Source organism: Shimia sp. FJ5, assembly GCF_032918335.1.
Lineage (GTDB): Bacteria > Pseudomonadota > Alphaproteobacteria > Rhodobacterales > Rhodobacteraceae > Shimia > Shimia aestuarii_A.
Window position 1 is genome coordinate 331,243 of record NZ_JAWJUV010000004.1, and the last position, 109,674, is coordinate 440,916.

General features: G+C 59.9%; 99 protein-coding genes, 2 tRNA genes, 1 pseudogene and 2 riboswitches (1 of these 104 only partly in view). Of the genes and pseudogenes, 59 read left to right on the top strand and 43 right to left on the bottom strand.

Annotated elements, in window-relative coordinates; translation table 11 throughout:
* Together R1W01_RS14615 and R1W01_RS14620 are read right to left on the bottom strand one after the other, a co-directional pair.
* Window positions 1–2,042 carry the 5' portion of a pyruvate carboxylase gene (locus R1W01_RS14615; RefSeq protein WP_297759225.1) on the bottom strand. It extends 1,399 nt beyond the left edge of the window, so the window shows 2,042 of its 3,441 coding nt (coding positions 1–2,042); it begins with the start codon at window positions 2,040–2,042; its stop codon lies off the left edge, out of view.
* Between the two features lie 175 nt (window positions 2,043–2,217).
* Window positions 2,218–3,348, bottom strand: coding sequence for an alpha-hydroxy acid oxidase (locus R1W01_RS14620; RefSeq protein WP_297759227.1), 1,131 nt, complete (start codon window positions 3,346–3,348; stop codon window positions 2,218–2,220).
* A gap of 119 nt (window positions 3,349–3,467) precedes the next feature.
* Here R1W01_RS14620 and R1W01_RS14625 point away from each other — a divergent pair, with 119 nt between their 5' ends.
* Complete coding sequence (locus R1W01_RS14625) at window positions 3,468–5,819, top strand: ATP-dependent helicase (RefSeq protein ID WP_297759229.1); 2,352 nt, start codon at window positions 3,468–3,470, stop codon at window positions 5,817–5,819.
* A gap of 489 nt (window positions 5,820–6,308) precedes the next feature.
* On the opposite strand, the gene R1W01_RS14630 is transcribed toward R1W01_RS14625, so the two are convergent.
* Window positions 6,309–6,524 (bottom strand): DUF1127 domain-containing protein, encoded by a 216-nt coding sequence (locus R1W01_RS14630; RefSeq protein ID WP_243613307.1) that lies wholly within the window; start codon window positions 6,522–6,524, stop codon window positions 6,309–6,311.
* Between the two features lie 247 nt (window positions 6,525–6,771).
* Between R1W01_RS14630 and R1W01_RS14635 the strand changes: the two genes are divergently transcribed.
* Entirely contained in the window at window positions 6,772–7,845 is a 1,074-nt protein-coding gene (locus R1W01_RS14635) for an Mrp/NBP35 family ATP-binding protein (RefSeq protein WP_297759231.1), read from the top strand.
* Window positions 7,846–7,938: 93 nt separating this feature from the next.
* Here the strand turns inward: R1W01_RS14635 and R1W01_RS14640 are convergent, their stop codons facing one another.
* From R1W01_RS14640 to R1W01_RS14655, 4 genes are all read right to left on the bottom strand, one after another.
* The gene (locus R1W01_RS14640; protein ID WP_297759234.1) at window positions 7,939–8,424 is read right to left on the bottom strand and encodes a DUF2244 domain-containing protein; all 486 of its coding nucleotides are present in this window, start codon (window positions 8,422–8,424) and stop codon (window positions 7,939–7,941) included.
* 9 nt (window positions 8,425–8,433) lie between these two features.
* A complete protein-coding gene (locus tag R1W01_RS14645) occupies window positions 8,434–9,105 on the bottom strand; it encodes a class I SAM-dependent methyltransferase (protein WP_297759237.1) in 672 nt (223 codons plus the stop codon).
* 81 nt (window positions 9,106–9,186) lie between these two features.
* The gene (locus R1W01_RS14650) at window positions 9,187–10,860 is read right to left on the bottom strand and encodes a cytochrome c oxidase subunit 1 (protein WP_297759240.1); all 1,674 of its coding nucleotides are present in this window, start codon (window positions 10,858–10,860) and stop codon (window positions 9,187–9,189) included.
* A gap of 260 nt (window positions 10,861–11,120) precedes the next feature.
* Entirely contained in the window at window positions 11,121–11,549 is a 429-nt protein-coding gene (locus R1W01_RS14655; RefSeq protein ID WP_243613313.1) for a c-type cytochrome, read from the bottom strand.
* Between the two features lie 307 nt (window positions 11,550–11,856).
* Between R1W01_RS14655 and R1W01_RS14660 the strand changes: the two genes are divergently transcribed.
* Window positions 11,857–12,525, top strand: a complete 669-nt coding sequence (locus tag R1W01_RS14660) for an outer membrane protein (RefSeq protein WP_297759415.1) — start codon at window positions 11,857–11,859, stop codon at window positions 12,523–12,525.
* Here the strand turns inward: R1W01_RS14660 and lipB are convergent.
* The gene (gene lipB / locus R1W01_RS14665) at window positions 12,516–13,190 is read right to left on the bottom strand and encodes a lipoyl(octanoyl) transferase LipB (RefSeq protein WP_297759243.1); all 675 of its coding nucleotides are present in this window, start codon (window positions 13,188–13,190) and stop codon (window positions 12,516–12,518) included. The genes R1W01_RS14660 and lipB overlap by 10 nt on opposite strands.
* Window positions 13,191–13,371: 181 nt before the next feature.
* Between lipB and R1W01_RS14670 the strand changes: the two genes are divergently transcribed.
* The 3 genes from R1W01_RS14670 to R1W01_RS14680 all read left to right on the top strand — a co-directional run bounded on the left by R1W01_RS14670 (window position 13,372) and on the right by R1W01_RS14680 (window position 16,426).
* Entirely contained in the window at window positions 13,372–14,985 is a 1,614-nt protein-coding gene (locus R1W01_RS14670; RefSeq protein WP_243613315.1) for a peptidoglycan-binding domain-containing protein, read from the top strand.
* A 147-nt stretch (window positions 14,986–15,132) separates the two neighbouring features.
* Window positions 15,133–15,219, top strand: a tRNA-Leu gene (locus R1W01_RS14675).
* A 151-nt stretch (window positions 15,220–15,370) separates the two neighbouring features.
* Complete coding sequence (locus R1W01_RS14680; RefSeq protein WP_297759246.1) at window positions 15,371–16,426, top strand: phosphatase PAP2 family protein; 1,056 nt, start codon at window positions 15,371–15,373, stop codon at window positions 16,424–16,426.
* A gap of 2 nt (window positions 16,427–16,428) precedes the next feature.
* On the opposite strand, the gene R1W01_RS14685 is transcribed toward R1W01_RS14680, so the two are convergent.
* Genes R1W01_RS14685 through R1W01_RS14715 form a run of 7 tightly spaced genes read right to left on the bottom strand, consistent with a single transcriptional unit; the run spans window position 16,429 to window position 22,769 of the window.
* Window positions 16,429–17,358 (bottom strand): AEC family transporter, encoded by a 930-nt coding sequence (locus R1W01_RS14685; RefSeq protein WP_243613317.1) that lies wholly within the window; start codon window positions 17,356–17,358, stop codon window positions 16,429–16,431.
* Window positions 17,359–17,363: 5 nt separating this feature from the next.
* Window positions 17,364–18,164, bottom strand: a complete 801-nt coding sequence (locus R1W01_RS14690; protein WP_297759251.1) for an MBL fold metallo-hydrolase — start codon at window positions 18,162–18,164, stop codon at window positions 17,364–17,366.
* Entirely contained in the window at window positions 18,161–18,967 is an 807-nt protein-coding gene (locus R1W01_RS14695; RefSeq protein ID WP_297759254.1) for a TatD family hydrolase, read from the bottom strand. Before R1W01_RS14695 ends, R1W01_RS14690 begins: the two co-directional genes overlap by 4 nt.
* Window positions 18,968–18,970: 3 nt before the next feature.
* Complete coding sequence (locus R1W01_RS14700; RefSeq protein ID WP_297759257.1) at window positions 18,971–20,098, bottom strand: DNA polymerase III subunit delta'; 1,128 nt, start codon at window positions 20,096–20,098, stop codon at window positions 18,971–18,973.
* Window positions 20,095–20,721, bottom strand: coding sequence for a dTMP kinase (gene tmk / locus R1W01_RS14705; protein ID WP_297759260.1), 627 nt, complete (start codon window positions 20,719–20,721; stop codon window positions 20,095–20,097). Before tmk ends, R1W01_RS14700 begins: the two co-directional genes overlap by 4 nt.
* Window positions 20,718–21,887: a D-alanyl-D-alanine carboxypeptidase family protein gene (locus R1W01_RS14710; RefSeq protein WP_243613322.1), complete on the bottom strand. Its 1,170-nt coding sequence runs from the start codon at window positions 21,885–21,887 to the stop codon at window positions 20,718–20,720. The genes tmk and R1W01_RS14710 overlap by 4 nt, the downstream gene beginning before the upstream one ends.
* 21 nt (window positions 21,888–21,908) lie before the next feature.
* The gene (locus R1W01_RS14715; protein WP_243613323.1) at window positions 21,909–22,769 is read right to left on the bottom strand and encodes an SPOR domain-containing protein; all 861 of its coding nucleotides are present in this window, start codon (window positions 22,767–22,769) and stop codon (window positions 21,909–21,911) included.
* A gap of 250 nt (window positions 22,770–23,019) precedes the next feature.
* Here R1W01_RS14715 and R1W01_RS14720 point away from each other — a divergent pair.
* From R1W01_RS14720 to R1W01_RS14735, 4 genes and pseudogenes are all read left to right on the top strand, one after another.
* Window positions 23,020–23,109 (top strand) — tRNA-Ser (locus tag R1W01_RS14720).
* A 460-nt stretch (window positions 23,110–23,569) separates the two neighbouring features.
* Window positions 23,570–23,851, top strand: coding sequence for a hypothetical protein (locus R1W01_RS14725; protein ID WP_297759265.1), 282 nt, complete (start codon window positions 23,570–23,572; stop codon window positions 23,849–23,851).
* A 38-nt stretch (window positions 23,852–23,889) separates the two neighbouring features.
* A pseudogene (locus tag R1W01_RS14730) lies at window positions 23,890–24,072 on the top strand (DUF2478 domain-containing protein); the annotation flags it as partial.
* Window positions 24,073–24,163: 91 nt separating this feature from the next.
* Window positions 24,164–24,352 carry a DUF2478 domain-containing protein gene (locus R1W01_RS14735; RefSeq protein WP_297759268.1) on the top strand — a complete coding sequence of 63 codons (189 nt, stop codon included), beginning with the start codon at window positions 24,164–24,166 and terminating at the stop codon, window positions 24,350–24,352.
* Between the two features lie 49 nt (window positions 24,353–24,401).
* On the opposite strand, the gene R1W01_RS14740 is transcribed toward R1W01_RS14735, so the two are convergent.
* Genes R1W01_RS14740 through R1W01_RS14750 form a run of 3 tightly spaced genes read right to left on the bottom strand, consistent with a single transcriptional unit; the run spans window position 24,402 to window position 29,394 of the window.
* Window positions 24,402–27,491 (bottom strand): efflux RND transporter permease subunit, encoded by a 3,090-nt coding sequence (locus tag R1W01_RS14740; RefSeq protein WP_297759271.1) that lies wholly within the window; start codon window positions 27,489–27,491, stop codon window positions 24,402–24,404.
* Complete coding sequence (locus R1W01_RS14745) at window positions 27,488–28,783, bottom strand: efflux RND transporter periplasmic adaptor subunit (RefSeq protein WP_297759274.1); 1,296 nt, start codon at window positions 28,781–28,783, stop codon at window positions 27,488–27,490. Before R1W01_RS14745 ends, R1W01_RS14740 begins: the two co-directional genes overlap by 4 nt.
* Window positions 28,780–29,394 carry a TetR/AcrR family transcriptional regulator gene (locus R1W01_RS14750; RefSeq protein ID WP_297759277.1) on the bottom strand — a complete coding sequence of 205 codons (615 nt, stop codon included), beginning with the start codon at window positions 29,392–29,394 and terminating at the stop codon, window positions 28,780–28,782. The genes R1W01_RS14745 and R1W01_RS14750 overlap by 4 nt, the downstream gene beginning before the upstream one ends.
* Window positions 29,395–29,545: 151 nt before the next feature.
* On the opposite strand from R1W01_RS14750, the gene R1W01_RS14755 reads away from it, so the two are divergent.
* From R1W01_RS14755 to feoB, 3 genes are all read left to right on the top strand, one after another.
* On the top strand, window positions 29,546–30,937 hold the full coding sequence (locus R1W01_RS14755) for a cytochrome P450 (protein ID WP_297759280.1): 1,392 nt from the start codon (window positions 29,546–29,548) through the stop codon (window positions 30,935–30,937).
* A gap of 93 nt (window positions 30,938–31,030) precedes the next feature.
* Entirely contained in the window at window positions 31,031–31,324 is a 294-nt protein-coding gene (locus R1W01_RS14760) for a FeoA domain-containing protein (protein ID WP_243613328.1), read from the top strand.
* A complete protein-coding gene (gene feoB / locus R1W01_RS14765; protein ID WP_297759284.1) occupies window positions 31,321–33,666 on the top strand; it encodes a ferrous iron transport protein B in 2,346 nt (781 codons plus the stop codon). The genes R1W01_RS14760 and feoB overlap by 4 nt, the downstream gene beginning before the upstream one ends.
* Here the strand turns inward: feoB and R1W01_RS14770 are convergent.
* Complete coding sequence (locus R1W01_RS14770; protein ID WP_317275294.1) at window positions 33,663–34,229, bottom strand: UbiX family flavin prenyltransferase; 567 nt, start codon at window positions 34,227–34,229, stop codon at window positions 33,663–33,665. The genes feoB and R1W01_RS14770 overlap by 4 nt on opposite strands.
* Window positions 34,222–35,718 (bottom strand): UbiD family decarboxylase, encoded by a 1,497-nt coding sequence (locus tag R1W01_RS14775; RefSeq protein WP_297759291.1) that lies wholly within the window; start codon window positions 35,716–35,718, stop codon window positions 34,222–34,224. The genes R1W01_RS14770 and R1W01_RS14775 overlap by 8 nt, the downstream gene beginning before the upstream one ends.
* Between R1W01_RS14775 and R1W01_RS14780 the strand changes: the two genes are divergently transcribed.
* The 3 genes from R1W01_RS14780 to R1W01_RS14790 are packed head-to-tail and all read left to right on the top strand — an operon-like array spanning window position 35,709 to window position 38,275.
* Window positions 35,709–36,386 (top strand): SCP2 domain-containing protein, encoded by a 678-nt coding sequence (locus R1W01_RS14780; protein ID WP_243613332.1) that lies wholly within the window; start codon window positions 35,709–35,711, stop codon window positions 36,384–36,386. The genes R1W01_RS14775 and R1W01_RS14780 overlap by 10 nt on opposite strands.
* On the top strand, window positions 36,386–37,363 hold the full coding sequence (locus R1W01_RS14785) for a peptidase U32 family protein (protein ID WP_243613400.1): 978 nt from the start codon (window positions 36,386–36,388) through the stop codon (window positions 37,361–37,363). Before R1W01_RS14780 ends, R1W01_RS14785 begins: the two co-directional genes overlap by 1 nt.
* 15 nt (window positions 37,364–37,378) lie before the next feature.
* Window positions 37,379–38,275: a U32 family peptidase gene (locus tag R1W01_RS14790; RefSeq protein ID WP_297759420.1), complete on the top strand. Its 897-nt coding sequence runs from the start codon at window positions 37,379–37,381 to the stop codon at window positions 38,273–38,275.
* A gap of 14 nt (window positions 38,276–38,289) precedes the next feature.
* Here the strand turns inward: R1W01_RS14790 and R1W01_RS14795 are convergent, their stop codons facing one another.
* The 10 genes from R1W01_RS14795 to R1W01_RS14840 form a co-directional block, all read right to left on the bottom strand.
* The gene (locus tag R1W01_RS14795) at window positions 38,290–38,532 is read right to left on the bottom strand and encodes a hypothetical protein (RefSeq protein ID WP_297759295.1); all 243 of its coding nucleotides are present in this window, start codon (window positions 38,530–38,532) and stop codon (window positions 38,290–38,292) included.
* 18 nt (window positions 38,533–38,550) lie between these two features.
* Window positions 38,551–40,113: a nitrite reductase gene (locus tag R1W01_RS14800; protein ID WP_297759297.1), complete on the bottom strand. Its 1,563-nt coding sequence runs from the start codon at window positions 40,111–40,113 to the stop codon at window positions 38,551–38,553.
* On the bottom strand, window positions 40,100–41,317 hold the full coding sequence (gene nirJ / locus R1W01_RS14805) for a heme d1 biosynthesis radical SAM protein NirJ (protein WP_297759300.1): 1,218 nt from the start codon (window positions 41,315–41,317) through the stop codon (window positions 40,100–40,102). Before nirJ ends, R1W01_RS14800 begins: the two co-directional genes overlap by 14 nt.
* Window positions 41,318–41,319: 2 nt before the next feature.
* On the bottom strand, window positions 41,320–41,805 hold the full coding sequence (locus tag R1W01_RS14810) for an Lrp/AsnC family transcriptional regulator (protein ID WP_297759303.1): 486 nt from the start codon (window positions 41,803–41,805) through the stop codon (window positions 41,320–41,322).
* Window positions 41,802–42,275, bottom strand: coding sequence for an Lrp/AsnC family transcriptional regulator (locus R1W01_RS14815; protein WP_297759306.1), 474 nt, complete (start codon window positions 42,273–42,275; stop codon window positions 41,802–41,804). The genes R1W01_RS14810 and R1W01_RS14815 overlap by 4 nt, the downstream gene beginning before the upstream one ends.
* Before the next feature lie 3 nt (window positions 42,276–42,278).
* Complete coding sequence (locus R1W01_RS14820) at window positions 42,279–43,271, bottom strand: Lrp/AsnC family transcriptional regulator (protein WP_243613338.1); 993 nt, start codon at window positions 43,269–43,271, stop codon at window positions 42,279–42,281.
* A gap of 3 nt (window positions 43,272–43,274) precedes the next feature.
* Window positions 43,275–44,426: a cytochrome D1 domain-containing protein gene (locus R1W01_RS14825; RefSeq protein ID WP_297759311.1), complete on the bottom strand. Its 1,152-nt coding sequence runs from the start codon at window positions 44,424–44,426 to the stop codon at window positions 43,275–43,277.
* Window positions 44,423–44,755, bottom strand: a complete 333-nt coding sequence (locus tag R1W01_RS14830; RefSeq protein WP_297759314.1) for a c-type cytochrome — start codon at window positions 44,753–44,755, stop codon at window positions 44,423–44,425. Before R1W01_RS14830 ends, R1W01_RS14825 begins: the two co-directional genes overlap by 4 nt.
* A complete protein-coding gene (gene cobA, locus R1W01_RS14835; protein WP_297759317.1) occupies window positions 44,748–45,530 on the bottom strand; it encodes a uroporphyrinogen-III C-methyltransferase in 783 nt (260 codons plus the stop codon). Before cobA ends, R1W01_RS14830 begins: the two co-directional genes overlap by 8 nt.
* A 71-nt stretch (window positions 45,531–45,601) precedes the next feature.
* Window positions 45,602–47,308, bottom strand: coding sequence for a cytochrome D1 domain-containing protein (locus R1W01_RS14840; protein ID WP_411028165.1), 1,707 nt, complete (start codon window positions 47,306–47,308; stop codon window positions 45,602–45,604).
* A 204-nt stretch (window positions 47,309–47,512) separates the two neighbouring features.
* Between R1W01_RS14840 and R1W01_RS14845 the strand changes: the two genes are divergently transcribed.
* The 10 genes from R1W01_RS14845 to R1W01_RS14890 all read left to right on the top strand — a co-directional run bounded on the left by R1W01_RS14845 (window position 47,513) and on the right by R1W01_RS14890 (window position 57,987).
* Window positions 47,513–49,549 carry a NosR/NirI family protein gene (locus R1W01_RS14845; protein WP_297759323.1) on the top strand — a complete coding sequence of 679 codons (2,037 nt, stop codon included), beginning with the start codon at window positions 47,513–47,515 and terminating at the stop codon, window positions 49,547–49,549.
* A 106-nt stretch (window positions 49,550–49,655) separates the two neighbouring features.
* On the top strand, window positions 49,656–50,840 hold the full coding sequence (locus tag R1W01_RS14850; RefSeq protein WP_297759326.1) for an NnrS family protein: 1,185 nt from the start codon (window positions 49,656–49,658) through the stop codon (window positions 50,838–50,840).
* 99 nt (window positions 50,841–50,939) lie between these two features.
* Complete coding sequence (locus R1W01_RS14855) at window positions 50,940–51,746, top strand: FAD:protein FMN transferase (RefSeq protein WP_297759329.1); 807 nt, start codon at window positions 50,940–50,942, stop codon at window positions 51,744–51,746.
* A gap of 102 nt (window positions 51,747–51,848) precedes the next feature.
* Entirely contained in the window at window positions 51,849–52,301 is a 453-nt protein-coding gene (locus tag R1W01_RS14860; RefSeq protein WP_243613346.1) for a c-type cytochrome, read from the top strand.
* 12 nt (window positions 52,302–52,313) lie between these two features.
* Window positions 52,314–53,687: a cbb3-type cytochrome c oxidase subunit I gene (locus R1W01_RS14865; RefSeq protein WP_297759334.1), complete on the top strand. Its 1,374-nt coding sequence runs from the start codon at window positions 52,314–52,316 to the stop codon at window positions 53,685–53,687.
* Window positions 53,687–54,508 (top strand): CbbQ/NirQ/NorQ/GpvN family protein, encoded by an 822-nt coding sequence (locus tag R1W01_RS14870; protein ID WP_317275295.1) that lies wholly within the window; start codon window positions 53,687–53,689, stop codon window positions 54,506–54,508. The genes R1W01_RS14865 and R1W01_RS14870 overlap by 1 nt, the downstream gene beginning before the upstream one ends.
* A gap of 5 nt (window positions 54,509–54,513) precedes the next feature.
* Entirely contained in the window at window positions 54,514–56,478 is a 1,965-nt protein-coding gene (locus R1W01_RS14875; RefSeq protein ID WP_297759341.1) for a nitric oxide reductase activation protein NorD, read from the top strand.
* Window positions 56,475–57,041 carry a cytochrome c oxidase subunit 3 gene (locus R1W01_RS14880; protein WP_243613350.1) on the top strand — a complete coding sequence of 189 codons (567 nt, stop codon included), beginning with the start codon at window positions 56,475–56,477 and terminating at the stop codon, window positions 57,039–57,041. The genes R1W01_RS14875 and R1W01_RS14880 overlap by 4 nt, the downstream gene beginning before the upstream one ends.
* Window positions 57,042–57,045: 4 nt before the next feature.
* Complete coding sequence (locus R1W01_RS14885; protein WP_297759344.1) at window positions 57,046–57,291, top strand: cytochrome C oxidase subunit IV family protein; 246 nt, start codon at window positions 57,046–57,048, stop codon at window positions 57,289–57,291.
* A 12-nt stretch (window positions 57,292–57,303) separates the two neighbouring features.
* Window positions 57,304–57,987 carry an NnrU family protein gene (locus R1W01_RS14890; protein ID WP_297759348.1) on the top strand — a complete coding sequence of 228 codons (684 nt, stop codon included), beginning with the start codon at window positions 57,304–57,306 and terminating at the stop codon, window positions 57,985–57,987.
* Here the strand turns inward: R1W01_RS14890 and R1W01_RS14895 are convergent.
* Together R1W01_RS14895 and R1W01_RS14900 are read right to left on the bottom strand one after the other, a co-directional pair.
* Complete coding sequence (locus R1W01_RS14895; protein WP_297759351.1) at window positions 57,972–58,559, bottom strand: DUF4202 domain-containing protein; 588 nt, start codon at window positions 58,557–58,559, stop codon at window positions 57,972–57,974. The two genes, R1W01_RS14890 and R1W01_RS14895, sit on opposite strands and share 16 nt — an antisense overlap.
* Entirely contained in the window at window positions 58,544–59,146 is a 603-nt protein-coding gene (locus R1W01_RS14900; RefSeq protein ID WP_297759353.1) for a Crp/Fnr family transcriptional regulator, read from the bottom strand. The genes R1W01_RS14895 and R1W01_RS14900 overlap by 16 nt, the downstream gene beginning before the upstream one ends.
* Before the next feature lie 370 nt (window positions 59,147–59,516).
* On the opposite strand from R1W01_RS14900, the gene R1W01_RS14905 reads away from it, so the two are divergent.
* From R1W01_RS14905 to R1W01_RS14930, 6 genes are all read left to right on the top strand, one after another.
* Window positions 59,517–60,095, top strand: a complete 579-nt coding sequence (locus R1W01_RS14905; RefSeq protein WP_243613355.1) for a thermostable hemolysin — start codon at window positions 59,517–59,519, stop codon at window positions 60,093–60,095.
* Window positions 60,095–61,528, top strand: coding sequence for an AMP-binding protein (locus tag R1W01_RS14910; protein WP_297759358.1), 1,434 nt, complete (start codon window positions 60,095–60,097; stop codon window positions 61,526–61,528). Before R1W01_RS14905 ends, R1W01_RS14910 begins: the two co-directional genes overlap by 1 nt.
* Complete coding sequence (locus tag R1W01_RS14915) at window positions 61,525–62,331, top strand: SDR family NAD(P)-dependent oxidoreductase (protein ID WP_297759361.1); 807 nt, start codon at window positions 61,525–61,527, stop codon at window positions 62,329–62,331. The genes R1W01_RS14910 and R1W01_RS14915 overlap by 4 nt, the downstream gene beginning before the upstream one ends.
* A gap of 3 nt (window positions 62,332–62,334) precedes the next feature.
* Entirely contained in the window at window positions 62,335–63,195 is an 861-nt protein-coding gene (locus R1W01_RS14920; protein ID WP_297759364.1) for a TauD/TfdA family dioxygenase, read from the top strand.
* A 43-nt stretch (window positions 63,196–63,238) separates the two neighbouring features.
* Window positions 63,239–63,634 carry a DUF2147 domain-containing protein gene (locus tag R1W01_RS14925; RefSeq protein ID WP_297759367.1) on the top strand — a complete coding sequence of 132 codons (396 nt, stop codon included), beginning with the start codon at window positions 63,239–63,241 and terminating at the stop codon, window positions 63,632–63,634.
* A 155-nt stretch (window positions 63,635–63,789) separates the two neighbouring features.
* Window positions 63,790–64,299 (top strand): helix-turn-helix transcriptional regulator, encoded by a 510-nt coding sequence (locus R1W01_RS14930; protein ID WP_297759370.1) that lies wholly within the window; start codon window positions 63,790–63,792, stop codon window positions 64,297–64,299.
* A 148-nt stretch (window positions 64,300–64,447) separates the two neighbouring features.
* Here R1W01_RS14930 and R1W01_RS14935 read toward each other — a convergent pair whose 3' ends face one another.
* Window positions 64,448–64,804: a MarR family winged helix-turn-helix transcriptional regulator gene (locus R1W01_RS14935; protein WP_297759372.1), complete on the bottom strand. Its 357-nt coding sequence runs from the start codon at window positions 64,802–64,804 to the stop codon at window positions 64,448–64,450.
* 167 nt (window positions 64,805–64,971) lie between these two features.
* Between R1W01_RS14935 and R1W01_RS14940 the strand changes: the two genes are divergently transcribed.
* From R1W01_RS14940 to nrdF, 12 genes are all read left to right on the top strand, one after another.
* On the top strand, window positions 64,972–66,084 hold the full coding sequence (locus R1W01_RS14940; protein WP_297759375.1) for a substrate-binding domain-containing protein: 1,113 nt from the start codon (window positions 64,972–64,974) through the stop codon (window positions 66,082–66,084).
* Window positions 66,085–66,219: 135 nt separating this feature from the next.
* Entirely contained in the window at window positions 66,220–67,818 is a 1,599-nt protein-coding gene (locus R1W01_RS14945) for a flotillin family protein (protein WP_317275296.1), read from the top strand.
* Between the two features lie 52 nt (window positions 67,819–67,870).
* Window positions 67,871–69,091, top strand: coding sequence for a transporter substrate-binding protein (locus R1W01_RS14950; RefSeq protein ID WP_317275297.1), 1,221 nt, complete (start codon window positions 67,871–67,873; stop codon window positions 69,089–69,091).
* A gap of 84 nt (window positions 69,092–69,175) precedes the next feature.
* Window positions 69,176–70,042, top strand: coding sequence for a branched-chain amino acid ABC transporter permease (locus R1W01_RS14955; protein ID WP_243613365.1), 867 nt, complete (start codon window positions 69,176–69,178; stop codon window positions 70,040–70,042).
* Complete coding sequence (locus R1W01_RS14960; protein ID WP_297759385.1) at window positions 70,042–71,079, top strand: branched-chain amino acid ABC transporter permease; 1,038 nt, start codon at window positions 70,042–70,044, stop codon at window positions 71,077–71,079. Before R1W01_RS14955 ends, R1W01_RS14960 begins: the two co-directional genes overlap by 1 nt.
* Window positions 71,072–71,788 (top strand): ABC transporter ATP-binding protein, encoded by a 717-nt coding sequence (locus tag R1W01_RS14965; protein ID WP_243613367.1) that lies wholly within the window; start codon window positions 71,072–71,074, stop codon window positions 71,786–71,788. The genes R1W01_RS14960 and R1W01_RS14965 overlap by 8 nt, the downstream gene beginning before the upstream one ends.
* Window position 71,789: 1 nt before the next feature.
* Window positions 71,790–74,069 carry an amidase gene (locus R1W01_RS14970; RefSeq protein WP_317275298.1) on the top strand — a complete coding sequence of 760 codons (2,280 nt, stop codon included), beginning with the start codon at window positions 71,790–71,792 and terminating at the stop codon, window positions 74,067–74,069.
* 12 nt (window positions 74,070–74,081) lie between these two features.
* A complete protein-coding gene (locus R1W01_RS14975) occupies window positions 74,082–75,842 on the top strand; it encodes an AMP-binding protein (RefSeq protein ID WP_297759392.1) in 1,761 nt (586 codons plus the stop codon).
* A gap of 152 nt (window positions 75,843–75,994) precedes the next feature.
* A riboswitch (cobalamin riboswitch) is annotated at window positions 75,995–76,186 on the top strand.
* A gap of 85 nt (window positions 76,187–76,271) precedes the next feature.
* The gene (nrdH, locus tag R1W01_RS14980) at window positions 76,272–76,493 is read left to right on the top strand and encodes a glutaredoxin-like protein NrdH (RefSeq protein ID WP_243613370.1); all 222 of its coding nucleotides are present in this window, start codon (window positions 76,272–76,274) and stop codon (window positions 76,491–76,493) included.
* Between the two features lie 21 nt (window positions 76,494–76,514).
* Window positions 76,515–76,925: a class Ib ribonucleoside-diphosphate reductase assembly flavoprotein NrdI gene (gene nrdI / locus R1W01_RS14985; protein ID WP_243613371.1), complete on the top strand. Its 411-nt coding sequence runs from the start codon at window positions 76,515–76,517 to the stop codon at window positions 76,923–76,925.
* Window positions 76,907–79,030 (top strand): class 1b ribonucleoside-diphosphate reductase subunit alpha, encoded by a 2,124-nt coding sequence (gene nrdE, locus R1W01_RS14990; protein ID WP_297759397.1) that lies wholly within the window; start codon window positions 76,907–76,909, stop codon window positions 79,028–79,030. Before nrdI ends, nrdE begins: the two co-directional genes overlap by 19 nt.
* A gap of 13 nt (window positions 79,031–79,043) precedes the next feature.
* On the top strand, window positions 79,044–80,018 hold the full coding sequence (gene nrdF / locus R1W01_RS14995) for a class 1b ribonucleoside-diphosphate reductase subunit beta (protein ID WP_243613373.1): 975 nt from the start codon (window positions 79,044–79,046) through the stop codon (window positions 80,016–80,018).
* A gap of 47 nt (window positions 80,019–80,065) precedes the next feature.
* Here the strand turns inward: nrdF and R1W01_RS15000 are convergent, their stop codons facing one another.
* The 5 genes from R1W01_RS15000 to R1W01_RS15020 all read right to left on the bottom strand — a co-directional run bounded on the left by R1W01_RS15000 (window position 80,066) and on the right by R1W01_RS15020 (window position 86,333).
* Window positions 80,066–81,148 carry a hybrid-cluster NAD(P)-dependent oxidoreductase gene (locus R1W01_RS15000; RefSeq protein ID WP_297759401.1) on the bottom strand — a complete coding sequence of 361 codons (1,083 nt, stop codon included), beginning with the start codon at window positions 81,146–81,148 and terminating at the stop codon, window positions 80,066–80,068.
* A 4-nt stretch (window positions 81,149–81,152) separates the two neighbouring features.
* A complete protein-coding gene (locus tag R1W01_RS15005) occupies window positions 81,153–82,376 on the bottom strand; it encodes an aromatic ring-hydroxylating oxygenase subunit alpha (protein WP_297759404.1) in 1,224 nt (407 codons plus the stop codon).
* Window positions 82,377–82,485: 109 nt separating this feature from the next.
* Window positions 82,486–82,690: riboswitch (cobalamin riboswitch) on the bottom strand.
* Between the two features lie 93 nt (window positions 82,691–82,783).
* Window positions 82,784–84,130 (bottom strand): O-antigen ligase domain-containing protein, encoded by a 1,347-nt coding sequence (locus R1W01_RS15010; RefSeq protein ID WP_297759406.1) that lies wholly within the window; start codon window positions 84,128–84,130, stop codon window positions 82,784–82,786.
* Entirely contained in the window at window positions 84,130–85,407 is a 1,278-nt protein-coding gene (locus R1W01_RS15015; RefSeq protein WP_297759409.1) for a GumC family protein, read from the bottom strand. Before R1W01_RS15015 ends, R1W01_RS15010 begins: the two co-directional genes overlap by 1 nt.
* Window positions 85,408–85,718: 311 nt before the next feature.
* Entirely contained in the window at window positions 85,719–86,333 is a 615-nt protein-coding gene (locus R1W01_RS15020) for a response regulator transcription factor (RefSeq protein WP_243613378.1), read from the bottom strand.
* A gap of 480 nt (window positions 86,334–86,813) precedes the next feature.
* Here R1W01_RS15020 and R1W01_RS15025 point away from each other — a divergent pair, with 480 nt between their 5' ends.
* From R1W01_RS15025 to R1W01_RS15040, 4 genes are all read left to right on the top strand, one after another.
* Window positions 86,814–87,953, top strand: coding sequence for a sugar transferase (locus R1W01_RS15025; protein ID WP_411028166.1), 1,140 nt, complete (start codon window positions 86,814–86,816; stop codon window positions 87,951–87,953).
* A gap of 23 nt (window positions 87,954–87,976) precedes the next feature.
* Window positions 87,977–88,864, top strand: coding sequence for a UTP--glucose-1-phosphate uridylyltransferase (locus R1W01_RS15030; protein ID WP_243613380.1), 888 nt, complete (start codon window positions 87,977–87,979; stop codon window positions 88,862–88,864).
* Window positions 88,865–88,981: 117 nt separating this feature from the next.
* Window positions 88,982–89,488: a molybdopterin-dependent oxidoreductase gene (locus R1W01_RS15035; protein WP_243613381.1), complete on the top strand. Its 507-nt coding sequence runs from the start codon at window positions 88,982–88,984 to the stop codon at window positions 89,486–89,488.
* A gap of 136 nt (window positions 89,489–89,624) precedes the next feature.
* The gene (locus R1W01_RS15040) at window positions 89,625–92,108 is read left to right on the top strand and encodes an ATP-binding protein (RefSeq protein ID WP_317275299.1); all 2,484 of its coding nucleotides are present in this window, start codon (window positions 89,625–89,627) and stop codon (window positions 92,106–92,108) included.
* Here the strand turns inward: R1W01_RS15040 and R1W01_RS15045 are convergent.
* Window positions 92,105–93,337: a polysaccharide biosynthesis/export family protein gene (locus R1W01_RS15045; protein ID WP_297758871.1), complete on the bottom strand. Its 1,233-nt coding sequence runs from the start codon at window positions 93,335–93,337 to the stop codon at window positions 92,105–92,107. The two genes, R1W01_RS15040 and R1W01_RS15045, sit on opposite strands and share 4 nt — an antisense overlap.
* Before the next feature lie 204 nt (window positions 93,338–93,541).
* Between R1W01_RS15045 and R1W01_RS15050 the strand changes: the two genes are divergently transcribed.
* The 9 genes from R1W01_RS15050 to R1W01_RS15090 all read left to right on the top strand — a co-directional run bounded on the left by R1W01_RS15050 (window position 93,542) and on the right by R1W01_RS15090 (window position 102,931).
* Window positions 93,542–94,774, top strand: a complete 1,233-nt coding sequence (locus R1W01_RS15050; protein WP_317275300.1) for an oligosaccharide flippase family protein — start codon at window positions 93,542–93,544, stop codon at window positions 94,772–94,774.
* Window position 94,775: 1 nt separating this feature from the next.
* Window positions 94,776–95,696, top strand: coding sequence for a glycosyltransferase family 2 protein (locus tag R1W01_RS15055; RefSeq protein ID WP_297758865.1), 921 nt, complete (start codon window positions 94,776–94,778; stop codon window positions 95,694–95,696).
* Window positions 95,697–95,716: 20 nt separating this feature from the next.
* The gene (locus tag R1W01_RS15060; RefSeq protein WP_297758862.1) at window positions 95,717–96,703 is read left to right on the top strand and encodes a glycosyltransferase family 2 protein; all 987 of its coding nucleotides are present in this window, start codon (window positions 95,717–95,719) and stop codon (window positions 96,701–96,703) included.
* A gap of 19 nt (window positions 96,704–96,722) precedes the next feature.
* Window positions 96,723–97,733 (top strand): glycosyltransferase family 4 protein, encoded by a 1,011-nt coding sequence (locus R1W01_RS15065; RefSeq protein ID WP_317275301.1) that lies wholly within the window; start codon window positions 96,723–96,725, stop codon window positions 97,731–97,733.
* A 129-nt stretch (window positions 97,734–97,862) separates the two neighbouring features.
* The gene (locus R1W01_RS15070; RefSeq protein ID WP_297758856.1) at window positions 97,863–99,251 is read left to right on the top strand and encodes a PLP-dependent aminotransferase family protein; all 1,389 of its coding nucleotides are present in this window, start codon (window positions 97,863–97,865) and stop codon (window positions 99,249–99,251) included.
* Between the two features lie 164 nt (window positions 99,252–99,415).
* Window positions 99,416–100,420, top strand: coding sequence for a TRAP transporter substrate-binding protein DctP (gene dctP, locus R1W01_RS15075; RefSeq protein ID WP_411028167.1), 1,005 nt, complete (start codon window positions 99,416–99,418; stop codon window positions 100,418–100,420).
* Window positions 100,421–100,535: 115 nt separating this feature from the next.
* Entirely contained in the window at window positions 100,536–101,186 is a 651-nt protein-coding gene (locus R1W01_RS15080) for a TRAP transporter small permease (RefSeq protein WP_297758853.1), read from the top strand.
* Window positions 101,187–101,190: 4 nt separating this feature from the next.
* The gene (locus tag R1W01_RS15085) at window positions 101,191–102,477 is read left to right on the top strand and encodes a TRAP transporter large permease (RefSeq protein ID WP_297758850.1); all 1,287 of its coding nucleotides are present in this window, start codon (window positions 101,191–101,193) and stop codon (window positions 102,475–102,477) included.
* Window positions 102,478–102,487: 10 nt separating this feature from the next.
* A complete protein-coding gene (locus R1W01_RS15090) occupies window positions 102,488–102,931 on the top strand; it encodes a universal stress protein (protein WP_243613391.1) in 444 nt (147 codons plus the stop codon).
* A 47-nt stretch (window positions 102,932–102,978) separates the two neighbouring features.
* Here R1W01_RS15090 and R1W01_RS15095 read toward each other — a convergent pair whose 3' ends face one another.
* The 4 genes from R1W01_RS15095 to R1W01_RS15110 form a co-directional block, all read right to left on the bottom strand.
* Window positions 102,979–104,244 carry an ABC transporter permease gene (locus tag R1W01_RS15095; RefSeq protein ID WP_297758848.1) on the bottom strand — a complete coding sequence of 422 codons (1,266 nt, stop codon included), beginning with the start codon at window positions 104,242–104,244 and terminating at the stop codon, window positions 102,979–102,981.
* On the bottom strand, window positions 104,241–105,392 hold the full coding sequence (locus R1W01_RS15100; protein ID WP_297758846.1) for an ABC transporter permease: 1,152 nt from the start codon (window positions 105,390–105,392) through the stop codon (window positions 104,241–104,243). The genes R1W01_RS15095 and R1W01_RS15100 overlap by 4 nt, the downstream gene beginning before the upstream one ends.
* On the bottom strand, window positions 105,389–106,900 hold the full coding sequence (locus tag R1W01_RS15105) for an ABC transporter ATP-binding protein (RefSeq protein WP_297758844.1): 1,512 nt from the start codon (window positions 106,898–106,900) through the stop codon (window positions 105,389–105,391). The genes R1W01_RS15100 and R1W01_RS15105 overlap by 4 nt, the downstream gene beginning before the upstream one ends.
* 69 nt (window positions 106,901–106,969) lie before the next feature.
* A complete protein-coding gene (locus R1W01_RS15110) occupies window positions 106,970–107,998 on the bottom strand; it encodes a BMP family protein (RefSeq protein WP_243613395.1) in 1,029 nt (342 codons plus the stop codon).
* A gap of 506 nt (window positions 107,999–108,504) precedes the next feature.
* Between R1W01_RS15110 and R1W01_RS15115 the strand changes: the two genes are divergently transcribed.
* A complete protein-coding gene (locus tag R1W01_RS15115) occupies window positions 108,505–109,194 on the top strand; it encodes a polysaccharide biosynthesis/export family protein (protein WP_317275302.1) in 690 nt (229 codons plus the stop codon).
* Window positions 109,112–109,624, top strand: a complete 513-nt coding sequence (locus R1W01_RS15120) for an SLBB domain-containing protein (protein ID WP_317275303.1) — start codon at window positions 109,112–109,114, stop codon at window positions 109,622–109,624. The genes R1W01_RS15115 and R1W01_RS15120 overlap by 83 nt, the downstream gene beginning before the upstream one ends.
* Window positions 109,625–109,674: the final 50 nt, after the last annotated feature.

The following is a 109,674-nucleotide window of genomic DNA, read 5'->3' on the forward strand; positions in this document are numbered from 1 at the left end:
AGGAGATCGCCCGTGTAGCAGATCGTGCCCTCGCAGATCTTGCCGCTCTCGACCACGGCATCCATCGCGACGCGCATGTTTTCGACCCAGTTCAGGCTATCGAAGACGCGGAACACGTCGACGCCGGTCTCGGCGGCTTGGCGCACGAAGGCTTGCACCACGTTGTCGGGGTAGTTCGTATAGCCGACACCGTTTGAGGCGCGCAGGAGCATCTGGGTCAGGAGGTTCGGCATCGCGGCGCGCAGGTCGCGCAGGCGCTGCCACGGACATTCCTGCAAGAAGCGATAGGCGACATCGAAGGTCGCGCCGCCCCAGCATTCGACCGAGAAGAGCTGTGGGATATTGGCGGCGTAGGCGGGCGCAACCTTGATCATGTCGATGGAGCGCATCCGCGTTGCCAAAAGCGATTGGTGCCCGTCACGCATGGTCGTGTCGGTCAGAAGGAGTTGTTTCTGGTCCTTCATCCAGTCGGCCACGGCCTTGGCGCCTTTGTCCTCGAGCAGGTTGCGCGAGCCGTAGGACGCCTCGCCGCGCCGCGCGGGCGCGACCGGGGCCTTGAGATCGGCAGGCGGCTCGGGGCGGTCGGCGGTCTCGGGGTGACCGTTGACTGTAATGTCCGCGATGTAGGTCAAGACCTTGGTGCCGCGGTCCTTGCGCTTAGCGAACTGGAACAGCTCGGGCGTCTCGTCGATGAATTTGGTCGTGTACTGGTTGTTGAGGAAGGTCGGGTGTTTGAGCAGGTTCTCGACGAAGGCGATATTGGTGCTCACGCCACGGATGCGGAATTCGCGCAGGGCGCGGTCCATGCGGGCGATGGCCTTTTCAGGTGTGGGCGCCCAAGCAGTCACCTTGGTCAGAAGCGAGTCGTAGTAGCGCGTGATGACGCCGCCTGCATAAGCCGTGCCGCCGTCGAGCCGGATGCCCATGCCTGTCGCCGAGCGATAGGCCGTGATGCGGCCATAGTCGGGGATGAAGTTGTTCTGCGGATCTTCGGTGGTGATCCGGGTTTGCAGGGCATGGCCGTTGAGGCGGATATCATATTGCGAGGCCTTGCCGGTCGCCTCGGCAATGCTCTTGCCTTCTGCGATGAGGATCTGGGCCTGCACGATGTCGATGCCGGTCACTTCTTCGGTGACGGTATGTTCGACCTGCACGCGCGGGTTCACCTCGATGAAATAGAACTTGCCGGTTTCCATATCCATCAGGAATTCGACGGTGCCCGCGCATTCATAGTTCACATGGGCGCAGATCTTGCGGCCAAGCTCGCAAAGCTCTTCGCGCTGGGCCTCGGAGAGGTAGGGCGCGGGCGCACGTTCTACGACCTTCTGGTTGCGGCGCTGAACCGAGCAGTCGCGTTCGTAGAGGTGATAGATATTGCCCTGCGTGTCGCCGAGAATCTGCACCTCGACGTGGCGGGCGCGGATGATCATCTTTTCGAGATAGCCCTCGCCATTGCCAAAGGCCGCTTCGGCCTCGCGACGGCCTTCGAGCACTTTCTCCTCAACCTCGTCCTCCGACAGGATCGGGCGCATGCCGCGCCCGCCGCCGCCCCAAGACGCCTTGAGCATCAAGGGATAGCCGATCTCTGCGGCCTCGGCCTTGATTGCGGCCATGTCGTCGCCGAGGACTTCGGTTGCCGGGATCACCGGCACGCCAGCCTCGATCGCGACCTTGCGGGCGCTGGCCTTGTCGCCAAGGGCGCGCATGGTTGCGGCCTTGGGGCCGATGAAGGTAATGCCGTTTGCGGCACAGGCATCGACGAAATCGGGGTTCTCGGACAGAAGGCCATAGCCCGGATGGATCGCGTCTGCACCACATTCCTTGGCGACGCGAATGATCTCGTCAATCGACAGGTAGGCCGCGACCGGCCCCATGCCCTCGCCAATGCGATAGGCCTCGTCCGCCTTGAACCGATGGAGCGACAGCTTGTCCTCTTCGGCAAAGACCGCGACGGTGCGTTTCCCCATCTCGTTGGCGGCGCGCATCACGCGGATGGCGATTTCGCCCCGGTTGGCGATCAGGATTTTCTTGAAGTCAGGCATGGGCAGGCTCCCCTCTTTCGTGCTCTGTCCAAAGTGTAGTCACGGGGTAAGGCACCGGCGAGTGCCTGCGCAATACCAAGGACTGCGTAAATCTGTAACTTTTGTGAAAGGATTTGTTCCTTTTTTTAACGCGCTTTGCGTCCAATCTTTCTGCGGTTGCGACATGTTTGCGCAATCAGGGGAAAGTCTTCGAAATTTCGCGTAGATCGCGCGCGCCGATCTGGCCCATATTGGCGGCCATGTCCTTGGCCAAGATGTCCACGAGATGATCCGGTCCGCGCGCGCCCAAGGCGGCGAGAGCGATGTGGAACCCACGTCCCATCATCACGAAATCCGCGCCGCGCGCACGGGCGCGCAGAATGTCGAGGCCGGTCTCGATGCCGCTATCGAGGATCAGGGGCAGGGAGGTTGCGGCGCGGATGGCGGGCAGGGCCTCGATGCTGGCGGGGGCGGCGTCGAATTGGCGTCCGGCATGGTTCGAGACCCAGAGCGCGTCCACCCCGGCCTCTTCAAGCTTGACGGCGTCCGAGGCGCGCATGACGCCTTTGACGATAAAGGGGCCGTCCCAGTTGTCGCGCAGCCAATGGAGATAGTCCCAATCCGGCGAGGTGCGCAGGAGGTATCCGGCGTGGGCGGTCGAACTCATCCCCGTGAGGTTTCCCGCGTATTCGTCGATCAGGCGCATGCGGGGCATACCCATGCGCGCGGTGCCAAGCGCCCATGCGGGGCGCAATGCCACCTGAGCCATGAGGCGCGGGGTCAGGCGGGGCGGTGTTGTGAGGCCTGAGCGCACCTGACGTTCGCGGCGGCTTGCCACGGGGACATCGACGGTCAGGACGAGCGCCTTAAATCCGGCGGCTTTCGCGCGGGAGAGCATGTTGGCGCGAATTTCGGGATCGCGGGGAGGATACATCTGAAACCAGCCATGGGTGCCGAGATGGGGCGCGACGGTCTCGGGCGTCTGGCTCGCGACGGTGGAGAGCGTATAGGGAATGCCGAGCCGTTTTCCGGCGGCGGCGAGGAGGCGTTCGGCGTCGGGCCAGATCAGGCCAGACATGCCAACGGGCGCGATGCCGAGGGGCAGGGGGTAGTCCTCACCGAAAAGCCGGGTCGAGAGGTCGGGCTCGAACTCGCCATGCAGGATCGAGGGGGCAAAGAGAATCTCGTCGAGTTTCGCCCGGTTGCGCGCCTTTGTGGCCTCGGTGCCTGTTGCGCTGTCGAGGAATTCCCAGACGAATTTCGGCAAGCGCCCCTGCGCGCGGGTGCGCAGGTCGGAGAGGGCGGGATATTTCGCGTGCAGGTCCATGATGTATTTGTTGGGTGCAGGCTGGGATTTGTCCAGACACCGATTTCCTGGCAAGAAACGTAGGCTTGGAACATAAAGCGAACTTTTCAACGCGGATATCGCAGGCTAGATTGCCCGCCATGAGCAGTTTTGACGAATCCGACGCTTTCGAGAGCGCCTCTCTCGCCGCCCGCGCGATGGCCGCGAGGCCGATGCCTTATCTTGACGAGTTGAACCCCGCACAGCGTGAGGCGGTGGAAAAGATGGACGGGCCGGTGCTCATGTTGGCCGGGGCTGGAACAGGGAAAACCAAGGCTCTCACGGCGCGGATCGTGCATTTGCTCAACACTGGAAGGGCGCGACCCAATGAAATCCTTGCCGTGACCTTTACCAACAAGGCCGCGCGGGAGATGAAAAACCGGGTGGGCCGGATGCTTGGCGAAACCGTCGAGGGGATGCCGTGGCTCGGCACCTTCCATGCGATCTGTGTCAAGCTTTTGCGGCGGCATGCGGAACTTGTCGACCTGAAGTCGAACTTCACGATCCTCGATACGGACGACCAGATCCGCCTTTTGAAACAACTCATCGCAGCGAACAATATCGACGACAAACGCTGGCCCGCGCGGATGCTCTCGGGGCTAATCGACGGTTGGAAGAACAAGGCGCTGACGCCGGATCGCCTCCCGGCTGCGGATGCGGCGGCTTTTAACCATCGTGGCGGGGAGCTTTATGAGCAATACCAGACCCGCCTGCGCGAATTGAACGCGGTCGATTTCGGCGACCTCCTCTTGCACATGGTGACGATTTTTCAGCGTCATGAAGACGTGCTTGCGCAGTATCAGCGTTGGTTCAAATACATCCTTGTCGACGAATACCAAGATACCAACGTGGCGCAGTATTTGTGGCTCCGCCTCCTTGCGAGCGGGCATAAGAATATCTGTTGTGTCGGAGACGATGACCAGTCGATCTATGGCTGGCGTGGGGCCGAAGTTGGCAACATCCTGCGGTTTGAAAAGGATTTTCCCGGCGCGCATGTGGTGCGGCTTGAGCAGAATTACCGCTCGACAAAGCATATCCTTGCCGCCGCCGCGAATGTCATTCGGGGCAATGAGAAACGCTTGGGAAAAGAGTTGTGGACCGCTGCCGAGGACGGCGAAAAGGTGCGCCTGATCGGTCATTGGGACGGTGAAGAAGAGGCGCGCTGGATCGGGGAAGAGATCGAGGCGATGCAGCGCGGCACACGGGGTATGCGGGCGCTGTCGCTTGATGATATGGCGATTCTCGTGCGCGCCTCACATCAGATGCGGGCGTTCGAGGATCGGTTTCTGACCATCGGCTTGCCCTATCGCGTGATCGGCGGGCCGCGATTTTACGAGCGTTTGGAAATCCGCGATGCGATGGCCTATTTCCGCCTTGTGGTCAGCCCGGATGACGATCTTGCCTTCGAGCGGATCGTGAACACACCCAAACGCGGGCTCGGCAATGTGGCGCAGCAGAAGATTCAGACCTGTGCGCGGGCCAACGGGGTGTCGCTCCTCGAAGGGGCGCGCATCCTGCTTGAGGAAAAAGGGATCGGCGGCAAGGGTGCGAAAGAGCTGGGCATCCTTGTCGAGGGACTGGCGCGTTGGGGCCGGATGGCGGGCGATGATGACCTCACCCATATGGAACTGGCCGAGATCATCCTTGATGAGTCCGGCTACACGACCATGTGGCAGAACGACAAGACGCCGGAGGCGCCGGGGCGGCTCGAGAACCTGAAGGAATTGGTTAAGGCGCTGGAAAGCTTTGAAAATCTGCAAGGATTCCTCGAGCACGTCAGCCTCATTATGGACAATGAGAGCGACGATGCGGAGGCCAAGGTTTCGATCATGACGCTGCACGCGGCCAAGGGGCTCGAGTTTCCGGCGGTGTTCCTGCCGGGCTGGGAAGACGGGTTGTTCCCGTCGCAGCGCAGCATGGACGAGAGCGGCCTCAAGGGCCTCGAGGAAGAGCGACGGTTGGCCTATGTGGGGATCACGCGGGCCGAGGAGATCTGCACGATTTCTTTCGCGGGCAACCGGCGGGTCTATGGCCAGTGGCAATCGCAGATGCCGTCGCGCTTTATTGACGAGCTGCCCGAGGATCATGTCGAGGTGCTTACGCCGCCGGGACTATATGGCGGAGGATATGGGGCTGCCAGCGGGCAGGTCTCGAGCACGCGCGTGGATGAGCGCGTCGCGCAGGCGAACACCTATAACTCGCCGGGCTGGAAGCGGATGCAATCGCGCAGCGCAGAGCGGGGACTGTCGCAGCCGCGCGAGAGCCGCAACACGATCATCGACCTTGAGGCCGTGTCGAGCTTTACCCTTGGCGAGCGCGTCTTTCATCAGAAATTCGGCTATGGGATCGTGCAGGATATCGAGGGTGACAAGCTCGAGATCGCGTTCGACAAAGCCGGGGTGAAGAAGGTCGTGGCCAAATTCGTATCGCCTTCGGACGACATCCCCTTCTAGAGCCCTCTCTTTGAAACAGGCAGTGCGCTGCGCCCAATTGGGTGCGGCGGCGTTTGGCATGTCCTGAGAAAACAGTCTCCCAAAAAGAAAAAACGACGGTGCCAGGGAGGAGGAAGGCACCGCCGTTCTTTGTCACAGAAGCGCCCCTGGGCGGAGGGGCGCCCTGATCTTTGGTGGCCCGAGGGCCGAAGTTCACGACGCTCTCCCGGGGGGCGGAGAGGAGATCGCCGCGTCTTTACAAGGCGCATGGGAGGAGGAGAGCGCCTTGATCTCTTTGGGCTATCGGAGCCCGTGGTTCTTGTGCGGCGACACCCAGGGAGGAGGAGAGGGTGCCGCCGCTAGTCCAAGTCGCCCAGGGAGGAGGAGAGGGCGGCTTGTTCCGGTTGGACCTTGCGGTCCGGTGTTTTTGGCGACGGCAACAGGGAGGAGGAGAGTTGCCGTCGCAGTTCCGGGAAACAAAAGGGAGGAGGCGTTTCCCGGAGCTATTCCTTAGTTTTCGTAGGCCGCCTGATAGGCGATCCGACGGATCATCGACCGGTTCAGGCCCATGTCGCGCAGTTGTGCATCCGGGAGCGCAGCCAGTTCGTTGTAGGCGCGGCTAAAGGCGCGGGCCTTGCGAAGGCGCTCGACCAGATCGGTGGCCAGGGCGGAAAGACGGTCGGTGAAACCGTGCTTGCTTGCGATGAAGTCAGTGGCGAGTGCCATGATGTATCCTCGGTTTGTCGTCGTGAGCGAGACTGTGTCGCTGTTATGAAAGGGATATAGGGTCATGCTGCAGGTGCACAATGGATAGCTCTGCAATGCTGCTATGCAGCAATGGAATAGGGGAAGCTACGTCAACCACCACCTGCACAGGGATTGTGCAACTGACTGAATTCATGTTCAAAAGGGCGCATTGGACCTTGTTCAGCCAAGAGGTTCGCCCCATCTCGAAGGGTATGAGGAGACAAGAATGACCGTGAAAGAAAATGACGTTCTCGGCGCTTTGGCGCGTCTGACACTGCCGGATGGTGGCTCGCTCGTGGACCGGGATATGGTGCGCGCATTACATATTGATGGGGCCACCGTGCGCTTTGTGATCGAAGCGCCCAACCCCGATGTGGCGCGCAAGATGGAACCTGTGCGACAGGCGGCGGAGAGCGCTGTGGCGGCCCTTCCGGGGGTCGAGAATGTGTCGATCGCGCTTACGGCACATGGCCCGGCACCGGCGCAAAAAGCCCCGCCGAGCCTCAAGGTTGGTGGCCACCCGAAGCCGCAGCAGGGGCCGATGAAGGTCAAAGGCGTCAAACGTATCATCGCCATTGGATCGGGTAAGGGTGGCGTCGGAAAATCCACCGTTTCCAGCAACTTGGCCGTCGCCTTGGCGCGCAAGGGCAAGCGCGTTGGACTTCTTGATGCGGATATCTATGGGCCTTCGCAGCCGCGGATGATGGGGGTCAACAAGCGACCGGCGTCGCCGGATGGAGAGACGATCATCCCGCTCGAGGCGCATGGGGTGACGATCATGTCGATCGGGTTCATGGTTGATGAGAACAAGCCCGTGGTCTGGCGTGGCCCGATGCTCATGGGGGCGTTGCAGCAGATGCTTGGCCAAGTGCAGTGGGGCGAGTTGGACGTCTTGCTCGTGGACCTGCCGCCGGGGACGGGCGATGTGCAACTGACCCTCTGTCAGAAGACCGAGTTGAGCGGGGCCATCGTTGTCTCCACGCCGCAGGATGTGGCGCTTATTGATGCGCGCAAGGCACTGGGAATGTTCGAGCTTTTGAAGACGCCTGTTCTGGGACTGATCGAGAACATGTCGTCCTATGTCTGCCCGAAATGTGGGCACGAGGCGCATATCTTCGGTCACGGCGGCGTTGCGAAGGAGGCCGAGAGCCTTGGAGCGCCGCTTCTGGGCGCGTTGCCGATCGACCTTGAGACGCGACTCGCCGGGGATTCGGGGGTGCCGGTGGCCGCTGGAGACGGGCCAATGGCCGAAGCCTATGGTCGAATCGCGGAGGGATTGATCGCGGGGGGGCTCGTCTAGGGGCGAAAAACCAACGTCGGTATCACGTCGGTATTGCGTCTGTATCGCGGTGGTGCGGATTCTGAGGCGGCTCGAGCGGTGGTTCGAGCCGCCTCATGCGTTTTTGAGGAAGTTCTGCAACTCGCCGTAGAGCACCTTGCGCTCATCCTCGGAGAGAAAACGCCCGATTTCGACGGTGCGGCCATTGCCGGTCAGCGTCACGTAGTGCGGCACCGGTCCCCCATGAATATGCATCTCGGGCCGGGCCCAGTAGATATTGCAATCCCATGATTGGGTTTGTCCGCGCGCCGGGCGGTGGGTCAGGGTCAGGATATCATCGTCAAGGCGCAGTTCCTCGAGGATGTCGCCATCCTTGTAGGAGCGTTCGAGCCCCCACCAAAGCGCCGCAACCATCAGCAGGATGAAGGGCAGGAGACCCCAGAGGAACACAGTGCCCAAGAGTCCGTAGAGCGGCACCGTGCCAAGCAAGAATGCCATCAATACCATCGCGGCGAACCCCTTGCGAGGGAGCGAGCGATAGGGCCAGAGGGTCAACACGACCTTGGTGTCAGGGGCGTTCTGGGTCCAGGTGTGGGGCATGGTGCGGGTCTAGCCTTGTTGATCCGGGCGAAATCCGGTCGCCAGAAGGACACATCTTCCAAGGACAGAAGCGTCATTCGGCGTGACCGATACGTGCTGAAAGCCCGCGGCTTTCAGGGTTGCGATATAGTCCGGGGTGGACAGGCTTGCGTGATAGACGGTTTCGCTATTGACCGTGCCCGTCACGGCGCCTTCGCCATATCCGACTGTGAGCATCATCGCGCCGCCGGGGCGAAGCAGGGCGGCCATGCGGGGCAGCGCGGCACGCTGTTCCTCGGGGCTGAGATGAAAGACCCCGTCCCAACTTAGGATCCCATCAAAGCGCGGGCCTTCGGGGAGGGCGCGGATATCGGCCACCTGCCAGTTTGCGTTGGGCCAGTCCTCTGTGGGGAAATGTTGTTTGGCGAGGGCAATCATCTCGGGGCTGTAGTCATAGCCCGTCAGATGGTGGCCCTGCTGAAGGAGAAAGGGGGCGATGGGGCGTCCCGAGCCACAACCGAGATCGAGAAGGCGCGCGGGGCGAGGAAGAGTGTCGAGCCAGCGTTGCAGCCAAGGCTGTTCATAGAGACCAAGTGTGTCGTGGTGCTCTTGCCGTGACCTGTCCCATGCCGCAGCCTGTCGCGCGTAGACAGCTTGGGTCTGGGATTTGATCTCGTCGAGACGGGGAGGGTGTGCGGTCATGGAGGGGCGGGCGCGTTTGGAAAAGAAAAAGGCCCCGGCGGAAAACCGGGGCCTCTTTGGCGTTTCAGAGGCGGACAGCGCTTAGTGCGCGTGGCCCTTGTCCCAGTCTTCCTGTTTCGGAAGCTGCTCGAACGTGTGTTCGGGCGGCGGGGAGGGCAGGGTCCATTCCAGAGTATCCGCGTATTCGTTCCAGTAGTTGTTTTCGGTCACGCGGGCGCCACGCGTCAGCGAGTAGATCACGATACCGAAGAACAGAACGAAGGAGGCAAACGAGAGCAGCGCGCCGTAGGAGCTGATCTTGTTGAAGTAGGCGAAGGCCTCCGGATAGTCGATGTAGCGACGCGGCATGCCCTGACGGCCCAGGAAGTGCTGGGGGAAGAAGGTCAGGTTGACGCCGATGAAGAACATCCAGAAGTGGAGCTTTGCCGCGACTTCGGGGTACTGACGGCCCGTCATCTTGCCGAAGTAGAAATAAATCCCGGCAAAGATGGTGAAGGCGGCCCCCATCGACATGGTGTAGTGGAAGTGCGCCACGACGTAGTAGGTATCGTGGTAGGCACGGTCGACACCCGCCTGCGAAAGCACGATGCCGGTCACACCACCAATGGTGAAGAGGATCAGGAAGCCGAGGCCAAAGAGCATCGGTGCCTTGAACTCGAGCGAGCCGCCCCACATGGTTGCGATCCACGAGAAGATTTTCACCCCTGTGGGCACCGCGATGACCATTGTCGCGAGCATGAAGTAGCTCTGCTGGGTCAGGGACATACCGACGGTGTACATGTGGTGCGCCCAGACGACGAAGCCGAGTGCGCCGATCGCGATGATGGCCCAGACCATCGGCAGGTAGCCGAAGACGGGTTTGCGCGAGAAGGTGGCGAACACGTGGCTGACGAGGCCGAAGCCGGGCAGGATCACGATGTAAACCTCGGGGTGGCCGAAGAACCAGAGAATGTGCTGGTAAAGGATCGGGTCACCGCCGCCGGCGGGGTCAAAGAAGGTCGTGCCGAAGTTACGGTCGGTCAGCAGCATGGTGATCGCGCCAGCCAGAACGGGCAGCGACAGAAGGATCAGCCAAGCGGTGACGAAGATCGACCAAGAGAAGAGCGGCACCTTGAACAGGGTCATGCCGGGGGCACGCATGTTCAGGAAGGTGGTGATCATGTTGATCGCGCCGAGGATCGACGAGGCACCCGAGACGTGCACCGCGAAGATCGCGAGGTCCATCGAATAGCCCGCTTCCGAGGTCGAGAGCGGCGGGTAAAGCACCCAGCCTACGCCGGACCCCAGCTGGCCGTTGCCGCCGGGGCTCAGGAGCGAGGCAACACCAAGGGAGACGCCGGTCACATACATCCAGAAGGACAGGTTGTTCATGCGCGGGAACGCCATGTCCGGCGCGCCGATCTGCAGCGGCATGAAGTAGTTGCCAAAGCCGCCGAACAGGGCCGGGATCACCACGAAGAACATCATCAGGACGCCGTGATAGGTAATCATCACGTTCCAGAGGTGTCCGTTCGGGGTACATTCCGCGGAGGCGTCTGCGATAAAGCGCGCACCTTCGAGGCACATGTATTGCACACCGGGTTCCATGAGCTCGAGGCGCATGTAAACGGTGAAGAGAACTGCGATCAGACCGACGAAAGCCGAGACGATCAGGTAGAGAAGACCAATGTCCTTGTGGTTGGTCGACATGAACCAGCGGGTAAAGAAACCGCGCTCGTCTTCATGGTCGTGGCCGTGAATGGCTGCGTCTGCCATTTTTTGCCTCCCTTATGGTGGGTTAAGGACACGGGGGATTCTTCCCGCGCCCAGGTTCATCGTCTTTTTTAGATGTGTCGGGGGCAGGCCGCAATCACCCTATTTGACACAGATCAAAAAAAAGTGTCGCACCCCAGTTGATTTGGGTCAAATCCGACCGGGGTTTCGCGGGGTGGGGGCGCAGAATGGAAAACCCCCGCACAACAGGGTGTTGCGCGGGGGTCTTGGAGCCGGGCGGACCCGGTGAAACAGAGCGTCGATTACTCGGACGCGGCTTCCGGTGCCGGGGCGACGGAGGCGAGATAGGCCGCCACGTCTTCGCCGCCTTTGCGGAGTTTGAAGCTCATGCCGGATTTCGCTGCGAAATCGTTGTCGCCGAGCCATGCCTTGGGATCTTGGACATATGCGGCGATCGCTTCTTCGGTCCAGACGAAGCCAGCTTCGGCGGCTTCTTCGAGGCCGTCCTTGTAGCGGAAGCCTTCGACCGAGCCAGCCACACGGCCAACAACACCGTAGAGGTTCGGACCGGTCTTGCCGCCTTTGAAGATGGTCTCACCTTCCGGCGATTCGATCATGTGGCAGGATTTGCATTTCTTGAAGGCTTTCTCGCCTGCTTCTGCATCGCCTTCGGCGAATGCGGGGGCGGAAAGAGCGATCAGAGCTGCGGTGGCAACAAAAAGGTTCTTCATGAGATTTCCCTTGGCTTAGTGTTTTTCCTTGCTGGAGCGAAACATAGTGTTTCACGGCTTCAAAAGCGATACCTGAAATTGCGTCAGGACACCGCAGGCCGGGTTCCGCCGGTTCGCTATGCGGCTGGCTTCACGAGACAATCATTAACATATTGCTTTGTTTGAATTATTCAACCAAACCCTGAATTTTTTCAGTGGTTTGATCCAGTCGCTACGTACCGCGGTGCGGGCGTGAGATCATATGACCGTGGACGGCCTTCCTGATTCGAAGGGGGCATCTAGAAGAAGGAGAGATGACTTGAAGCGTATGATTTCAAAGACTGGGGCTGCGGTTGTAGCCGCTATCGTTCTTGCATCTTCGGCGACGACCGCAGCCGCCACCGATTTCAGCGGGATTTATGGCGGTCTAAGCGCCGGTAAAGCCTTTGGGGATGGGACGCATTACGCGACCGGCTCGGCGACAGCCTACGGCACTGCGTCGCCGGATACGGCGCTTGTTGGCGGCGTTTTCGGTTGGAACCAGCGAGCCGGGGATTTCGTCTACGGGGTTGAGTTCGGGCTTTCGGCCGGGGTGTCAGATGGCAGCGTGTTCAACCATAGCTGTGCCTGTAGCAGCATGCAGCTGAGCTTTGATCGGGCGATTGAAATTGGGCTGCGCGGCGGTTGGGTGAGCGGCGACACGCTTTTTTATGGCGCGCTCGGTGCTGCGCATCTGAGTTTTCAAGAGCGTTACACCACGATCTCAACCCCGAATGCGATCAATATGAAGAACAGTGACACAGTACCCTATCTCGGGCTTGGGGTGGAGCATGCGGTTGCAGAGGGATGGTCGATCCGGGGTGAATACCGGCACTACTTCAATGTGACGACTACGAACCCCGCGACAGCCTATCCTGCAAGCCTATCGACTTTGAGCAGCGGGCGGCGCGACTATGATTTCGGGGTCTTCGCGATCACGTTGACGCGCTATTTCTGATCCGGGTTCTGATCGAGGGGGCCAAAGACCGTGTCGAATGTGCGCCGCAGGGCCACGTCGACATCGGTCATGGTCACGGGCAGGCCGAGATCGACCAGCGATGTGACGCCGTAGTCGGTAATGCCGCAGGGCACGATGCCGTTGAAATGCTCAAGCTCGGGTTCGACATTGATAGAGATGCCGTGGAAGCTCACCCATTTGCGCAGACGGATACCAATGGCGGCGATCTTGTCTTCGGCGGGCGCACCCGTGGCGGTCCGGGGTTTGTCGGGCCGGGCGATCCAGACGCCGACGCGGCCGTCGCGGATTTCACCAGTCAGGTTGAACTCGGCCAGCGTTTCAATGACCCAGGTCTCAAGCTGTTCGACGAATTTGCGCACGTCGTGCCCGCGTTTGCCGACATCGAGCATGACATAGGCGACGCGCTGGCCGGGGCCGTGATAGGTATATTGCCCGCCGCGCTTGCTCTCGTAGACAGGGAAGCGGTCGGGATCGGTCAGGTCGGCGGGTTTGGCAGAGGTGCCGGCGGTATAGAGCGGCGGATGTTCGACAAGCCAGATGCATTCCTCGGCTTCGCCCTTAGAGATCGCCTCGGCGCGGGCCTCCATGAACGCCACGGCGTCGTCATAGGGGAGCAGCCCCTCATGCGTGATCCATTCCACCATGGCGAAGTCCCCTTCAGCTTAGCCGCGCACCCTTTGGCGCAGACATAGGGCGAGCCGAGGCGCACTGTCCAGAGGTCAAGGTCAAGATGGGTTGGCAAAAAACATCACCCGATTCTCACGAATCAGCGTAATCTTGCCTGCATAAGTTCATTCCAAAGGTGTTTTCTCAGGGAGAGTACAAATGTTTTCACGGTCTTTGAAAACCGGGTTGATCGCCGCTTTCATGGCGACGTCCAGCACAGCCGCGATGGCGGATAATCTTGGCGCAGCCATTGTTGGCGGGATCATTGGCGGGGCGCTGATGAACGAGCACAACAAGAGCAAGAAGCGCAGCTCCACGACCAGCAGTCGCTATTCCGCGACCCGCGCCCATAATCGCGAAACGCAAGCTTCGCTAAACTATTTCGGGTTCAACGCGGGCACGCCCGATGGCGTTATGGGTTCGCGCAGCCGCGCCGCCATCACGCAATACCAGATCTATGTCGGTTTTCCGGCAACGGGCCGCCTCACGCAATATGAGCGGGACTTTCTTGTGTCGTCCTATAACCGTGCTCAGGTTGGAGGACCGCAGGTTATCAAGGCGATGCAAGGGCCGGATGGCACGCGTAGCCTTTTGAAGACGTGGTACGGCGAAGCGACCGGCGGGCGCATGGCGGGCAATACCTATAACGGGATGCCGGTCGACGTGTCCGCAGCAGTGGACGAGGTTGCTGCGAGTTCCGACCCGAGTGCAGAGCAGCTCTTGCAGCGCTCCGGGTTTATCCAGCTGGCCGATCTCAACGGCGATGGCAAGACCGACTATATTCTTGACACCTCCAAGTCGGGGAGTTCCTTCTGGTGCGGGGCGCAAAGCTGTACCGTGATGGTGTTCGCATCGACACCGCAGGGCTATGCGCGCAATGACTTCCTCAGCCATGATGCGACGCCGGCGCTGTTCTCCTGTCATCAGGGCGTGTGCCGAATGGGCGGCGCCGCGAGCCAACCGCAGATGGCGGCGGCACCCGCGCCGCAGCCGACACCGCAGCCTGTGCCACAGCAAGGCGGTACGGTGATGGCCTCGGGGCAGGCGACGCAGGCCGCGCCGCTTGGCGGAATTACCTTGTTCAACACAGGGCCCGCAGAGACGGCGGGACCGTCGCTGGCCTCGCTTTGCAGCAAGGTGTCTCTCTTGACCAACTCGAACGGCGGTTTCACCACGGTGTCGAATATCAGCGATCCGGAGTTTGCGCTTAACGAACAGTTCTGTCTCGCGCGGACCTACGCGATTGGCGCCGGCGAGACGCTGGTCGATGGGCTTCAGGGAGTCACCCCGGCACAGGTCGATGCGCAATGCGATGCCTTCGGCCCGGCGCTTGAGCCGTTCCTTGCGAAGCTTTCGACCACCCCGGCAGCTGGTGTTGTTTCGGAAGCGCAGAACTTTGTGCTCAAGTCGAATATGTCGATTGAGCAGCTTTCGGGCACCGCGAAGATCTGTCTCTTCTCGGGCTATCGTCGCGACGCGATGCCTGTGGCACTTGGCTCGGCGCTCTTGATGGTGGCGATGGGGCAGAAACCCTATGCGGAACTGATCGGTCATCACCTTGCTCAGGGCTTTGGCGTTGGCGCGTCGCAGGATCGCGCGCAGGATTGGTACATGATGGCAATCGAGGCGATGGAGGGCGGCGCAGAGCCGGTCTTTGCCCCCGGTCAGCCGGAGCGGGTTCAGCTTTTGCGCGCTGCTGTGACGGCGGGCGAAACGCCCATGGCTAGCCCACAACCGGCCGCCGCGCTGCCGAGCTTCAACCTCGGCGACTAAGCCACGGCGTTGCGCAGGTTGCAGTCCGAAATCAACGGCCCCGGCGGGAAAAATCGCCGGGGTCGAAAATTTTCAAAAACGTCTCTTTTGCCTCTTCACATCCCCGAACGGCTTGTCTATACGGCTCCTCACCAAGTCACAGACAGTGCGGTCGTGGCGGAATTGGTAGACGCGCAGCGTTGAGGTCGCTGTGGGGTAACACCCGTGGAAGTTCGAGTCTTCTCGACCGCACCATCTCTCTCCCAGAGACTGAGAATATCTTTGTCAGGACGGTTTTCGCACCGCCCTGAAGGGTGTTGACCCGCAAAGCTTTCCCAATGCTGCCCCATCCTTGCCCATTTTCCCTGATTTCTGGTGCGCAATGAAAGCACAGGAGACAGAATCCATGTCGATACAGGCAGATTATGCACGCAGTTCCCTTTGGGCTTGGCCGCAATGCCTTCTTAGGAACCGCCTGTTGATCGCCTGTGTCCTAGTGACAGTGGCGGCGGCCACCTATGTGAGCCGCTTGCTCGGGGTGCCGTTCGAGACGGGCACGTTTAGCGCTTTGATGCTTCTGTTCACGGGGATGTTGCCGCCTTTCCTTCTATTGCTCCTGGTGGGGCGGTTCCTGCATCTCGCTTTTGTGGTGCGCCCACAACGCCCGATTCACCAGATGATGACGGATGCCCGACGCGTCTTTCTTGATTTCGAGCGTATCAGCCTTGGGATGGTGGCGCTTGTGGCTTTCATGGTCTTCATGGGGACGTTCGCCTATCTCAAGTTCGCGATTCCCTTTGTGAACCCATTCTCATGGGACGTGACCTTCGCCGAGTGGGACCGGGCGCTGCATTTCGGGGTCGATCCTTACAAAATCGTGCTCGGCCTGATCGGGACACCGATGGTCGCGACCGGGGTTAACGCCGCCTATCACGGTTGGCTTTTCCTGATGTATTTCTCGGTCATTCTGGCCTGTTTTTCGAAAGAGAACCGAGCCACGCATTACCGCTACCTGATTTCCTTCGTTGCGGTCTGGTTCCTTGGCGGCAATGTGATTGCAACGCTGCTGTCCTCTGCAGGGCCTGTCTATTACGAGCGCCTTGGCTTTGGCGCGGATTTCGTCGCTCTGACGGAGACGCTCAAGGGCTATGACGCGGTGGGCCGCATTTGGGCGCTCGATGTGCATGAGATGCTTTGGGAAGGCTATGTGGCCGAGGGGCGCGCGCGGGGGATTTCCGCGATGCCGAGCATGCATGTCGCGTCGAGCGTGTTGATGATGCTTTATGCCTATACCTATGGCCGCTGGGCCGGACGGATCATGGCGGTTTTTGCAGGGGTCATCATGGTCGGGTCGGTGATGCTTGCCTGGCATTACGCGATTGACGGCTATCTTGGGGCGGCGATCGCGGTGCTTGGCTGGAAACTCGCCGGGTGGATGGTGCGCAAGGATGGCGCGGCCTAGGCTTAGGGCAGGGTAAAGAGCCAGAGCCAGATCGTGACGATGGCGCTTGCCGTGCCGATCAGGACGGCCGAGGCGGCGGTGCGCTGGGCGCGGCCGTAGAGCGATGCGAAGAGGTAGCCATTGATGCCGGTGGGCATGGCGGCGGTCAGGACGGCAGAGCGGAACGACGCGATATCCAGCCCGTTCCAAGTCCCGAGTGCCCAGACGATGGCCGGGTGCAGAACGAGTGAGATCACGCAACAATAGGCAATGGTGCGCAAATCGCCCTCGGGGCGGTATCGGTAGAGCACACCGCCCATGCCGAATAGCGCCGCCGGAAGCGCCGCGCGCGCCATCAGGTCCACGGCCACTGAGACGGGTTCTGGCAGGGTCGTGCCGGAGAGGTTCACTAGGAAACCGAGCGAAATGCCGACGATCAGGGCGTTGGAGAACATTGCCTTGAGTACGGTGGGCAGGATCAGCGCCGGGGATTTGCCACGCGCGCGCAGGATTTCCATGACCGTGATGCCAAGCCCGTAGCAGAAAGGCGAGTGGATCGCGATGATCGCATAGTTGCCTGCCATGGCGTCGGCCCCGAAGGCGCGCTCAGTGATTGGCAGGCCAAGGAGGAGCGAGTTGGAGAACAGGCAGACAAAGCCGATAGCGACGGCATCCTCCCAATCCCGGCCAAAGAAGTAGTGCGCTCCGAACAGGCCCGCGACAAAGCACAGGAAGGCCCCGGTATAGAAGCTTCCAAGGAGGGCGAGGTCGAATTCGGCGGAAAGGTCGAGACCCGCGATGGCGCGGAAGAGAAGGACCGGCACCGCGAAGTTTGTTGCAAACCGCATCAGCCCGTCGACATTGGCCTCGGAAAAGAGGCCGCGCCAAGCGGCGCCATAGCCAAAACCGATCACGAGGAAGACAGGCAGGATCACCGAGATCAGGGTTTGCATAGGCGTCAGACCTCGTAGGTGATCTGCATCCCGTCGTAGGCGGCGCTGATGTGATCGGGGGTTTCGTCCTCGACGGTGGCGTGGTCGAGGTCGATATGCATGTTGGTCAGCACGGCGCGGCGCGGGGCAGCGCGGGCGATCCACTCAAGCGATTTTTCGAAATGGGCGTGAGTTGGATGTGGCGTGCGGCGCAGCGTGTCGAGGATCCAGCAATCGAGATCCTGCAATTGCTCCCACGCGTCATCGTAGATTTCGGCCACGTCGGGCATGTAGCAGAGACCGCCGACGCGGAAGCCGAGGGCGTCGATACTGCCGTGGTTGACTTTGACCGGGGTCAAGACGATGTCGCCGCCCGCGCCGGAGATCGTCACGTCGCCCTTGATCGTGTGCATGTCGAGGATCGGCGGATAGGGCGAGCCTTCAGGCTGCACGAAGGCATAGCCAAAGCGGGAATAGAGCGCGTCCTGAGTCGGGCCATCGGCCCAGACGGGGAGGCGTTTGCGCATATTGAAGACGATCATACGCAGATCATCAATGCCGTGCACGTGATCGGCGTGGGAATGGGTATAGATCACCGCGTCGAGCGCGCCGACATTGGCATCAAGGAGTTGACTACGCATGTCGGGCGAGGTGTCGATGAGAAGCGTCGTCTTGCCCTCGTCGGTCTCGCGTTCGATCAGCATAGAGCAGCGGCGGCGGCGGTTCTTGGGATTGTTGGGGTCGCAATCGCCCCAGTGCCCGCCGAGCCGTGGCACGCCGCCAGACGAGCCGCAGCCGAGAATGGTAAAGGTCAGGCGGGCGCTCATGCGGCCTCCGCGTAGGTCGCAGCCTTGGAAAAGAGGCGGTCGAAATTGGCCTGGGTTTGGGCAGCAAAGGCCGGGTAATCCATATCAAAGACCTCGGCGCCAACCTGCGCGGTGAGCGCGGAATAGGCGGGCTCATTGCGTTTGCCGCGATGCGGGGGCGGTGCGAGGTAAGGCGCGTCGGTTTCGACGAGGATGCGCTCGACCGGGGCGGCGGCGAAGATATAGCGCACCTCTTGCGAGCGCGGGAAGGTCGCGATGCCGGACATGGAGAGGTAGAAGCCAAGATCCACGGCGGTTTTCGCAAGCTCGGGGCCGGAACTATAGCAATGCATCACGCACGGGTAGGCGCCCTTGGCATGTTCGTCGGATAGGATCGCGGCCATGTCCTCGTCCGCGTCGCGCGAATGGATGATGAGGGGCAGGCCGGTTTCACGGGCCGCCGTGATATGGATGCGCAGCGACTCTTTCTGAATGTCCATGCTTTCGGCGGTATAGTGGTAGTCGAGGCCTGTTTCGCCAATGCCGACGAACTTCGGATGCTGGGCAAGGGCGATCAGTTCATCAACGCTTGCCAGCGGTTCTTCGGCGGCGCTCATCGGGTGAGTGCCGGCGGCGTAGAAGACCGGCGCATGGGCCTCGGCGATGGCGCGCACGGAAGGTTCGTTGCGCAGGCGTGTGCAGATCGTGACCATCCGCGTCACTCCAGCGCGCTGGGCGCGGGCGATGATCTCGTCAAGTTGGCCGTCGAAATCGGGGAAATCGAGGTGGCAATGGCTGTCGGTGATCTGGGGAATGTCGGTCATGTCTCAGCGCGATGCGGTTTCAGTGATCTTGAACACCGTATCTAGGACGAGGGCGGCAGGGTCAAGGTTGACCGCTTGGCCGTGGCGGGTCCTGTCTGAAATCGTCTGGGCAATCTCGGCCCATGCGCGCGCTTTGTGCGGATTGGGGGCAAGCCGCTGGAGCAGGTCCGCTTCGCCAGGGGCGGCCTCGGGGATTGGGGGCTGGCCTGTGGCGCCGGTGCGGGCGAGGCGGGCGAGAAACGTGTCGAACATCGTCAGCAGCAGATCGAACCGCGCTTCGGCGCCGCGTGTCGCTGCGGCCTCAGCCAGTTTCAAGGCGCGGGGCCGGTCGGGGCCGCGGTCGCCACCGTAGATGGCGACGATCTCGGCATACATCTCGAGCCCGCCAAGCCGCATCAGGCGCATCGCTTCACCGACCGATCCGGCAGAGAGTGCGGCAAGGGCGGGCGCCTCGCTGCCCTCATTGGCTCCGGCTTGGGCGAGGGCGCGCTGCATGTCGTCGAGATCAAGCGGCGTCAGGCGCAGTTCGCGACAGCGCGAGCGGATGGTCGGCAACAGGCGCGAGGGCTGATGCGAGACGAGGAGCATGGTCGTGTTCGCGGGCGGTTCCTCGAGCATCTTGAGGAGCGCGTTGGCAGCATTGACGTTCATCTCATCCGCGGCGTCGACAATCACCACGCGGCGACCGCCATCGGCGGCGGACATGGTCAGGAAGTGGGTCAGGCCACGAATGTCATCGACAACGATCATGTCGCGCAGCTTACCGGTCTTTTCGTTGATACCGCGTTTGATCGTGAAGAGGCCCGGCTCAGAGCGGGCGAGGATGCGGCGCGCCACTGGGTGTTCGGGAGAAACCTCGAGGCTTTCATGCGCCGGGGGCGCGTCGCCAAAGAGGCCGTCGCCCGCGTCCATCGGCGTGGCGAGAAGGAAGCGCGCGATGCGCCATGCCAACGTCGCCTTGCCGGTGCCGCGCGGCCCGGTCAAGAGCCATGCGTGATGCAGTCGGCCCGCGTTAAAGGCGTCGAGAAAGCCCTCTTCGGCCGTGTCCTGCCCGAAAAGCTGCGCGGTTTCGCGCGGGTGGGGGGCGCCTTCGATGCGGTCCGGTTCGGGGAGGTCGTCGTCGGTGCTCATGCCAGTTCGGCCTCGACGATTGCGAGGATATCGGCGGCCACGGCGTCGATGCCCTGTGCGCCATCGATCTTGCGGAAGCGGTCGGGGAATTCACGCGCCAGCGCGAGAAAGCCTGCGCGCATCTGTTCCTGAAGCGCTTGGCCGAAGTCCTCAAACCGTTCTTCCGCGGTTTCGCGCGATTTCGCTCGGGCGAGACCGATGGCGGGGTCCATGTCGATCAGGATCGTGAGGTCCGGTTCGCGTCCGATCATCAAGGTGTGCAATTGATCCACCACGTCGCGCAGGTCACCGCGAGATAACCCCTGATACATGCGGGTGGAATCGGCAAAGCGGTCACAGAGTACGATTTGCCCCCGGGCCAGCGCGGGCAGGATCGTGCGTTCGAGATGATCGCGCCGTGCGGCGGTGAACAGGAGAATCTCTGTTTCTGCTGACCAGCGGTCGGGATCGCCTTCGAGCACGAGCCGGCGGATTTCCTCGGCCCCCGGCGACCCGCCGGGTTCTCGGGTCAGGACAACGTCATATCCCGCCACGCGCAAGGAATCCGCAAGGCTTCTGATCTGGGTCGATTTGCCGGAGCCATCGATCCCTTCGAATGTGATAAAGCGCCCGCCGGCCGTCACAAGGCATCCCCAACGGTCAGGCCAGCAGAGCCAAGGAGTGTTGTGGCTGCCGCGCGCAGGCGCACGAAAAAGCCGCCTTTGCCGATATCCTTGCCAGCCAAGAGCGGCACGGTGACGGGCGGCAGGCCCTCGGGGGAAATCACCAATGTGGCAAGTTCCTGATCCTTGGCGATGGGGGCCTCGATGGGACCGGAATAGATCACCTCGGAGGGGACCTTCTCGTCAGCGAAGATCGGCAGCAGAAGGTTGATATCCCGTGCCGGGACGAGCGGCACGGTTTTTGCGTTTCCCATCGTCACCTCCGCGTCAAACACGGTATCGCCAGACCGCACAAGGGTCTTGGGGGTGAATTGACGGAAGGCCCAGTTCACGATGGCCTCGGCTTCTTCGGCGCGAGATTTGGCCGTCGGCAGGCCGGTGATGGCAAAGAAGACGCGACGGTCGCCCTGTTTGGCAGAGCCAACGAGACCATACCCTGCTTCGGATGTGTGCCCGGTCTTGAGCCCGTCGGCACCGATACCAAGCCCAAGCAGCGGGTTCCGGTTGTAGCGGTTCTGGCTTTCTTTTTCGTCGAAGAGGAATTCCTTCTCGGCGAACATCGGATAGAAATCGGGGAAGTCGAGATGCAGGCGGTTCGCCAGCACGGCGAGATCACGCATGGACATACGTTGTCCGGGATCGGGCCAGCCATTGGAATTCGAGAAGGTTGAGTTCTCCATGCCGATCTGACGCGCGCGGCGAGTCATCAGCTGGGCAAAGCCCGCTTCGGTCCCGTCCGGCGAGAGCGCCTCGGCAATGACCGCGCAGGCATCGTTGCCGGACAGCACGATGATACCGCGCAGGAGGTCTTCGACACTGACCCGTTCGCCAGCGCGCAGGAAGAGGGTCGAGCCGCCGTAGTTCATCGCATGTTGCGAGACGGGCAATTCTTCTTTGAGGCTTAGGCGTCCTTCCCGCACCGCCTCGAAAGCCATGTAAACCGTCATCAGCTTGGACATGGACGCCGGCGGGAGCGGGGTATCGGCGTTCTTGGATAGGAGGACAGAGCCTGTCTCCTGATCAAAGACATAGGCGGCGCGCGCCCCGGTATCGAAAGCCTGGGCCTGTGTAAGGCCCAGGAGGGTCAAGAGGGCGGCGGTCAGGGCGGCTTTGATGGCCTGTGTCATGCGCGTGTCCTTGGGGCTGGCCTAGTTCGAGACGGCATAGGCGTCGGTGAAGCCGGTGCCGTGAATCTTGTTGAGAAGGGTCTTGCGTTCGGCGGCGTTCGTGGCCGGACCAACGACGACACGCCAGAAGGTCTTGTCCTTGCTGGTCATCTTCTTGACCAGCGGCACCATTCCGTTGTTGCGCATCGTGCCTGCCGCGTTGTCGGCATTGTCGCGCACCGAGAAGATCCCGATCTGGATATAGGGTTTGGAGAGCGACGAGGCGGACGGTGCGGGCGCGGATTCTGAAGTAACGGTCTGCGCCGGAGGAGCAACGGCCGTGTCGGTGTCGTCTAGTGCGGCGGTTGCCGCGGCGACGGGATCAAGCGCCTCGGTGTCGACTTCTTCTGCCGCCATCGCGTCGGTTGCGGCGGGAATATCTTCGGCCACTTCTTCCCGGCGTAGGGCGGTGACGTTCAGTTCCGCCGGCTGTCCGGCGAGCATGCCAAGCGCGGCGGCAGCATCGGCGGAGATCTGAATCCGCGGGCCGGGAATCTCGCGTTCACGGCGATACAGTGCTCCGATGACGAACTTGCCGTTGCTCTGGTTGCGGATGATGACGCGATCGGGGTCCGCCACATCAGGATGCGCCGCCCAGATGCCGCCAAGGCTTGGCCGCCCGTCCCAAAGACCGGCCTCCGTGGCCGAGAAAACCTCGGGCGCTTCGACATCGCGTTCGACAAGTTTCGTCGTGCGACTATCGGTCTGTTCTTGTTTCGGGCCGGATTTGAACATTTCGGAGAAGCTCTGGCCGTCCTGACACCCCGCAACGGCGGCGGCTGTGATCAGAGCGAGGCCAAGCCTGCGCGCCGGTGATAAATCCGGGAGTGTCATGCGTGTCATGCGATGCCCTTTGCCTCGTCTCGGGTCCTGTCTTGCCGGGTCTTTGGGGCGTGTCTTGCGCCGCCTCTCTTGCCCGGGACTGATCTTGGTCTTTGAATAGCACGGCCTGCCTGCGCCGCACGTTGACCGCAGTGTAGCTGCAAGGGCAGGTCAAGAAAAGTCTGCGCATCAGCGTCGGCGGAATTTCCCACTAGTTCAGTGCGCAAGGGGGCTTTCAGAATCAAACGGCTGGCCTTAGGGAAGATGAACCGGAGGAGTGGCAGAGTGGTTGAATGCACCGGTCTTGAAAACCGACGTGGGTTAACGCCCACCGTGGGTTCGAATCCCACCTCCTCCGCCACTTTTTTGTTTATGTTGTTGATATTTATTTATTTTCGTATGGCGTTATTGTTTGGCCCCACATTCAGCCCCACACGATTTGGCTGTTGTGAGCTTCACTATTGACTGAACAGTAACGACAAGGTTCATTGGGTCCTGATCCGTTTGGATCAGTCGCATCGTGGCAACAGGCCTGATTCCGACCATCAGTAGCATACGTTTCTAGATGCAAGACGTGTCGTGAAACCCTCATTCCAAAGGAGGGTTTTGGCATGTCCAAAGCACCCAAGACTACACAAGCGATACGTGATCTTTTCCTTGTCGGGAATCCGCCGCGTACAGCGCAGGCGCCGAGGTCCGCGCAGACCTCTAAAAGACAAGCGTCGAGGGGGCGTCAGAAGCCTTCCGTGCCACCTGGTTCCCAAGACCAGATGCATTTCAGGAGGTCTTCCTGACGTGGCTGAAGGAACTGCAGGGGCTGGGTGTTCGCGACTGCGTTGCAGGGCGTCACACGTGGCGCAGGCAAAGCGATTGTCTCCTCGACCGTCGCGATCAAGCACAAGCCGGGCCGGTGTGAATTGAGGCCCGCACGGCTTGACGGGTTTGACACCGAAGGGCGCACGCTTGTGTCGCCCGCAAAGAGAACACAGTCGGGGCGGATTCTGCCGCTGGCGCAGGCGGACGGTCTTTTGCTGGTCCCTGCCGATGCGGAAGCCATGCCGAAAGGCGCGCTCTTCGAATTCCTTCCCTTTGACGACCAATGAAAGGCTGAGACAGCATGCAACCCATTTCAACTGTGATGATGGCCGGTCGCGGCGGTGTGGATTTCCTTCTGGACAGTTTCGCCAGGCGGATGATCGCCCGAGGGTATCGTGTCCCTGGGATCGTCCAGGTCAATACGGAGCGCAGCCCGGATCACGCCTGTGACATGGATCTTCAGGTGTTACCCGATCGTGCGGTCTACCGGATCTCGCAGGACCTGGACGCGGGATCTCGGGGATGCCGGCTTGATCCGGAGGTCCTTGAGATGTCCGTGGCCGAAGTGGAGGCGCTCTCTGAGCGTTGTTGCGGATCTCGTGATCCTCAACAAGTTTGGCAAGCAAGAGGCCGAGGGCCGGGGATTCCGCGAGGTCCTTGCCGGTGCTGTTGCAGAGGGCATTCCGGTTCTGGTCGGGTTGAATGCACTTAACAAGGCTGCTTTCGAGACCTTTGCGGCCGGGTTGCCGACCGAGTGTCCGCCGACACTGGAGGCTCTCACGCAATGAGCCGAGACAGCGATCGGGCTAGAACTCGACAAGACCGCCTGAAAGTTTCTCAGTCCGATTTGCGCGACAGGCCGAGGTCATCAAGGATCGCGTAGAACGCGGGCAGCACCAGCAGAACCAGAACGGTTGCCGAGAAAAGGCCGAAGACAACCGAGATCACGAGAGGTTTGACGGTCTGCGCCTGGGTACTTGTTTCAAGGAGCAATGGCACCATGCCCATCAGGGTTGTCGACAGGGAGACCACGATGGGGCGAAAGCGTTCGCGGCTGGCCCGTCCGGCGGCTTCGGTTGTGCGTACGCCCTCTTGCACATGTCTCTGAATGACCTGGATAAGCAGGATCGCGTTGTTAACGACGATCCCCGCGAGCGACGCAGCCCCCATGATGGATGGCATGGAGATATTGTATCCCATGATGAGATGGCCGAGGACGACGCCGATCAGCGCGAGCGGGATTGTAAACATGACGATGACGGGCTCGATATAGCTTCGGAACTGAAACGACAGGACAATGTAGATACCGACGAGGCCGATCAGGAAACCGCGCAGGATTGAGCCAACGGTCTCAGCGGAATTGGCGTTCTGACCACCGATTTCGAAGGTCACACCGGGAAAGTCGGCGGCAAGGCGGGGCAGGGCCGTTTCGCTCAGGGCCGAGACGATGGCGTCGGCATTGCCGATGCGTCCATCCACATCCGCGGCAAGCGTCAAGGTGCGTTGGCCATCAACATGGGTTATGCTGGCCCAGCTGCGGCTTTCCTCGATATGGGCGAGTGTCGAGAGCGCGGCATGGCGACCATCGGGCAGGCGTATTCCGAAATTCGACAGGTCCTCAAGGGAGTCGCGGTCCGGGTCGCTTTGGCGGAGTTCGATCTCGTGAGAGATATCACCGGTCTGCACCGTGTCGATGACGGTGCCGAGGAAGGCCGTGGAAATCTGGGAGGCGATTTCCTGCGAGGTCAAGCCGAGGTTCGTCGCCCCTTCCGCCAGTGTGATCTTGCGTTCGGGGCGCCCCCGGCGCAGATCGTGGAGGGCGTTGTAGACCCCGGCGTAGGAGGTCATCTCCTGCAACAGGTGGTTGGCGGCGGCTTCAAGCTCTGAAAGATCATCCCCGGCGAGGCGGATTTCCAGGGCGCGGCCCTGGGGGCCGAAGCCCGGCTCGGCGATCGTGATGGCAAGCGCTCCGGGGACTGCCCCGATTTTCGCGTGCCAAGCCGAGATGAGCGCATCAAGGGGCGTGTTTCGGGTTTCGGCATCAAGCAGGTCAACTGAGATTGTCGCGACATGCGGGCCCTTTTCCCCAGCGCTGATGTTGCGGTTGTAGAGGATCTGTGTCGATTGGACGAGCGGCTGGCGATCTGGCTGGTCCTTGGCCAGGTCGCGGTTGACCGTTTTCAGGGCGCGCGTGACGTGATCAACGACGATGCGCGTCTCTGAAAGAGGCGTGCCCTGCGGCATGAGAATGCGCGCCTCGAGGACGTCGCCGTCAATATCGGGCAGGGCTTCGCGTTGCACATAGCCCCCGCGCATGAGACCCACAGTCAGAAGCACGGCGGACATTGTCAGTCCCATGACAAGGTAGCGTTTGGCAATCGCGGCATCGACCAGCGTTCCGAGGCCGCGATTGCGCAGGGTGTTGAAGCCGTGTTCAAAGGTGGCGCGGAACCGGGAGGAGGGTTTGGCGGCGGCGTTCAGCCCATGTGCAAGGTGATGCGGCAGGACGAAGAAGGCTTCGATCAGGCTCGCAGCGAGCGCAGCAATCAGCACGATCGGTAGAACTTCCAGCACGGCGCCGAGGTCGCCAGCCAGGAACGAGAGCGGCGCAAACACGGCGACGGTCGTCAGGAATGAGGACAGCACACCGGGCAGAACCTTCTGAGTGCCTCTGATCGCGCGCGTCATGGCAGTCCCCGCGGTTCGGGGTTCTTCGGCGATGGCATCCGAGATGACAATGGAGTCATCCATGACAATCCCTATGGCCATCAGAAGGGCCACGAGCGTTATCATGTTGAGCGAGAGCCCGGTCATGGCCATGACGGCGAAGGCCCCCAGGAAGGCGACGGGCAGGCCAAGCGCCGCCCAGATGGCATAGGCAGGGTGGAAGAAGAGGCTCATCACCGCGATAACGAGCACGATCCCGATCACGCCATTCTTGACCAACATGGCAAGGCGTTCACGGATGATCGTTGTCATGTCCTGAACGATTGTGAGTGTCAGGGACGGGGGAAGTGTCTGGGCCTCCACGCGGACAAGTTCCTGGACGGCATCGAAGACCCGAAGGGCATCCGCACCGAGGTTCTTGTTAATGTGAAGGAAAATCGCGCGTTGGCCGTCATAGAAAGCCTGTTCTTCCTCCGGGCTGTAGCGCTCGCTGATCTGGGCGATGTCGCCAAGGCGCAGTTCTGCACCATTGGGTTTCGAGATGATCACGATTTCTGCGAGAGAGGTGGTGGTGCTTCGCTCGTCTTTCAAGCGCAGGCCGATGTCCAAACCGGGCGTTTCTATCGTTCCAAGTGGAAGGTCGAGGCTCTGCGCCTTAACCCGTGCGCGTAGGTCTGCGGCGGAGAGTCCGTGTTGTTCGAGGAGAGCGCGGGGAACCGTTATCTCGAACTGGCGTTCCCCGAGGCCGGATATGGCGATTGTCGCGACATTCGGGAGCGCGGACAGGCGCGCTTCCAAGTGATTGGCATACCTGTCCAGAGCAGAAAGAGGCAGATCACCAGCGATCGCGACGGTGGTGACGGTGTCTGTCCTGTGAAGATGGCGGACGGTCGGGGGCTCGCTCTCTTCGGGAAAGTCGTCGATGGCGGATACTTCAGTGCGCAAGTCGTTGATGAAGCGGTCGGGCGTGCCGGCTTCTCGCATTGTTGCCACGGCGCGGGCATTGTTGTCCTGCGCGCGGCATGACAGTTCCTCTAGGTCTTCCACTGCTTCGACAGCATCCCAGATGCGGCGGCAGATGGTGTTTTCGACCTCCGACGCGGATGCGCCACGATAGATCACAGAGATTTCCGCTTCGGTGGGGCGAAAATCGGGGAATGTCTCGCGTTTGAGAGCTGGTGCGGAGGCAATTCCAATCGCTGTCAGGAGCACAAGGAGCAGGTTGGATGCGGTCGGGTGACGCGTGAACCATGAGATCATTGGCTCAGTTCCGTCGGCAGTATTCGTGTTTCGGGGATAGCAAGAAGGATGTCGTCGAGGATTATTTCGTCACCGGGTGAAAGGCCCTCGTCGATCACGACAAGGTCTCCTTGTTGCCAGGCGCGGCTGACTGCGCGCAGTTCCAATCGCCCCTCCGCATTCCGCAGGTAGACGATCCCTTCATGTATTGCCTTGGACGGAATGGCGATGTGGCGCGAGGATTTGGGAGAGGAGAGTGTGGCCTCGACATACATGTTCGGCACGAGCGGCAAACGGCGCGGCGGGGCGGCACCTTCATAAGGGTGATCGACAGCAACAACGACGGGAACCGCGCGAGTTGCAGGATCGAGCGCATTCTCTATGCGCAGGACCGTTCCCTTCCAGACATGCTCGGGGGCTGCTACGAGGCGGAGTTCGGCTTCCAGTCTTTGCAGGACTGCGGCCTGGCCTCCCTCCATGAGGTCGATCGTGGGGGAGATCGAGCCCAAAAGACGCGCGAAAGACGCCATGGGCATTTGCGCCGTGACCTCGATGCGGTCGACGCTATCGCCCGTGACGAGGAGTTTGCCCGGCTGAATGAACTGGTGCTTCTCCACGTGGACCGCGCCGACGCGGATGTTCCGGGGGGTGACGATGCGCGTGAGGGATAGGTCGCGTTCCGCCTGTTCTAGAGCGATGCGCTGGCGCGCGATCTGCGCGTCTATGCGGGCCGCTTTCGTTGGTAGGAGTGCGAGGGCGTTCTCGAGTTCCCGAACAGCGCGCTGCATTTGCAGGGTTGCGCGCTCAAGGTCATCAACGCGGCTTTGCGGTGCGGCGCCGGTTTCGAGGAGTACGCGCACGCGTTCCAAGTCGCGCTTGGCGAGGGCAAGCCGTTGACGTTCGATGTCGAGGATCGCGGATGTTTGGCTGCGGTCGAGTTCGATCTGGTCGCGATCTACGGTTAGCGTGGCAAGGTCCGCTTCGACCTGACGTTTGGCGAAAAGATATGGGGTCGTGTCGATTTCCAGCACCTTCGTGCCAGCCGGAATGATCTTGCCCGTTTCCAGATTTGGATGACGATAGGTTATCGTGCCACCGACTTCAGTCGTGGCTTGCCAGCTCCATGCCGGACGGACCGAGCCGTAGCCGGAAACGGTCAGGTGCATTTCTCTGAGGGTCACCACCATCGTGCGCGCCGGGACAACGCGTTCTGGTTGCGGGGTGCGCGCGGGTGGTTCGGCATTGGAGACAAGCCAGACCGTTGCCGCAACGGCAAGAAGAGCGGGGGCCAGGACATAGAAAATGCGTTTCATGTTTTCTCGTATTCCTCTGTTGCCAGAAGGCGGATTTGGCATGCAACGAGCCGCCGCCCTTCTGCGCTGAGGTCGAATTCACGGCCTGAAAGCTGCCAGCGCAGCACGGTGCCTTGCACCAGGCCAAGAAGGAGATCGGCGAGATCCGTGGCGGGTATGGAGACGCGCAGGTCGCCACGGGAGAGTGCGACTTCCATTTCATGCAGCAATATGGCGCGCAGCCGTGCCATGATCCGCAGCGGAACCTGTCGAATTTCGGACTCTGTGGCTAGGTGACCTGCGCCAAAGATCAGCTTTGGAACTGCCGGTGTGACGGCGATCAACCCAAGCTGGGCTTCAAGGACGCTCTGCAGCCGGTCCAGTGGCTTAAGCCCCGTTGCTAGGGCGGTTTCCCACTCCTTTTCCGCACGGGCCTCGACAGTCTCCAGAACCGCGAGCCAAAGGGCGTTCTTGGTCGGGAAATGACGGAAAATCGCTGCTTGCGAGACCCTGACTTCTTTGGCAATCCGTTCGGTCGTCAAAGTCTCCACCGGCAAGTTTGCCAGAAGATGAAGTGTGGTGTCCACTATCTCGCGTTTGCGATCAGCGGCGGATTTTCGATGTCCCGGCATAGGTTCTCCATTAGTGAGTAATCACTAACTTATTGCATCACATGGTCCATTGACGAAAGTCAAGTTGAGGGCGGCGCGACTCGGTTAGCGTAAGTTCATATGTGGGCGGTGAGGGCCTCTACGAGACTGGAAAGGTGGAACTGAGGCCTTCATGAGTTGTCCGCATAATCCTAGACCCGAGCCAGTGAAACCCGCCTCACGTCCCGAGCGGGTTTCACTACTTTCCTATCTTTGGAGGTTTCGGCAGGATATCCTGTCGGCGCAGCCGGCGCGGCTCTATCGCGCTTGGATGGCGGAGTTTCGCACGCCGTTCTTTACGTCTTTCCTGTGCAATGATCCCGAGCTTGTTGATCTTGTCCTGTCGCGGCGATCGGAGGATTTTCCAAAGTCCAACCGGCTCTTTGAGGGCCTCGTCCCGCTTCTTGGGCATTCCGTCTTCATCACGAATGGCAAGGAATGGGAACGGCAGCGGCGGATCATAGATCCCGCGTTCGAAAGTGGCCGGGTGCGAGAGGTGTTCCCGGTCATGTGGGATGCGGCCGCCGCCGCGGTCGAGCGGCTTGGGCCGGTCGCGGATGGTCGGCCTGTCGATGTCGAGACGGTCACCTCGCATGTCGCGCTCGACGTGATCTTTCGGGCCATGTTTTCAATCCCGGTCGAGAACGACACCGCCCAATCAGTTTTTAGGGCGTTCCGGGCGCATCAGGCCGCGCGGCCGCTTCTCAATAGCGGCTCGCTCTTGCCCTTGCCGGCCTGGTTTCCGCGCTGGCGGGGGCGCAAGGCGCGCCGCACGGCCAAACAGATCCGAGCCTTGGTCGAGGCGCTTGTCGCGACGCGGGCGCAGGAGATCGCAGAGGGCCGCGCGCCGGATGATCTCGCGACGCGGATCATGACGACACCTGACGCGGAAGATGGGCGGGTTTTTACGGCGCAGGAGATGGTCGATCAGGTTGGTATTTTCCTGTTGGCGGGCCACGAGACCTCGGCTGCGGCACTGGGGTGGGCGCTTTACTTGATGGCGCTTTTCCCGGAGTGGCAGGAAAAGGTGGCGCAGGAGGCGGAAGCCACGATTGATCCTGAGAAGATCTATTTCTCGGCAGGGAGCAAGTTGCGCCTGTCGCGGGCGGTTTTCCGGGAGGCGTTGCGTCTCTATCCGCCGGTGCCGATGTACCTTCGGGAAGCGGCGCAGGAAGAGGTCTTTCGGGGGCGAAAGGTTCCAAGGGGTGCGCAGGTGATCATAAGCCCGTGGCACCTGCATCGGCATGAGCGGCTCTGGGATAGGCCAGACAGTTTCGATCCCACCCGCTGGGACAGCCAAGAGGGCAGGGCCAGCGCGCGACAAGCCTATCTGCCTTTCTCGGAGGGGCCGCGCGTTTGTCCGGGATCGGCTTTCGCGATGATGGAGGGGCAGTTGATCCTGTCGATGATCTTGCAACGCTACCGTGTCGAACTCGTCGAGGGACGGGAGCCCGTCCCCGTTGCACAGCTCACGGTGCGGGGTCGGGATGGGATTTGGCTCCGATTCCGGCCACGCGGCGACTGACGGTTCGTTGCGGAAAGGGATGGTCGCGTTTGACTTCTGTCAATTCCGATAAAAACAATCGGCATTATGGTGTGAGGGAATCAGGAGTCCCCCATGTCGGAAATTTCTCCCAACCTTGAGGCCGGTCCGGTCGAAGATGTCTTTCCGCTCGTCGCGGCGCGCGTCGGCATGCGGTGTTTGATCCACTCGCTTGGCGATACGCTCGAAAGCAGGCTTGAGCTCTTGGCGGCAGGTTTGGCGCCGGATCAGGAAGTGCAGGTCGTATCGGTCTGCGACAAGCGCCATTGTGTCTTGGCGTGTGGACAGATCCGGGCCGCTGTCGGTGCGGATCTCGCACGTACGATCTCTTTGCGTAGCTGCCCAAGCTGCGGGGCAACTCGCTCATGAGTTGCGGCTCATGTGCCCTTAAGGAGGCAGGAGCCTGCGGGGTCGCCTTGCCGGGGGCGGAGGTGCGTCGGGTCTATCTTCTCGGTCCGCCGAATTCCGGGAAGTCCACCCTGTTCAATCGTCTTACCTTTTCCAACCAAACCATCGGGAACTGGCCCGGTGTAACGGTGGATCGCAAGGCCGGATGCGTGCGCCTTGGAACAGTGGATGCGGAGATCGTCGACCTGCCCGGGGTTTCAAGCCTTTCGTCACCTTCGGCGGAGCGCATGGATGAGCGGGTCACGCGCGAGGCAATCCTGACCACGAAATGCGATCTCATCCTCGTGGCTGTCGACCTGTCGGCGCCGCATCGCGGGCTGTCTATGCTCTTGCAGGCGATGGATTGCGGACTTCCGGTCCTCGCGGTGCTGACCAAGGCGGACTACTGGGATCCGGCGGTGATAGAAGCGGCGCGACATAGGCTTGAGCGGTCGCTTGGCATCCAGGTTCTTACCGTGTCCTCACGCCGTCAGGGCGACATGGTCGAAATACGCAAAGCGCTGGAGATGCTGCTCCTTTTTCCGCCACAGGTTTCAGGCACCCCGGAAGGCGCCGTAGAAGAGAGCGCGGCGCTGGTGCGAGCACTTGAGGGAGGGGACAGCTTGCTGTCGGTGAACCCAAGTGCCGCGGCGCGGCGTTTGCTCGAACGGGACAAGCTGGCCTCGGACCTCGCGACGCCGGACTTGCGCGCGCTGCGGGACAGGTTGTGTGATGCGGCAGAGAAGCGGGATGGGCTTGTTTTGGACGCGGCGCTTGTGGAGGCGCCCTTGGCGCGGGCTGGGGCGCTTGTGGCAACGCTCGATATGCCGCCGCCCGTGGGGCGTCGGTTCTGGTCGGACCGGATTGACCGGATCGCTTTGTCTCAGCGCTGGGGCATGCTTGTTTTCCTGACGGTGATGTACCTTGTGTTCTTCGTCTCCATCAACCTTGCAGCGGTGTTCATCGACCTGTTTGACGGCCTTGCGCAGGCAGCATTTGTCGATGCGCCCGCGCTATTGCTGTTTCGCCTCGGGATAGAGGGCGGTTTCCTGTCGGTTGCCCTTGGTGCAGTGGGCACGGGGCTACAGACGGTGGCGACTTTTGCGCCCGTCGTGGGGTTCCTGTTCTTCTGCCAAATCCTGCTTGAGGAAAGCGGATACATGACCCGCGCCGCAGTAGTCGCGGATCGGATGATGCGGTGGCTTGGCCTTTCGGGGCGTGCATTCCTGCCTTTGATCCTCGGGTTTGGTTGCACGATCCCAGCCATCCTTGCGACGCGGGCGCTTGATACCCGGTCCGAACGGATCATGACCGCGCTCATGGCGCCGTTCATGTCCTGCGGAGCGCGGCTCCCGGTCTATGCGCTCTTCGCGGCGGCGTTCTTCCCGACATCGGGACAGAACATTGTCTTTGTGCTCTACCTGCTTGGTGTCGCGGTGGCATTGTTCACGGGATGGATCCTTGCGCCGCGCTTGTTGCCGGTCTCGCCGAGACCGCTTGCCATCGAGCTTCCGGTCTATCAGGCGCCGGCCATCGGGCAGGGGCTTCGACTTTGCTGGGTGAGACTCAAGCAATTTCTGAGCGAGGCGGGCAGGACGATTGCGATTGTCGTGACCTTGCTCTCCTTGCTCAATTCCTTCGCGCCGGACGGTTCCATCGGCAACGAGGGCAATGGCCGCTCAATCCTGGCACTATCGGCGCGGGTCGTGACGCCGGTGCTCGGGCCGATGGGTATTGAGCAGGAGAACTGGCCGGCGGCGGTTGGACTCGTGACGGGGATCTTTGCAAAGGAAACCGTCGTCGGCACGCTCCAGGCGCTTTATGTGTCAGAAGGTGAGAGTGCTCGAGAGGCGCCCGACCCAGTCTCGACGGCGCAGGGCGCTATGCGCGATCTGGCAGGTGCGGGTGCGGGGCTAATAGCCACGCTGGCGGACCCTCTGGGGCTTGATCTCGGACCGATCGAGAGCTTTGCGGAAGCAGCCAACGCGCAAGAGGTCGAGGCCTCCCTTTTCACCGAGCTTCGCGGGCGGTTCGATGGGGCGGCAGGGGCGTTCGCATATATGGTGCTCATCCTGCTCTACGTGCCTTGTGTGGCGGCGCTATCGACGATCTGGCGAGAGATTGGCGGGCTTTGGGCGAGCATCTCGGCGCTATGGTCCACGCTTCTGGCCTATGGCGGTGCGGTGATGGCCTACCAGGTCGGGACTTTTTCCCAGCACCCACAAAGTTCGTCCGTGGCTATCGCCATTTTCGTGGGGCTCCTTGCAGGTGTGGTGGTGCTGGTGCGGTCTTCAGTCGGGCATGCCGCGCCGGAGCGTGCCTAGCCTTGCCATGCCTGCGCCGACATCGGGCGAAGCTGTAGAAGGTCGACGGCGCGCGCCGCGATCTGCCGGGCGATCTCTCCGGTGGTTTCTGGGCACAGGTAGAAGGCCGGGACGGGCGGGAGGATCGTCGCTCCCATCTCTGTAGCGGATGTCATGTTACGCAGATGGGCAAGCGTGAGGGGGGTTTCGCGCGCCAGAAGAACCAGCGGGCGGCGTTCCTTCAGTTGAACCGAGGCGGCGCGGGTGAGGAGCGTGTCGTCCAGACCTGTGGCAATGGCGGCCAGGCTGCGCATTGAGCAGGGGGCCACGATCATGCCCGCAAAGGGCGACGAGCCGGAAGCGATCCTGGCACCGAGATCGGCAATTGGATGCGTCCTCTCCGCGAGGTTCTGCAACTCGTCATGGGCGTTCGGCCCGACTTCGAGCGCGAGGGTGCGTTCGGCCATGGTCGAGACGGTGAGGTCAAACGCGATCTCAAGGCGCGACAGGTGGCGGGCAACCTCCAGACCGAGCAGAGCGCCGGATGCGCCGGCTAGGCCAAGGACGACATTTGGCTTATCCATACTGATCCCTTTGCCATTCCGAGACGAGGGCGTCGGCGCGATCGAGATGGGCCGGATCATGGGTCATCACTTCGCCCCAGCTGCGGCGGGTCTCACTGCCGATCTTGTTGGTGGCGTCGATGCCGAGTTTCCCGCAAAGACCCTCTTTAGCAGAAGCGAAATCAAGATAGTCCATCGGCGTATCCTTGAGCACCATGACATCGCGGGCGGGGTCCATGCGTGTCGCCATGGCCCAGGCGATGTCATCCCATGAGCGCACGTCGATATCGTCATCCACGACGATGATCGTCTTGGTATAGCTGAACTGCGCCAGCATCCCCCAAAGCGCCATCATGACGCGCCGAGCCTGACCGGCGTAACGTTTGTTGATGGAGATCACGGCCATGCGATAGGAGCAGGCGGCAGGCGGCAGCCAGAGATCGCGAATTTCGGGAATCTGGGCGCGAATGACGGGCAGGGCGAGGGTATTGAACACTTCGCCAATGACCGAGGGTTCGTCAGGGGGGCGACCGGTCATCGTCGTGAGATAGAGCGGGTCCTTGCGATGTGTGATCGTCGAGACCCGCATCACGGGGAAGGGCTCGACCGCGTTGTAGTAGCCCGTGTGGTCCCCGAAAGGGCCTTCGGGTGCCGTGTCGCCCGGATGAACCCAGCCTTCGATCACGATCTCGGCGCGGGCCGGGACGAGAAGCGGCACGGTCTTGGCATGGGCCAGTTCGCTTCGTGCGCCGCGCAGGACTCCACTGAAGGCCATTTCGGAGATCTGTTCCGGAAGGGGGAGGGCCGCGGACAGGAGCGTGGCAGGGTCGGCGCCGAGCGCGATTGCCACGGGCATTGGTTCATCGCGCATGTGCCATGTCCGCGCATGGGCCGCCCCGCCACGATGGGCGAGCCAGCGCAGGATGAGCCTGTCGGGGCCGAGCACTTGCGCACGATAGACGCCGAGGTTGTAGTCGGCGGCCTGAGCCGGATCAGAGCCATGCGGTCGGGTGATGACGACCGGCCATGTGATGAGAGGGCCCGCGTCTTCAGGCCAAGGCGTTTGAATTGGTAGGGCTCCCAGGTCCGGGGCGGCCTCGATCTGCTGCACTGGCGGGCGTTTCATGATGTTGGGGCGGGTCGTCAGCGCGGTGCGCAAAGTCGGCCAGCGTGACATGGCGTCCTTGAGGCCCCGTATCGGAGCGGGGGCACGCAATTCGGCGAGAAATGCCCCAAGATCCGAGATCGCGGACGGAGCTACACCGAGCCCCGCCGCGACCCGCTCGGATGTGCCGAATAGATTTGCGACGACAGGAATGGAGGACGCTGCCGCGCCCTGCATTGCTTTGTCAAAGCGCAAGACCGGCCCATCCGCGCGCAGCATCTGCTGTTGGATCGCGGCCATTTCATGCCGCAGGTTCACCGGTTCGCGGATATGCAGAACCTGACGTTCCTCCTGCGCCCAAGCAAGGAACGAACGCAGGTCAGGAAATACAGGCAATGTCCTCATGTAAGGCTCCGCGGCTGGTGATGCAGCGTGTCTATCAGTGGCAACAGGCGGAGCTTTTGACTTTCGTCAATCATCGCGGCGATTTGACGGTCTACTCCTCGACGCAGAGCCAAAGAGGGGATGCCATGAGTGACGAGCTACCAGTGATACCGAAGGCGCTCCAGACTGCCATGCGACCGTTGCCATTGGGGCCGGTGTCGATCCTTCTGACGCGACTTGCCAGACGGGTCGCGGTGCGGCATCCGGATTTGTTTGGCCGCCTGGGGGACTATGCCGGCGCATGTTTCGAGCTTGATATGATGGACCAGCCTTTCGTGCTCGTCCTCGATCTTGGAAACGGCGCGCCGACCATGCGGGCGCGGCGTCGGAACGCGATCCGGGGCGCAGACGCGACGATCCGGGGCCCTGTCGCGGGGTTCCTTGGAATGATGCATGGCACTTGGGATGGCGACGCGCTGTTCTTTTCGCGAGACCTAATGGTAGAGGGAGACACCAGCGCGGTGCTCGCTTTGCGCAATGCAATAGACGACGCCGAGCTCGATCTCGTCGAAGAGCTCGGCCTTGGCGAGACCTCGCGAGCGCTCGTTCGCCGTGCCTTTGGCGTGGCGGAACGAATGACCGGGTTGCCGCTCAACCGACACCAGATGACGATGGATTTCTATTCATGATGGAACTTGTCTGTCCCGCCGGCACCCCGGCGGCATTGCGCACGGCGGTGAAGGCCGGGGCGCATACAATATACTGCGGTTTCGCCGACGAAACCAATGCGCGGAACTTTCCCGGCCTGAACTTCAGCCGCAAGGAACTTGGCGAGGCGATCATCTTTGCACATGGCCATGGAGCGAAGGTGCTCGTGGCGATCAATACGTTCCCGCGTGCTGGTGGCGAGGAGGTCTGGCACCGCGCGATTGCGGATGCGGCGGCGCTGGGGGCGGATGCGGTGATCCTCGCCGACCTCGGGCTCTTGGCATATACGGCCGAGCACCATCCGCAGCTTCGGCGGCATCTGTCGGTACAGGCGGCGGCGGCCAACCCGGATGCGATCAATTTCTATGCGGAAAGCTTTGGTGTGCGCCGTGTGGTGTTGCCGCGCGTGCTCACGGTGGCGGAGATCCGAGCGATCAATGCCGAGATCGATGTCGAGACAGAGGTTTTCGTGTTCGGGGGGCTTTGCGTCATGGCGGAGGGGCGGTGTTCGCTTTCCTCCTATGCGACTGGACGTTCGCCGAACATGAACGGTGTTTGCTCACCGGCGAGCCATGTGGCCTATTCGCAAGAGTCGGGAGACCTTGTAGCGCGGCTTGGTGGGTTCACGATCCATCGCACCGCAAAAGATCAATCGGCCCCATATCCGACCCTTTGCAAAGGGTGTTTCACCTCACGCGATCAGACCGGGCATGTGTTCGAAGATCCCACAAGCCTTGATGCGACGAGATTGATCCCCGAGCTCGCGAAGGCGGGAGTGACGGCTCTCAAGATCGAGGGACGACAGCGCAGCCGGTCTTATGTCGAGAAGGTTGTGCGGGCCTTCCGGGCCGCTGTCGAGGCCGAGGCGCAGGGACAGCCGATGCCGGACGGTATCCTGGCGACATTGAGCGAGGGTCAGGCGGTCACGACGGGCGCCTATGCCAAGGTCTGGAGGTAGGACATGGAGCAGAAAATGGACCTCACGGTTGGAGCGAACCCGTTTTTCTGGGATTTGGAGACCACACGAGGCTTCTATGAAAAACTGGCAAAGGCGCCGGTTGCGCGCGTGGTGATTGGCGAATTGGTGTGCTCCAAGCGATTGCCGTTCGTGGCAAACGCCTTCCCGGAAGCGGTGGAGACGATGATGGCGGCGGGCAAGGATGTGGCGCTGACGACGCTGGCGCTCGTGACCCTGAAGCGGGAACGCAAACAGACCGCTGATCTCTTTGATGCGGGCGTCACGGTCGAGATCAATGACCTCTCTGCCTTGCAGCACCTGCCGGACGGGCAGGGCTTCTGGGTCGGGCCGTTGGTCAATGTCTACAATGAAGGGACGTTGCGATGGCTCGCCGACAAGGGTGCGCAGCGGATTTGCCTTCCGCCGGAGTTGCCGATCGACTCGGTGCAGCGACTTGCCGAGGTTGGCCGGGAGAGCGGCGTGGCAATCGAGGTATGGGGGCATGGGCGCGCGCCGTTGGCGATCTCAGCCCGGTGCTATCATGCGCGCCTGCATGACCGGATCAAGGACAACTGTCAGTTCGTATGTGGCGAGGATCCGGACGGCCGGGATGTCGACACGCTGGATGCGCAGAAATTCCTTGTCGCCAACGGTGTGCAGACCTTGTCTCATGCGACGATGAGCATGGCGCGTCAATTCGATCTCCTACGAGACGTGGGGGTGAGCGCTTTGCGGCTTTCGCCGCAATCGCGCCATTTCGGTGAAATTTGCGAGGGCTATGCGCGGGTGCTAGATGGGCGCGAAGATAAAGACGCGTTTGCAAAGGCGCTTCTGGCGCTGGTCCCGGACGGGGCGCTTGCCGATGGCTTCCTGACGGGAGAGTGCGGTGCGGACTGGTCGGGGGCGGCCTGACGGTTCAGCCCTTGTCAGCCTTGTGAACGCCCCTCGGCCTCGTTGATCAACCGTGTGACCCAGGCAGCCACCATGCTATTCGCAGGCACCCCGAGCGGAACCGCGGCGAGGAGTGCGTGAAGCGGGGCAAGCACGCTGACGCCAAAGACCTGAAGCATGAGGAACAAGAGAAACAGGTTGATGGCCACCGCAGCCGCGGTGAACGGGTAGAGCAGTAGCCAAAGGCGCAGGTTCGTCGGTCCAAAGAGGTTTTTCATGCGGCGCTCTCCCCGTGGTTAGTGGCTTGTGCCGTCGGAGAAGGTGATCTTGTTCCAGACGTTGTATTTCCCGGAGGGCTTGCGCATGGGCAACCGCCGGATTTCCTCGAGGGTTTCCGCGTCGTAGACGATCACCGCCCCGTCATCCTCCCAGATCGACACGAGGGCATGGCGCCCATCGCGGGTAAACTCGATATGGGCGACGGTCTTGCCCGGCGCAGGATCAAGCGTGCGGATGATCTCCAGGCTGTCCTTGTCAATTACATGCAGTTTGTCGCGGTTCGGTCCAAAGAATACATCGGCCCAGACATAGGGCGTGTTTTCATGGCTGCGCAGAAAGAAGCCAGGGCCATCTGTGTCGATGGTTTTGATCAGGGACCAGTTTGCAGTGTCGATCACGCTTAGCCGGCCTCCGCGCAGGTGCGGTGTTGCCATGACTTTGCGGCCGTTGCTGTCCCAACTGATTCCCGAGCCGAGATGCGGCATGCCGGGAAGCGGCAATTCCGCGATCTCTCGTCCGACGTCGAGATTGACCACGACCCCCTTGTCGCCGTCGCGGTTCGCACCGATGAGATTGCGGTAGTCGGGGGTGAAGAAGAAGTCGTCGAGCGGTTCCGAGACCTTGATCCGACGCCGCGCGAAGAGGCCTTCTTCGGCGCCGAGGGATTCTTTCATGTCTTTCTGGTGGCTATGAACGAAACCGTCGAAGAAAGGGCCGCCGTCTTCGGCCGTGGCGATTTCCCAGATCTCCGGAGCATCCTTCAGAGCGAGGATGAAACTCTGCCGTTGCGGGGCCTGGTAAACCGCTGAGACGCGGCTTTCGCGGCCGTCATGGGCGGTCACGGTGCGGAGCAGTGCCACGCTGAGGTCTGTGGTCGACAGGATGGTGATGCTATGCGGCAGGTAGTTTGCAACCGCGAGCCATTTGCCGTCTGCGCTCATTGCGATGTTGCGGCTATTGATGCCGGCGCGGACGCGACCGACCTCTTGCAGGGACCAGATGTCATATTTCTGCACCCAGCCATCGCGGGACATGATAAAGACATAGCGCCCGTCGGGGCTGAATTTCGGGCCGCCATGGACGGCGAAGGGTGTTGGAAAGCGGTCGAGCACATCGAAGGTATCGCCGTCGAGCACGCTCACGTGGTGGTCGCCGGTCTCCACCACCAGCGTGATGTTCATCGGGTCCACGGAGAAGGATGGGGACGTCGCCGCGACATAGTCGGGGTTCATTTCACGGGTGGCGTCGATCTCTTTTGTTGTCCAGATCGGTGGTGTGGACAAAGGGGTCGCGATATAGGCTGCGACCGCTGCGATCTCCTCCTCGGAAAGGGTCTGTGCGAAGGCGGGCATCTGGGTTGCGACGCGGCCATTGGCGATGATATCGGTAAGTTTGGCGCCGCGCAGCCGTTTGAGCGCCTCCGGGATCAGGGCGGGGCCAGTGCCACCGAGACGTGTTTCAGCGTGGCAGGAGGCGCACAGATCATGGTATATCCCCGCTCCCTCGGGGCTGGCGACAAGGGAGGATGCGGTCAGCGCGAGAGTCAGTGCCAGCGCGCGCAACGGTTTAGAAGAAGACATGCTCAGGGTCACGGCTCTTGCCTCGGAAAGGGGTCACATTCAGGCGATCACTCTCGTCGATACCGATCTCGGCATTCGAGAGATAGCAGGCCGGATCTTCGGCCCATGGGTCGCCCGTGATTTGAAGGGCGCGGATACGGGTATTGCCGCCGCAGACGTCCTTGAAAGCGCAGGCCCCGCAGCGGCCCTTAAGGGGGCGAGGGCGTTGGCGCAGAGTGGCGAGCATCTTGTCGTCCCCGGTCCATATGTCCGAGAATGGGCGGGATTTCACGTCGCCGATCGTGTAGTCGGACCAGTAGGTGTCGGGGTGGACAGTCCCGAGCGGTGCGATATTGGCGACGCCCAGGCCCGAGGAATTTCCGCCCCATGCCTTGAGATGTGACTCGACATGGTCGGCGCGGGCCTCGTCGAAGTTGCGACGCACCCATTTCATGAAATACACGGCATCGGCATCATTGTTTCCGGTCACGATTTCAAGCGGTTCATCTTCGGCCACGGCAACCCAGGCGCGGTCGATCAGTAGTTCCATGGCGTGCCGGGTTCGGGCGCGTTCTGTATCGTCGCCGCGGTGTTTGTCACCACGCCCGGCATAGACGAGATGCGAGAGGTAGAACTTGTCCACGCCCTCGCTATCGCAGAGGTCGAGCATATCCTGAAGCATATGGGCGTTGTCTTCGGTGATGGTAAAGCGCAACCCCACTTTGATGCCGCGTTTCTTGGCTTCGCGCACACCTGCCAACGCCTCGTCAAAAGCCCCTTCCTTGCCACGGAACCAATCGTTCATGTCGCCGATCCCGTCCAGCGAGATACCGACATAGTCAAAACCGAGATCCGCGACACGGCGGGCGGTGTCGCCGACGATCTTGGTCCCGTTGGAGGAGAGGGCAAGGTGGCGAAAGCCCAGCGATTTCGCGCGCTCGGCCACGTCGAAAAAGAACGGGCTCGAGAGCGGTTCGCCTCCCGAAAGGATCAGGGCAGGGATCTGGAAGGCGTGCAGGTCATCAACCACCGCGAGCGCCTGCTCACGGTTGAGTTCGCCGGGGAAAGTGACGTCGGCGGAGGAGGTGTAGCAGTGACGGCAGCGCAGGTTGCAGCGCCGGGTCAGGTTCCAGATCACCACCGGTTTGACCGATCCGGTCGCGACGCGATGCCGGACCGGGGTGGGGTTTGTCAGTTCGTGCATGTATTGCGTCAAACGGAACATGGCTACGCTCCTTTCTTGAGGCGCATCCCGGTTTTCTTGAGGATGCGTTTCGAATAGAGAATGTCGTTCTTGCGGCAGGCCGAGCCGAGAAGGGCTTTGATCTCCTCGCGGTGGGTTTCGACCGTCTCCCGGTCGGGGCCGTGGATCATGGCGAACAGATTGTAGGGCCAGTCGGGTAGGGAGCGTGGGCGGAGATAGCAATGGCTCACGAAATCGAGCGCGCCGATTTGCTCCCCAAGGGTCTCAGCCGCTGTGTCGATTACGTCCCAGACGCTCATGCCGTTGGCGACCAAGCCGAGCGCATAGTGGTTGGGGGCGATCGCGATGCGGCGGATGATACCGCTGTCCTGCATCCGCCGCAGGCGAGAGATCACCTCGGCTTCGTCAAGGTCAAGCCATGCCGCGACCTCGGCATAGGGAGTTGGCGAGAGGGGAAGCCCGCTTTCGGTGGCGATCAGGAGGCGCCGGTCTGTCTGGTCGATGCTCATGCCGTGACCTTGAAGCCGATGAAGAACTCTTTCAGTTTCGGAAAACGCCGCACGGTGAGGCCGGTGAGCGCTTCGATCCGGTCCGCCGCCTCGTGGATTTCGTCGGCCCTGTCGCAGGCGAGGACGAACCACATGTTGAGCTTGTGGACGCGTTCATAATTATGCGCCACCTCGGGCAGGGCATTGACCAAAGTCATGACCTCTTCGAATCTCTCGTCCGGTACCTGCATGGCGCAGAGGCAGAAGGCGCCGCCCATAGCAGCGGCATCCATGAAGGGACCAAAGCGGGTAATCGCGCCGATTTCGCGCAGACGCGCAATGCGGTTTATGAGATCGGTTTCGGAAATGCCAAGAGGCGCGGCAGCTTCCGCGAAGGGGCGCGGCGAGAGCGGGAAACCCTCTTGCAGCGTATTGAGGATCGCGCGGTCCGTGGCGTCGAGCGTGTCTTGGGGGAGGGGGGTGCGTCGCATTGCTCAGGCCGCCTTGCCGTCAGCGCGCGCGAGCGTAGCGCCTTTTTGCTTGAAGCAGCGCAGGGAAAAGAGCGCCTTGTGGTCAACCCCACGAAGAGGCGGCAGGGCGCGGGCGCCTTGCAGGATGGTCTCGGCCTCCTCCCGGTCGCGGGCGTGGATCATGGAATAGAGCCGATAGGGCCAGACCCCCGGCACGGTCTTGCGTTGGTAGCACAGGGTCACGCCAGGGTGGCGGGCCAATGCGGTTCCGGCCTCGGCAATGCGCTCTTCGGGAATATCCCAGACGACCATTGCGTTCGCTGTCCAACCGATGGCGCGGTGACGCACGATCACGCCGATCCGCGTCAGGATGCCGGCCGTCTCTAGGGCACGGATGCGCGCAAGGATCTCTGCCTCACTTCGAGCGAGTTTCTGTGCAACGTCCTCGAAGGGTCGTGGCACGAGGGCCAGGCCCTGGCTCAGGGCGTGGAGAATGGGGCGGTCGCTTTCTAGAAGGGCGTTCAGATCCGGTGTGCCTGTTGGCATCAGAGTACGGGCTTGCCCGCTTAGAGAAAACCCAAGGTCGATATTGAAGGGGCGAACGAGGCGCAGGTCAAGGACCTCAAGCCCGGTGGTCGCGCGAATGCGATCGAGGCTTTCGGTAAGGGCGGCCTTGTCCGGGGCTGTCGCTACGAACCAGAGATTGACCCTGTCCTCGCGCAGGTAGGAATGATTGACGCCCGGCTCTGCCCCGACCTGAGCGGCGACCGCGTCAATACGGCTCTCGGGGACAGCGATGGCCGCCAAGGTGGACGCACCAGCGGTATTGGGGCGCACGGTGCCCCCCACACGGGCGATGCGTCCGGCCTCCTGAAGCCGGCGCAACCGGATCAGCACGTCGTCCTCAAAGGCACCCAACGTGCGGGCCATCCGGGCGAAGGGGCGTGTCTCGATTGGGAACTCGCGCTGGAACCCATCGAGAAGAGCTTGATCAAGCGTGTCGAGCCGGGAGAACATGGTTCAAAGTCCAGGTTGATGAGCGCGGGCGGTGAAGAAAATGCCGGACGGGGATTGGGCATCTATCTCGGCTTTGACTTCGAAGCTATGCGTATCGTAGACGATGATCTTGTCGTCGTCGCGCGAAGACACCCAGGCCTCGGCGCCACGCGGAGCGAATTCCATGTGTAGGATCGCCTTGCCGGGTTCGAGGGTCTTGACAACGCTATGCGTGCGGCTGTCGATGACCTGCACGACGCCGTTGCGGGGCGTGGCGAAATTCACCCAGACATAGGGCGAGGCAGGTTGTGCGATGATGAAGACGGGCTGGCCGTGGACCTTTGTGCGCGCGGTTTCCTTGAGCGTATCGCGATCGACCCAGAGAACCTCATGACGACCGACCGCCGGCAGGACGAACTGGCCCTCGGTAAAGGCCCATCCCTGAAGGTGGGGCATCTTGTAAACCGGCATATCGTCTTCGATCTTGCCGTAGTCTTCGAGGAATTTCCGCGGGGTTGGGAGCTCGTCCCAGAGGTCGATGGCGGTGACACCTTTTTCGCCGAATAGGCCGATCAGGTAGGTATGGCCATCGTCGGTCACCACTGCGTCGAAGGGGTTCTTGCCCACTTCACCGAGATTGGTGACGATTGGGGCGGCGCCCGAGAAATCGCCAAGGAAGGCCTTGCCGCTGTCCCAAACTGTCCAGATGAAGCGGCGGCCCGGCAGGTCTGCGAGGCCGATGGTCTTGCCCTCGGCTGGGATGTCGGCCACGAGTGCGAGCGTGTCCGCGTCAAACACCTTGACGCCGCCGGGGGTGTAGTTGGAGACGGCGACAAGCGTTCCGTCGTCAGAGATTGCGCCGCCAATGGAGTTGCCGGCCTGAATCGTGCGGGCAACGACCTCGCGCTTGAGCAGGTCCACCTTGGTCAGGCCGCCATCGCGTCCGAACACATAGGCGAAACGCTCGTCGGGGCTATAGGTCATCGAGGCATGAGACAGGTCGCCAAGGCCCTTGATCTGTACGATGGCCGCGTGGTCCGAGCGATCGACCAGCAGGACAGAACCGGTTGCCCGTTCGACGACAAGCCCCAGATCGCCTGTCGCATAGCTGGCATCCTGGGACTGTGCGGTGAGGGGCAGGAGGGCGAGGGCGGTAGCCGCGAGGAGACGTTTCATTCTTTCTGCTCCGTCTTGAGAAGGTATTTCGCAATCCAAAGGGCTTCGTTATCGCTCAACAGCGGGCGCCAAGCTGGCATCGCCGTGTCGGGCACACCTTCGAGGATGATAAAGGCCAGCGTGTCGGCATCAGCGCCGTCGAGGGCCTCGGGGGTCAGCGGGCTTCCCAACCCGCCCTTCATTGTTAGCCCATGGCACGAGCCGCAATCCTGGATCAGCATATGTTCCAGTTCGTCCGCACGGGGCGCGGAGATGCCCTCGGCTTGAGAACTCCCTGAGACTGTCAGGGTCGCGAGGCCGAAGATCAGACATGCGCGCAGGTCAGGCATAGGCAGCAACCAGTTCGGGGCAGTGATGTCCGGCAGCGACAGTGCCATAGAGCGAGACCACGTGTCCGATGATAAAGAGCACAGGAGCCGTAAGATCGCTTGTAGCCATGTCGTCAGCAATCTTGTCGAGGGTCGAGACGAGGCGGGCTTCGCGCGGCGTCGTGGCCGAGGCGATGGCCATGACAGGTAGGGACTCGGGCAGGCCGTTCTTGCGCAGCTTGCGGGAGATATCCCCGATATTCATCGCCCCCATGTAGACCACAAGGGTTGTGTCTTCGCTGGCAAGGGAAGGCCAGTCGAGATCGAGCGAGGCATCCTTGGCCCGGTGGCCGGTGACATAGCGCACACCAGTTGCAAGCCCCCGGTGGGTCAGCGGGACGCCTGTCGATGTGGCGGCCCCCTGGGCCGAGGTGATGCCGGGCACGTACTCATAGGGAACACCGGCGAGGCGGAGGTCTTCGGCCTCTTCGCTGCCGCGTCCGAAAATCAGCGGGTCACCTCCCTTCAGGCGTGCGACGCAAAGCCCCTTGGCCGCGAGGTCCACCAGAAGCGCGTTGATACCTTCCTGGGGTACCTTGTGGCATTTAGGTTGCTTGCCGACGTCGATCCGGCGTGTGCCCTTGGGCACGAGGGCCATGATTTCAGGCGAAACAAGGCGGTCATAGACCACCACATCGGCGGTATTGAGTGCTTTCACCGCTTTGAGGGTCAGCAGGTCGGGATCGCCCGGCCCTGCGCCGATGAGGAAGACTTTGCCCTTGGTGAGATCTTTCATGGCTCTGACTTTCTTGGCTATCTCAGGGAGGGGAAGTGCGGGAAGGGGGACCCCCTTCCCGCGCGGTGGCGTCAGTAAACGTCGCCACGGGTGTTGTAGACGTTGAACTTGCCAGTCGGTGTAATCAGGCGCTCGTCCTTGATCACTTCCTTCAGCTCAAGCGTCTTGTCATCGACCACGACAATGGCCGAGACCTTGTCCTTGGCGTTCCAGACGGAGAACCACACTTCGCTGCCATCCTTGTTGAATTCAGGCTGCACCACACGTGGCTGGCCATCCGCGATCCCGGCCCACTCGCCGATCGGCAGGGTGGTGTATTCCGGTTCCACGCCAGCCTTCATGTCGGAGATCTTGAACACAGCGACGGAGGCCGAGATCTCTGCATCCGGGTTCAGCGGCGCGTCGACATAGAGGTTGTCCGAGACCGGGTGGGTCTTGATGAAGAGCGAGCCACCCCCGAGGGCATAGAAGCTCTCGACGATTTCCCAGGCCTTGTCGGCGTGACCTTCCGGGTCGGTACCGATCAGGGCAACCGAGTCGTCGCCAAGGTGGGACGTGGCCCAAACCGGCCCGTGATCGGGATGCACGAAATTCGCACCACGGCCCGGATGCGGGGTCGCGCCGCCGGTATCCGTGATGGCGGTGAGCTTGCCTTCCTTGGTGTCGATCACCACCAGCTTGTTACGGGCGTTGGCGGCCGTGATGAAGTAGCGATGGGTCGAGTCGAGGCCGCCATCATGGAGGAAACGCTCGGCTTCGATTTCGGTCGTCTTGAGGTTCTCGAGATCAGTGTAGTCGACCAGGAGAATCTTGCCGGTTTCCTTGACGTTGACGATGAACTCGGGCCGGTAGTGGCTCGAGAGGATCGCGGCAACGCGCGGCTCCGGGTGGTAAGACTGCTCGTCATAGATCATGCCGCGGGTCGATTTGATCTTGAGCGGCTCGAGCGTGTCGCCGTCCATGATTACGTATTGCGGCGGCCAGTAGGAGCCGGCAATCGCGTACTTGTCTTCCCAGCCTTCCATTTTCGAGGTCTCGACGGAGCGCGCCTCCATGCCGACCTTGATCTCGGCCACGGTTGCCGGTTCTTCCATCCAAAGGTCGATCATGTTGACCTTGGCATCGCGGCCGATGACGAAGAGATAGCGGCCGGAGGCGGAAATCCGGCTGATATGAACGGCATAGCCGGTATCGAGCACGGCGTGTATCTTGTAGTTCGCACCGTCGATCAAGGCGATCTGACCGGAGTCGCGGAGGGTCACGGACATCAGGTTGTCGATGTCGATGTCGTTCATCTTCTCGGTCGGACGGTCTTCGGGAGCGACGACAACGTTCCAGCTCTCGCGCATCTCGGCCATGCCGTATTCAGGCGGCGCGGGCGGCTCCAGCAGTAGGTAGCGCGCCATCAGGTCGATCTCGTCCTCGGTCAGCTCTCCGGATGTGCCCCAGTTGGGCATGCCGGCGGGCGAGCCGTAGGTGATGAAGCTATGCAGGTAGTCATAGCCATTGTCCCGCGTGATGTCGGTGGTCAGGGGTTTGCCCGTCGCGCCTTTGCGCAGCACACCATGGCAACCGGCGCAGCGTTCGAAGTAGATCTTGGTGCCGGTCTGGAATTCTTCCTGGGTCATGACCGGGTCGCCCTCTTTGCGGCCCGGAATCTCAACTGCGATTTCCGCGAGCGTGGTCATCGAAGGTTCATAGGCTGCGGCGGGGCCGTCAGCATGTTCGGCGGGCTTTTCCTCGGCTGCGACAGGCGAGGCAAGTAGGGCCATAGCCATGGCTGCACTTGAAAGAAGTGCTCGTCTGGCTGGAATTTGTCGGATTCTCATTGGGTTTCTCCGTTCCGCTGGTGAGGCATGTCCAAGTATGAATCACGCGATCGTGAAGAGCCTTGACTTTTGTTAAGGCTGGAGGGGCAGCGTCGGTCGCAGGGTGTGGCAGCGCCCAAGGAGGCGTTTCTTGACATGCCACGGGAGCCTGCCATGCGGCCCTTTCTTCGCTCTGTCCTATCCTTGTTGATTTTGGCGATTGCCGGTCTCGAAATGCCCTCAGGCGCATGGGCCGGCCCGGATGGCATTCCCGAACTGACGCTTTCCGAGGCGCAGATCGGGGCCATGCTTGGCGTCCATGCGCCTTTCTCCGTGACCCGTGTAGAGGATGGGGTTCCCGGATGGACCGTAGCCTCGGGTGAGCGTGTGATCGCCTATATGGCGTCGACATGGGAGGTGGCGGAGTCCGTCGGCTATTCGGGGCGGCCCTTGGATGTCGTGGTGGCGATTTCTCCGCAAGCAACGATCCTTGGCGCGATCCTGTTGCGCCACAGCGAACCTGTCCTGACGCTCGGGATATCGGATGAGGATATTGAGACCTATGTCTTGCAGTTCAGGGGCCATGACCTTCGTCGCTCCTTTGCGGGAAGTCAGGAGGCCCTGCCCGATGTGATAAGCCGCGCCACGGTTTCCACGGGTGTCATACGGGACGGTATCCTGCGCACGGCGCGCACCCTGGCCGCAGGACGCGGCCTCATTTCCGTTGGCGCGGGGATTGACCGGCTGACCTATGTAGAGATGGGCTGGGAGGAGTTGGTCAAGGCGGGTGCTCTTGCCGAGGCGCGGGTGACAATGGCGGAGGCATCGGTCGCCCTTGTGGGGGCGAAGGTTCCGGTCGAGAGCGGGCAGGGGGATTTCCTGCATCTCTGGACCGGGTTGGTCGATCCGCCGAGCGTCGGACAGAACCTGCTCGGCCAGCAGGTCTTTACCAGCGCGGTAGGAAATCTCGGGCTTGGTGAAACGGCGCTCGTGGTAATCTCCTCGGGTCTCTATTCGCACCGAGGGACCGCCTGGCGACGCAGCGGGGTCTTTGACCGACTGACGATCACGCAGGGTGAGACACGGTTTCAGCCGACCGAGGACAGGTATCACATGGTCAAACGGCTCCGCGCAGATGGCGCGCCGGAGGTGAAGGAGATCAGCCTTTTCCGACTTCCGGCAACGGTCGATCCTTTGAAACCGATCAGGGTGGAGGTGCGTGCGACTCGCCCGGCGGAAACAGGTGGCGAGGTGGCGTTGCAGGTCGGGGCGGATTACGTACTTCCTAAATTCTTCCAGACCAGTCCGCCACCTGAGCACTCGCCGCTCTGGATCAGCGCCTGGCGGGACAGCCGCGCCGAAATTATCCTCGTGAGTGCAATGCTCAGCGCGCTTGGCCTTGTCATGCTGGCGCAGGAATGGCTTGTGCGGCGGCCAAAGCTATGGCGCTATGGGCGGATCGGGTTCCTGTCTTGCACACTCCTTGTTCTGGGATGGGGATTGAATGGGCAGCTGAGTGTTGTTCAGGTCGTCGCGTTCCTGCAATCCCTGTTGGGGGGATTCCGGTGGGAAACCTTCCTGATCGAGCCGGTGATCTTCCTGCTCTGGGGGTTCGTTGCGTTGGGCGTCCTGTTTTGGGGGCGGGGGATCTATTGTGGCTGGCTATGCCCGTTTGGCGCCTTGCAGGAGCTTCTCAACGATCTCGCGGTTCGACTGGGAATCCGGCAGATTGCCGTGCCGCAGGCTCTGCATGAGCGGCTCTGGATCCTGAAATATACGGCCTTTGTCGCCATAGTGGCGCTCTCGTTTTATTCCATGCACGATGCGCTTGTGCTTGCCGAGGTCGAGCCGTTCAAGACGGCAATCTCCATGCGCATGATGCGTGCATGGCCGTTTGTCCTGTTCGTCGTGGCGCTCCTTGTCGCCGGGCTGTTCATCGAACGGTTCTATTGCCGGTACCTTTGCCCGCTCGGTGCAGGTCTGGCGATACCGTCGAAGCTCAAGATCTTTGACTGGCTGCATCGGCGCCCTCAATGCGGGCGGGAATGCCGAATGTGCGAGACCAAATGCACGGTTGGCGCGATCGATTCTGTGGGACGGATCAACCCCAATGAGTGCGTCCTGTGCCTGCGCTGCCAGGTGATCATGAATGACAGCACACAATGCCCGATCCTCAAGCGACGAGCGCGCAGCGGCGGCGGGAACGCATAGGGCTAGGCCCTAATCTGCGGCATTTGACTTTCGTTAAGGAGTGAAGCAGCCGCAGCTGAGAAGAGAGAGTGAGCATAGTCCCCAGAGCGAACTATAGGAGAAAGACATGACGGGTTTTGGGCGCCTCTTCACAGCCGGGTTCCGTATCTTCTTTCTCGCGGCAGGGATCTTCGCGGTTCTTAGCATGATCGTCTGGGAGGGATGGCTTGCCATCCATGCGGCGGGCGGCATGGTCAACGAGATGCCTTTCTTCATGGCACCGCATCTATGGCACGCGCATGAGATGGTCTTTGGCTACGGCGGAGCGGTTGTGGCGGGTTTCCTTCTGACGGCGGCGCCGAACTGGACCGGGGCCAAGCTCGGGTCAGTGCCATTCTTCGCGACCCTGTCGGCGTTTTGGCTCGGTGGTCGGCTGGTCGTGTTCTGGTCGGGTGCCTTGCCTGAGTGGCTTGTTGCTCTTTGCGATCTAGCGTTCCTGCCTGTCCTTGCCATCCGTATTCTGCAATTGCTGCTCAAACGTCCCAAGCCACAGCAGCTTATCCTTTTCCTCGTGATCCTCTTCTTCTGGAGTGGCAATCTGATGATGCATCTCGAATGGGGCGGCGTGATCGACGATGGTGCCTGGATCGGAGTGCGGATCGGGCTTGTGTCCCTGTCGGGGCTGATCCTGATCCTCGGTGGACGCGTGACGCCAGCCTTTACCCGCAACGCGATGCTGCGTAGCGGGCGGGAGCAGGGCCTTCCGGGCGAACCTGACTGGCTCGCGCGCGTGGCGACGGTTGCGGCGCTCCTTTCGCCGGCGGGGCTCTTGCTCGGAGTGCCGGAGGATATCTGGGCATCCGTTCTGATCGTGGCGGGCGGGCTGGGGCTTTCAAGGCTGACCGGCTGGCAGGGGCGCTGGGCGCTACGCGAGCCGATCCTGTGGACGCTCCACCTGTCCTATTTCATGAACGCACTTGGTCTCATTCTTTTCGGTCTGGCGACGCTTGGAGCCGGGTCGGAAGTCGCCGCACTGCATGTCCTGGCGATCGGTGGCATTGGCGGGATGACCCTTTCGGTCATGACACGGGCGGCGCTTGGGCATACAGGTCGCGCGCTCAAGGTGCGCAGCGAAGTGGTCTTGGCCTATGCACTATTACCGCTCGCCGCATTGGCGCGGTTTGTCGGATCGGCCCTTCCCGAGTTCTACTATGCAGGGGTCCTGACCTCCGGCGGGCTTTGGATCCTGGCATTCACACTCTTCAGCGTGAGCTACCTGCCGGTCCTGCTCGGGCCGCGGCTCGACCGTTGATAGGAGGCGTTCTTGAAGGTTTCGCGTCGGCTTTTCCTTGGCCTATCTGCCAGTGCCCTCGCGGTGCCATGGGGTGTTCGCGCGTCTGCGGAAAGTCACGTGGCGCGTTGGCGCGGGCGCGCATTCGGAGCGGATCTTTGGATCGAGGTCGTGGACATGCCTGCCGCGCAGAGGCGCAGGCTGTGGAAAGATGTGAAGCGTGAGATCGGCCGCATTGCGACGCAGGTCTCGCTCTATCAACCTTCAGAATTGCGACGGCTCAACGAGACCGGGATCCTCCGGAATCCCACGCCTGACATGCTTGAGCTTTTCGAGTGGGCCGATCGTTTGCATCGCGCGACAAATGGGGTCTTTGATCCGACAGTTCAGGTGCTTTGGCAGGCTTATGAGGCGGGGGGCGATGTCGTGGCGGCACGGGAGAAGACCGGCTGGCACAAAGTGGCATTCTCAAGAGAGCGCATCCGGTTGCGTCCGGGTATGAGCCTCACCTTCAATGGCATTGCACAAGGATATGCCGCGGATCGCATCGCGACACTGCTGCAATCCTCGGGGATTGAAGATGCCTTTGTCGATATGGGCGAGATCCATGCGCTTGGGTGCGCTGCGGATGGCAGGCTCTGGGAGGTTGGAATCGCGCGGGCGAACGGGGCCTTGGTCGCCACGCTGCCCTTGAGCAATCGGGGCCTCGCGACGTCCTCGCCGGGGGCTACGCGGGTCGGCAGGCAGAAGGCGTATCACATCATGCATCCGCAGGGCCGGCACCCGAAATGGGACACCGTTGCCGTATCCGCCCGCGAGGCGGTGCTGGCGGATGGGCTCGCAACGGCGTTCTGCCTGATGGACCGGGAGGAGATTGCCGCTTGCCTGTCCCGTTTGAATGACGTGCAAATCGCTTTCCTCGGCTGAGCGCTGCCATTCCGCTCTGCAATTGACTTTCGTTAAGGAGCGACTCGGGGCGGAAAGACAGGTTCGGGCCAGTCAACAACTGCCAAGGGAAGGACACTCGCAATGCGCGAAGTCATGACCAAGAGCATGGCCCGCAATATCTTTTATGGCGGTTCCCTGTTCTTCATACTCATTTTCATCGGGCTATCCGCCCATTCACACCGCTACATCGTCACGACCTCGACGAACAAGGCGACGCTGACCGAGAGTGTCGCGGCGGGGAAACACATCTGGGAAAAACACGCCTGTATCAACTGCCACACGCTTCTCGGGGAAGGGGCCTATTTCGCGCCGGAGCTTGCCAATGTCATGACGCGTTGGGGGGTCGAGGATGATCCCGAAGGCGCGTTCGACATGCTCAAGGGCTGGATGGATGCGATGCCGACCGGCATCGAGGGGCGCCGCCAGATGCCCAACTTCAACCTAACGGACGAGGAATACCGCGAATTGGCGGACTTCCTGCTCTGGACGAACACGATCCGTGCGCAGGACTGGCCCCCGAATGATGCGGGTTGAGGAGAAACGACAATGAAATATCAAACACAGAAAATCGCCTATGCGTATTTCCTGGTCGCGATGATCCTCTTCGCGGTTCAGGTATCCATCGGCCTCGTCATGGGGTGGATCTATGTGGACGGGAACTTCCTGTCCGAGATCCTGCCGTTCAATATCGCGCGCATGCTGCATACCAACAGCCTTGTCGTCTGGTTGCTTCTCGGCTTCTTCGGCGCGGCCTATTACCTTGTGCCGGAAGAAAGCGAGCGCGAGATCCACTCGCCGAAACTGGCCTATCTTCAGCTCGGCATTCTCGTTCTCGGCACCGCCGGTGTTGTTGTGACCTATCTCTTCAATCTATTTGACGGGAATTTCCTTCTCGGCAACGAGGGGCGCGAGTTCATCGAACAGCCGCGCTGGGTCAAGGCGGGGATCGTCGTTGCGGCGCTGATCTTCCTCTACAACATCTCGATGACGGTGCTCAAAGGCAAGAAAACCGCGATCACCAACATCCTGCTTCTGGGGCTTTGGCTCTTGTCGCTGTTGTTCCTGTTTTCCTTCTATAACCCGGCGAACCTTGCGCTCGACAAGCAATACTGGTGGTACATCGTGCATCTCTGGGTCGAGGCGACCTGGGAGTTGGTGATGGCCTCGATCCTCGCCTTCCTGATGCTCAAGTTGACCGGGGTTGACCGTGAGGTCATCGAGAAATGGCTTTATGTCATCGTTGCCACGGCGCTCTTCTCGGGCATCCTCGGCACCGGCCACCACTATTACTGGATCGGTACACCCGGTTACTGGCAGTGGATCGGGTCGATCTTCTCGACGCTCGAAGTCATCCCGTTCTTCGGCATGATGGCATTCGCCTTCATCATGGTCTGGAAAGGGCGTCGGGACCACCCGAACAAGGCAGCCCTTTTGTGGTCGCTCGGTTGCGCGACGCTGGCTTTCTTTGGCGCAGGCGTCTGGGGCTTCCTGCATACGCTTCACGGCGTGAACTTCTACACCCACGGCACACAGATTACGGCTGCGCATGGCCACCTTGCATTCTTCGGTGCCTATGTGGCCCTGAACCTCGCCATCATCAGCTATGCGCTTCCGGTGCTAAAAGGGCGTGATCCCTATAACCAGGTGCTCAACATGGCGTCCTTCTGGCTCATGTCGGGCGGTATGGTCTTCATGACCTTCACCCTGACCTTTGCCGGTACTGTTCAGACGCATCTGCAACGCGTCAATGGCGAGTACTACATGGACGTTCAGGACCAGCTTTGGATCTTCTACGTGATGCGTTTCGGATCCGGTGTCGCGGTCGTGCTTGGTGCCGCATTGTTCATTTATGCCATGCTGGCCAGCCGAAAAGCCGAGATCATCGCGCCCGGCAAACCGGCAAGCACCCCAGCGGAGTGATGGATATGGACGGATCATTCACCAAACAAGCGGAGGGGGCGGCGCATGGCGCCCCCTTCTACCAGCCGCAGGCCGATGAATGCGCGGTCTTCGAGGCCGCCTACGAGAACAGGCTTCCGCTCTTGCTCAAGGGGCCGACCGGATGCGGCAAGACGCGTTTCGTTGCGCATATGGCCGCTAGGCTTGGTCGCCCGCTCTATACGGTTGCCTGCCATGACGACCTGTCCGCGGCGGATCTGATCGGGCGCTTCCTACTCAAGGGGGGAGAGACAGTCTGGGTCGACGGACCGCTGACCCGCGCTGTGCGTGAGGGAGCGATCTGTTACCTCGACGAGGTCGTCGAGGCGCGCAAAGACGTCACGGTTGTCCTGCACCCGCTGACGGATGATCGTCGCATCCTGCCCATCGACCGCACCGGTGAGGAGCTCGAGGCGGGGGACGGATTCATGCTCGTGGCGTCTTACAACCCAGGATACCAGAATATCCTCAAGACTCTGAAGCCATCGACGCGCCAGCGTTTTGTGTCGGTCGAATTCGATTTCCCGGCACCGGCCCACGAGACTGCAGTGGTGGCGCGCGAATCCGGCTTGTCGGAGGACCGTGTTGCGCCGCTCGTGCGTCTTGCAGGCAAGTTGCGCGACCTGACGGGGCAAGACCTCGAAGAGGGGGTGTCGACACGCCTCGTCATCTATGCCGCCACACTGATCCGGCAGGGTATGCCCGTCGAACGCGCCATCAACGTCGCGATGATCGAACCGCTCAGCGATGACCGGGACGTGAAACGTGGGCTCCTCGATCTTGTCACCGCGATCTTTGGGTGAGGCACGTGGGACACGAGATCGAAATCGAACCGTGGGAACCCGAGGAAACTGTCGGGAAACTTTGGCATCGATATGCCAGCCGTCTGGACGCACCTGATGTCCACGACGGAGCCCGGGTCGGCCTTTCCGAGGTCGGCGGACGGCTGGCGATCTTATTCAGGGGACTTGGCGGCGATCCCGCCGTCGAGATCAAAGCCGTCGCAGATGAGGTGAGCCAGCACCGGCTCTCTTTGCGCCGACGGCTCGGGACATGGGCCGAAGCCGTGCCGCAGACAAGCTTTGACGGAGCGGCTCTTCGCCTGCCAGAGAGCCTGGCGGTTTTTCCTGCGCGCGAGGCGAATGCCGCGCTCTACGTTTGGCTTGTGGCGATCGTGTCGCAGGCGCCTGTGGCCGAAGACTTGCCAGATGACCCGTTGCAGGCCGATCTCAAAGCGCTTTGGCGCGTCATGAAGATGGTCGAAGCCGCCCTAGAGGCCGCGCCCGGTTTCAAGGGCCTTTACATTGATCTCTGTGCGGCGAGCCTGGCCTTGCGCCAGACACCGGCGCTCCCCCTCTGGGAGAACGCGGTCGAGGCGGTGATCCGCCGGATGCTTGGCGACGTGCGCGCGCTTGATGATCGCGAACAGGTGCTTTTTGAGGCGATCAGGACCGGAAAGACCGAGTATTTCACCGCCCCCCGCGGCTACCGCCCGTTTCGACCGGTGGCCCTTTGGCCGGTTCTGCGTGAAATGGGGCGCTCCGAGGCGACGGCTGTCGAGACCTGCGAGACGGAAGGCACGCCGGAAGAGGGCGACGGCACCACCGCCAAACGCGCCAAGCGCCGCAAGGCCGACCAGATCGAGCGCAATGACAGCTTCATCCTGCACAAGTTTGAAGCGATCCTGAGCTTTGCCGAGTTCGTCAATCTCAACCGCAGGATCGAGGAAGACGACAATGACGACGCCAAGAAGGCCGCAGATGACCAGGATGAGATCGGTCTCGGGCAGATGAGCCGCGCCCCGGCGACCAAGCTCAAGCTGCACCTCGACCTCGCGCCTGAGGATGTTGACCGTGAAACCCTCTCGGACACACATACCTACCCGGAATGGGATGTGAGGACAGGGCGCTACATGCCGAACCATACGCGCGTCCTTGTCCTGCGGGCCGAGGCCGGGGTCGATGTCCCGGCCTTTCGCAGCGATCCGCACGCTGTTGCGCGTATCCATGCCGTCAGGCGGCGGTTTGAGGCTTTGCGGCCCGGCCGCATCTCGACGGTCGGACACCCGGATGGTGACGAGTTAGATTTGGAGCGCGCGGTGCGCTCGCGGGTTGACCTTTTGGCGAGCGGTGAGGGATCAGACCGGGTTTGGCGGCAGACCCGCAACGAGGCGCGCGACCTTGCCATTTCGCTCTTACTCGATGTGTCGCGTTCGACCGAAGCGGCGATACCGGGACACGGGCATGGGGGACGGTCCGTGATCGACGTGGAGCGCGAGGCGCTTGCCGCTTTTGCTTGGGGGATCGAGGCTTGTGGCGACGATTGTGAGATCAATGCCTTCTCGTCGCTGAAACGCCAGCGCGTGTTTCTGCAACAGGTCAAGGCGCTCCATGAGCCGATGTCGGCCGATGTCGAAGCGCGGATCGGCGCGCTGACGCCGGGGTTCTATACCCGTTTGGGGGCCGCGATACGCCATAGTTCCGCCGAGTTGTCCCGGCAGGCGCGGCGGCGGCGCCTATTGCTCATCATCACCGATGGCAAGCCAAACGATCTTGACCACTATGAAGGGCGTCACGGCATCGAAGACAGCCGCATGGCTGTTCAGGAGGCGAGACGCGCGGGACATGCGGTGTTCGGGGTGACCGTGGATCGCAATGGCAAATCTTGGTTTCCGCGGATTTTTGGGCGGGGCGGTTTTGCACTTGTTCCCAACCCTGACAAGCTCGTCGAGGCGTTGCCGAAAATCTATAGCGAGATCGTGGGGCGCGGATGAGCGAGACTGCCACGCAAGAGACGGGAAGCGGGCTAGATGCCCTCCCGGGCGATTTGATGATGTGGGTTCTCATCATTTCCGAGCTCTTGGTCTTTGGGGCGGGGTTGCTCGCGTTTCTTGGTGTCCGGCTGACTGACCCGGTCGGTTTCATGGAGGCCCAAGCCCACCTGCACCGAACAGGGGCAGGGGTGAATACGGTCGTTCTGGTAACTTCGGGCTGGCTTGCGGCGCTTGCTGTCAAGGCCGTCGAAAGAGGCAACGTCTTGCGCACGCGGTTCTACCTTGTCGCGGCCGCCCTTTTGGGGGTGGCGTTCTTGTGGATCAAGGGGGTGGAATATGCTGCCAAGGAGGCGGCTGGGATCACTTTCGAGACCCATCCTTTCTTTACCTTCTACTACCTCCTGACCGGATTTCATGCGGTTCATGTCGTGGCCGGGATCGTGATCCTTGGTCTCGTCGGATGGAAGGCAACGCCTCGCAATGTCGAAACGGGGACGGCGTTCTGGCACATGGTGGACCTGGTCTGGGTCCTCTTGTTTCCCATCATGTATCTCTTGGGATGATGCGATGAGTGCGACTGCTGCCTGGGGTCTTTTGATTGCCTTCTCGATGCTCTCTACGCTGATCGCTTGGAGCGACGCAAACGGACCCGCGGTTGCGCTTGCAATCCTCGTGCTGGCCTGGGGCAAGGCGCAGACGATCCTTCGGGTTTATCTCGGTTTGTCCCGGGCGCCGGGATGGCTGCGTGGATTCGCGCTTTTTCTTGGTTTATTCATGGTTGTTGCGATGGGTTTGGCCGTTGCGGGCGGTTGAGGAGTATAGGGCATGGGGTGGATCGAGTTCGGGGTTTCGATGGTGATCTTCATGGCGTCGCATCGGATACCCGCGGCCTTTGGGGTCAAGCGGGCCCTTGTGAGCGCGCTTGGGGCGAAGGGCTACATGCTTGCGTTTAGCCTTTTTTCCACTGCTCTTTTGGTCTGGGTGATTTCGGCGGCGGGCCGTGCGCCTGTGGTGGCGCTTTGGGATCAGACCAGCATGGCGCGTTGGGCCGTGAACCTTGTCATGCCCGTCTCGATCTTGCTTGTCGTGTTTGGCACGGCGGCTGCGAACCCTTTCGCGTTCGAGGGGCGCCAAGCGGGATTTGATCCGGTCAGGCCCGGCATCGTCGGGGTGACACGTCAGCCGCTTCTTTGGGCGCTACTTCTTTGGTCGGGGGCGCATATCTGGGCCAATGGCGACTTGGCGCATGTGCTCCTGTTCGGCGTATTCGCGTTTTTCTCCGTCGTCGGGATGCGGCTGGTGGAGCGGCGCAGGCGGCAGGACATGGGAGAACCCGCATGGGCAGAGCTTGCTGCGCGGACGAGCGTGTTGCCCCTAGCAGCGCTTCTTTCGGGTCGTTGGAAGCCACGCAGCGGCCCGTCCTTGGCACGGCTTGTGCTGGCTTGTCTCATATGGATCACGGCCTGGCACGCACATGTGCCGGTCATCGGTGTCTATCCCGGACCCTGATCTCGGAATGCCTTGGCGAACTGCTCTGGAAGATCGAATTCCCTGAGGACCCGCGCGCGCGCCTCGGCGGACATCTTTCGCGCGGTGCGCATCACGATCTTGTCGAGCGCTTCTGCGGATTGCCTGTCAGCGAACGGGGCAAAGTACCATGTCAGGAACACGAAACAGGCGATGTCTTCTAGGGCCTGCACTTCGGGATCGCGTTTCAGCCGTTCTTTGCGTAGCATTGCGGCCACGCGCGCTGCATCGTCTTCCGAGTAGCCCGCCTCTCGCATGATCCCGGCAATGCGCTCACCATGCCGACGGCCTTGTTCCTTGCGCCATTCCAAATAGCCGATCCGTCCGAGCGGGTAGTCACTGCGCGGCAGCAGCCAGCGCTCAACATGCTGTCCACGTGCCGCGATCTGTAGATGTTCAGACGCTTCGGGGAACAGGCGTTTAGCCTCGGCGCTCATGCGGTGCCCATAGAGACGTTCCGCAGGCTCACCGTTTTCGCGTTTCGGGTCTTGCGAATTGGCCGCATCAATCAAGCGCAGCGCAGTTTCGAGGCGGGCGCTCATGCTGTGTGCCATGAACTTGCAGGATCTTCTTCGATGAAATCGCGAAGGGCCTGCATGTCCTCGATGTCTGCAAGGTTCTGCTTGATGCGCACGCCGCATGTCTTGAGTTTGCCGAAGGCCCTGCTGAGGCTTTCGGGTTTCATGCCTAGGCGGCCTGCGATGAGCACCTTGTCATAGGGCAGAACAACACTCTGGCGGCCCATCTGGTCTTCACCGCAAAGCTCGACAAGGAACTCGGCGACCCGTTGCGCGCCGGTGCGTGCTTGAAGCGCCTCAATCTGAGACACGAGCGAGTGAAGATGTGCGAACGTTGCAGAGAGGATCGCGATGGCCACAGTCGGATCCTCGGAGATGGTGGCAAGCATGTTGGCTGCATCGACGCGCAGCACCGTGCAGTCCGTGGCGGTCTCAGCCGAGACAGGATAGGTGTCTTTGCGAAACGCGACGGCTTCGCCAAAGCTGTTGCCTTTGGTGAACGTGCCGACAACGGCCTCGGCACCATTGGGGGTAATCCGATAGAGCTTTACCCAGCCATCAAGCACGATATAGATCGCTTTCGACACTTCGCCCTGCAAGAAGATCGTCGCACCACGCCGCATCTCCACCGGCGTGGCCTTGGCCAGAATTCTCTCCTGAAGAGGTTCTGGTATGCTCTTCAGAAGCAGAGAATTCTTGGCAATCTGTTGATGGCTCTGAAGCACTTCGCACCTTTTCGTTCGCTCTTCCGTCTGCACAGAGACACCCGCGCCGGAATTCCAAGTCCACAATGCCGCCTTGAGAGAGATTACTCAAGCGCGGCCATCGGCCGGTGATCGGAAGAGTTCACCGCTGCGCAGCGAATAAACTTTCGTCGTATCGGGTCGAATGCCCCGGAGATTGCGACCTTCGTCCAATGGCGTGCGCCGCGAAAAGGTCCGAAATCTCACACATGTCAGGCACGACCAGCCGCGATGTTGTGGAGATCGGAAAATGAGAACACTCGTTGTTGAGAACGGCGACGCAGAGGGGGAGGCGCTCTACCAAGATGCCCTAGGGCATATCCAACGTAGCTATCGCGCGACGTTTGGCGCAGAGGGAGAAGCGCGCCCGGCGCGGTTGGTCGTTACGCTTGCGCCAAATGGTGAGATCTCCTGCGCCGCCGGAATCCGGCGTAGCGACGAGGGATTTTTCTCGCAGCAGTATCTCGATACCCCTGTCGGAGAGTTGATCGGGCGGATCAGTGGTCGCGCTGTGGACCCTAGCGAAATCCTTGAGGTTGGCGCTCTTGCCTGCGCCACGCCTTTTGCTGCCTACCCTACACTTCGCGCCGTGTTCGATTGGGGCCGCGCACGGGGCATTTGTTGGGGGCTATTCACAGCGACGGACGACGTGCGTCGTCTGATCCGACGGGCGCGGATTTCGCCCATTCTGCTGGCGCAGGCGGATGCCGCACGGGTGTCAGACCCGGTGCAATGGGGATCTTACTACACACATGACCCTTGGGTTTGTGCGTTTCGAGATCCAGAGCAAAGTGTGGGTGCAGATCTGTCGCGGGCGGAGATGGCGTGATGACGCAATATGTCTTCGACGCGGTATCACAACACGCGCGTGTCTCGCCGGGCCGTATCGCGCTTGATGACGGACAACGGCGGATTTCCTATGCCATGTTGGCGACTTTCCTGGACGCGACCGGTGAGGCGCTTGCGGGGGATTCTAAGGTGCTTGGGATCGCGTGTTCGGATCCATTAGATGCGGCGTTGGCCGATCTTGCGCTAAGCTATCATGGGCATACCGTGGTGCATCTGCCACCGTTCTTTTCCGAGGCGCAGATCGCGCATGTCGTGACAGCCGCGGGGATCAAGGGTGTCGTCGGCGCCTCGTTTCCGGGCGTCGAAAACCTCACGCTGGCGGCGCCGGACGCGGCTCCACCTTTGAAAGTGAGGTTGGCGCCCGCAAAAGCGGGGGGGCGGCGGATCATCTTCACCTCTGGTTCCTCGGGGCAGCCCAAGGGTGTTGTCATTGCAGAAAAACAAACGGCAGCGGCCCTAAACGGGTTGGAGCGGGCAATCGAGCCGGACCCGGCAGATGTTCATCTTTCGCTACTGCCTATGGCGCAGCTTCTCGAACAAATTGCCGGTCTCTATCTGCCATTGTGTGCCGGGGCGCAGGTGCGGTTCTGCGCTCAGGCGCTTCCGGCCCTGTTTGGCGGGCCGATGGAGCCGGTGCTTGACGCCTTTGAGACGTCGCATCCGACGACCACGATCCTTGTCCCGGCGTTCCTTTCCCGGCTTGTCGCGGCACTTCGGGAAACTGGGAAGAAGGCGCCTGAGAGCCTGCGGTTTGTCGCGGTGGGCGGTGCAGGATCTGCGCCTGCGCTTTTGACCGAAGCGATGTCTGTGGGGCTTCCCGTCTATGAGGGCTACGGGCTTTCGGAGTGTTGTTCGGTGGTGGCCATGAACCGGCCCGGGGATATGCGCCCCGGTACCGTCGGACAGTGCCTCGAAGGCATCGACGTGCGGATCGAGAATGGCGAGATTGTCGTTTCCGGGCCGACAGTCATGGAAGGCTATCTTGGCCAGCCATCGGTCACGGGAGACTGGCATACTGGCGACCTTGGCCGGATCGAGGACGGACGTTTAATCGTCGCAGGGCGCAAGGATTGGCTCATTGTGACACCGGAAGGGCGCAATATCAGCCCTGAATGGGTTGAGGCCTGTCTCGGTGCAGACCCACGTATTCCCGCGTCTGGCCTATGCCTCGCATCGGATGGACAGCTCGAGATCATTGCCGCTTTGGCGGCGAAGGTCGACCGGGGCGAGGTTGCAAAGCGCCTCGCAGACCTGCCGGTCTATGCCCGGCCAGCGCGGGTCATCTTCGTACCAGCTTCGCTTCCGGGGCTTCTCAAGCCCGGTGGGGGCATAGACCGAAGCCAGCTTGCCGAGATTTCCAGGAACTGGCCCGCAGCCCCCCTTTCCTATGACATCAAGGAGTGTGTCGCATGACAACAACAAGACCTGTTGCCCTGATTACCGGGGCCGGATCAGGAATCGGGCGTGCGCTTGCGCATGAGGCTGCGCGAACCGGGTTTGATCTTATACTTGTCGGTCGCCGCCGTGCCCCGCTTGAGGAAACGGCGGCCCTGCTCAGGGCGCAAGGCCGCACAATGCTCATTCCCGCCGATATCACGCGGGCGCAGGACCGTGAGAGGCTTGTCGAAGCTGTAGGAGCGCGGCTTGACCTGCTTGTGAACAACGCCGGGAGTCTTTGTGTCGGGCGGTTGACCGACATGAGCGACGAAGATCTGTCGCGTGTGGTGGGCACGAACCTGACTGCAACACTTCAGCTTACTCGCGATCTTGTGCCCGCCCTGACGTCGGCGCGTGGGCGGATCGTCAATATTGGATCGATGTTCGGGATGATCGGCTTTCCCTATTTCGGGGCCTATTCCGCGACCAAGTTCGCCTTGCGGGGGCTATCGGATGCGCTTCGCCGAGAGCTTGCGGAGTATAAGATCGCGGTCACCTATGTGGCGCCGCGTGCGACCCGCACCCCGGGCCAGAGCCAGTTTGCCCATCTTGTCGAACCCTTTGGCATGAAGATGGACAATCCCGAGCATGTCGCAAAGCGTGCGTGGGATGGGGTCATGGCGGGCAAGAACATGGTCTATCCCGGCTTTGGCGAACGCCTCTTTGCCTATGTGCAGGCGCTATTCCCTTCTCTCATTGATCGCGCATTGACCCACAAGGCGGGCACACCACGTGCGCAGGCCGCTCTTAATACCTTCAACACACAGAAAGAAACCTGAGCTATGAGTTACAATATCATTCGCCCAGAGCATGACGCACAATCGCCAACCGAGGCCGGCGTCCTGTCGAAGATTCGCGGCGACCTTGAGCGCGATGGATGGACCCTATTGCGCGGGTTTCATCCAGATATGGCAGCGTTCAGCGCCTTGACTACGGCGCTTTGTAAGAAGATCACCTTTGATCCGGCGCGGGAATATGGCGACGCACAGACCCAGAAGGTCGATGCTGGCACAGGTCCGATCGGGCTTCATACTGAGAATGGCAACACGCCAGTCTGCCCCGACATCGTCGCCTTCTATAGCCCCGTTGCCGCCTTTGAGGGGTCGCAGACGACGGTGTGCGACGGGCGCGCAGTCTATGAGGCGATGGATGAGGCGCAGAAGACGCGCTGGCAACAGCCGATGACGGTTGAACGCTACCTGCCCGAAGACCTTTGGAAACGCTATCTCGCGAATGAGCACCCGGCGATCACGCGCCCAGAGGAGGTCACGCCGCGCCATATCGAGGAGTTCCGCGCAGCAATCCCGAACCAGGATTTCGACCTGCTCGAAGACGGCGGTATCAACTACCGACTGACGGTTTCGCCTGTGCGGGCCTCTTCGCTTTCCGGAGGGCAGGGCTTTGCCAATGCGGTGCTTGGTCCATCGCACAACTATGCGCCGCCGCGGTATAGCTTTGGCCCGGACGAGATCATTGAGCGGGATGAGATCGAAGAGCTTCGTTCGCTTGCCGAAACCTACACGCAAGAGATCAACTGGCAGGACGGGGATATCGCCGTGCTCGACAATACCCGCGTGATGCATGGCCGCCGTGCCATCGTCGACAACAATCGCCAACTTTTCATTGGCATGGGCAACCTCTGATCCCGTGCAGAGACTTTCCAATAGCAGACTGGAGACAAGACAGATGACACGTATCACTTCGCTTTTCTTGATGGCGGTATTCGCGGCTGGAGCGGCTGTCGCCGACCCGATTGAAGGGCTTTGGCGCACGGCCCCCGACGATCACGGCGATATCGGCTATATCCGCGTGGCGCAGTGCGGATTGACCTTCTGCGGCACGCTTGAACGTGCGGAGAATGCGCAAGGTGAAGCCATTCAGCCGGATACGATTGGCCGCAAGATCGTGTGGGATCTGTCTGAGACGAAGGGCGGTCAATATGAGGGACGCATCTATGCCCCGGACCGGGACAAGGAATACATGTCGAAGGTTGAGCTTGCGGGCGACCGGATTTCCGTCAACGGTTGTGTCCTTGGCGGCCTGATCTGTCGCAATGGTGGGCATTGGGCGCGCGTGCAGTAGCACGGTCTGATTTTGCCGACTGGCAAGAAATCACTCAGGTCGCCCAGGGGCGGCCTGTTCTGCTTGCCCCAGGGGAAGGAATGGCGCACATCTCTTGGGGCGTCGTATTTCCGATGCCAAATGACCCAAGGCATTTCGCGCGAAGGGATAGGTCCATGAAGGACAGGACACTCAAACTCGTTACGCTCTTCCTTGTCAGTAGCGTCATCTTTTTCCTGTTTGATGTGGCAAGCGATATCTACGATCGGGTGATCGCAAACACTGGAACCAATGCGCTCGACCTGATCCATCTTGCCTTCGAGATCTTCTCGGCGGTGGCGCTTTTGGTGGCGATCAAGATCCTTGTGCAGCGGATGCTCTGGTTGAGTGCGCAGAACAAGGAAAAGGCCGAGTCCCTCAAGTTTCTACGCGGCGAGATGGATGCTTATGTGCGCGAGAAGTTTGAGGGTTGGGCCTTGAGCCCGGCGGAGCGCGATATTGCGATGTTTATGCTAAAAGGGCTTAGCATTTCGGAGATCGCTGTCGCGCGATCCACTGCAGAAGGCACAGTCAAGGCGCAGACGTCTAGCATCTTTCGCAAGACGGGTGTGACCTCACGGATGGAGCTGATGAGTGTTTTCATGGATGAATTCCTCGACGTGGGTCAGGCGCTCCACAGCAGCTAGATCCCGTTTGTCGAGGTTCTGAAAGCGGCTCATCTCGCATTGCGCAGGGTCGCGTCACGCCGCACGCGTGGGTGAGTTGGCTAGCCGTGACCGAACTGTGCTTTGTGCTCAGAAACGAAAAGCGCGCGGGCGGCTCACCCGGTTCTCGTTACGCGATGCCGCGCAGAAGCTCGATGAGTTTGTCTGCGTCAGCTTTGCCGAGCAGAGATTCAAATGCTGCGTCTTGGTCCTGAACCTCTTGGCGCACCTGCAGCATCCGCTTTTTGCCAAGCGCCGTGGCGAGCACATTGATTTGTCTATGATCCGCCTGCGCGACCTGACGGTGTACCAGACCATCCGAGACCATGCGGTCGACCAGCTTTGTCAGGGTAGGGGGATTCATCAGCACGATCTCTGCGAGCTGCCCCATCGTAAGCCGTTGGTCCGTCTCGAGCGTTTCGAGAATCCGCCAAGCTTCGATCTGGATGCCGTGTTCCTTTAGGCGGGCATTCAAGGAAGCTGACATCTTTCGATGTGCCGCAGCCAGAGCATACGACAGATAATCCTGGATTGGGTTTGCGCTCGATTCCATGGTGGTCACTTCTCCACGATACTCGGAATTTATTTGACTTGGAAACTAAGATCAATTGGTATGTAGCGGTTCCTGATCCGCTAGGGAAGGGTTGAACCAGTTTGAACACGCTACCAGTTGTTCCAACCGAGCTTGAGGAGCTGCGCGATGATCCAGTGTTGCGCGGCAAGGGCACCTATCGCATCGCGCTCCTCATCCCCCTTTGTGGTGCGGCCGGCCTTTGGGCCCCGTCCTGTATCTCGAGCGCGCAGGTCGCCGTCGAGGAGTTGAACAGGGCGAACGGGATTGATGGCCGCAAGGTCCAGCTCATTATGATTGATGCGGCCATGGAGGCGAGTATCTCAATCGAAGAGACCGTCAACGACCTGATTGAAACGAATTCCATAGATGCGATCGTCGGAATGCACATCAGCGCGATCCGTCAACGTCTCAGCAAGATTGTTCGCCAGCGCATCCCCTACATCTATACGCCACTATACGAAGGCGGAGAGCGTACGGACGGTTTGTTTGCTATTGGTGAAACACCGCAAGAGCAACTCGGCCCATCGATGCAGCATATTCAGAACGAGTATCGCCCCCGCAGTTGGGCCTTGATCGGAAATGACTACGTGTGGCCCAGAACATCGCATAGTTATGCCAAGGCCAAGATTCAGGAAATGTCGGTCGGTCTCGCATATGAAAAGTACCTCCCGTTTGGCCTCAAGAGTATGAGTATGTTCGTCGAGGAGATCTCCCGATCCGGCGCGGAAGCCGTGCTGATCTCCCTCGTCGGACAAGATGCTGTCGCCTTTAATCGGGCTTTCGGAAAGGCCAAGTTGCACGATCGGATGGTGCGATTGTCCTGCGCGATCGAAGAGAACGGATTGCTTGGTTGCGGTGCACAGAACAGTAAGAGATTGTTCGCGGCATCGTCCTACTTCGGGGCTCTACCGACGGATGCGAACCTCGCCTTCAAGGAAAAATACTACCGCGTCCACGGAGATCAGGCCCCTGTGCTGAACGCCCTCGGACAGTCAACATACGAAGGGATGCATTTCCTCGCAGGATTGATGCAGGGCCATGCTACCGTTTGGCGCGAACATAGCGTCTCACCTTCCTTGCCAGTGATTCACAGAAGCGGTCGCAAGCGCGCGTCATCGAACAAGAGCGAACGGGCTCCGATCTATCTTGCGCGGGCGGATGAGCTTCAGTTTGAAGTTATAAAAGAGTTATAAAACATACACTTAAACGTTAAAGATTTCCAATTCAAATTATTTACTTGAAATGGAAATCAAATTCTCCCACGCTTTCCAGAACGAATGGATCGCGGACCGCTCTGGCCGACGATCGGTCACATGGGGAGATATGCCTTGCTTTGGGTTGTCCTGCTGGTTCTGCTGGTAATCGTCGCGTTGGTCGCGATTTGGTTTCTTCAACGCTACTATGCAAAAGCCACTCTCGATACCGCACTGGTGAGAACGGGTTTTGGCGGGTCGCGTGTCATTACGGATGGCGGGTGCCTGTCGCTGCCTATCTTGCACCAGGTGCAGAAAGTTTCGATGGGCGCGCTCACCTTCGATATCAACCGCGAGGGACGAGATGCCGTCCTGACCCGCGACAAGATGCGGGCCGATGTTCAGTTTGAATTCGAGCTTCGCGTTGCCCCGACCAAGGAGGGCATCTCAACCGCGGCGCAGGCGTTGGGATCGCGGATTGCCCGTGGCGGCGACACGGTCAAGGATGTCTTTGCCGGCTCCCTTGTCGATGCGATCCAACGGGCCGCCGCGGTGCGCACCCTCGAAGAGATTCACCTCGACCGCTCTGGTTTCTCCGATGACGTCGCCAAGGCGATTGAGGCTCAGGCGGCCAAGTTCGGCCTCACGCTTGTGTCGGCCTCCCTCCTCGCCGTGGATCAGAGCGACCTGAGCCAGTGGAACGAGAATAACGCCTTCAACGCACAAGGGATGCGGCAACTGGCGGAGTTGGTGGCGGATCAGCGCAAGGAACGCATTCGCATCGAGACGGAGGCCGAAGTCGCCGTGCGCGAAAGCCACCTTGCCCAGCATCAGCGGCAACTCGAACTGCAACGCGCTGAGCGTGAAGCCGAGATCGCCCTTCAAGAGCATCTTGCCAAGCTTGAGGCCGACGCCAAGTCCCGAGAAAACCGGGCGCGCGATGAAGCCAAGCTCGCCAGCGAGACAACCCGGATTGAGAATGAGAAGCGCATGAAGGCAACGCAGGTCGAAAGCGACGAAGCGCTGCGCAAGGCCGAGATGGCCGCTATTCGGATGCTCGAGGAAGAGAAGATCAACAACGACATCCGTATCGCCAAGAAACGCGCCCAAGAAGCCGAAGCACGCGCCGAAGAAGAAGAGGCGCGGGCAAAAGTCATCCTTGCCGCCGAGCGTGTGCAGGCCCAGAAGGAGCGCGCCATTGCAGAGCGCGAACGCGAGATCGCCCACCTGAAGCAGGAAAAAGAACTTTCGCTCGAAGGTGCCAAGGTCAAACGCGATGTTGAGACGCTTCTTGAGAAGGCCAAGGCCGACGCCGCAGTGAAGACCAAGGCCAGCGAGGCTGAGCGTGCCCGAATGGAAGCGGAGGCCGCCGGACGTGTGGCGTTGAACCAGGCCGAGAATACGCTTGGTGACGCCGTGATCCGGATGCGCCTCGAAGAGCGCAAGCTCGATCGCCTCCCCGAGATCATGACCCAGATGATGAAGCCGGTTGAGAAGATCGACTCGATCAAGATCAACCAGATTTCCGGCGCGGGCGGTGTGTCTAATGGATCGGGCGAAGGCGTTGATGGCGCATTCGGCGCCGCCATGGACCAGATCCTTGGCATGGCCGTGCGCTTGCCTGCGATGAAACAGATGGGCGAGGAGATCGGGCTTGATTTCGATGCCAACCTCGCCGGGCGGACCGCGGACTACGCCAACCGTATCAAAGACAAACCAAAGACCGAGAAGTGACGGGCGAACCGTCCAGACCCCCAACCGGACCTACAACAGGAAGGAAAATGAAATGTCACTGAACCGCCGAAACTTCTTGGCAAGCACCGCGGCCTTCGCAGGCGCAACGATGCTGCCCCGAGTGGCCCTTGCCGCTGACACGATCAAGATGGGGTCGATCCTCGACACCTCTGGTATTTTCGATGCCTATGGCAAACCGATGGACATGGCGATGCGCCTCGCCGTCGATGAGATCAATGCCTCTGGTGGCCTTCTCGGCAAGCAGGTCGAGGTCTCTGCCTACGATACGCAATCGGACATGGCGCTCTACTCGCAATACGGCCAGCAATTGACCCGCCAGGACAAGGTCGATGTCGTGCATGGCGGTATTCTTTCCGCTTCGCGCGAGGCCATTCGCCAGACGATGCGCAAGACCAAGACGCTCTATTTCTACAACGTGCTCTACGAGGGCGGTGTCTGTGACCGGAACATCTTTATCAACGGTGTCACCCCGGCCCAACAGGTCGAGGCCCTCGTGCCCTACGCCATGGGTAAATCCGGCAAGAAGGTCTACATCCTCGCGGCCGACTATAACTATGGTCAAATCACGGCGCGTTGGATTCAGAAATTCGTGGCCGACAATGGCGGCGAGACCGTCGGCGTCGATTTCTTCCCGCTGGATGTGAGCGACTTTGGCTCGACCATCGCGAAGATCCAGTCGGTCGGCCCCGACCTCGTCATTGCCCCCCTTGTTGGTGGCGCGCACCTGTCGTTCTTCCGCCAATGGGCCGCCGCTGGCATGAAGGACCGTATTCCTCTCGCTTCGACGACGCTCGGCGTCGGCAACGAGCACAAGGTCCTGACCCCGGAAGAGGGCAACGGCATCATGGTCGCCTACAACTACAGCCAGGAACTCGACACCCCCGAGAACGCCGCCTTCAAAGAGAAATGGGCCGCCGCCTATGGCGATAGTAACCTGATCCACGAGATCTCTGTATCGCACTATCAGGGCATCCTGACCTGGGCCGAAGCGGTCCGGCAAGCGGGCTCGCACGAACGCGGCGCCGTGATCGAAACGCTTGAGTCGGGCCTTTCGATCAATGGCCCGGCAGGCAAGGTCACGGTCGATCCCAAGACACACCACGCCGTTCTCGACGTGCATCTCATGGAGTTCGAGAACCAAGGCATGAAAGTCGTCGAAACGCTTCCGCAGCGCCAGCCGATCGACACCCAGGCCGTCTGCGATCTCGAGGCCAATCCGAACGACAATACGCAATACGAAATCGAAATCTGACCTCCCACAGATTTTTGGCGGGGCGGCCACGTCGCCCCGCTGACCTTGGCTGCTCTTCCCCTATTCCAACGGACTCTCATTCCCATGGATTTAACCGTCGTCATACTTGTCGAAATGCTCTACGCGGTGGCCTCGCTGGTCCTCATCAGCGCCGGTCTCGCGGTTGTCTTTGGCATGATGAAAGTGATCAACCTCGCCCATGGCGAATTCATGATGATGGGCGGATACGCGACCATCACCGCCGTGAACCTTGGTGTGAACATCTTTATTGCAATGCTTGTGATCGCGCCGATCGTCGTTGGGTTGATCGGTCTCGTGGTGGAACGGTTGGTGATCCGCCATCTCTACGGGCGGCTCGTCGATACGATGCTGGCAACCTGGGGGCTGAGCCTCTTCTTCATCGGCCTTGCCACCATGATTTTCGGCAATACGACGACCGGCATCTCGACGCCGATCCCCGGTTTTGCCATCGGCAACTACCAGATCAACGGCTACAACTTCTTCATCATCGTGGTCGCCATCCTGCTGCTGATCGGGATGCTGACGATCCTCAAGGCGACACGCGCTGGTCTCATCGCGCGCGGCACGATGCAACGCTCTGATATGGCGGCGGCGCTGGGCTATAGCCCTGACCGCATCTACATGGCGACCTTCTTCTGCGGCTCTGCCCTCTCCGGGCTGGCGGGCGCGGTCCTAGCCCCTCTGGTCGGCCTCGTCCCGACATCGGGCGGGGCCTATATCGCCAAGGCCTTCATCACGGTGATCGCGGGTGGCCCCTCCCTCATCGCGGGACTCTTCTCGAGCGCGGGCATCTTCGGTGTCGTGAACCAAGTCTTCACCTTCGCCGTCTCTCCGGTCATCGGCGAAGTCGCCCTTCTCGTGGCCGCCGTCGTCCTTCTGCGTCTTCTGCCGCAGGGCATTACCGGCAAATTCTTCAAGGGGAAGCTGTGATGCAAGGGAGCCTTTCAAGAGACGCCATTACGACCATCCTCGTCACCGCGGTCCTGATCTGGGTCATGCCGTTCCTCATCGGCACCTATACGCTGACCGTCCTGATCGTCTACGGAATGCTCGGGCTGAGCCTCGGGTTGATTTGGGGCTTCGGCGGAATCCTCTGCTTTGGTCAGGCTGCCTTCTTCGGTCTGGGTGCCTATACCTATGCCATCGCCGCGATCAATATAGGGGAAAGCACGCTTCCGATGATCCTCGCCGTACTCGTGCCCGGGCTCTTTGCGGCGCTTCTCGGAGCGATGATGTTCTATGGACGGCTGAACGACGTTTACCTTGGCGTCATTACGCTGGTGGTCACGCTGATCCTTTTCAAGTTCATCAACTCGACCGCGGGACCGCAATACGTGATCGGCAACGCGCGTCTTGGTGGGTTCAACGGCATCCCCGGCTTCCAGACCCTGAACATTCCCGGTCGCCCGGAGGACTACATCTGGGGCGATAGCTATTTCTATGTCTGTGCAATCCTGCTCGGTCTGGTGTTCTTCCTCGTATCCGCCCTGCTGCGATCGAGCTTCGGCCGCATCGCCGTTGGCATCCGCGAGAACGAAACCCGCATGTCCCTCATGGGATATGACGTGCGCATTCGCAAAACCGTTCTCTTCGCCACCGGCGCAGCCATCGCGGGACTGGCGGGCGCGCTTTTCGCCAACTGGGCCGAGATCGTCACCCCGAGCCTGTTTTCCCTCGGCCAATCCGCCGAGATCATCATCTGGTGCATCGTCGGCGGGCTTGGCACGCGCTTTGGCCCGATCCTTGGTGCCGCCGGGCTGGCCTACCTGAAATTCCTCTTGGGGCAACAATCCATGATCGACAACACGCTGATCACCGGTCTGATCCTCGTCCTTTTCGTTCTTTTCCTGCCCAAGGGTGTCGTCCCGGCGCTGGTGGGTCTTTGGAAAGTAAGCTTTGGCCGCCGCCCCCTGGGCCGCATCCACCAGCAACGCCGCATGAGAAACAGGGAGCTTCAGAATGGCTGAAACTGTTCTCGAAACCCATGGCCTCACGATGCGCTTTGGTGGCGTGGTCGCATCCAACAATGTTGATTTTAAACTCCGCGCGCGGGAGTTGCGCTGTCTGATCGGCCCGAACGGAGCCGGGAAATCCACCTTCTTCAAATGCGTCACCGGATTACAGACCCCAACCGAGGGCGAAGTCTACATGCGCGGCATCGAAACGACCCAATGGATGCCGCATCAGATCGCCTCGCTCGGCGTCGGCATCAAGACACAGACGCCGAACGTGATGGATAGCCTGAGCGTGTTCGAAAACATCTGGCTCGCCGCGCGCAGGTTTCATGATGTGCAAGACGCTAACCGGAAGACGCAGGAAATCATTGATCGCCTCGCGCTTGGATCAATCGCGCGGGACGATCTTGGGCGTCTCGCCCACGGCGAACGGCAGCGGGTCGAGCTTGGCCTCGTGGCGGTCGGCGATCCGTGGCTGGTGTTGCTCGACGAACCTGCTGCGGGGATGAGCGCCGAGGACGTGGAACGTATGACGGCCATCATCCACGAACTCAACAAGACCGCGGCGATCATCATTGTCGAGCATGACATGCAGTTCATTCGCTCGATTGCCGAGATGGTGACGGTTTTCCACCAGGGAGAAGTGTTGATGGAAGATCACGTAGACCGCGTCATGTCGGACCCCACGGTTCGCAATGTCTATCTTGGAAAGAAGGCCTGAGATGACGGAAGACGCGACAGAGATTCTAAAGGTCAAAAGCCTCTCCGGCGGCTATGGCAAAGTGCCGATCCTGCACGGGATCGACTTCGCCGTCGGCGAAAACGAGGTGGTGGGCATCCTTGGCCACAACGGCATGGGCAAGACCACCCTGTTGAAGACGCTCATGGGTTTTCTGCCCGCAGGGTCCGGGGCGATCCGGTTCCACTCCACTGACATCACCGGGATGTCGCCTTTTGAAAGGGCGGGTCTTGGTCTTGGCTATGTACCGCAGGGGCGGGGTATCTTCCCTCAGCTTTCGGTGCGCGACAATCTGCGCTTTGCTTGGCACGAGTATGGAGGTGCCCTCTCAGGGGGCGAGCAACAACTGCTCGCGCTCGCCCGCTGCCTGATGGGCGATCCGGATTTCCTCTTGTTGGACGAGCCGACCGAAGGCATTCAGCCCTCGATCATCGAGGAGATGGGCGAAACCCTCCTTGCGCTGCGCAAGAGCCGTGGCCTTTCCATCCTTCTCGTTGAACAGAACTTCGATTTTATCGCTGACCTTTCTGACCGCGTGCTCGTTCTCGAGCGTGGCCGTATCACCGGCGCGTTGAGCAAGGCCGATCTCTCGGATCAAGCCAAGGTCGATCAGTTCCTCGGCTTCGGCGCCGCGCGATCCACCCGTGGCCAGGCGGGGGGCTCTCAGAAAATCAAGCCTACTCCGACAACACATTCTCAATATCAGGCGGCACAAGCGACCGAGCCGGCTGCCGCAACTGTGGTGACCAACATGACCATTAGACGACCGACCCTCTCGCAGATGCGCGACATGTCCAGCCGGTTCGGAATGAACCTCTCGGATGCAGACCTCGAGGAATACCGCGAGATCATCGAACCCTACATGCAGGCCTATGACCGGCTCGACGCGATGCCGGATTACCTGCCCGAGGTCCGTTACCCTCGCAGCCCCGGTCATTTTCCGAACCCATCGGAGAACCCCCTCAATGCCTGGTATGTAAAGACCGAAGTACGGGGCGCTCCGGATGGCAAACTGCTCGGCAAACGCATTGCGCTAAAGGATACGATCTGCCTCGCGGGGGTGCCGATGATGAACGGTTCCTCCATCATGGAAGGCTATACGCCCGAAATCGACGCCACCATCGTCACCCGGATGCTCGACGCCGGGGCAGTCATCGCAGGCAAGGCACATTGCGAGAATTTCTGCCTCTCGGGTGGGTCTCACACCAACGCCAAAGGCCCGATCCATAATCCGTGGAAGCGTGGTTACATGGCGGGCGGTTCTTCTGGTGGATCTGCCGCGCTCGTCGCGTCGGGCGAGGTCGACATGGCCATTGCCGGTGATCAGGGTGGCTCGATCCGCATTCCGGCTTCGAATTGCGGCGTCTACGGCATGAAACCCACCCATGGCCTCGTCCCTTACACTGGTGCGATGCCGATTGAGCAAACCATTGACCACCTCGGCCCGGTCACCAACACGGTTGCCGATAATGCGCTCCTGCTCGAAGTGCTTGCCGGTGAGGACGGTCTTGACCCGCGCCAGTACAAACCCACGCTCTATAGCTATACCGAGGCGCTGGGACGTGGAGCGCATGGGTTGCGTATTGGTATCCTCAAGGAAGGGTTCGCCCACGACAACTCGGAGTCCGACGTGGATGCCAAGGTCATGCAGGCAGCTGACCGCTTTCGCGAGCTGGGCGCGCGCATTGAGGAGGTGTCGATTCCAGAACACTATACCGCCATGGATGCCTGGACAGCGATCACACTTGAGGGGCTTCAGGACGGGATGATGTGGGGCAATTCGACGGGCACCAACTACAAAGGTCTGTTCCTGCCCTCCATGACCGATCACATGTCGCAATGGCAGGGCCGCGCGGATGAGCTTAGCCACTCTCTGAAAGCCTGTATGTTCGTCGGGGAATATTTCCAGCGCCAGTATCGGGGGCGCTTCTACGGCAAGGGGCAGAACATTATGCGGCTTTGCAACGAACGCTATATGGCTGCGCTCAAGCAATACGACCTTCTGCTGATGCCGACTTTGCCGATCAAGCCGCAGCCGCATCCGCCCGCCGATTGCTCGCTAAGCCTATATGTGCAGCGCGCTTTTGAAATGGTCGCCAACACCGCACCGTTCAACGGTGGCCTACCTGCTATGAGCATCCCCTGCGGCCTGAGCGAGGGGTTGCCTATCGGCATGATGTTGGTCGGTCCACACTATGGCGAAATGAAGATCTACCAAGCAGCGGATGCCTTCGAAAAATCGGGCGATTGGCGCAGCATGTAAGGGAGGATCGACATGTCCATCTTAAACGAAAGTCTGGCGACGCGCATCTCTGATTGGTCATCAGAGAGCGGGGCGGCGGTGCACAGCATCGCTCCCCAAGACGGGCAGTCCTATGTCAGTGGTCCGGCGACCCCGCCATTGGCCTATATAACCATCCCGCAGCTCTTGCGGGATGCGGTTTCTAGGTTCGGCCCCCGCGATGCCATCGTGTTCTGCGAACAGGGGATCCGGCTAAGCTATTACGATCTCGACCGCGCCGTGGATGAGTTGGCCTCCGGGCTGCTCGCGCTCGGTCTTGAAAAGGGCGACCGGGTCGGGATCTGGTCTCCCAACCGCTTTGAGTGGGTGTTGACGCAGTTCGCGACTGCCCGTGTCGGCCTTGTCCTTGTGAACATCAACCCGGCCTATCGCCTGGGGGAGTTGGAATACGCTTTGAATAAGGTGGCCTGCAAAGCCCTTATTGCGGCCAAGTCCTTCAAGACGTCCGACTATGCCGGTATGATCCGCAAGCTCGTCCCTGAATTGGCGACCTGCACACCAGGGCGTCTGCGTTCCGCGACACTGCCGCATTTGAGAAATGTCATCATCATGGATGACGCCCCAGGTGCCGGAGCCTACTCTTTCGAGGATTTGAGGAAACTAGGCGGCCCGGCTCAGCAGCTCCGCATCCCCGAAATCGACAAGACGCTCGACCCCGATGATGCGATAAACATTCAATTCACGTCTGGCACGACTGGGATGCCGAAGGGTGCGACGCTGTCGCACTACAACATCGTCAACAACGCTCGCTACGTGACAGACCGTATTCGCCTCTCCGAGGCGGATCGGCTCGCGATTCCAGTGCCGCTCTATCATTGCTTTGGGATGGTGATGGGCGTCCTTGGCGCGGTCAGCAAAGGAGCCACCATGGTCTTCCCGAGCGAAGGGTTTGATGCGGCGCAGACGCTTGATGCGCTGTCCAAGGAGCGTTGTACGGCGGTCTATGGGGTGCCGACCATGTTCGTGGCGATGCTAGAAGACCTCGATCATACTCCACGCGATCTTTCCAATCTGCGCACAGGCATCATGGCGGGCGCGCCATGCCCTGTCGAAGTGATGCAGCGCGTGAATTCTGAAATGAACATGGATGAGGTGACGATCTGCTATGGCATGACGGAAACCGCGCCCGTTTCGTTTCAGAGCTTCGTGGATGATCCGACAGAGAAGCGCTGCGAGACTGTTGGGCGCGTGCATCCCCACCTCGAGGTCAAGATCGTCGATCCGGAGGGCCGGATTGTCCCAGTCGGCACCCAGGGCGAACTTTGCACCCGTGGCTATTCGGTCATGAAGGGCTACTGGGAAGATGCGGACAAAACCGGCGAGAGCATCGTGGACGGTTGGATGCATACCGGTGACCTCGCCGTGTTCGACGAAGAGGGCTTCTGCTCCATCGTCGGCCGCGTGAAAGACATGATCATTCGGGGCGGAGAGAACATCTACCCGCGCGAGATCGAAGAATACTTGATGCGGCACCCGAAGGTGAGTGATGTGCAGGTCTTCGGGATTCCCGATGAGAAATTTGGCGAGGAAGTCTGCGCTTGGGCGATTGCGAAGCCCGGCACCGATTTGAGCGAAGAGGAACTTCGCGAGGCGTTGAAGGGGCAAGTTGCGCACTACAAGGTTCCGCGGCACTTTCGCATCGTTGACGAGATCCCCATGACGATCACCGGCAAACCTCAGAAATACATAATGCGCGACATGATGGCCGATCTTCTCTCGGCCGAGATGCAATAGGTGCTGCGAACACCTGCGCAGGCCGAATGATCGAACATCCCAAGAGGGAGGGTGCCCGCTTTCGTGAGGTGAAAGTGCTCTGATCTACGTCAGCGCAGAAAGAAATTTGCGCCGGGCGCCCTCCATATATTGACACCAACCCGCCATCACCCCCTATATGGTGTTGCTTCGGTTCCTTCGATTCTGATCGGAGGCTAAGAGGGAAGACGGTTCAAAGCCGGCACTGCCCCCGCAACTGTAAGTGGAGAGCGCGGTTGAATACGCCACTGAAAGTACGCTTTCGGGAAGGCCAGCCAAGCATAAATCCACGAGTCAGGAGACCTGCCGCAAGCACGACTTGATGACCACGAACGGAGGGTTCGGGGGCGTGCATTGGGCGGATGCCCGGCACTGCGTCCTCGACTCGTACAAAAAAGAGAGAGAGGACAGATGAGCATCATTGTGTATTCCAAACCCGCATGTGTGCAGTGCACCGCAACCACCCGCGCGCTGGATGCCAAAGGGGTCTCCTACGATGTTGTCGATCTGACGCAGGATGACGCCGCGATGACGCATGTCACCGAACTGGGATATCGACAGGCGCCAGTCGTCGTCGCGGGCGGTGATCATTGGTCCGGGTTTCGTCCCGACATGATCGCGCGTTTGGCCTAGGGGGTGTCTGAGCGGCCACCGATGCTTGTTTACTATTCTTCGGCATCGGGAAATACCCACAGGTTCGTGTCGCAGCTTGAGTGGCCAGCCCTACGTATTCCGGTCGAGGTAGAGGCCTCGCTACAGGAACCCACTTTGCCTTATGTGCTGATCTGCCCGACCTATGCGGATGGAGAGGGGCGTGGTGCAGTGCCCAAACAAGTGATCCGGTTCCTGAATGACCCGCAGCGACGCGGCCTGCTTGTCGGGGTGATCGGCAGCGGAAACAGAAATTTCGGTGCGACCTACGCCCTTGCGGGTCGCATCATCTCACAGAAATGCAATGTGCCTCAGCTATACAGTTTTGAGTTGGCGGGCACGCAAACCGACATTGCCCGCGTGCGCGCTGGGCTCGTGACGCTAGGGGAAGAACTATGCTCGACAGCGATCTGAACACGCTGGACTACCACGCGCTGAATGCGATGCTGAACCTCTATGACTCAGAGGGAAATATTCGCTTTGACGCGGATCGATTGGCCGCACGACAGTACTTTCTCCAGCATGTGAATCAGAACACCGTTTTCTTCCATTCTTTGGATGAGAAACTCGGCTATCTGGTGGATGAAGGATACTACGAAGCGGCGGTGCTGGATCAGTATTCCAAGAACTTCATGCGCAAAATCTGGGAGGCCGCGTTTGCCCGCAGGTTTCGCTTTCCGACCTTTCTCGGCGCGTTCAAATACTACACCTCCTACACGCTAAAGACCCGGGACGGGCAGCGTTTCCTTGAGCGCTATGAAGACCGGGTGGTCATGACCGCGTTGGCGTTGGCGCGCGGTGATGAGGATCTTGCCATGTCGTTCATGGATGAGATCCTTTCCGGGCGCTTTCAGCCTGCCACCCCTACCTTCTTGAACGCAGGCAAGGCATCGCGCGGCGAGCTGATTTCATGTTTCCTTCTGCGGCTCGAAGACAACATGGAGAGCATTGGGCGGGGCATCAATTCCGCATTGCAGCTTTCCAAGCGCGGGGGCGGTGTTGCGCTTCTGCTGACCAACATTCGGGAACATGGCGCTCCGATCAAGGGAATTGAGAACCAATCCTCCGGTGTGATCCCGGTGATGAAACTCCTCGAGGATAGCTTTTCCTATGCGAACCAGTTGGGCGCGCGGCAGGGGGCGGGGGCCGTGTATCTCAATGCCCATCATCCTGATATTATGCGGTTCCTCGACACCAAGCGCGAGAATGCAGACGAAAAAATTCGTATCAAGACGCTCTCTCTCGGTGTGGTGGTGCCGGATATCACCTTTGAACTCGCCAAGAAGAACGCTGACATGTACTTGTTCTCGCCGCATGACGTTGAGAAAGTCTATGGTGTGCCTTTCTCCGAAATCTCCATCACCGAGAAGTATGAGGAGATGGTGGATGATAAGCGTATCCACAAGAAGAAGATCAACGCGCGCGCGTTCTTTCAGACCATCGCGGAGATACAATTCGAGAGCGGTTATCCCTATGTGATGTTCGAGGACACGGTGAACCGGATGAACCCGATTGCGGGTCGGATCAACATGTCGAACCTGTGCTCGGAAATCCTTCAGGTGAACGAAGCGTCCGAGTTCAACGATGACCTGAGCTACGCCAAGCTCGGCACCGATATCTCCTGTAATCTCGGATCTCTCAATATCGCGAAGACCATGGATGGCAAGGATCTGGGCCAGACGGTTGGCGCTGCGATCCGCGCACTGACTGCGGTGTCGGAGATGTCTGCGATCGATTCCGTGCCGTCTATTCGGCGGGGGAACGACGAAAGCCATGCTGTTGGCCTTGGGCAGATGAACCTGCATGGGTTCCTCGCGCGTGAACTTGTCCATTATGGCAGCGCGGAAGGGGTTGAGTTCACGTCTGTCTATTTCGCTGCTGTAGCCTACCACGCCATTCGTACCTCTTGCGAACTCGCGCAGGAGCGTGGGCGGAGCTTTGCAGGGTTTGAGGCATCAGACTATGCGTCGGGCGCGTTCTTCGAAAAGTACACCACGCAGGACTGGCTCCCGGAAAACGATGTGGTTAAGCGGCTGTTCGAGGGTATCACCTTGCCGACCCGCGCGGATTGGGAGGCCTTGAAGGCCGACGTGATGGAGCACGGGCTATACAACCGCAATCTTCAGGCCGTACCGCCCACGGGCTCGATCTCTTATATCAACAACTCGACCTCTTCTATTCATCCCATCGTCTCGAAGATCGAAATCCGCAAAGAGGGCAAGATCGGGCGCGTCTATTACCCTGCCGCCTTCATGAACAATGACAACCTCGACTACTACCGGGATGCGTATGAGATCGGGCCGGAGCGCTTGATCGATACTTACGCAGCGGCCACGGAACATGTCGATCAAGGGCTGTCTCTCACCTTGTTTTTCCCTGCCGAGGCGACGACGCGCGATATCAACAGGGCGCAAATCTATGCCTGGAAGAAGGGTATCAAGACCATTTACTACGTGCGTCTGCGCCAAGAGGCCCTAGAGGGGACTGAGGTTCAGGGCTGCGTGTCCTGTAGCCTGTGATTGGAGAGAGATGATGAAAGACCTGCCGCAAACCGTCACGATCCCGCGCGCGATCAACTGGAACCGCCTCGACGATGAGAAAGATCTCGAGGTGTGGAACCGCCTCACGGTGAACTTCTGGCTGCCGGAGAAAGTCCCGCTTTCCAACGATATTCCGAGCTGGGCCACACTTACGGATCACGAGAAGGAGCTGACGATCCGGGTTTTTACTGGGTTGACGCTTCTTGATACGATTCAAAATACGGTCGGTGCGCCATCGCTGATGCCTGATGCGGTCACGCCACATGAAGAGGCCGTGCTGACGAATATCGCTTTCATGGAAGCGGTACACGCCCGTAGCTATTCTTCGATCTTTTCGACGCTGTGTTCGACGAAAGAAATTGACGAGGCATTCCGTTGGTCCGAGGAAAACCCGCACCTGCAAGCCAAGGCAAAGGCAATCCTCGAGACCTATGCGCCGGGCAATGATCCCTTAAAGCGCAAGATCGCGTCGGTGTTCCTTGAGAGCTTCCTGTTTTATTCCGGCTTCTATCTGCCGATGTATTGGTCGAGTCGCGCAAAGCTCACCAATACGGCCGATCTGATCCGCTTGATTATTCGCGATGAGGCCGTCCACGGCTATTACATCGGTTACAAATTCCAACGTGGCTATGAGAAGTTGGACGACGCAGAACAACAGGCGTTGAAGGACTATGCTTTCTCGCTGATGTTCGAGCTCTATGGGATTGAGAACCAATATACCGAAGAGCTCTATGACGAGATCGGATTGACCGAGGATGTGAAGGTTTTCCTGCACTACAACGCAAATAAAGCCCTGCAAAACCTAGGTTTTGAAGCCTTGTTCCCACCCGAAGTCTCTGAGGTCAATCCTGCGATCCTGGCGGCTCTGAGTCCGGACAGTGAGAACCATGACTTCTTCTCTGGGTCTGGATCTTCCTATGTTATCGGTAAGGCGGTCGCGACTGAGGATGAGGATTGGGATTTCTAAAAGGTGCCAATAAACTAGGAGGGACGCGCAGGTTGCGCGCCCCTTTCTTAAACATCAACTGTGACCTTGCCGATTGGATTTGAGCAGCAGGCTAGAATATACCCGGCCTCGATATCGTCTTCGGAAATACCGCCATTGTGGACCATATGGACCTCGCCTTCGGTTTTCTTGATCTTGCAGGTGCCACAGACCCCGAACGTACAGCCGGAGGGGATGTTCAGCCCGACCGAACGTGCGGCCGCGAGGACTGTGTCGGTTTCCACCACCTTTGCCGTCACACCTGAACTGCTGAAGGTGATTTCGGCCTTGCTGTCATCATCCGGAATTACATCGTCAAGCTCTGGCTGTTCCGCGACAGTTTCGACCGGCGCACCAAAGCTCTCCTGATGGTAGTTCTCCATATCGAACCCGAGCCCTACCAAAGCCTCGCGCACCGCGGTCATAAATGGCTCAGGGCCGCAGCAGTAGACCTCGCGCTCGAGGTAGTCCGGCGCCATGAGACCGAGCATAAGTTGATTGAAGAACCCCTGATAGCCGGTCCAAGGGCGGAAGGGATCGGGTTCTTCAACCACGAACTTCAGATCCAAGCCGGAGGTTCGACTGGCCATCTGTTCCAAGCGTTGGCGATAGATAATCTCGGAAGGACGTTTGGCGCAATTTATGAACACCACGTCCAGATCGCGCCCTTCATCCCACATGCAGGTGGTCATGGACATCATCGGTGTGATCCCCGATCCCGCTGAGAGGAACAGAAATTTCTCTGCCTGACTGTGCGCGTTCGAGAACAAACCCGCAGGCCCAATAGCCTTGAGTCGCATTCCCGGTTTCAGGTTGTCGAGCATCCAGCGTGTCCCGATACTATCGGTTTGCGCCTTCGCGGTGATGGTAATCGTGCGCGGGCGCGAAGGCGAAGACGAGATCGTATAGGTGCGATGCACAACGCCACCTGGCTGTTCCGGCGCAGGGATTTCCAGGGTCAAAAACTGGCCCGGATCATAGGAGAACTGTGCTCCGGAGGGCGAACGAAATGAGAAGCTAGCCGTGTCCGCCATTTCGGGCACGACTGAGACACATTCCAGCATCTCGTTGTCCTGCCAGAGCGCAGAGGAGAAAGAGGAAGATGAGATCATTTTTCTACTCCGCGGCCAGAGCATTAGAATGCAGGCGTTCGGCCAACGTTGTGCAATACCAATCGACAAACTGTAGAACGCCGGATTCCTGAATTGCGGAATAGGGACCGGGAACATAGGCCGGGCTATCGATGCCTTGTTGGTTATCCTCGACCACCTGACGGTCCTCGTCATTCGTCGCTTGCCAGACCTCGGTGAGCCGTTTCAGATCGTAGTCCACATCTTCGACTGCGTCCTTGTGGACCAACCATTTGGTCGTGACTTCAGTTTCCGTGGGGCTAATCGGGGTCACGCGGAAAACGATGGAATGGTCGGCAAGGAAGTGGTTCCAGGTTGTCGGGTAGTGGAACTTCAACAAAGAGCCTGCATCCGCGAAAGGCGCGCGTCCAAGCCAGCGACGTACGGCCGACTTCCCATCCATTGTATAGCTTTCAGCGCCTTCCTTTAGGGGCATGCGTGCCAAGCGGAACTGGCCGTCGTCGTGCATGTAGAACTGCGACGGTAGACCCACGGCCTCGCAACGATCAAAGTGGGTCTTTAGGTGCGGCGGTGTCGCACCCTCTTCAATCCCTGTGATAGTGGGATCATCCGGGAAGGTGCGGCAAAGGGCAGGGTGATTGCCGCCGCAATGATAACATTCTCGGTTGTTTTCCCAGACCAGTTTCCAGTTGCCCTTTTCAATGATTGAGCTTTCATGAGCGACCTTAGCGTTGGCAAGATCGTGCGGTTCAAGATAAGGGCGCGCGATCTCGGCGAAGGTGTCGAAATCAGGTGCCTCATCTGCAAGGCAGATATAGACCAACCCGGCCAGTTCACGGCAATGCACTGTCTTCAACCCATGCTGGCTCGGGTCGAAATCAGAACCCATATCTCGGGCCCAGAGCAAGGAGCCGTCGAGTTCGTAGGTCCATTGGTGATACGGGCAGACCAGTTTGGGAGCGTTGCCTTTGCGCGCTTTGCAGATCACTGAGCCGCGGTGTCGGCAGGTGTTGTGAAAGGCCCTGACCTCATTGTCCGCACCGCGCACGATGATCACTCTGTAGGCACCCACTTTGTGCGTTACATAGCTGCCCGGCTTCTCCAATTCGCAGGCAGGAATGACAAACAGCCAATCGCGATAGTGGATGTTTTCGAGGTCTAGTTGGAAGATGTCCGGGTCGATATAGAACGCCTGTTCAAGGGAATGGCCCGGCCTGCGCCGCGCAAGAAGCTCGGTTGCTGAATTCATTTCTGGCTCTCCTGCCGCGCCCCGCGGCGATTTCTGGGCGGATGACAGGGAGACGCCATTCGGTGGCGTGAGGACGCCGCCCGAAACAGGTGCCCCCACCGCCACCCGCGGTTTGACATATGCATGAGGCTGGTTTCCGGACTTGGAAGGGGCTTACGCCCGGTTGCGACACCTTCCCGGAATCCTCGTTCCAGTGGTTGACTGTCGAAACCTGACCTTCGTTACCGTTGCGGGGGCAGTACCGGAATTGCACCGGTTTCCCAATTCTCTGCCGTTTCCAACGAAACAGCAGCACCTCATTTTTTCAGAGTGGTCCGAGGGCGGGCCCATTGCTGAAATGCAAGCGACATCTTCAGGTTCAAAAGCGCACTGATGCCCGGAAATTGCCTTGCGGCGAAAGTGATCACCTACGCAGCGCTGGAAGTCGCATGTTGAAATGGCGATTCAGTGGGGGGAGGGAAGTCTGGGTGAGATTGCCCGCGACCTTCGGGGTCTCGTGACATCTCCCGGAGGTGACAGCCGAGCAAGATGAGCGCGGGCCAGAGCATGTAAGCTTCGATTTCGAGGTTCTCGCCAAAAGAAAGTAGAACAAGGGTCATGAGAATACCGAGTGGCAGACGGCCCCTTGGATTGCGGGCGCCGTCCGTAAGCACAACGGCGAGGTGGGCCAATAGCGGAACCAACAAGGCGAGGAAGCCCACGAGACCCTTGACGAAGAGCAAGCCAAACCATGTGTGGTGGCTGCCGATTGGCATGTATTCCACGAGATGCGGTCCCGGTTGAACGGTGCCGTGACCAAACCAAACGGCATCGGTCTCCCATCTTTCGCGCGCAATGCGTTGAAGCGTTTCTCGCACGCGCGTGCTATCGGCGCGCGCTGCCTTGAAGCCATGTATGCCGGCCTTTCCAAGATCAAGCGCTGTCGCACCCCAAGTGGCGAAGCTTGCCGTGACAGCTGATAGGGCCAGCCAGGCCCAGCTCTTGATGACGAGTGGCAGCAACCTTGGTCCGAATGTGCAACAGACCAGACCAACGAGCCCCATACGTGATTTTGAGGCAAGGATCATTAGAACCCCAGCGCCTAGCCCCGCCAGCATCCAGCCGCGATGCCTCTCTTCAAGGGCGAAGAGGACCGACAATACGCCGAGCAGTGCCGCGAAAGGCGACCATGGTGCGTAGAACTGCCAGCGAGGTGTCCAGCTCGCAGGGTCGAAGGTAAATAGGTAGACCGAGAAATACTCCGGCCCCGGTCCACCGACCGCCTTCAGCGGCGAGGTGAAAATTCGCTCGGGCAAACCGAGGTAAGGGGCAAGCAGCAAGATCGGTGCGATGAGCAAGGTCCAGAGACCAAGCACGCATTGCGCGCGTATCAGGAGCTCGCGTCGGATGGGCAACACCGCTCCAACCAAGGGAAACAGGGCAAGGAGTGCCCAACCCTTGGCCCAACCAATACTCGATTTGATCGTCTTCTTCAGCCCCAAGCCCCAGTCGATATGACCGATCCATAGGGCGATCAGCATGACACTCATTCCGATGATCCAGAGCCAGACGATCCAGGGCACTGGACCGGTCGGCCATAGATCGCGACGGATGGCTTTGCCGAGGTAGAGGGATAGCGCCGCTAGTCCCGCAAGCACCCAAGCGAGGACTGGCCCGACCACGTAGAGTGCCCCGAAGGCATAGAACACCCAAGTGAGTGTCAAGCTATGCCATATGAGGGACTCGGCAGGATTGCGCGGTCGGAGCGGATGCATCACCGTTCCTTCGGCGTATTCAGCAGGCGGGAAACGAGCGGTTGGCGCACCCAAGCGAGAAACAGCCCCATGCACAACATGAAGGTGGCCGCGATCCCCGCAGCCAGAGCGAGTTTGCGTCTCGGAGACGAAGGGTGTTCGGGGCGGGACGGGTTCTCAAGGACCTGAATCAAAGGATAGGACGCATAGACGTCGGTTTTGGTCGATTGAGTGCGGGCAATGGCCGAGGCAAATACCGCTTCGGCAACAGCGAAATCGCGCTGCCGATCTTCTAGTTCGGCTGCCAAACTTGCTAAGGCCGTTAGCCGATCTTCTTCCTCGTCAACGCGTTCTGCCATAGCCATATGTTGACGGGCGAGGCCGGCGCGGTGGGCGTTCTCGCGCACGAGTTCGCTCAGAAGCGCGGCCCGCTGTCCTTCCGGCGCTCTGTCGAGATGTGGTAGGTCTTCCATCGTCAACCCAGTGACCGCCGCGGCCCTGGTACGCGCGGCATTTGTCGCCGCGTCATAGGCGTCTTGCGCTTTCAGGCGGGTTGGATGGCGCGCGCCAAACGTGGTCGCGGCTTGTGCAAGGACAGCGGCATGAATGGACACCTCTTTCAACAGTTCAAGATAGGGGGCGTCAGCATAGAGCTTAAGCGTCATCGCTGCGGACTCGGGTGGCAGGTTGAGCGCGGTTTCCAGAGCGCTGACCTTCACAGCCTGATGCTCCAGTTCGTTCTCCAGAGAGCTCAGTTCCTGCTTTAGGCGATCGTGGGCCGCAAGTTGCGCGCGGTACTGATCCGCGTTGGTGAGGCCACTTCGGGCCTGCAGTTCGTTGATCGCGGCGCGCGTGTCACGCACGGACTGGGTATAATCTTCGATCGCTGAATTGCCGCTTTTCTCGCGCGTGGCGAGTTCATCAGAGCGCAGCTGATCGATCTCGTCAAAGAACGCTGCGATGAGTGCGTTTCCATAGAGTTGTGCGGCCTCGGGATCCCCGCCTTTGACCTCGATGTGAATAAGGCTGGTTTGATCGACCAGTGTGACTCTTGGCCTTTCTAGTTCGTGATGGCTTAGGCCAAGGCTTGCCGCCGCCGTTTCCAGAATGCGATCTGCGCCGATCAGGCGTTTGTAGGTCTCAGTCGGGCTGACAGAGCCGTTCGAGAAGGCGGAATTGGCGTAGGACGAAGCGTGGCCAATCTCGTTGAGATTGACCGAAGCGGATGCACCGGATCCAGGTAGGATCAGGGAAGCGTGGGAACTGAACTTGAGCGGCGCCGTCGCAAGGTATCCCATGATCGGCGCCCAAAGAGCGCTGGCCCCGAGAAAAAACACTGCTGCATACCGCGGCAGGCGGCCAGCGTCCGAAAGCCGTCCCCCCGTTAGGATGCGACGCCAACTTAGCGAGCGCAAAGGGCGGCGACAAATGGACAGCCACCGCAGTGGGTTTGTGGAGCTGACGGTTTCGATATGATCCGGGGAAGTCATGCAAGAGTCCTCTTTATGGTTAAGAGAACTACGCTGAACACGGGCTTCAAGTCATTCGGCCAAGGGGATACGTCACCGCGCGAAAGACGAGATGGCTACCCCTTCGGATAGCAGGCAGCTTAGAGCAAGCCTTCTTCCTGAGCCATCAAGGCCGCTTGGGTCCGGTTATTGGTGCCGAGTTTGCGGTAGAGCGTTTTCACATGCAGTTTTACCGTCGGTTCGGAAAGGTCGAGGTCGCGGGCAATTTCCTTGTTGGATTTGCCTTCGGTCAGTCCGCGCAGCACCTGTTTCTCACGGGGCGTAAGTTTACGGGCGAGCGGATGCTGGGATTCGGGTTCTTCAGAGGTCATGAACCCGGCAGGCAAGTATTGCTCACCCATCGCCATGAAGCGAATGGCGTTTACAAGAGAGCGGGCAGGAAGCGTTTTGGGTACGAAACCCGCAGCTCCGAGATCAAGTGCTCTTTCTGCAAGCGATCGCGTCGCTTCTCCCGTGAAAAGGGCGACCCGCTCGGTGTTGTCCATGGCGATGGCCATTTCGAGGCCTTTGAGACCGTTCATACCGGGCATCTTGAGATCGAGCAGGACAAGATCAAAGGGGCCTTCCGCCTTGATGATCTTCGCGGCGGTGTTGAAATCCGGCGCCGTCGTGACTTCGATTCCACCTGCTGCCTTAATATAAGCGACCAACGTATCGAGAACCAACTCGTGATCATCTGCAATCAATATCTTCACGGGGTTACTCCGAGTTAACTTACGCACCTGATACTGGGAGATTGCGGCGGATTGAAGATCAGGATCCTGCGTTTTACCTATCCTTGCGTATAGATACATCTCCCTCCGGGATCATCATAATGCCCTATGGGATGAGCTTTCAACCACCCGCGTCAAGAACTGTCCCTTCGCCCGGCTATCGCCAAGTCGCAGGGACAATCATGGTTACCGGACACTGCTTAACTGACATGTGCCGGAGATCACGCCATGCATTTCGAACCCGCCAGACATCTATACTACGGCTCTGTCGCTGCGACCCCGCATACCCTGCCGACATGCAGAATCCTGGGGCAGCGCGTTGTGAGTGCGTCTGCGGATCGCGTTGTGCGCACCTTGCTGTCTCCTGGGCGCCGAAGCGTCTTTTTTCTCAACGCACATTGCGCGAATATCCGCGCAGAAGACCCAGCCTATGCCGCTGCCATGGCGCGTGCGGATTTGGTCTTGCCTGATGGGATTGGTGTCGAACTTGCGGCACGGATGCAGGGAGAGCAAATCGCCGAAAACCTGAACGGGACGGATTTCACGCCGCGCCTTCTGCGACAGGCCGCGGAGTGGGGGTTATCGGTCTTTCTTCTTGGTGGTAAGCCCGGTACTGCAAGGGCCGCATCGGCGCGCCTTTGCCTCGACATTCCTGGTTTGCAAGTTGCAGGAACGCGGGACGGATATGGCGATGTGGCGCGTCCTCTCGATGTGATCGAAGAGATCAATGCGTCGGGTGCGGATATCGTGCTCGTTGCGATGGGAGTCCCGCGTCAGGAACTTTGGATCGATGCACATCGACAGTTGATCGATGCTCCATTGGTTCTCGGCGTTGGCGCGCTTTTTGATTTCCTTGCCGGCAATGTGAGACGGGCTCCGCACTGGTTGCGCAAGCGGCGGATGGAATGGGTATGGCGGCTCGCGATGGAGCCGCGCCGCATGGCCAAACGCTATCTTGTCGGAAATGCCACTTTCCTGATGCGGGCCTCCGTTCATGCGGCACGGCAGATGGATTCGCAACGTTGCTTGGATATTGTGATCGCAAGCCTAGGTTTGGCGGTGTTGGGCCTTCCCATGCTGACATTGGCCGCGTTGATCCGGCTCGACAGCAAGGGCCCGGCCTTGTTCAAGCAGATACGCGTTGGCAAGGACGGCCGCACGTTTGGTGTCTACAAGTTTCGCTCGATGCATGTGGACGCAGAGGCGCGCCGCGCGGCTCTACTCGCGAAATCTGATCGCGAAGGGGTGTGCTTTAAATCTCGAAATGACCCGCGTGTCACACGGATCGGAAAGTACCTGCGCCGTCTTTCGCTTGATGAATTGCCTCAGCTTCTCAACGTGTTGAGGGGTGAGATGTCTGTGGTTGGGCCACGCCCCGCGTTGCAGGAAGAGGTCGATAAGTACCCGTCCCGCGCCATGGGCCGTCTTGCAGTGAAGCCCGGTATCACCGGTTTGTGGCAAGTGTCTGGGCGGGCGGATATCGGTTTTGACAAGATGATCGACCTCGATCTCGCCTATGTGCGCGCGCGTTCCACGCTACTCAACTTAATCCTGATTGCTCTGACCTTCCGCGCCGTTTTCTCGGGGCGTGGAGCCTACTAATTCCGAATGAGAGGAAAAACGTTATGAAACCTGTAAGAAAAGCCGTCTTCCCCGTCGCTGGTATGGGAACCCGTTTTCTGCCTGCGACAAAGACAGTTCCGAAGGAAATGCTACCGCTCGTGGATCGGCCCTTGATCCAGTATGCGGTGGACGAGGCGCGTGCCGCTGGAATCGAGGAATTCATCTTTATCACGTCGCCGGGCAAGACGGCGCTCGAGAACTATTTCGGGGCAGCGCCCGCCTTGGAGCGTACCTTGTCGGAGAAAGGCAAGACGGGACCACTCGAAGCGCTTCGCCCGTCGCATGTCGCGGAAGGCGCGGTGAGCTTTGTGCGCCAGGAAAATCCCAAAGGGTTGGGGCATGCAGTGCTATTGGCGCGGCGACTCGTTGGTGATGAACCTTTTGCCGTAATCCTGCCAGATGATCTGATCCGCGCCCGCACGCCGGCTCTCAAACAGATGGTCGAGGCCCATTCAAAGAACCGCGGCCATATGATTGCGACGGAAAGCGTATGCGATGATCGGATCAGCTCCTATGGGGTTGTCGATATTGAGCGCCGCGAGGGTGCGGTGCAAATCTTGCGCGGGCTGGTGGAAAAACCGCGCCCAGAAGAAGCCCCGTCGCAGTCCGGTGTCGTGGGGCGCTATATCCTCGAGCCGAGTATTTTTGAGCGGCTCGCGGTGCAAGGTCCGGGTGCGGGTGGCGAAATCCAACTGACCGACGCAATTGCGGCGGATATCGCGGAAACGGGTGTCAACGGTTTCGAGTTCGACGGGGAGCGCTTCGATTGTGGGTCCGTTTCCGGTTTCTTGAATGCCACGATTGCCTACGCTCTTGATCGTCCCGACCTGATCGACAATCTGCAAGGCTTCTTGCGAGGGCGCGCGACCGGCCTGTCGCAAGCCGCTTGAGCCAGAGAACAAGACAGAACCCTATCCGTACGGATAGGGTTCTGTCCGCATGCCCGACTTAAACCGATGCTGTCCCTCGGGCATGATCGGTCCGATTTCCTATTGGAGAAGCAAATCATGTTGCGCTTTTTGATGTTCCTCGGCCTGTCTTTGGGTGTGTTGGTCGGGCCTGCCGTTGCAGATGAGGTGCCACGTCCCGAAGGCGAGGTTCTCCTGACGGTGTCGGGTGAGATTGCGAACACCAACGCTGAAGGTGCCGCGCAGTTCGATATGGATATGCTTATGGCGATGCCAGCGACGCGGTTTCGTACGACGACGCTTTGGACCGAAGGCGTCAAGACCTTCAAAGGGGTCTCCTTGATCGAGCTTCTGGAAGTGGTCGGAGTGAATGGGAAGACGCTTCGGGCCACTGCGTTGAACGACTACTCGATCGAGATTCCCGTAGACAGCATTCAAGCAGGCGCTCCGATTGTTGCCTACGAGATGGATGGCGAAACGATGTCACGCCGTCAGAAGGGGCCTCTTTGGATCGTCTATCCCTATGACAGTGATGAAGATTTTCGCACGGAAGTGATTTACTCCAGAAGCATCTGGCAGCTCGACCGGATCGAGATCGTGAAATAACGCTGGACGCATCCAGTGGAATGCGGACCATGGGCTTATGAGGAAGCGCGGTTCATTTCTAGGTCATTTTCGCCGATATAGCCTGTGGCTCAGTTGGGCGGCGGGCTTTTCGGTCCTATTGTGTTTCGTGGTGCTGGTGTTCCTGACCAGCAGAGTGATCCTTGGTCTGGAACAGCAGCGCACCGCCAGTTCCGACAATGTGCAATGGACGTTGACCCAAGTTGAGGTCGAACATCTGGCCTTTCTGAACGCGCTTGAACAGCATCTCCATGCGGAGGGCGGGCCGGTGCCTGTGCCTCAAGATCTTACGAAGGTGCGCCGGCAATTCGATGTCTTCTATAGCCGAGTCGATACCTTGTCGCGGGCGCAGCTTTATGAGCCTTTGCGGCAGACGTCCGATTTTGGACGTCCGCTTGCCAAGGTCACAGGGTTCCTGGATCAAGCGGTCCCGCTGATCGACGGGCCGGATCAGGGCTTACAGAACGGAATCGTCGAACTCTGGCAGGAGGCTCATGCGCTGCGTTCGCAGGTGCGTTTGTTATCCTTGCACGGTTTGGCCTATTTCGCAGGTCAGTCAGATCTTCAGCGTGCGGAGACAACGGCCACACTGACGCGGTTGGCGATCTTGTCTATTGGCCTCTTGGTAGTATTGGCCCTGGCCAGCATCTACCTCATCTATATCAACCGAATTACTCAACGACGCGGCGATGATCTGGTGAAAGCCAACCAGAGGATGAATACCATCCTGTCGACTTCGCATGACGCGGTGATTGTCTCTGATGAGAGTGGAAAAGTCATTGAATTCAATCGCGCCGCAGAGAGCATCTTTGGCTATGGCGCGGACGAGGCGAAAGGCCGTTCAATAGGCGATTTGATCGTGCCTCCCGAGTTGCGGGACCTACATGCTGCGGGCATCAAACGGATGCGCCACGGTGGCGAACGGCGCGTGGTCGGACACGGGCGCGTGCAATTGCAAGGCATGCGAAAAAACGGAGATGTCTTCCCTGTAGAACTCGCATTGCAGTCGGCTCCGCTCGCCAATGGGGAGATCATCATCGGATTTCTGCGCGACATTTCTGAAACGGTTGCGGCGCAGGAAGAGCTTATCGCTGCCCGAGACAAGGCGCTCGCGGGCGAGCGGGCCAAGTCGGATTTCTTGAAGGTGATGAGTCATGAAATTCGCACACCTCTGAATGGCTTGCTTGGTAACTTGTCGCTCCTAAAGAACCTCAACCCATCGCGGCAGCAGGTGCAGATCATCCAGAACATGGATCTGTCCGGCCAGCTTCTTCTAACCCATGTCGATACAGTTCTTGATATCGCACGTTTTGAGGCCGGCAAACTTTCGGTTCAGCGTGAACCGATTGATCTCGGGGTCTTGATGCAAGAGCTTGTCGATAGCCAAAGCGGCAACGCCGCCCAGCGTGGCAATAGCATCGAATGGCAATGGTCTGGCCCTGCAAGACCATGGGTTGCAACCGATGCCCAGCGCTTGCGGCAGATTCTTCTAAACCTTGTCGGAAACGCCATAAAATTCTGTGAGAATGGGCGCATATCGCTTGAAGTTGAGGTCGCCGAGGAGAGCGCACCAGGGCAACACCCTGTCTATGAATTCCGGATAGTCGATACCGGCGTCGGTATTGCGGAAGAACATCAAGACGAGATATTCGAGGACTTTCACACTCATGATCCTTCTTTTGAGCGTTCTGCTGGTGGGACTGGTCTCGGTCTGGGGATCGCGCGCCGCTTTACACAAGCGATGGGCGGCGAAATAGGGGTCGAGAGCAGCGTTGGAGAAGGGAGCGTGTTCTGGGTGCGCTTACCTCTTGAAGTGGTTGATGCCGCGCGGAGACCGTCTGCACACGAGGCGCAACTATCTGACCTGCAATGTCTCGACCTTCTTGTTGTCGAAGACAACGACATCAATCTCGCAGTGATCCGCAAGATGCTCGAGATTGACGGACATAAGGTCACCACCGCGAAGAACGGTAAGGAAGGCGTGGATGCTGCCTATGGTCATCGGTTCGACGCCATCCTCATGGATGTCAGTATGCCGGTTATGGATGGACCGACCGCAGCGCGGCATATTCGTGCGGGAGAGGGCCGCTCAGTGGATGTTCCCATTCTCGCGGTTTCTGCGAATGTGCTCCCCGAAGCGGTTCAAGGGTTTCGCGATGCTGGGATGACCGCTTTTGTTGGCAAACCCCTCGCGCTTTCCACACTGCGCAAAGCGCTGGCGGCGCTGCTTGGAGGAAAGCACCCAGTCGGGGAAGGCAGCGCCCGAGAGATGAATGAGCCATTGAATGCAATGCGCGAGGACCTTGGTCCAGATGCGTTTGACCGCTTCGCAGAGCGATTTGTGGCGGAGGCAGACGCGATGCTTGGGGATCTCGGGCGTTCGGATTGGGCCGAAGGTGATCTCGACACGCTCGCATCGCAGAGCCACAGGTTGGCGGGCTCTGCGGCGATGTATGGGTTTCTTGAGCTCCGAGATGTCTTGGTCAATATCGAAATGGCGGCCAAGGACAATGATCGTGAGGTGCTTGCATCTCTGGCAGGGGCCGCGAGTACGGCTTGGGAAGATGCGCGCGCAACGGTCTTGCGCGCGCGTCAGGCTTAGTCGTTAAGCAAGAGCGTTGCAGCGCCAATCGTGCCGATGACACGACCGATTTCGGCAACGCTCGTCACCGCGCTATCATAGCAGGCGATGGCATCCCCCGGGAGAACATAGGGGTCGTAGTCATCCCGGTCACCACGCCGCAAGAGGTTTTCGATACGGCGTTCAATAACAACCGAGACACCGGTCACCGGGTTGCGCGAAAAGAGCACCGCACTACGGTTTGCGTTTGTTGTCTTTGCTCCGCCGACGCAGTTGGTATTCACAACAGCCTGCATAAACCGTGTGCCGTAAGGCACTTGGCGAGATTCACGGCCAATCGCAGACGGCGCATTTCCGGTTGCGGGCTGTGTCAGGTTGGATAGGTAAAGCGAGACGCCCGGCGGGCTAATCGGGCTCGGTCGCATCAGGTCGTCCTGAAAACACATGCGGCTTTTGACGACGATTTTGTCGCCGGTGAGCATCATAATGTCAGTGGGGTCAGTGCCATCAAAGACACCACGCAGGTCCATCTGGTAGATACGGCCCTGGCGGTGAAGCTCTACCGCAGAGAGATCCGCATCCGGACGCACACCACCAGCCGCACGTAGGGCAGCAGAAAGATTGCGCCCTTCCGTCGAGGCACCCAAGGCTTGCTGTCGTCTTGTATCCATCGCGTCGCCTTGTACGCCACCGATCTCTACGGCATGCGGTTCAAATACCGCGCCGACAACTCCGACGGAGACAGATGCGAAATCGGTGATGCGAACGGCAATCCGCGGAGGCGTTTCGTAGAAGTTCTCTGCCACAAGTGCCTGGGCGAGGGCGGCTTCGACCTCTGCGGTTGATCGACCCTGAGCCGGGATCGGCGGCAGATAGGGGAGTTTCAGGTTGCCATCGCGCGAGACCACATAGGCTTTGGACAGCAACTCGTCTCCATCGACCGTAACCTGTACGAGGTCATTGCGCGATAGCTTCTCTCCGAGAAGGCTATTGAGGGAGGGACCGCTCCATTTGCCGATATCTGAGTTGCGCCCGCCGCCGATCTCTGGTCGGCAGTTGGCTGTATTCATGGAGGCGGATTGGAGAAACGCGGTCTCGTTATCCGTCTGTGACGTGGCGCGATACTGTGCCTGATATCCAGCCCCGCGCGAGACTTCTTCGATATTCGCAGGGGTCTTCATACTGCTGCACGCTGCGAGCGTGACACAGCTCACAGCACTGAGCAGGCATACCTTGATGTGCGCTTTCATAGCTAGCGGCTCCTTTGATGGATCTGCCGCTTGAGTAGCGCGTGCTCTTTCCTGATTGCAGATTGGCATAGGGATTGCGCACCGCTCCATTCGGATAGGTGCCCCTCCTTGTGTCTTTCCAGCCTCTCCTACCGGGCCCGCGACCCAACGGACGCAACAAGGTAAATCCTTCATCACCCGAAGCACCTGTCTGGAAGACACCTCATGATCATGAACCATCTGAATGCCGCATTTGCGCGCCAGTTCTTTGCCTACGCTGTCTCAGAAACGGCAGCAAAGGCGTCGCGCCTTTTTGTCGTGGTCGTTGTGGCGCGCATGATGGATGCCGAAGCGATCGGCATTGCCGCTGCTGCATTGGCGGCTGGCGATATTCTCAAGGCGCTAACCGAGAACGGGGTCGGGCAGAGGATTATTTCAGCGACAGAAAGCGAACTCGCATCGCGTTGCGCGACGGCGCGCCGGATCTTCTGGTTCTGGTGTGGTGCGCTTTTCCTGGCGCAGAGCGCAATTGCTTTGACGCTTTATATCGTGGGCCAGACGCAGATGGCGGCACTTCTATTCGTTCTTTCGCTCGAATATCTCTTCATGCCAGCTGGCCTCGTGCAGGCAGCGCTCGCAATGCGCGAAGGCAAGTTGCAGCAGACCGCAGCGATTGCAGGTGGGCAGGTGGTCTTCGCCAATATTGCCACGAGCCTTCTCGCGCTTGCCTGGGCTTCGCCATTGGCAATGGTGTTGCCGAGGGTCTTGTCCGCTCCGATCTGGCTTGTCCTGATGCGCCGCTTGCGACCGTGGCAACCTGTTCCGGACGTCAAGCACGCGCCCTTGCTGCCCTTTTGGGGATATGGTGTCGCCGTCTTGGGTGTCGAAGTGGTGAAGGTGATGCGGCTCCAAGCGGACAAGCTTGTGGTCGGAACCATGCTCGGCGCCGAGACCCTCGGCATCTACTTCATGGCCTTCAATGCCGGGCTAGGGCTTGCCACGTCTTTCACGCAGGCCTTCTCGGTGGTGCTCTTTCCACACCTCTGTGCCGCAGACGATCGCCTAGGCGCTTTGCGTCATGGGCTTCTGGTGTCGCTTGCTGTTTTGACACCGCTTGTCTTGCTGCAAGCTGGTCTTGCACCTCTTTATGTCCCCCTTCTTCTTGGGGAGACATGGCAGGCTACATCTCACTTGGTCTCGATCCTGTGCCTGGCTGCCTTGCCGAACGTCATTTGGTCGGCCACCGCAGGCTGGCTTCGGGTCGAGGGGCGGCCAGGGCAAGAACTACTGGTCAGCGTTGCGCTTGCCGTGGTGCTTGTCGCGAATTCGATCCTGCTTGCGCCCTATGGTCTAACGGCGATCGCCGTCGGATACCTCTCTTTTTCCACCCTCATCATGCTGACAGCGACGGCGATGTTCTTGCCATCCCGTCAAGGTCTGAGAAAGGCCGCGTTCTGATATGCCACGTTTCTCCATCATCTTGCCCTTCCACGCCGCAGCACAGACGATCGCCGCGACCATCCATAGCCTGCAGGCCCAGACCTTTGAGAATTGGGAACTGATTTGTATCAACGACCGCACACCGGACCAGAGCGGCGAAATCGTTGCCGCTATGGCGCTGCGCGATCCGCGCATTCGTTTGGTCGTTAGCCCCGCGTTCGGACCAAGCGAAGCCAGAAACCATGGAGCAAAGATCGCCCGAAGCGACCTGATTGCATTTTGTGATGCAGATGATTTGTGGGCTGATAGGAAGCTTGAAGAGTTGGACAGGGCGTTTCGCGCGCCAGAGGTCGCCGGCATTTTCGGGCGCATCGGGTTCTTTTGCGAGACGCCTGCCGATAGTCGTACCCAATCCACGGTGCCTAGTGGCGCTCTGACGATACCGCAGCTCCTTGCCGAGAATCCGGTCTGCACGATGTCGAACCTGACACTACGCCGCGACATCTTCCTCGCAGCAGGAGGTCTGGATCCCGATGCCGTGCATAACGAAGACCTCGAGTTGCTTATCCGGCTCGTCGGGTTGGGGTATCGTATCGAAGGCCTCAAGAGCCTACAGGTCTGGTACAGGACCGTAGTAACTGGGCTCTCGGCGGACTTGCCGGCTATGTTCGCTGGGCGCCAACGCGCTTTGCGGACGGCGGCTCGTTTCGGAGTGCACGCATCGTCGGAATCTGAAGCGGTCTATATGCGCTACCTTGCGCGCCGGGCGCTTCGTGTCGGAGCGACGCCACATGATGCCCTGCGCTATACGCTCGCCGGTGTGCGACAGGATCCCGTGGCTTTCCTACTCCCGGCGCGTCGTGGTCTCGCCACAGCTCTCGCTTCAGTTCTCGCCTTTGTTCTCACTCAGAAACAGCGCCATGTGCTTTTCTCGCGCTGATCTACTCACAGGAGTTCCCTATGCCTCGCGCCTCAATTGTTGTTCCGGCCTACAACTCAGCCGATACGCTGCCCGCCACGCTCGACTCTCTGCTGGCACAGAGTTTTTCTGACTTCGAGATCATCGTCGTCAACGACGGGTCGACCGATGAAACAGGCGCGGTTGCAGCTGCCTACGCAACCGATCCGCGTGTCAACGTGGTGTCGCAAGCAAACCGTGGTCTTGCAGGTGCGCGAAATACCGGAATCGCCGCAGCGCGCGGCGAATACATAGGGTTCTGTGATGCTGATGATCTCTGGGCCAGAGAGAAACTCGCGGCGCATGTCGAGCATCTCGATCAGAATGCTGACATCGGCCTGAGCTATTCCGGGTCTCGGCTGATCGACGAGGAGGGGCTTCCGATGGGGGCGGCACAACGGCCCCGGCTCAAGGGAGTGACCGGAGCGCATGTCTTCAAGCGCAATCCGATCGGCAATGGTTCGGCGGCCGTTATGCGACGCGCGGCATTGCGCGATCTTGCTTACCGCCCGAGATCTGAGCCAAGCCGTGACTGGGTCTTCGATGAGACATTTCGCCAGTCGGAAGATATCGAATGCTGGCTCCGCCTTGCCTTGACCACCGATTGGCAGATTGAAGGTGTGCGCGGGCCTCTGACGATGTACCGGATCAACGGCAACGGGCTCTCGGCGAATACGGATCGTCAGCTTGCGGCCTGGGAACGGGTCGTGAGCAAGCTGCGCCCCCTCAATCCAGAGTTCTTTATGCGCCATGAAGCGACGGCGCGGGCATATCAGTTGCGCTATCTTGCGCGTAGGGCGGTCAGCGCTCTGGATGGTGACGCGGCATGGGCGTTGGTGCGGCACGCTATGTATCACTCCCTCGTGCCGATCATCGAAGAACCCATCAAGACAGTCACCACAATTGCGGCAGCGGCGCTTCTCAGAGCGATAGGGCCGTCGCCTATCAACTACGCTGTGCGTTTGCGCGCAGGCATCGCGTCCCGATAAGGAAAGAGGCTCCATTCCCATGACCATGATTAAAGTTGTTCATCTTGTCGATGACACCACCGCAGGCGGTGTTATGCGCACCCTAGACCACCTTACCGGTCGTCCGGAGCTTACGGGGTGTGTGGAGCAGTCAGTTCACGCGATCAATCGTGGCTCCCTGACGATCGGACGCATTGATGCTGATGTGATCGTTTCGCACCTGACTGTGAGCTGGCGTGGCTTGCCAGGACTTGTTGCGCTGCGCGCCATGAATGCGTCGGCGCGCCTTGTGCATGTCGAACATAGCTATACGCGAGCGTTCACAGCATTGAACGTTGCGCGAAAATCGCGTTTCTTCGCTCTCTTGCGCGTTGCCTATTCTCTCTTCGACACCGTGGTCTCGGTCAGCCATGCACAAGCAGACTGGCTAAGGGCGCGCAGCTTGGTGTCAACTGATGCACTTCGCGTGATTCAGCCACAGGTCGAGCTTGGCGCGCTGACAAAGATCGTTCGCCCAACGCGCAAACCGCGCGTCATCGGAGCGATTGGGCGGCTTGAGCGTCAGAAGGGGTTCGACATCCTGATTGATGCCTTTCGTCTGTGCCCATCGCCAGATGCACGGCTATTGATATTCGGTCAGGGAAGCGAAAAAGCCCGCCTTGAAGAGCTTTCCGCTGGCGATCCGCGTATTGAATTCCGGGGACATGCAGAAGACCCTGCGCAGGCTTACAGAGAGGTCGATTTCGTCGCCGTGCCGTCTCGATGGGAGGCATTTGGCCTCGTGGTGCGAGAAGCCAAGGCCGCAGGCGTTCCGGTGCTATTGTCGCCCGTGGATGGGTTGCTGGATCAAGTTGGTGATGGTGCCAAACCCGTGGCCTATTGTGATACAAAGCGATGGGCGAACGCCCTCGAAGACGTGCTGCGCTTGGACGACCTTAGCACTTTCGCAACAGGATGTGCGGCTACCGAAGAAGAAAGCGACTTCGCCGCAGATTGGCGCGCGGTCTTTCTAGGTGACGACATGGCGCCCAGCTATCAGGACGCCGCATGAACATCGTGAGTCTGGGCGAGGACAAGTGCAAACGCTCGCAGAATCACAGGTCTGCTCGTGCGGTTTCCTGTGCACGGGTGCATGCCATCGCGTCTGGACAATCATCAAGCGCTGGGCAACGGTCGTAGCATGTCGCATTGGCCATTGACCCCGGAAGATATTACGAGACCTGCCTATCGGAGTCTTGCACAAGGTATCGCGAATGCAATTGAAGCGGGCGCTTTGCGGTCGGGTGATCGATTGCCGCCACATCGTGATCTCGCATGGCAACTCGGACTGTCGGTGCAGACGGTTAGCAGAGCCTATGAAGAGCTTATTCGCGCCGATCTTGTGACAGGCGAGGTGGGGCGAGGCTCTTTCGTGAAGGCGAGGTTGCGGGAGACGATGACCACGCCTTGGCACAAGAGCACTCGTATCCAGCCAAAGTACGACCTCTCCCTAATGACACCAGTTGCACTCGCTCAGATCAACGAGGCTTGGAGCGAAACCTTGCACCGTATTGCTGGGCGTTTGGATGAAACAGTGATCTACGGGTTTCGGCCTCGGCAAACAGCGTCCCGCTACGCCAATATGGCGGCGGCATGGCTTGGGCGATGTGGCCTCGTCGTCGGGACCGGGCGAATTCTTGTGACCAACGGGATGACACCTGCAATGCATGTGGCTCTTGCAACCGTTGCGAGTCCGGGGGATGTCATCGCGACCGAGACACTGACGAGCCACACACTCCGGCCCACTGCAAAGTCCTTGCAGCTTCAATTGCGCGGCATCGCCTGCGACGACCGTGGCATGTGTCCCGATGCGCTTGTGGAGGCTGCGAAGGATGCCGGCGGACAGATGAAGGCCGTGTTCTTGCTTCCGTCAGGTGCAGGACCATGCGCCCGGATCGTCGATGCGGATCGACGGGCGGCCCTCGCAGATGCGGCGGTCTCGCAGGGGCTTGCGATTCTCGAATGTGATCCGCTTGGTCCCTTGGCGGCACGTCGTCCCCCGCCCATCGCCACCCTAGCGCCACATCACACGTTCTATTTCACTGGTATGACCAAATGCCTTTCACCTGGACTCCGCATCGGCATGTTGGCGATTCCCGAGGCACGCGTAGAGAGCGCGGTGAGCCATCATATGTCCGCAGCCTGGATGGTAACGCCTTTGATGGCGGAAATTGCGAAGGATTGGATCGAGACCGGCACCATTGATCACTTGCTTGCTGCACAGCGCTCGGAACTCGTGGCGCGAAACCGGCTCGCTGAAAGCATACTCGGCACGAAGAGCCTTGGAGCTCGCCATGGGCTTCACCGTTGGGTGATGTTACCGGAAGGGATGGATGAAGCCACCTTTCAGCGAGATGTACTGGCACAGGGTGTCGCTCTTGCGGCTGGCAGTGGTTTTTTTGTCTCCAATCCGAGACCCGCGATCCGGCTATGCTTGGGGGGCGTGGCGCGGCGTGACCTAGAGGCGGCGTTGACCATAGTGAGCAGGCTATTGCCCCGTCAGGGCGGCGTGCAGATGCCATCTGGCTGAAGCCGTGTGTATAAATTGTCATGGTTCAATGTAAAGATTGACTTGAGATTTTCCCCATCAGACCCTCCGTGGAAGCCGTATTGGTAAATGTCTGCGGCCTGAAACCATGCCCCCCGTTCACAGAACGCTGCATTGCGGTGGGCGCGATCACAGGGAAAACAGCAATGTCTTACAAGAAATTTTTCGTCACCAGTGCAATGGCCCTGATCTTGGGGACCGGAAGTGCAATGGCAGATACCTGGCGCTACGCCTTCGAAGAGGCGATGGACGAAGTTCAGGGCAAGTTCGCCCAGAAATTCAAGGAAGAAATCGAGGCGAACTCGGATCATCAAATTCAGCTCTTCCCGTTTGGAACGCTCGGTGAATCCGACAGCATCATGGAGCAAACACAGTCTGGTATCCTGCAGTTCGTTGACCAATCTCCGGGCTTTACCGGGGCCCTGATTCCGGAAGCGCAGGTCTTCTTTGTGCCGTATCTGCTGCCGCAGGACGAAGCGAAGCTCGCCAGCTTTTTCAAGACGTCCAAGGCCATCAATGAGCTCTTCCCGCCGCTTTATGCGGAGCAGGGGCTTGAGCTCTTGACGATGTTCCCGGAAGGCGAAGTCATGATGACCACGAAAGAGCCGGTCACCGGGCCTGCCGATCTTGACGAGGTTAAGTTCCGCGTCATGACCAACCCGTTGCTCGTCCAGAGCTATAAAGCCTTTGGCGCGACGCCGACGCCGCTACCGTGGGGCGAAGTTTATGGCGCGCTTCAGACCGGTATCATCCAGGGTCAGGAGAACCCGGCCTTCTTTATCGAGTCGACGAAGATGTATGAAGTCACCGACCACATCACGCGCGCCGGTCATAACAACTTCACGACCGCTGTGATGGCCAACAAGGATTTCTATGATGGCCTGTCAGATGAGGACAAGGCGCTCGTCAGCGACGCGATCGACGTCGCGTTTGACTACATCATTGATTACCAGTCGGGGCTGACTGAAGAGTCGCTGGCCAAGATCAAAGAAGCCAAGCCCTCGATGACGATCACCACGTTGAGCGACGAAGAGCGCGCGCCCTTCATGGCAACGGCGGATACGGTGGAGCAAGAGTTTCTCGAGATTGGTGGTGACCAGGCGAAAGCCATTCTTGACCAACTGAAAGCTGATCTGGACGCCGCCGAGTAACCGATTGAGGGGGATTTGACCTCTCTATCAAAGATCAAGCCGGGCGGTCGCTTGAGCGATGGCCCGGCTGTTGTCCAATACTATCCAGTTCCTTTTTTCATGCAGGACCGTGCCGATGCAGCGTGACGATGACAAAGCCCCTTCGATAGACCAAGATTTGGCGGCGCAGGTGCAGCCGACAGTAACCAGCGACGATATCGACGATTCCAACTATGTGTCTGGCCTTCCCGGATTTCTCGGCGTTATCGATGTGGCGATCGCGAGGATCGAGGCGGTGCTGTTGGCGATTGGCGTCTTGCTCATGGCGATCAATACGATGGCAAATGTCGTCGGGCGCTTCGTCCTAGGGCAGAGCCTTTTCTTCTCCGAAGAAGTCAATCGTGCGCTAATCGTTCTCATTACCTTTGCCGGGATCTCCTATGCGGCGCGGCACGGGCGCCATATTCGCATGTCGGCCTTTTTCGACGCCATGCCGCCGCCATTGCGCAAGATCCTGATGGTCGTGATTGCGCTTGTGACCGCTGCCGCGATGTTCCTGCTTGCTTGGTATTCGATCGACTATGTCGCGACACAGGCCTCGCGTGGTCGGGTGCTTCCAGCGCTACAGGTGCCTGTCTGGTGGATCATCGTCTGGGCGCCGCTTGGGTTCTTCCTGACGGGTCTTCAATATGCGCTCACAGCGATCAAGAACATGATCCACAAGGATATCTGGCTCTCGACCAGCACCCTTGAGGGCTATTCCGACAACGCCGCAGAGGAGGTCTGAGACCATGGCACTTTCAATCTTTGGTGTGATGATAGTCCTCCTCTTGCTCGGTTTTCCGATGATGATCCCACTCATCGCAGGGTCGCTGATCGGGTTTGTCTCTCTCTTTGGCGGGGTGGGGCAGCTTGATACGATGGTGCAGCAGATCCTGGGCGGCATTCAGCCCGCCAGTTTGATCGCCGTGCCGATGTTCATCTTCGCGGCTGACATAATGACCCGGGGACAATCGGCGAACCGTCTGATCGACCTCGTGATGACCTTCGTGGGTCACTTGAAAGGCGGGCTTGCGGTCTCCACCGCCTCTGCCTGTACGCTTTTTGGGGCCGTCTCGGGGTCAACACAGGCGACAGTTGTCGCCGTGGGCGGCCCGCTGCGCCCAAGGATGCTCAAGGCGGGCTACAAGGATAGCTTCGTCCTTGCCTTGATCGTGAACTCGTCGGATATCGCGTTTCTGATCCCACCATCCATCGGCATGATTATCTATGGCGTCGTTTCGGGCACCTCGATCTCCGAGCTGTTCATCGCGGGGATCGGGCCGGGGCTTCTGATCCTGGTCCTCTTCTCTATCTACTCTTACATTTACGCGGTTCGGAACAACGTCCCAACCGAGCCGAAATCAACCTGGGCTGAGCGTGCCCGCGCCATTCAGCGCGCGCTTTGGCCTCTCGGTTTCCCGGTGATCATCGTTGGCGGCATTTATGGCGGGATCTTCTCACCCACCGAAGCGGCGGCGGCCTGTGTGCTCTATGCCCTGTTCCTAGAGATGGCCGTGTTTCGCGAAATGAGCATGCGCGAGCTTTATGCCACCGCCAAATCGACCGGGTTGATCACGGCAGTGGTCTTTATTCTTGTCGGGGCAGGGGCCGCGTTCTCCTACGTCATCAGCTTCGCCCAGATCCCGCAGCAGGTTCTCGGCAGTATCGGCATCGACGAGATGGGCCAATATGGCGTACTGTTTACGATCTCGATCGCGTTCTTCGTCGGCTGTATGTTCGTTGACCCGATCGTCGTGATCCTGATTTTCGTGCCGATCTTTGCACCGGTGGTGCAATCCGTCGGGCTCGATCCGGTTCTGGTCGGGACGATCATCACTTTGCAGGTCGCGATCGGCAGTGCGACGCCGCCCTTTGGTTGTGACATCTTCACGGCCATCGCGGTCTTCAAACGGCCTTATGCGGAAGTGGTCAAAGGGACGCCTCCCTTTATCTTCATGCTTCTGTCGGTGGCGGTCCTGTTGATCTTCTTCCCACAGATTGCGCTCTTCCTGCGTGACCTCGCGTTCGGCAAGTAAGGAGGCCAAGATGTTCAAGAAAATCCTACTGGCGCATGACGGTTCCAAGGGCGCGGATGCGGCGCTCGAGAAAGCGGCAGAGCTTTGCAAGCTTAGTGGCGCGGAACTTGTCGTGCTGACGGTTTATCGGCACCACTCGATCCTCGAAGCCTCGTTGTCGATGGTGCGTGGCGGGGATGACAAAGGAGGCAACCTTGACGATGTGATGCGCTCCGCGTCCCGCGAAGTTGGTGAACATGCCAAGGCCCGCGCCAAAGAGCTGGGGGTCGGGAACGTACACGCCTACATCAAGGGTGGTCCCTCGGCACGGACGATTATTGCCTTCGCGAAGGAACAGAACTGCGATCTGATCGTTGTCGGGTCTCGTGGGCTAGGTGCGTCTGAGGGCTATATGCTCGGCTCAGTGAGCCACAAGGTCACCAGTATTTCGCCAGTTCCGGTCCTTATCACCTGAATACCTTGCGAGGGATGCGAGACCCCGTCCCCTTTTTGGGGGCGGGGTTATTCTTTGACGTATGGCTTGCCATTGGCCGCTGGAGGCTGCGCTTTGCCGATAAAGCCCGCAACCACGATGATCGTCGCGATATAGGGCGACATAGCGAGGAAGTCTGAAGGAATGGGCGTGCGCAGGAGCGCGAGTTTTTGCTGAAGGGAATCTGCGAAACCAAAGACAAGGGCGGCGGCAAGGGCCCCAACCGGATGCCAGCGCCCGAAGATCATCGCCGCGAGACCGATGAAGCCGCGCCCACCAGTCATGTTCTCGTCAAAGCGGCCAACAGAACCAAGTGTGAACCACGCCCCACCAAAGCCTGCGACCATGCCGCCGAGGGTCACGTGGAGATAGCGCGTGCGATAGACATTGATCCCCAGTGTGTCAGCCGCATGCGGGTGTTCGCCAACAGCACGGGCGCGCAGGCCACTACGTGTGAAGAAGAGGTAGTAGGTTGAGAGTGCGACAAGGATCAGCGCGCCGTAAACAAAGAGGTTTTGCTTGAACAGCATTGGTCCGATGACAGGCAAGTCTCCCAGAAGCGGGATCTTATAGGCGCGAAAAACAGGCGCGTTGTTGAGAAAGCGATACTCTGAAAAGACCTGAGAACTAACATAGCTTGTTAACCCAAGGACAAAGAGATTGATCACGACGCCGGCGATGATCTGGTCCATGCGGTAGGTCACGACGAGGGCCGCTAGGATAAAGCCAAAAGCCCCGCCGACGATCACAGCCGCAATGAGACCGCCCCATCCCCCCAGAAGCGAGCCAATCAAGGCACCGGTAAACGCCCCGGCAAGTAGCATGCCTTCAATCGCAATATTGACCACTGCGACGCGTTCGCAGAGCACCCCGGCGAGACCGCCAAGCGCGATGGGCACCGCACGAACCATCGTGGCTTGAAGCATACCTGTCAGTGAGAATGCCTTGCCAGCGGTCGCCCAGACGAGGAAAGCCATAACGAGGATTGCAAGCCCGACCCCAAGCGATAGCGCCGTCCAGCGCCCGCCCCCTTGCAAGAACTGACGGACTCCAAGAAACGCGAGAAGCGCGCCTGCGACGTAGTTGAATGGCCCTGCAGGTACGACGAGGTTGGGCAGTGCCCAAGGATCGGTCGGTCGTGAGAGGCGGAAGGTTGCGTCGCCGGAGGAGTCCATTCCAAAGACAAAGAGGACAAGGATAGAAAGTGCGATAAGCACAGCGCCAGTGATCCGGGCCTGCCGGGCCTTCCCCGTGTCCATGGTCTCGCTCTGTGTCTGTGTCGGCGCGGCGGTCATTTCGAGCCTCCTTTGGCGTTCTTGCGTTGCCTGAATCCCCAAGGGAAGATCGCTTTGACAAGGAGGGGGGCCGCGATAAAGACAATGATAAGTGCCTGAATGATGCTGATCAGGTCGATTGAGACGCCCGCGTCGACCTGCATTTGTCGCCCGCCTGCTTCGAGCGCACCAAAGAGCAACCCTGCGAGCAGCACGCCAAGCGGGTGCGACCGGCCCATGAGGGCGACAGCGATGGCATCGAACCCGATCCCTGCGGAAAAGCCCGGCGTGGCGCGGTCGAGGACACCTAAGACCTGACTTGCGCCTGCGAGCCCTGCCAGAGCACCAGCCGTGGCCATGGCCGCGATGATAATCAACCCCGAGCGCATCCCGGCATAGCGCGCCGCATGAGGGTTCTCGCCAGAAGCGCGGAAGGCAAAGCCGATCTTTGAGCGGAACAAGAGCCAATAGACGAACGCAACCGCCGCCAACATGAGGAAAACCCCCGCATGCAGCCTTAGATTGGGATCGAGCCACTCAAGAAGGCGCGGAAGCTCTGCGCTGTCAGGGACGGACTTGGAAATCGGATCGGCACGACCTTCTTTCTGGATGAAGGGTTGGCGTAGTAGGTAGTCGAGGAGACGGAAGGAGATCAGGTTGAGCATGATCGTCGAGATCACCTCATGCGCACCTGTTGAGGCCTTGAGCCAACCGGCAATCGAGGCATAGAGTGCCCCGACCAGCGCCCCGGCGAGTAGCGCCAAAGGCAGGTGGATGATCCAAGGCAGACCCTCAAGCATGAAGCCCGCCATGACAGCGGCCATGCCACCAAGCAGGAGTTGGCCTTCAGCACCGATATTGAAGAGACCGGCGCGAAAGCCGAGCGCAAGCCCAAGCCCCGCAAGCACAAGCGGGATCGCGGCGGTCAGGGTTTCCGAAATGGCGGAGAGCGAGCCGACAGAGCCACGAGCGAGCGCAAGGTAGCTCTCGCCAATGGTGGCAAGGTCGACATTTGTTGCCAACATGATCAACCCGCCGAGGAAAAGTGCGGCAATAACGGCGAAAATTGGCACGATCACGAGGGTCTCGAAATCCTGCCGTCCGCGCGTGGTGCGTTGCAACAAGGTCTGAGTTGCGGTGTCGAGCTTGTCGTTCAGGTTTTCGCTCATTCCGAGGCCCCCGCCATTGCAAGGCCAACCGCGTTGCGGTCGACTGGTCCATTGGTTGCATCGAATTCGGCGACGATACGGCCTTCAAACATGACGAGAATACGATCCGAAAGCCCCATGATCTCATCCAGCTCGGAGGAGACAATAAGCACACCATCGCCTTCGTCGCGGGCTTCGATCAGGCGTTCATGGATATACTCAATGGAGCCGACATCCAGCCCGCGCGTTGGTTGTGAAGCGATCACGAGCTTTGTTTCACGCTCTAGTTCGCGTGCGACGACCATTTTTTGTTGGTTGCCTCCAGAGAGATGTCCGGCCGGCAGGAAGACGCTCGGCGTGCGCACGTCAAAGTCTATGCAATAGCGGGCCGCGGTCGTTTGGGCCTTGGGCCAGTCGATCTCGAGGCCGCGGCCATAGGTCGGATCGTAATAGGAATTGAGGACCATGTTCTCGGCCACGGAAAAGCTCGCGATCATGCCAGAGCGGAGACGGTCCTCGGGGACATGCGCCATACCCATCCGGTGCCGCTCGCGCACAGAGCTGCGTGTCACATCCTGTCCGTCAAATAGAATTGTTCCTGTCGCAGGACGGGTTAGGCCCGTTAGCGCCTCAACCAATTCCGTCTGTCCATTGCCTTGCACACCCGCAATACCCACCACTTCGCCCGAGCGCACCTGAAGGCTGACATGATCAAGCGCAAAGTCGTCATGCTCATCGAGAAGGCAAAGGTCCGAGACCGTTAGCATTGGAGCGCCCGCTTTTGGTGCCGCCTTGTCGACGGCAAAGCTCACCGGACGGCCAACCATCATTTCGGCCAAGGTTTCTGTCGTCAGTTTCGCCGGATCGCCTTCTCCGGTGATCCTGCCGTGACGTAGCACGCTGATCCGGTCAGAAATCTCGAGAATCTCATGGAGCTTGTGCGTGATAAAGACGATCGCCTTTCCTGCATCCCGAAGCGAGCGAACGATCTCGAAGAAGTCCTCAACTTCCTGCGGTGTCAGAACCGCGGTCGGTTCATCCAGAATGATAACGTCCGCCGAGCGAAACAGAACTTTGAGGATTTCCACGCGCTGTTGAATGCCCACAGGGAGGCTTTCGATCAAGGCATCGGGGTCGACTTCAAGCCCATAGCGATCGTTTATCTCGCGCACTTGTTTGCGCGCGGTCTTGAGGTCGAGATAGTCGAACCGTCCCGTGGGTTCGACGCCGAGGACCACGTTCTCGGCGACGGTGAAGACGGGCACGAGCATGAAATGCTGATGCACCATTCCGATACCGGCTGCGATCCCATCACCGGGGTCTTCGAAGGTGACGCTTTTGCCATCGATGAGAATCTCGCCCTCGTCGGGCGTATAGAGCCCGGAGAGTATATTCATCATCGTCGATTTTCCGGCGCCATTCTCTCCGAGAAGTCCAAGGACTTCACCGGCGCGAATATGCAAGTTGATCGCGTCATTGGCGACGACCGGACCGAAACGCTTGGTGATCCCGCGTAGCTCTACATCCATAGGTTGGTCTCTCCCTGGACGAAGAAAGGCCGATCACGCCACTGCGCAACCGGCCTCTTCCATTTCAGCTTAGTTCGCGACCTTGATCGAGCCGTCGATGATCCCAGCACGGATATCATCAAGCTCGGCCTTCAGCTCTGCCGGAACGGCGTCTTCAAAATCATGGAAGGGCGCCATGCTGACACCATCGTTGGCGAGGGTGCCGACAAGAAGCCCCGGTTCGAATTCACCGGCATGCACCGTTTCAATCACGGCTTTCACAGTCGAATCCATGCGTTTCAGGATCGAGGTCAGGTAGACATGGCCCTTCTCGGGGTCGGTCAGATACTGATCTGCGTCCACACCAATGATCTTGAGCGCGTCGGTGCCCAACTCATCTGCAAGCGCGGCAGAACCAAGACCGACAGGCCCTGCGACGGGCAGAATGATGTCCGCACCTTCGTCATAGAGGTTCTGTGCGTAGGTGCGGCCGTCGTCGAGGGATTCGAAATTGTTGGTGAAAAGCCCTTCCCGTGCCTCGGCGTCCCAGCCAAGGACCATGACGTTCGTGCCCTTCTGCGCGTTGTAATAGTTCGCGCCTGCGACGAAGCCATCCATGAAGATCGTCACCGGGGGAATGTTGATCCCGCCAAAAGTACCAAGAACGCCAGTCTTGGACATGCCTGCGGCTAGGTAGCCTGCCAGGAAGGCAGCTTCATCGGTCGCGTAGACCTGTCCAAGGACATTGGGAAGCGTGGGATCATAGGCGAAGTCCACGATTGAGAATTTCTGATCCGGGTTGGCTTCGGCGGATTTCTTCGTCGCGTCTCCCATTAGGAAACCGACAGTCACGATGACATCGCATTCCCCACCCTGAAGCGAGTTCAGGTTTGCGTCATAGTCGCTTTCAGCTTGAGATTCGAGGTATCGCGCTTCGATGCCCAACGATTCCTTGGCATCGAGCGCGCCTTTCCAAGCGGTCTGGTTGAAGCTCGAATCATCTATACCGCCAGTGTCGGTCACTTGGCATGCGGTGAAGGCCGAAGCCGTAGACGCCGCAGCGATGAACAGGGCGGCGGTAAGCGAGACCCCAATGGGACCGCGTTTTGGGAACGTCATGATGTATCTCCGTGTCGAACGTGGCAGTCTTTTTGAGTTCGGTCCTCGGAACCTTGAAGCGCGATCACGCCGGGGTTCTCTTGCCGATCAGTGCAGCGAGGTTAGCATTCTCGCCGCGATTGTCATCGGAAACCTTTTGAAGGATCGTCATCTTGCCGTGTGGTTACCTTGGGGTAGGCGAGGAGGGCGGTAGCGTGCCAACTCCGTAGGCCTGCCCATATACACGTGGTAGGACGAGGGAGTGACAGAGGGGGCGGATTGGTGCATCGGTTGCACCCCACCGCAGAGCCACAAGCAACCTATGGGTGTGACATACCGCCTCTCAAACTCGCAAAGGGTCAATCGGTGAAAAGGTGCAGCGTATATTGATAGACTGAGAAATCGCGCGCCTCTGCACCAAGTTTACCGTGATTTACTGAGGAAATCATCGTCGATGAAGCGATTGACTTTGTGCCTAAGTAGGGTAGGAAGACCTCGTAAGTTAAAACTGGCGGCGGAGCATTGCTTTGAAGAAACTTCTGGTCTGTTTTCTCTGTTCTTTCTTCCTTGCTTCCTGCACTGATGGTTTTACGGCTTTCCCCGTCGATGACGAGGGGCAGGACAACCTAGAGCAAGATCTCGATGTTGTTCGTCTGAGCACCAAGAACATCAAGAACTACACACAAGCGATCAAGCCGGTTACGCGCACGCGGATGCCCTACGATACCTCGTGGTCGTATCTGATCGGCCCTGGCGACATCCTCAGTATCGACGTCTACGATCACCCGGAATTGACTATGCCAGCCGGACCCGACCGTAGCGCAAGCGAGAACGGCTTCCGTGTTCAGGCCGACGGGCGATTTTTCTACCCCCATATCGGCGAGATCGAAGCCGGAGGGCGCTCGATTGAGCAAGTGCGAAGTGACCTGTCCCAGAAGCTGCGCCAGATTATTCCTGAGCCGCAGGTTGTTGCTCGGGTCGCAGAGTTCAATTCTCAAAGCGTCTTGGTCGGTGGAGAAGTCAACGCGCCGAACCGGCAGACCTTGAACTCGGTTCCGCTTACGCTGTTTCAGGCGGTGAACGCCGCCGGCGGCGGCACCGAAGAAGCGGANTCCGCTTACGCTGTTTCAGGCGGTGAACGCCGCCGGCGGCGGCACCGAAGAAGCGGACTTGAGCCGTATCACTGTGAAACGCAATGGCCACACCTATGGCGTTGACCTGAACGGGTTCTTGCGTGCCAACTATGTTCAAAACAACCCCATCCTACGTGCTGGCGACGTCGTGCACGTGCCTGAACTGCGCAATGAACAGGCCTATATTCTCGGTGAAGTCGACAAGCCCAGCGTTGTTGATCTGGCGAAAGAGCCAATCAACTTGACGCAAGCTCTCGCGAACCAGGGTGGCTTGAAAGAGGTGCGCGCGGATGCGCGAGGGGTGTTCGTTTTTCGGAGTGTTGGTGGGCGCACCACCGTCTACCAGCTTGAAACCAGTTCCCCCGAGGGGTGGTTGCTTGGCACGGAGTTTAGCTTGATCCCGGAAGACGTCGTCTATGTGACGCGCTCGCCGCTGACTCGCTGGAACGACACGATCACCGGTCTGTTGCCCACCGTCGTAGCAGTTAGAAACCTGGACGATCTCGCCGACTGACGACACATGAGGTGTCTCGTATGAATAGTATTTTGGTTGTGTGCATCGGA

What these genes read in the sequence shown, in the direction of transcription:
- R1W01_RS14650 (WP_297759240.1), bottom strand. Translation starts at nt 10,860, where the DNA reads ATGGCAGACGCAGCCATTCACGGCCACGACCATGAAGACGAGCGCGGT.
- R1W01_RS14780 (WP_243613332.1), top strand. Translation starts at nt 35,709, where the DNA reads ATGTCCTCATGTAAGGCTCCGCGGCTGGTGATGCAGCGTGTCTATCAG.
- R1W01_RS14685 (WP_243613317.1), bottom strand. Translation starts at nt 17,358, where the DNA reads ATGCAAACCCTGATCTCGGTGATCCTGCCTGTCTTCCTCGTGATCGGT.
- cobA (WP_297759317.1), bottom strand. Translation starts at nt 45,530, where the DNA reads ATGAAAGATCTCACCAAGGGCAAAGTCTTCCTCATCGGCGCAGGGCCG.
- R1W01_RS14845 (WP_297759323.1), top strand. Translation starts at nt 47,513, where the DNA reads ATGCGGCCCTTTCTTCGCTCTGTCCTATCCTTGTTGATTTTGGCGATT.
- R1W01_RS14775 (WP_297759291.1), bottom strand. Translation starts at nt 35,718, where the DNA reads ATGAGGACATTGCCTGTATTTCCTGACCTGCGTTCGTTCCTTGCTTGG.
- R1W01_RS15035 (WP_243613381.1), top strand. Translation starts at nt 88,982, where the DNA reads ATGTTGCGCTTTTTGATGTTCCTCGGCCTGTCTTTGGGTGTGTTGGTC.
- R1W01_RS14800 (WP_297759297.1), bottom strand. Translation starts at nt 40,113, where the DNA reads ATGTCTTCTTCTAAACCGTTGCGCGCGCTGGCACTGACTCTCGCGCTG.
- R1W01_RS15050 (WP_317275300.1), top strand. Translation starts at nt 93,542, where the DNA reads ATGATCATGAACCATCTGAATGCCGCATTTGCGCGCCAGTTCTTTGCC.
- R1W01_RS14640 (WP_297759234.1), bottom strand. Translation starts at nt 8,424, where the DNA reads ATGCCCCACACCTGGACCCAGAACGCCCCTGACACCAAGGTCGTGTTG.
- R1W01_RS14820 (WP_243613338.1), bottom strand. Translation starts at nt 43,271, where the DNA reads ATGTTCTCCCGGCTCGACACGCTTGATCAAGCTCTTCTCGATGGGTTC.
- R1W01_RS14885 (WP_297759344.1), top strand. Translation starts at nt 57,046, where the DNA reads ATGAGTGCGACTGCTGCCTGGGGTCTTTTGATTGCCTTCTCGATGCTC.
- R1W01_RS14840 (WP_411028165.1), bottom strand. Translation starts at nt 47,308, where the DNA reads ATGGCTATGGCCCTACTTGCCTCGCCTGTCGCAGCCGAGGAAAAGCCC.
- R1W01_RS14825 (WP_297759311.1), bottom strand. Translation starts at nt 44,426, where the DNA reads ATGAAACGTCTCCTCGCGGCTACCGCCCTCGCCCTCCTGCCCCTCACC.
- R1W01_RS14755 (WP_297759280.1), top strand. Translation starts at nt 29,546, where the DNA reads ATGAGTTGTCCGCATAATCCTAGACCCGAGCCAGTGAAACCCGCCTCA.
- R1W01_RS14790 (WP_297759420.1), top strand. Translation starts at nt 37,379, where the DNA reads ATGGACCTCACGGTTGGAGCGAACCCGTTTTTCTGGGATTTGGAGACC.
- R1W01_RS15005 (WP_297759404.1), bottom strand. Translation starts at nt 82,376, where the DNA reads ATGAATTCAGCAACCGAGCTTCTTGCGCGGCGCAGGCCGGGCCATTCC.
- R1W01_RS14750 (WP_297759277.1), bottom strand. Translation starts at nt 29,394, where the DNA reads ATGCCGGGACATCGAAAATCCGCCGCTGATCGCAAACGCGAGATAGTG.
- R1W01_RS14910 (WP_297759358.1), top strand. Translation starts at nt 60,095, where the DNA reads ATGACGCAATATGTCTTCGACGCGGTATCACAACACGCGCGTGTCTCG.
- R1W01_RS15015 (WP_297759409.1), bottom strand. Translation starts at nt 85,407, where the DNA reads ATGGGATACCTTGCGACGGCGCCGCTCAAGTTCAGTTCCCACGCTTCC.
- R1W01_RS14785 (WP_243613400.1), top strand. Translation starts at nt 36,386, where the DNA reads ATGGAACTTGTCTGTCCCGCCGGCACCCCGGCGGCATTGCGCACGGCG.
- nirJ (WP_297759300.1), bottom strand. Translation starts at nt 41,317, where the DNA reads ATGTTCCGTTTGACGCAATACATGCACGAACTGACAAACCCCACCCCG.
- R1W01_RS14860 (WP_243613346.1), top strand. Translation starts at nt 51,849, where the DNA reads ATGCGCGAAGTCATGACCAAGAGCATGGCCCGCAATATCTTTTATGGC.
- R1W01_RS14695 (WP_297759254.1), bottom strand. Translation starts at nt 18,967, where the DNA reads ATGACCGACATTCCCCAGATCACCGACAGCCATTGCCACCTCGATTTC.
- R1W01_RS14935 (WP_297759372.1), bottom strand. Translation starts at nt 64,804, where the DNA reads ATGTCAGCTTCCTTGAATGCCCGCCTAAAGGAACACGGCATCCAGATC.
- R1W01_RS15060 (WP_297758862.1), top strand. Translation starts at nt 95,717, where the DNA reads ATGCCTCGCGCCTCAATTGTTGTTCCGGCCTACAACTCAGCCGATACG.
- R1W01_RS15055 (WP_297758865.1), top strand. Translation starts at nt 94,776, where the DNA reads ATGCCACGTTTCTCCATCATCTTGCCCTTCCACGCCGCAGCACAGACG.
- R1W01_RS15030 (WP_243613380.1), top strand. Translation starts at nt 87,977, where the DNA reads ATGAAACCTGTAAGAAAAGCCGTCTTCCCCGTCGCTGGTATGGGAACC.
- dctP (WP_411028167.1), top strand. Translation starts at nt 99,416, where the DNA reads ATGTCTTACAAGAAATTTTTCGTCACCAGTGCAATGGCCCTGATCTTG.
- R1W01_RS14655 (WP_243613313.1), bottom strand. Translation starts at nt 11,549, where the DNA reads ATGAAGAACCTTTTTGTTGCCACCGCAGCTCTGATCGCTCTTTCCGCC.
- R1W01_RS14880 (WP_243613350.1), top strand. Translation starts at nt 56,475, where the DNA reads ATGAGCGAGACTGCCACGCAAGAGACGGGAAGCGGGCTAGATGCCCTC.
- R1W01_RS14645 (WP_297759237.1), bottom strand. Translation starts at nt 9,105, where the DNA reads ATGACCGCACACCCTCCCCGTCTCGACGAGATCAAATCCCAGACCCAA.
- R1W01_RS14680 (WP_297759246.1), top strand. Translation starts at nt 15,371, where the DNA reads ATGTCGATACAGGCAGATTATGCACGCAGTTCCCTTTGGGCTTGGCCG.
- R1W01_RS15080 (WP_297758853.1), top strand. Translation starts at nt 100,536, where the DNA reads ATGCAGCGTGACGATGACAAAGCCCCTTCGATAGACCAAGATTTGGCG.
- R1W01_RS14870 (WP_317275295.1), top strand. Translation starts at nt 53,687, where the DNA reads ATGGATATGGACGGATCATTCACCAAACAAGCGGAGGGGGCGGCGCAT.
- R1W01_RS14965 (WP_243613367.1), top strand. Translation starts at nt 71,072, where the DNA reads ATGGCTGAAACTGTTCTCGAAACCCATGGCCTCACGATGCGCTTTGGT.
- R1W01_RS14850 (WP_297759326.1), top strand. Translation starts at nt 49,656, where the DNA reads ATGACGGGTTTTGGGCGCCTCTTCACAGCCGGGTTCCGTATCTTCTTT.
- nrdH (WP_243613370.1), top strand. Translation starts at nt 76,272, where the DNA reads ATGAGCATCATTGTGTATTCCAAACCCGCATGTGTGCAGTGCACCGCA.
- R1W01_RS14740 (WP_297759271.1), bottom strand. Translation starts at nt 27,491, where the DNA reads ATGATCTCATGGTTCACGCGTCACCCGACCGCATCCAACCTGCTCCTT.
- R1W01_RS14930 (WP_297759370.1), top strand. Translation starts at nt 63,790, where the DNA reads ATGAAGGACAGGACACTCAAACTCGTTACGCTCTTCCTTGTCAGTAGC.
- R1W01_RS14815 (WP_297759306.1), bottom strand. Translation starts at nt 42,275, where the DNA reads ATGCGACGCACCCCCCTCCCCCAAGACACGCTCGACGCCACGGACCGC.
- R1W01_RS14830 (WP_297759314.1), bottom strand. Translation starts at nt 44,755, where the DNA reads ATGCCTGACCTGCGCGCATGTCTGATCTTCGGCCTCGCGACCCTGACA.
- R1W01_RS15095 (WP_297758848.1), bottom strand. Translation starts at nt 104,244, where the DNA reads ATGACCGCCGCGCCGACACAGACACAGAGCGAGACCATGGACACGGGG.
- R1W01_RS14795 (WP_297759295.1), bottom strand. Translation starts at nt 38,532, where the DNA reads ATGAAAAACCTCTTTGGACCGACGAACCTGCGCCTTTGGCTACTGCTC.
- R1W01_RS14975 (WP_297759392.1), top strand. Translation starts at nt 74,082, where the DNA reads ATGTCCATCTTAAACGAAAGTCTGGCGACGCGCATCTCTGATTGGTCA.
- R1W01_RS14890 (WP_297759348.1), top strand. Translation starts at nt 57,304, where the DNA reads ATGGGGTGGATCGAGTTCGGGGTTTCGATGGTGATCTTCATGGCGTCG.
- R1W01_RS14710 (WP_243613322.1), bottom strand. Translation starts at nt 21,887, where the DNA reads ATGACACAGGCCATCAAAGCCGCCCTGACCGCCGCCCTCTTGACCCTC.
- R1W01_RS14950 (WP_317275297.1), top strand. Translation starts at nt 67,871, where the DNA reads ATGTCACTGAACCGCCGAAACTTCTTGGCAAGCACCGCGGCCTTCGCA.
- nrdE (WP_297759397.1), top strand. Translation starts at nt 76,907, where the DNA reads ATGCTCGACAGCGATCTGAACACGCTGGACTACCACGCGCTGAATGCG.
- R1W01_RS15010 (WP_297759406.1), bottom strand. Translation starts at nt 84,130, where the DNA reads ATGCATCCGCTCCGACCGCGCAATCCTGCCGAGTCCCTCATATGGCAT.
- R1W01_RS14955 (WP_243613365.1), top strand. Translation starts at nt 69,176, where the DNA reads ATGGATTTAACCGTCGTCATACTTGTCGAAATGCTCTACGCGGTGGCC.
- R1W01_RS15105 (WP_297758844.1), bottom strand. Translation starts at nt 106,900, where the DNA reads ATGGATGTAGAGCTACGCGGGATCACCAAGCGTTTCGGTCCGGTCGTC.
- lipB (WP_297759243.1), bottom strand. Translation starts at nt 13,190, where the DNA reads ATGGTGGAATGGATCACGCATGAGGGGCTGCTCCCCTATGACGACGCC.
- R1W01_RS14690 (WP_297759251.1), bottom strand. Translation starts at nt 18,164, where the DNA reads ATGAGCGCCCGCCTGACCTTTACCATTCTCGGCTGCGGCTCGTCTGGC.
- R1W01_RS14895 (WP_297759351.1), bottom strand. Translation starts at nt 58,559, where the DNA reads ATGGCACACAGCATGAGCGCCCGCCTCGAAACTGCGCTGCGCTTGATT.
- R1W01_RS14620 (WP_297759227.1), bottom strand. Translation starts at nt 3,348, where the DNA reads ATGGACCTGCACGCGAAATATCCCGCCCTCTCCGACCTGCGCACCCGC.
- R1W01_RS14865 (WP_297759334.1), top strand. Translation starts at nt 52,314, where the DNA reads ATGAAATATCAAACACAGAAAATCGCCTATGCGTATTTCCTGGTCGCG.
- R1W01_RS15090 (WP_243613391.1), top strand. Translation starts at nt 102,488, where the DNA reads ATGTTCAAGAAAATCCTACTGGCGCATGACGGTTCCAAGGGCGCGGAT.
- R1W01_RS15110 (WP_243613395.1), bottom strand. Translation starts at nt 107,998, where the DNA reads ATGACGTTCCCAAAACGCGGTCCCATTGGGGTCTCGCTTACCGCCGCC.
- R1W01_RS14660 (WP_297759415.1), top strand. Translation starts at nt 11,857, where the DNA reads ATGATTTCAAAGACTGGGGCTGCGGTTGTAGCCGCTATCGTTCTTGCA.
- nrdI (WP_243613371.1), top strand. Translation starts at nt 76,515, where the DNA reads ATGCTTGTTTACTATTCTTCGGCATCGGGAAATACCCACAGGTTCGTG.
- R1W01_RS14905 (WP_243613355.1), top strand. Translation starts at nt 59,517, where the DNA reads ATGAGAACACTCGTTGTTGAGAACGGCGACGCAGAGGGGGAGGCGCTC.
- R1W01_RS14670 (WP_243613315.1), top strand. Translation starts at nt 13,372, where the DNA reads ATGTTTTCACGGTCTTTGAAAACCGGGTTGATCGCCGCTTTCATGGCG.
- feoB (WP_297759284.1), top strand. Translation starts at nt 31,321, where the DNA reads ATGAGTTGCGGCTCATGTGCCCTTAAGGAGGCAGGAGCCTGCGGGGTC.
- R1W01_RS14900 (WP_297759353.1), bottom strand. Translation starts at nt 59,146, where the DNA reads ATGCGGCGTGGTGCGACGATCTTCTTGCAGGGCGAAGTGTCGAAAGCG.
- R1W01_RS14635 (WP_297759231.1), top strand. Translation starts at nt 6,772, where the DNA reads ATGACCGTGAAAGAAAATGACGTTCTCGGCGCTTTGGCGCGTCTGACA.
- R1W01_RS14920 (WP_297759364.1), top strand. Translation starts at nt 62,335, where the DNA reads ATGAGTTACAATATCATTCGCCCAGAGCATGACGCACAATCGCCAACC.
- R1W01_RS14925 (WP_297759367.1), top strand. Translation starts at nt 63,239, where the DNA reads ATGACACGTATCACTTCGCTTTTCTTGATGGCGGTATTCGCGGCTGGA.
- R1W01_RS14760 (WP_243613328.1), top strand. Translation starts at nt 31,031, where the DNA reads ATGTCGGAAATTTCTCCCAACCTTGAGGCCGGTCCGGTCGAAGATGTC.
- R1W01_RS14960 (WP_297759385.1), top strand. Translation starts at nt 70,042, where the DNA reads ATGCAAGGGAGCCTTTCAAGAGACGCCATTACGACCATCCTCGTCACC.
- R1W01_RS14770 (WP_317275294.1), bottom strand. Translation starts at nt 34,229, where the DNA reads ATGGATAAGCCAAATGTCGTCCTTGGCCTAGCCGGCGCATCCGGCGCT.
- R1W01_RS15045 (WP_297758871.1), bottom strand. Translation starts at nt 93,337, where the DNA reads ATGAAAGCGCACATCAAGGTATGCCTGCTCAGTGCTGTGAGCTGTGTC.
- R1W01_RS14715 (WP_243613323.1), bottom strand. Translation starts at nt 22,769, where the DNA reads ATGACACGCATGACACTCCCGGATTTATCACCGGCGCGCAGGCTTGGC.
- R1W01_RS14745 (WP_297759274.1), bottom strand. Translation starts at nt 28,783, where the DNA reads ATGAAACGCATTTTCTATGTCCTGGCCCCCGCTCTTCTTGCCGTTGCG.
- R1W01_RS14630 (WP_243613307.1), bottom strand. Translation starts at nt 6,524, where the DNA reads ATGGCACTCGCCACTGACTTCATCGCAAGCAAGCACGGTTTCACCGAC.
- R1W01_RS15085 (WP_297758850.1), top strand. Translation starts at nt 101,191, where the DNA reads ATGGCACTTTCAATCTTTGGTGTGATGATAGTCCTCCTCTTGCTCGGT.
- R1W01_RS14810 (WP_297759303.1), bottom strand. Translation starts at nt 41,805, where the DNA reads ATGAGCATCGACCAGACAGACCGGCGCCTCCTGATCGCCACCGAAAGC.
- R1W01_RS15100 (WP_297758846.1), bottom strand. Translation starts at nt 105,392, where the DNA reads ATGAGCGAAAACCTGAACGACAAGCTCGACACCGCAACTCAGACCTTG.
- R1W01_RS14970 (WP_317275298.1), top strand. Translation starts at nt 71,790, where the DNA reads ATGACGGAAGACGCGACAGAGATTCTAAAGGTCAAAAGCCTCTCCGGC.
- R1W01_RS15065 (WP_317275301.1), top strand. Translation starts at nt 96,723, where the DNA reads ATGACCATGATTAAAGTTGTTCATCTTGTCGATGACACCACCGCAGGC.
- R1W01_RS14700 (WP_297759257.1), bottom strand. Translation starts at nt 20,098, where the DNA reads ATGAGCACCGACGACGACCTCCCCGAACCGGACCGCATCGAAGGCGCC.
- nrdF (WP_243613373.1), top strand. Translation starts at nt 79,044, where the DNA reads ATGAAAGACCTGCCGCAAACCGTCACGATCCCGCGCGCGATCAACTGG.
- R1W01_RS15070 (WP_297758856.1), top strand. Translation starts at nt 97,863, where the DNA reads ATGTCGCATTGGCCATTGACCCCGGAAGATATTACGAGACCTGCCTAT.
- R1W01_RS14915 (WP_297759361.1), top strand. Translation starts at nt 61,525, where the DNA reads ATGACAACAACAAGACCTGTTGCCCTGATTACCGGGGCCGGATCAGGA.
- R1W01_RS15000 (WP_297759401.1), bottom strand. Translation starts at nt 81,148, where the DNA reads ATGATCTCATCTTCCTCTTTCTCCTCTGCGCTCTGGCAGGACAACGAG.
- R1W01_RS14625 (WP_297759229.1), top strand. Translation starts at nt 3,468, where the DNA reads ATGAGCAGTTTTGACGAATCCGACGCTTTCGAGAGCGCCTCTCTCGCC.